Genomic DNA, 111,913 nt, shown 5'->3' with positions numbered 1-111,913 from the left:
AAAACGTCGAAGTCGACAACTGCGCACATCAGGTCTTGCTGAAACTCGAAAGCATGGGACTCATCGCCGGCTGAGCGATCTGAAAACAAAAATATGACCTACCAGCGAGGTGGGTCATATTTTGAAACCTGCAATTTGCTTCAAAAATTGATGTCATTTTATGGATATTAATCCAAGCCGGGGACGCTGAGGTGACACCTTTTCCGAATCTGTTTTGACCGCATTCAAGGGCATAAGATGTTGCAGATTATACCTTATTTTATTGACTGACCTCAGTTGAATGACTTGCAGCAAGGACGGCTTCTGGCGGTATTCCAGCATTGATTTTATCATGCATACTCACTAAACCACCCAAGAACCTATTTAACAAAACCACATGAAGCTATTAGCTCTAGGAAAAAATGGATATTCAAGAAACCATTTTGAGTAATGTCTATGTCATCACGCCACGTAGATTTGGTGACCAACGGGGGTTTTTCTCTGAAAGTTGGAGCATGCGCAACTTCACGTCGGCAGGATTGAATTTCAATTTTGTGCAGGACAATCATTCAATGTCCTCTCAAGTCGGCACTGTCCGTGGTTTGCATTTTCAATCGCCACCACATGCGCAGGATAAATTGGTGCGTTGTGGTCGTGGCGCATTGTTTGATGTGGCCGTAGATATTCGTCGTGGAAGTCCGACTTACGGTCAGTGGGTTGGTGAAGTGCTGTCATTCGAAAATGGAAAGCAACTTTTGATTCCCGCAGGCTTTCTACACGGATTTATGACAATCGAACCTGATACAGAGATCGTGTACAAGTGTTCTGAATACTACGCGCCAGAATGTGATGGCGCAGTGCACTGGGACAGCTGTGGGATTGATTGGCCAGTGAATGATGTTGATCCTGTTTTGTCTGAAAAAGACACGACAGCGCAAGCGATGGCAGATTTTGAAAGCCCGTTTGAATTTAGAGGATAGAAAATGAAAATTTTGGTGACCGGGGGGGCCGGTTTTATTGGCTCGGCCGTTGTGCGTCGCGCTATTTCGCTGGGCCATTCAGTGGTCAATCTTGATGCGCTTACATACGCGGCCTGTTTAGACAATGTTGCGGAAGTTGCGGATCATCCAGCGTATAATTTCGAACAGGCCGACATCCGGGATCGGGCTGCACTGGATCGCGTTTTTGAGACCCACATGCCAGATGCGGTGATGCATTTGGCAGCCGAAAGCCATGTAGACAGGTCCATTGATGGTCCGGGTGACTTCATCGAGACGAATATTACCGGCACATACAATATGCTGGAAGCTGCGCGCAGCTATTGGGTGGCCAAGGGAAAACCAGAAGATTTCCGGTTCCATCACATTTCGACGGATGAAGTATTTGGCAGCTTACCGTCAGATCCATCTGTGCAGTTTACCGAAGATACGGCTTATGACCCGCGCTCGCCCTACTCTGCCAGTAAGGCCGCCAGTGACCACCTGGTGCGCGCATGGCACGAAACTTATGGCTTGCCCGTGGTGCTGACCAATTGCAGCAACAATTACGGTCCCTATCATTTCCCTGAAAAGCTGGTTCCGGTTGTTATCCTAAATGCGCTGGCTGGAAAGGATCTCCCTATTTATGGTGACGGGTCCAACATCCGCGATTGGCTCTATGTCGAAGATCACGCCGAAGCTCTGATTTTGGCTGTGACCAAAGGTGTAGTTGGCCGAAGCTATAACATTGGCGGCGAGAATGAATGCACCAATCTGGAATTGGTCAAATCTCTATGCCGCATTTTGGATGAGAAACGCCCCAAGGCGACAGGTAGCTATGCAGATCAGATCACTTTTGTGACTGATCGTCCCGGCCATGACCAACGTTACGCAATTGACCCGACGCGCACCCGCGCCGAGTTGGGTTGGCGGCCCTCAGTAACTGTCGATCAGGGGCTAGAAAAAACCGTAGACTGGTATCTCAACAACGAAGAGTGGTGGCGTAAGCTGCAACAGCGTCATGGTGTTGGGGAACGGCTAGGCGTAAAAGCATGATCCTGGTTTTTGGTAAAACCGGACAAGTTGCAACCGAACTGCAACGCCAGACCAACGTGTTGGCACTGGGACGCGATAGCGTTGATTTAGCCGATCCGTCGGCCTGTGAAGCCGCAATTTTGGCCCATAAACCTGAGATGGTGATTAATGCGGCGGCCTATACCGCCGTAGACGCCGCTGAGGACAACCAGGCCCTAGCCAATACCATCAACGGCGATGCCCCAGGCGTCATGGCCAAAACCAGTGCTGCTCTGGACATCCCTTTTGTCCATATCTCTACCGACTACGTGTTCGACGGAAGCGGAATAGACCCTTTCACGCCGGACCATCCCACAGCACCGTTAGGAGTATATGGGGCTAGTAAACTGCGCGGCGAAGAACTGGTGCGCGCTGCAAATGGCACCCACGCAATTTTACGCACCTCGTGGGTATTTTCGGCTCATGGGCAAAACTTTGTGAAAACCATGCGTCGTTTGGGCGCCAATCACCCTCGGCTGACAATAGTGGCTGATCAAATTGGTGGTCCAACTGCGGCGCATGATATTGCGGCGGCGTGCCTGTCTATTGCCGCACAATTGGCTATCGACCCAGATAAGTCAGGCACCTATCATTTCGCTGGTGGCCCCGATGTCAGCTGGGCTGATTTTGCCCGAGCTGTCTTTGCAGGTTCTGACCTTTCCCCCGAAGTCGTAGATATTCCCAGTTGTGATTACCCGACCCCAGCCAAGCGTCCAGCGAATTCTCGCTTAGATTGTCAGTCTTTGGCTGTTTTCGATATTGATAGACCCGATTGGCGCACTGCGCTGACCCTAGTTTTAAAAGAATTGGAGGCGCAATCATGAGCGCACGTAAAGGCATTATTCTGGCCGGTGGCTCTGGCACACGACTGTACCCAATCACGATTGGTGTCTCAAAGCAGTTGTTGCCGATCTATGATAAACCGATGATTTATTATCCCCTCTCTGTGCTCATGTTGGCAGGCATTCGTGAGATCGCAATCATCACGACACCTCACGACCAGGAGCAATTCAAGCGCACGCTGGGGGATGGCAGCCAATGGGGGATCTCCCTGACCTATATTGAACAGCCAAGCCCGGATGGATTGGCCCAAGCCTATATACTTGCAGAAGAGTTTTTGGACGGTGCACCCAGTGCTCTGGTTCTCGGAGACAACATTTTCTTCGGCCATGGTTTGCCTGAAATCCTTCACGCAGCCGATGACAAGAAAACTGGCGGCACAGTGTTTGGATATCATGTCGCTGACCCAGAACGGTATGGCGTCGTAGGGTTTGATAAAAACGGCAGCGCCTGTGAAATCATCGAAAAGCCTGAAAATCCGCCTTCGAATTATGCGGTGACCGGTCTCTACTTTCTTGATGGAGATGCTCCGGCACGCGCAAAAAGGGTTGAACCATCTGAGCGCGGTGAGCTTGAAATCACCAGCCTGTTGGAAACCTATTTGAACGAAGGCAACCTGTCAGTGAAAACGATGGGCCGTGGCTATGCCTGGCTTGATACCGGAACGCATGCCAGTCTTTTGGACGCCGGGAACTTTGTTCGTACACTGGAAGAACGGCAGGGTATGCAATCTGGTAGCCCCGAAGAAATCGCCTTTGAACAAAACTGGATTGATGCTGAACTCCTGGCTCAACACGCCGAGAAGTACCGCAAGACCCGCTACGGTAAATACCTCAAAAGTTTGATCAGCTAGGTCCCGAGACTTTTGGAGGAAACCGTGTGAATAAATCGGCTCTTGGGGTTCTTGTGCTCAGAGTGTTAGGGGCGGCAATGACGTATGTCTTTGTCGTCTTCTTGGCACGTTTCATGTCCGTTGATGACTTTGGCTACATCGGAGCCGTGTTTTCTGCCAGCTTGCTCTTGTCGGTCTTTGCCTCGTTTGGGCAGCAACAAGCGTTGGTTAGGTATATTCCAGCCCTAAGAAACGATCAAAATACATCAGGCATTCATGCGTTTGTAGCCCAGTCCCTGAAAGTCGTAACCATCAGTAATTTGGTAATGTGGGCGTGTCTGTGCATCGGGCTATTTGCAGCATCCGCTGCAAATCTCGTAGATAACGTTTCAGTTTTGGCCTTGGGCCTACTGATCGTGCCGCTGACAGCGTTTGTTGATTTCCTTGCCTATCTTGTGCGCGCTCACAAAGGCGTACTCCTAGCGGTGATGCCCAAAGACATCCTTTGGCGGTTGATTTCGTTAGCGATTTTGGCTGTGGTATTCTTTAGTAATGGGCGTCAGGATCTGCCACTTACATTTGTCTTCGGTGTGTTGGTTGCCGTTTTGGCCTTGATCATAGTTACCACAGCGTTATTGGCCCCTACCCTCTACGGTACGCCCACTATTTATCAGATCCTGAAACGCCAAACCGGCGAGTTTGACCGGAGCGAATGGTCTAAAAGCAATATCCCATTCAGTGTGACTTCTGTGGCGTCAGTGGTTTTCGCCAGTGTGGATGTTGTGATCGTAGCGATTTTGCTCGGCCCTGGAATCGCAGGTCTTTACTTTGCGGCCAACCGGATTGCCCAGGCCCCTGGTTTCTTCCAGCAAAGTTATAATGTTGTCTCTGGGCCAATATTTGCCGAGCACGCCGCTACAGGCGACCATGATGCCCTTGCTGTCGCTGCCCAAAATGCCACTGCCTTTACGTTTATCCCGACGATTGTTACCTGTGCGATCCTCGCGTTCTTTGCAGAACCCATTTTGAGCTTGTTTGGCCCCGATTTTGTAGCTGTCCGCCCCACGCTTTTTGTTTTACTTGCCACAGCATTAGCCAACGTTTTTTTTGGCCAATCAGATTTGCTTCTCACCATGTGTAAGCTCGAAAAATCTGCTATGAAAATTAGCCTATGGTCGACGATCCTTGGCGTCATCTTTATTGTAACTGGTGCCATTTTGGCCGACGAACTCGGCGCGGCAATTGGTACTTTCGTGTCCGTAGTAATACGAAAAGTTTGGTTCTGGCGGGTTGCAACTCAGCAGCTGAATATTTGGTGTGATGTTATTTCGACCGTAGAAACGGTCTTTAAAAAGGAGCGCAACAGTGGTCGCGCAAATTAACCAAACCATGGCGCGCAAGCGTTTCTCAAAAATTCCTGGTCGGCTCATCAACTGGGCGCTCATCGAAGGGCGCCCCCTGACGACAAAAGGGCAATGGATTAACAGTCTGGTTTTTGCAGGCTACCGTTTGGCGCAACTTTTGCCCGAGCATAAGGGTGCCCGTGCACCGATCTATATTGTTGGTACCGGCCGGTCTGGCACCACCGTTCTTGGCACCTTATTCGCCATGCACAAAAATGCCGTTTTCCTGAACGAACCCAAAGCCCTGTGGCACTATGCTCATGGGGCCGAAGATATCATTGGATCGTATAGCACCTCGTCAGCCAGTGTTCGAATGGCGGCAGAAGACGCAAGCGAGGCGCAAGCGACCAAGATCGCCAATGTCTATTCCAGTGCACTGCGAGCAGGTCTGGCAAACCGGGTTGCCGACAAATACCCTGAGCTTATTTTTCGTATCCCATTTGTCCTGGCTCTGTTTCCCAAGGCACGGTTTGTTGCAATAATTCGCGACGGAGTGGACACCTGCTCGTCCGTTACCGGATGGTCCAAACGTAAGGGCGAACAAGTTGGCGAACAAACCCACGACTGGTGGGGGCGTGACGGGCGTAAATGGCAACTCATTGTCGAACAACTTGTGCCTGAGCATGCTGACCTAGCCCCTTTGCAGGGCTTCCTTCGCACTGTAACTGATCACCGCGATCGGGCAGCAGTCGAATGGATTATTTCCATGCGTGAAGCCAAGGCAACAGCTGAGGCCCACCCTGAAGTTATCGCTATCAAGTATGAGGACCTTTGCGCCAGTCCTGAACCGGTTTTGGATCAAATATTGAATCATTGCGATTTACCCTCCGACGTGGTTTTCGAAGATTACGCCAAATCAGTTCTTTCCGCTGCAGACAGCTATGCCCCTCTTGAACTAAGCCCGGAAATTTTGGGACCGTTCCAAGCGACACTACACGAAATGGGTTATGGCGATAGCGCCGCACGTACCCAAGCCAGACAAGTTGAACTTTAACAATGCGCATTATTTTAGCTCATAAATTTTGGGAACTGACAGGCGGAGCGGATGTTTTCTTCCGCGAGACTGAACGCGTGCTACGCGAGGCAGGCCATACAACCCAATTGGTAGCCACAGGTACGCCTGCTGCAGACGATCCCGAAAATCTGATGTTAATGCAGGCCCCTAAATATGATCAAGGTGGCGCTTTGAACAAAGCGCGCCATTTACCTGCAGCCATATATGACAAAGCGAAACGTGAAAAGTTCCGCGCTTTGATCCGCGAATTTCGCCCGGATATCGTCCATATTTTTGCGATCAATGTCCACCTGAGCCTGTCAATAATTGATGCAGCCGAGGCCGAGGGCATCCCTATTGTCGCGACGTTCAACGACTACAAACACCTTTGTCCAAATTATAAGCTCTATGATGGCAAGGACATTTGCTTTGCTTGCAAGGGCGGGAAATTTTATCATGCTGCCCTAAAATCATGCTGCAAAGGTAGCCGTGCATTATCAGCGGCATCGACAATCGAAGCTTATGTCCATAGCGCTAAGAAGCTGTACCAAAAAATAGATCACTTCACCTTCTCCAGCGATTTTTTGGCTCAAACCACCCAGGAATTTTGGCCGGATAGAGATTTAAGCTGGTCAAAATTGCTCAACCCGTTTGATAGCGCCAAATATGAGGCAACCAAAGCCCACCAGCCCTATGGACTCTACTTTGGTCGGATCATTGGCGAAAAAGGTGTCGACTGCATCGTTTCCGCAGCAGACAAAATTGACGGTTTTCCGATTAAAATCATTGGGAACGGCCCTGACGAAGATATGCTCCGTGCCCAAGCCGCAGAGCGTGGATTGAAAAACATCGAGTTTCTGGGACCAATGTGGGGCGATGCATTGGATGAAGTGCTATCACAGGCTGGCTTTGTCATAGTGCCTTCAACCTGGCATGAAAATTTTCCTTATGTCATCAATCAGGCCTTCGCGTTTGGGCGCCCTGTTGTTGGCAGCAACCGTGGTGGGATCACTGAACTTGTAGATCATGGTGAACGCGGCTTGATCTTTGAACCGAAGGATCCGGATGCCCTGCCAAAAGCCATCCAGCACCTAGCCGAAAACCCCGATGAGATGCTGCGCATGGGACGAAACGCAAAAGAGTACTCAGATGCGCTGTTCAATGACGCCACCAGTCTCAAAAACCTGCTAAAGGCCTATGAAGGAGGAAAAAATGCATTTGCTCATCATAGGGGGTAACGGATTTATTGGTCGCCACTTTGTGGACCGGGCAGTTGCGGACGGGCATCACGTTACCATTGTGAGTCGCAGTCGGGGCCCCGAACGCACCGGTGTGACTCAACTCACCGGTGGGATCGAAGCACTTTGTGAGGCGCCCGAGATACTAGATCGAATTGATACCGTTTGCCATTGCGCCTCGATGTCAATTCCAGCCAGCTCTGCCGCCGACCCAATTGGTGATATAACGGGAAACCTCCAACCTCTTTTGCTGTTGTTAGACACAATGCGGCAACGCGGTTTGCGCCGAATTGTCTTTCTGTCTTCTGGTGGTGCTGTCTACGGTATACCGCGCAGCATGCCTATTCCTGAAGATCACGCCTGTGCGCCGATCAGCCCCTATGGCATCACTAAGCTGGCTATGGAAAACTACCTAGCATTCTACCAGGCACAGTATGGATTTAAGCCGGTAATCATCCGTCCCGCAAACCCCTATGGGCCAGGACAAGGGAAAGTCGGTCAATTGGGTGTTGTCTGGACGTTCCTTCGGATGCTTCAAGAAGGCAAAACCGCCACCCTATTTGGTGACGGCAGCACCCGCCGCGATTTTGTGTATATTGACGACCTTTGCGATTTGATGATGCGGGCAGTTTGCTCGGACGTCGTTGGGGCTTTCAATTGCGGAGGCGGAGGCTCTGGAACAGAGCTGAACGAACTTATCAATACACTCCACACGGTGACAGGCCAAACGTTAGATGTTCTTCACGAACCTGCCCGCGCAATTGATCCTCCGGCAATTGTATTGGATATCAATCGGGCCGCTGTTGAACTTGGCTGGACGCCACGTGTTTCGCTAAGCGATGGTGTTCACAAGATTGTTGCAAAGATGTAGCCTAGGGTCGGCGAATACGCTCGCCTAGGGAAATGTAAAATGCAAAACCTCCCAAGATCCAAAAGTTTGACAAGGCCAATAAGCCTGTCAGACTCCCAAGACAAACGGAACTGGTAGCAAAAGCGGCGAGCGTGACCCGAGCCGGAGTTGGGGAATGTTCCACTTTTCGAACCAAAAGGCCTATTATTGTGCCATAGATGAACGGGTATAGCGCCAAACCAAAGACACCAAAATCGGCATAAGATTCACCGAGTAAAGTCAGGTTTAATCCACCACCATCAAAATCCAACCCCGACCACTTTTTAAGCTTCTCATCCAGTAGTTCTTGCTTGCCCGGCAACATGGTTGCCAACGTAGTCACTATCACGCCTCCATTCAGATGGTTAACAAGCTTTGGAAAAACATCTAGAGCCGTCAAAAAACCAAATGAATAGTTTGAAAACTGAGCACTCGTCCAATGGAAAAACATTCGAATAGGATCGGTGTTAAACTGTGAAAAATAGCTGATTGCTGCAACTTCTTGTGTTAGCGACAATCGATAGAGCCTACCAAAACCCATAACCAGAATACCAATGACGGAACCTGCACTAATAAGGAATATTCGGGCAGACTTCATATGTTTGGTTGAGAATATATAGATGAAAACGAGGTTCATCGCGATAAACATCAACGGATTTCGCCATCCTGGGATGAAATTGGCGAACATCATTAGTCCAATGGCTCCCCACATCCAAAACTTCTGTTGAAGTGAATGCCGAGTGGTTGACAGGAGAAACATCGCCCACATGAAATACACTGGCAACTGACCGGATCGAAGCATAAAAATGACATAAGAAGATACTCGCTGCCGAACCTCAAAGCGGTAAACGAGAGCATCCGGGCGAAATGCAGGTATACCTCCAACGGCAACGAAATAGAAGGTAGCAAGAACCGAGAGCACTAGAAACACCATCATTCTACGCTTTAACGCCCTGGTACTTATCTGGTCAGGCGCAATTTTCGGTCCTGGCCTGACAAAATGCTTTCCCGCCAAATACCCAAGTGCTAACGTCAGCAGAGCAAATCCCCCTGCATAGGCGATGAAAATGGCGTTGGGGTTACCACGTATCAGCCATTCCTTGGCGCCAAGCCCATAGATAAAGAACCAAATTACTGATATTGCTTGAATGGGGTATCCAAACCTTGGCCCTCGCACTGCAGGCAATGCCCAACAGACCACCACCGCCGCTACAAAGAAAACTATTGCGCCATTGAAGCGTTGGAGACTCGTATCATTCAAGGTAAACAAATATATTGCGGGGCATGCCATTAACGTTGCAAAAATTATTACAATCTGAACATGCAGAGCTAGCGCACGGCGCCTTTTGGGCATATTATTTTGATCAACTGATAAAATGGTCAAAAGAGATAAAGTCCCTTGTTTTACATATCACTGTGAAGTGGTAGTAGGTTCGTATGTAGTTAAAATTCATTTACAAGGCTTTGAGCCAAGATGCACATTAATATTCTAGGTATCCGCGGCATTCCTGCGGCACATGGCGGATTTGAAACGTTTGCGGCCCAATTGGCACCTTGGTTGGTGGCGCATGGTCACACAGTCACTGTTTATTGTCAGGACGACGATGGTGAAAAGGGTCCTTGGGTTGACGAATGGCACGGAATTGAGCGGGTCCATTTTTGCCCTAAGCGTAGCGGCGCTGCTGGCACAATGGAATTTGATCTTGAATGCGTGCACCATGTATTGAACCAGCCCGGCATTGACCTAGTGTTGGGATACAACACTGCCATATTCAATGTTTTACAACGCTTTAAGCGGCGTAAAATCATGATGAATATGGATGGCATTGAATGGAAGCGGGCCAAGTGGAGCTTGACGGCGAAAATCTGGTTCTTCCTCAACGAGGTTGCAGGGGCAAATCTGTGTCATGTGCCCATTGCAGATCATCCAGAAATTGCCCGCCACGTACGGGCGCGCAGTTTGCGCAAGCCGGTCATGATCCCTTACGGGGCAGACCGGATCGACACAGCTGACGAATCTCACGTCACCGCATTGGGGCTGGCCCCAGATAATTATTTTGTATCGATTGCCAGAGTTGAACCAGAAAATTCGATTCTGGAATTGGTACAGGCCTTTAGTAACGTTGAAACCGATGCAAAATGCGTCATTTTGGGCAAATTCGCCGATGGAAACGCCTACCACGCAAAGGTCAAGGCTGCGGCCGGGCCAAATGTCGTTTTCCCAGGGGCAATCTACGATCAGAAAGTTGTCTCTGCATTACGGTTTCATGCCCGCGCCTATTTGCACGGGCACCAGGTCGGCGGAACAAATCCATCGCTGGTCGAAGCGCTTGGGGCAGGCAATGCAGTGATCGGCCATGATAATCGCTTCAACAGATGGGTGGCAGGCTCTGAGCAGTATTTCTTCTCAACCATTTCAGATGCCCAGGCCCAGATGGAGCGTGTTTTGCAAGACGATGATCGCTTGTCCTTAGCCCGTTCAGCCGCCCGTGAGCGGCATCACGAAGCGTTTCAATGGAGCGACATTCTTGCCCAATATGAAACCGCGTTGCTCGATCTTGACCAGACACGACAAAGTGCAACGGGCCGCAATCGCCGCCCGTCTCTGAACTAGAGCTTACGGGTTGTGATTTGTTTCAGGGTATGGCCAGTGGCGATCACTTCATACCCTGAAACAACTTCTACAGCAGTGTAAGTTTCACTCGGCGCGTCTGCGTAATGGAGTGAGATTTCGTAGGTCCCATCGGCCAGTGCCAGTGTCAATCCGTCGGTGGCCCTGACGCCTGCTGACGCGCCAGACAAAATAAAGCTGGAATATTGCGCAGACTGTTCAACCTGAATTCCAAGCAGCTCAATCGTCTCGCCCAATGTCGACGTTTGTGGCCCAAGCCCGATTTGATAGGGACCAGTGACATCCGAAAGAAAGACAAAGCGAACGCGCCGGGTAAACCCATCCAACAGCCCCTCTTCAATGATATCAGTGCAGATCCCCAGTTCAGTACGGATGTTGCTCATCGACCCGACTGTTCCTGCAACTTGAGTTTCGCCGCCAGCACCGGAAATGGAAATCCTTGCGTTTGGCGAGGTTCCCACCCGCATTAGACAGGTAACTTGGTACAGCTGCCCAGAGGTCAAAGAAACGTTCTGTTTGACCCTCCCCCACACTTGACCTGTGGATGCCACCTCAACGCCTGGGAACATCCCAAGTGCATTGAGGGATAAGTTCGATGTTGTGCAGCTGTCTGTTATCCAATCAGCAACTGAGGCCCGCGAGTGGACCACTAGGTTGGTAGCCTCCGGTTCAAACCGAAGCCCCAAAAGCTTCCCGGTCAGAGGAGAATGATCAAACCTTGGCGCATCAGCGACACGTGTGACAAAGTTCCCGTTGTTCTGTACCTCAATCGCCTCTGAAGCCCGCGTGAATGTGGCCACAGCAGGTAGCGATCCAGACATGAAACTATAAGTTTGAGAACCGTTGCCTCGCTCAAGCGAGACATCTAGCCCTGGCCCTGTTGACGAGCTCTTGAAACCGACGCCGAACATATTCAAACAACAAAGGCATGAATGCTGTCAGCGGTGGTTCCTGTCACATGGACGCGGACGGCGCCCACGGGAAGGATGCTCATATCAGGCACGTTGACAGTGCGAGTGGCGCCCCTTGCGGTCGTAAAGGTCAAACTGCCACCGATTTCGACATAAAGAGCAACCGCCACTTCTGTCAAATCAATTGAATCCGAAGGGGACACTGGCAAGATATCAAGAGCAGGGCCAGAAAGCGACGGCACGCGGTTTTCAAATGGGTTTTTCATGTCCATATCCTTCGTGATTTACGACATGGCAATGATGTTGGTTAGATATTGAAAATATCTAGCAACAGCGTACGCCCCCTACTCATTGTTTTTACTTGAACACCTGTCAAACAAGGTCCAACCGCGTAAGCGATTGAAATTAAATATACCTTTTCAAGGCTGTCTAAAGGTATGGAGCGCCGTCGCTGAGGACCAAAACGCTCGCAGGGTATCCGTTTATCTGCCGATGTATAGGTTGCGACGATGGTTATGCTGCTTGGGTTCCCAACCGCACAGCCTATGGAAATCGATTCTTTTTGGTAGTGGCCTGAAGCCGTTTTGGGTACATAAGACCTCGCTAGAGGCTAATTTGGATTTTGAAAATGAAAATTACAGTTGCCGGCATTGGGTATGTTGGCTTGTCGAATGCGGTACTGTTGGCGCAGCATCATGACGTGACCGCGGTTGATATTTCCGAACAGCGCGTTGCATTGGTAAATAGTCGTAAGTGTCCCATCGTGGATACGGAGCTTGAGGAGTTTTTAGCGAACAAGGCTCTCAATTTGGTTGCGACGACAAACTCTTTGGCAGCGTATAAAGATGCGGAGTTCGTGATCGTTGCAACGCCGACGAATTACGATCCCAGGAACAACTATTTTGATACCTCCAGCGTTGAACAGGTGATCCGCCAGGTTCTTGAAGTGAACAGCAAAGCAACAATTGTGGTTAAGTCCACTGTTCCTGTGGGCTTTGTATCAAGCCTCCGTGCCGATTTGGACACCCAACAAATCATCTTCTCCCCAGAATTCCTACGCGAAGGCCGTGCACTCTACGATAACTTGTACCCCTCCCGAATTATCGTTGGAGAACGCTCTGAAAGGGCCGCGATCTTCGGAAGTCTGTTGCAGGAAGGGGCGATCAAAAAGGATATCGAAGTCCTTTTCACCGATGCCGATGAAGCTGAAGCCATCAAGCTCTTTTCCAATACCTATCTCGCCATGCGTGTTGCTTTTTTCAACGAGCTGGACAGTTACGCGATGGCTGCTGGAATGGACGCACATCAAATCATCAAAGGGGTTAGCCTAGATCCACGTATCGGTGACCACTACAACAATCCATCCTTCGGATATGGCGGCTACTGCCTGCCAAAGGATACCAAACAGCTGTTGGCGAACTACAACAACGTACCACAAAACCTTATTCGCGCCATCGTGGATGCCAACCGAACCCGCAAAGATTTTCTGTCAGACCAAATTCTGATGAAGGGCCCAAAGGTGGTGGGTGTCTATCGCTTGGTCATGAAGGCAAATTCTGACAATTTCCGCCAATCTTCTATTCAAGGCATCATGAAGCGACTTAAGGCCAAGGGCATTGAAGTCATCGTGTATGAACCGGTTCTGGAGGAAGACCTGTTTTTCCGCTCTCGTGTGGTGAACGATCTAGAGACGTTTAAATCCCAGGCCGACATCATCATTTCAAATCGCCTGACCGATGAAATTCGTGATGTCGAAAGCAAAGTGTTTACCCGCGACATTTTTGGTGCTGACTAAGAGAGCAGCTGGAAAACCTGTGTTGCCATACTGGTGCCCGCGATAAACCCATTGGCAATACCGTCAGCTTTACTGCACGCCTGCCCTATTCGTCAAAGGCTGCGGGTTCCAGTTCGCTCCAAAAGGCGATGATGGCACTGGCGTTCAGGCCTGAATGCCAGCCATGGGTGCGAAAGTTCTCGCGCTCCAAATCCCCATCAAGACTGGCGATGAACAGTTGCTTGTCAGCGTTGCGCTGGGTTGGGTTTCGCCGCGAAACCAGATCAGCCACAACTTCTAACTTACGCGCTCTTTCGGCCCGTTCAGCCTTGCGCTGGTGATAGGCAGCGTCTTCCTGATCCCGTACGGCCTGTTTCAAACGCACTGCTTCAACAGCCTCGGGACTTGGCTCTTTTGCTTTCGGCTCTGTCTTTGGCTGATAATCATCTCTCAAAGCTGCAGACAGGTACCCAACAGAGGATTTTACCTCTCCTTGCCCAATCATGTAGTCCAGTTTCTGCAGTACATACTCTTCGCCATGTTCTGCAATCCATTGGCGCGCCAAGCGGTCAGAAACGCCCTGCCCTCTTAGCGCCTTGTAGACATCCATGCCACGCGCGCCATCGCTGTCGTCAATTTGGAACATTGCCATCTGTGGGTTCTCGCGGATCAGAAAGCGGATATCTGTAACCGCCCTGCCCTTTTTGCGAAACTCGGGTGTGATGACTATATCCGAGCTCTTATTGACCTCCCCCACAGCTGGTTTGATGATTTTGGCATTCAGGTGCTTAAAGCTCTCGTAGTAGCTCGACCCTTGCACCCCCATCAGTTTTCTAAACGTTTCCAGGCTCCACCAGCCGGTCGACCCAGTGCGCACAAACCGATAGCAGTTTTCATATAGCGCCAAGCCGTGGCCAGAGCTGAAATTACGCTGAATATGCACATTGATCAGAGCATAAATTTTGGGATCATGCAGTTTCTGCGCCAACGCAGGCGAATAGGCGTATTCGCAAACCCCGTTTTTCAGCTTAGCAAAAGACAGAAGTGACGAGACCCCCCATTCCTGGCGACCTTGCTCATCCAGCATATCCCACTCTGCCACCGTTTCAGCCAACGCCCGCAGACTGGCCCGCAGAGTGTCAAAATCATTGGAGTTATATCCAACAATAGCGGCCAGTGTTCGGGCATCAATTGAATGGGTTTGGGCCGTGGTGAGCGCATCATAGGCATTGAGCAGTAAGACGTTCGATAACTTGCGCTGCAGCAAACTTAGCTTTCCACTGATATGAATCGCAGCGACATTCTTCTTGACCGTCTCGCGCCGAAGCGCACCGGTTAGCTGGTCTATATCAATCTGGGTATCCGGCATGGCGGGGTATCTGCTCTTTTCTTTGTTCTGCCACAAAAGGTACCCAGACATCAATTCATTTTGGTTCCCAAAGTGCACGAAAGAAAGATCCCGTAGACAGGTACCTATAAATGCTCTCTTGAAATTTTACCTGTGGATATCTCCAAACATGGCCGCTAATTTGTGCAACAATTGCCGGATTGAGGCTCTAATCGCGCTTTCTAGAGCCTAAATTGACCCTAGTTTCCCACCCCGAGAATCGGTACTCCTCTTCCTGCAAGTGGGTACCTTTGGCCCTGTAGATGGGTACCCTTGGGACCGGACTCGGGCACCCTTCAGCCTGTATCCGGGCACCCAAATACAGTTAACTCGTTGAAAATAAAACCTAGTTACAGCCTAAAGAATCTAAAACTCCTAAAGATAATAAACTCTTTGTTGTGTCTCAATTTGATTTTATCCATAGGGTTTCGTGGCGAAACCGGTCACTAGTAGACGCAAAACAGCGGAATATTGGGAACGATGCTGGATTGATCACGAAATGTCCGTTATGATCCCCAATATACGCTAAAAAGGCGAACATAACTTTAGGCATAGCAAGTGAGCAGACCGACCCCCCCTACCCTTCCGCCCTACCTGAATCTTGATCCGGAGGCAGCAGCCAAGCGATTACCGGACCCTATTGGCACCAGCCGATTCGCAAAAGCCGCCGCATTCTGTGCTAAAGGCCGTGAAGATCTCGCTCAGCGTGGCTATGCCCCAGATGGTGAAAAACGTCTGCGGAAATTCTCAACCTGGGAGATCACCAAATACCTCATTCCGATTGCCCCTGCCCACCTGCGTCGTGTGCTAAAGGCAAACCCCGACCTGCCCCAGGGCGAAGGAGAAGGGGGTTCCAAGTGGTTCACACTTGAGGAGGTCCTGGCTCTACGACAGTATTTTGCCAGTGAAGGTGTCAGCACAAAGGAATACCTGCCCTACCGGCCAAAGGGTTTACCCGCAAAAGTCGTGGCAGTGGCAAATTTCAAAGGTGGGGTTGGCAAAACAAGCACGGCCGCGCATTTGGCGATGTCAGCGGCCCTGGATGGGTATAAGGTTTTGGTCATTGATCTCGACAGCCAGGGTTCAATGACCTCCATTCTGGGCGGAAAAGTCGCGGATGAGTGGCAAACAGTGTTCCCTTTGATGGCCAAGGACTATGCCAAGGCGGTGGTTGCTGAGAATGAGGTCCGCGTTGCGGCGGAACAGCCTGAAATCCCATTGGACGAAACCCTGCAAGAGGCGTTGAAAACCTCGCCTCAGGATGTGATTCAAAACACCCATTGGCCCAATATCGATCTGATCGGCGCCCAGCTGAACCTGTACTGGGCTGAGTTTCAAATTCCTGTCTGGCGTATGGGGCTGCGCAGCTGGCCGCTTTGGGATGGGCTGACCAACTTTTTGCAGGATGAAGGTATTCTGGATCAATATGATGTGGTGTTCCTGGATACTCCGCCGGCCTTAGGCTATCTAACCATCAATGCACTGGCCGCATCCGATATTCTGCTTGTCCCACTTGGCGCTTCTTTTCTCGAATTCGACTCGACCGGTCGCTTTTTTGATATGCTGTACACAACATTTGCCAGTATCGAAGACGGTGAAAATACCGCACAGCGGGCGGCCGGTTTACCTGAAATAAAGTTCGAATGGGATGTAGTACGTGCCATTGTCACCCGATTTGACGCCAGTCAACAGACCGACATGGCCAATGTTATCCAGGCGTATTTTGGCGATTTCATGAATGCCTACCGGCAAGACTACACAGCTTTGGTTGGGCAAGCGGGTGAGCAGGTGAACGGCATCTACGAGGCTGATTACCGTGACTTTAATCGTGACACCTATGTTCGTGGCCGCGAAACATTTGACCGGACTTATGCCGAGTTCAAAGAGCTATTGATCGGCTGCTGGTGGCGCGATGCCCATATGGGAGATGAGCAAGATGGCTAAACGCAGACGATTGACGGCTCCGGATGCTGGTACGCTGCAGGAGTTGGAGGAGGGTTTCGCCGCGAAACCTTCGCTCGGACCGCTGGAAACCAAATCTGCAACACCACCAATAGCACAGGTCGCAGGCGAGGCGGCTGCACTGGCAGGCATGTCAGCGGTGACGGATCGGGTAGAACTGGCCCGTGACAAAGGGGACGCCGATCGCTGGCGCAAGGCCGAGCAGGCAGGGTTGTTGGTTCAAAGGCTCTCTCTTGATGCAATTGATCAGGACTTTATTCGGCGCGACCGATTAAACGAAGACCCAGAAGCGATGCTTGAATTGGTCGCCTCGATCCGGGCGAATGGACTAAAAGCCCCAATCGAAGTTGCTGTGACCGAAGATGGGTATGGGCTGATTTCTGGGTTCAGGCGATTGTTGGCCTTTCGCCAACTCTCAGCCTCGGACGCTGATTTTGGCGAGATCCCAGCATTTGTGCGCGACGCAGCCGAGAGTGAGACGGCCTATGTCTCTATGGTCGAAGAAAACGAAATTCGCGCAAACCTCAGCCATTATGAGCGCGGGCGAATTGCGGTGCTGGCGGCGGGGCAGGGGGTGTTCCCATCGGTCGAAGCGGCCGTAGACAAATTGTTTTCAGTTGCGTCCAAGGCCAAAAGATCCAAGGTGCGAAGCTTCGCCTCGGTGCACGAAGCATTGGGGGATTTGCTCCGGTTTCCCACCGCATTGACCGAAAAGTCTGGGCTGCGCCTGGCCAGCGCCTTGCGAGGCGGCGCACAGGCGCAGCTACGTGCGGCACTGGATGGTGCAGAGGTCGTGGATGCCAAAGGGGAGTGGCGGGTGCTCCAGCAGGCGCTGACGGGCGCTACGCCGCCAGCTCGAGATGCGTCGCGCGGTGGCCGTCCCCAGCAAATTGTCCGCATTGGTGCCCGCACATTGCCCAAGGGCGGCGAGTTGAGCGCAGAAGTGGTGCCTGATGGGGTGCGGATTGAGCTGAAGGGGAGAGCGCTGAATGCCGACACAGCCGAGCGGATCTTGCAGCTTATCGCCCGTCAAATTGGATAAAGAGGTTTCGCCGCGAAACCTCTTTAGACCGCGGCCATTGTGAAGCGCGCTGAGCCTTCGTTTGCAGGGAGTGTAGGCTACTACGGACTGCACAACGGCGGGAGCGTTTTGCATATTGGCCCATCCCGAACATACTTTTTGAGTAGCACGGTGGGGGCAAGGTAGCTTCGACGGCCCGGTGGATATGGCAAAGGGTTTGATTGATGCTGGTGTAGGGCTCGCCAACGCACCAGCAGACAGCTGGAGCAGTCTGCGCGACCCTTCAGATGCGCCTAAAGATACCCGTGTTTTATACAACGGTTTGTTTCTGGCATCATTGGCTGGAAAAAATGGGAACTTCACCGGAAGTAACCTGCAAGATCTGTACAAAAGAGGCGTTATTTCCGCACCGGGCACAGGGAAACTGCAGTACAACCTACACAATGCAGAACCAAAAGAAATAGAGAGGTTTTTTCAAAACACCGGAAAAATGTCGCTCGCCCAAACCTCTTCTCCTGAATACAACGAGTATATCAAGAGCGACATGGCACACAGCCAAGGAGGCATGATTAGCAATTCGATACTCAAGAAGTACAAGTACCGAGATCTTTTTTCTAAGCGATACGCAGAAATTTTAAATGATTACATACCTGAAGGGAAGAAACCCTATTCCCCTGGGGTTTTGTCCGACTTGCTAGAAGAAGGGCACATCGAATTTAACTCTGATGGCTTCGAGATATCGAGGCCCCTTGGCAGGCAGTCAGATCGGATCGCAATTCTGAAAAGGTCAAAAATACTAGAGGGTTTGGATTCTGACGCCAAAGATATTTATGATGCTGTCGGGTTTTCCGGGGATCCCCGTGTGTCGGATCGAAGCCTGTATCTTGGCACGAACCGATTTGTTGAAAACTTCTCGGACTTCTCGACCCGGCTCGGAGAGTACGTTCAGGCCGTGGAAGACAGTGGTGTCCCGATGACCGAGGGCGAAAAAGCTGATCTTGAGAAATATATGACAAAGGCTAGCGAACAATCACAAAAGGCAGCCAAACATGTTGTGAAACTTGCACAACAAAACTCTGTCAATGTTTCGCAGGACTCCCCAGAAGCACCAAAAAAGGGAAGCAAAGCTGCAATGATCGCTTCCATTATCGCGTCCGCAGGCTTCGTTACGGCAAGCGGAGGGACGCTGGCAATTGGTGCTGGAACTGTTAAAGGAGCTCAACTGGCCGTTGATTTAACAGGATTTGTAGGCTCTGCAGCGTCTCTTACTTCGTCTTCGGCTAATGCTGCTTTTTCTGAAAATGCAGAAACTAAGACACTTGATAAGCGAATAGTCGAAGAATTTTCGGACGACTTTTTAGTTAGGGCCGGAAATGGGCTCCATGGAATGGTTAAGGCTGCGAATTTCTTTAATGAAAACGGGTTGACGGGATCGAACAATATACTGAAATCAATGACAAAAGATGTGGAACAATCAACTGCTTTTGCAGTGCGTGAAGGGAACTCAGCAAACGCAATTTTCAACATAACTCAGCAGCCAAGTTTTCGTAAATATAAAGATAAGCACCTCGAAAAAGAAGTGGCCAGAGTTGGAGAGGATAATTATCTGGTTGCCCATTACATGGGTCACAAAAAGGATATGATGGCGCTCCACGCTGCCGGTTGGGACATTGGAATTACCTTTGCAACAGATGGCTTTGCAAGTGACGATGTGGATGGCGCACATAAAAGTCTTTTGGACAAATTTGAAGACGGTAAAGGCAACCTGACGATACTCTATGAACAATTGCCCGAAAGTGCGAGGTTTCCCTATGATCTCAGGAGAGGCCGTCTTGTTCTGACTCCAAACAAGGATAAGCTGCTGACCGGGATCAAAGATGACAATCATATTAGTACCGGCAGGGCTCACAGCAAGGATAACTCCATCCAAAATTTCAGGGATGATGTTAGAAACCAATTTGCCAGAGAGCTGAAAGACGCCGATGAGTTGGTCGAAGACTGGTGGACGGTTTAAGTTTAACTGCGCATCTGGCGGGGCGTGATACTGAACTCTGCTTTGAACGCACGGGTCAGGGCGCTGGGGTTGTCATACCCACAGCGCCCTGCAATTTCGGACACGGGATGATCGGTGTCACTAACCAGCTTGCGCGCCAGATTAAGACGTAATCTGCGATAGACAGTCTGCGGGGTGGTTTTTAACTCGGCCTGCATCCGGTGTTCCAGAGTTCTTTGTGTGCAGCCCACCCGGCGGGCAACTTCGCTGATGGCCAAGGGGCGCTCTAGATGTGCCAACATGATTGAAGAGGCGCGGTCGACTGTTTTGCTGGTATGAGATCGTGATGAATGGGACCGCGCCGAATCCTGGGTCATGAACAGCTGTGCGACGTCCATTGCCAGCAACTGCCCGTTGTCCTCTCCAATTAGGTGCATGGTCAGATCAAAGGCCGCCATCGCGCCGGAACAGGTTATCCTGTCGCCATCAATCACATACCGCTCACGTACGGCGTTCACCTCTGGGAACCGTTCTGCAAACCCGGTCAGTTCCTCCCAATGTATGGTCGCGCGATACCCATCCAGCAACCCGGCACTGGCCAGTAACCAGCTGCCGGTGTCTAGCCCAGCCAAACGCGTGTAGCGCCTCGCCGCATCTCTTAGTCCTCTGGTGGTCTCCCACCGATCCAGATTGCGAAATTCGTAGGAGGGCATAACCATCAGCGTTGTGCCTGCTCCATCCCTGAGCGCGCCATGTGGGGCAACCTGCATGCCACTGGAGCTGAATACGGGGTCCCCATTCAGTGTCAGAAACCGCCATCGGTACAGCGATTTGCGAGACAGGGTATTCGCGGCGCGCAGGGGTTCGACAGTGTTGGCCAGACAGTGGTTTGAGAAGTGATCAAACAGCAAGATGTCAAAACTTTGGGCCTGATCTGTGCTTTTTGTCGAACTCTGCATGATCAACAACTAACCTTGCACGCCAGCCCAACGCAAGACGCGATCTTATTTCTGCAAACACAGTGTTAGGGGAACCGCAAAATGCATTTTGGCCTGTCTGAAGAACAAGAGATGATCGTCTCGACTGTCCGCAGTTTTGTGGAAAAGGAGATCTACCCACACGAGGCCGAAGTCGAGCGCACAGGGCAGGTCCCACGCGAGCTTGGTCAAGCGATCAAACAGAAATGTATCGATTTGGGGTTCTATGCCTGTAACTTTCCCGAGGAAGTGGGCGGTGCGGGGCTAAGCCACACCGATTTTACCCTCGTAGAACGTGAGTTGGGTCGCGGTTCTATGGCACTGACGCATTTCTTTGGTCGCCCACAAAACATCCTGATGGCCTGCAATGACGATCAGCGCGAACGCTATCTGCTGCCCGCCGTACGTGGCGAGCGCATGGATGCGCTTGCGATGACGGAACCGGATGCAGGATCGGATGTGCGCGGCATGAAATGTCAGGCAGTGCGTGATGGTGGGGACTGGGTTGTGAATGGGTCCAAGCATTTCATATCGGGTGCAGAACACGCCGATTTCTTTATCGTGTTTATTGCCACTGGTGTGGACGAAACCCCAAAGGGCCCCAAGCGCCGCATTACCACGTTTCTGGTGAATCGTGGTACGCCGGGGTTTGAGGTGCGCGATGGCTATAACTCGGTCAGCCACAAGGGCTACAAGAACTATATCCTGACATTTGATGACTGCCGCCTGCCAGATGCGCAGGTGCTGGGTGAGGTGGACGGTGGATTCGCGGTGATGAATGAATGGCTCTATGCTACCCGCCTGACCGTCGCGGCCTTTTCTGTCGGTCGTGCCCGGCGTTGTTTTGACTACGCTTTGAATTATTCAGCCGAGCGTAAGCAGTTTGGTCAGCCGATTGGAAAATTTCAGGGTGTAAGTTTTCAGATCGCAGACATGATCACCGAGATCGACGCCGCTGACTGGCTAACGTTGGCAGCTGCATGGCGTCTGGATCAACAACTGCCAGCCAACCGCGAGATCGCCTCGGCGAAGCTTTACGCTTCTGAAGCTCTGGCGCGGGTCACTGATGCCACGCTACAAATTTTTGGCGGTATGGGATTGATGGATGATTTCCCGATTGAACGGTTTTGGCGTGATGCCCGGGTTGAACGGATTTGGGACGGCACCTCAGAAATTCAGCGTCACATCATATCTCGCGATCTCTTGCGACCTCTTGGCGCTTAAGGGATCTGCCCATGACCAAATCTCTCCGCCGTCTGTTTCAGCCTAAATCTATTGCCATCATTGGCGGTGGGGCGTGGTGTGAACAGGTCATTAAACAATCCGTGGGCATGGGGTTTTCCGGAGAAATCTGGCCTGTTCATCCCAAAGCTACAGAAATTTCAGGGCATCAGGCCTATGCATCACTCACGGATCTGCCAGTAGCGCCTGATGCGGTGTTCATTGGCGTCAATCGCCACGCAACTGTTGGGCTGGTCGCTCGGTTGTCAGAAATGGGGGCAGGGGGGGCCGTTTGTTTTGCTTCCGGCTTTGCCGAGGCCGTTGCCGAGGATGAAACCGGCGATGACCTGCAAGAACAACTGGTTGCGGCGGCGGGGGAGATGCCAATCCTTGGGCCCAATTGCTATGGCTTTGTCAATGCACTGGACGGGGCGCTGTTGTGGCCGGATCAGCATGGTTGCCAGCGGGTGGATCGTGGGGTTGCGATCCTGACGCAAAGCTCGAATATCGCCATCAACCTGACCATGCAGCGGCGCGGACTGCCGATTGCCTATGTGGTGACCTGTGGCAACATGGCCCAGACCTCGCAGGCGCGGATTGCCTCGGCCCTGATTGAGGATCCGCGTGTAACGGCCGTTGGCCTGCATATCGAGGGTTTTTCGGATCTGCGCGATTGGGAGGCCTTGGCAGCCAAGGCATATGCAAAAGGCGTGCCACTGGTGGCGCTTAAGGTTGGCGCCTCTGAGCAGGCGCAACAGGCGACTGTGTCCCACACCGCGTCGCTGGCGGGCAGTGATGCCGGGGCTCAGGCCTTTCTGGATCGGTTGGGCATTCCGCGCCTGTCTGCCTTGCCCGACTTGTTGGAAACGCTGAAGCTGCTGCATTGTTATGGGCCGCTGCCCAGCGGTGATATAGCGTCGATCAGCTGTTCTGGTGGCGAGGCCAGCCTAATCGCCGATATGTCGGTCGAAACCACGCTGAGTTTTCCACCGCTGACCAATCACCAAGAGGCACAACTGCGCGATGCGCTGGGGCCAATGGTGGCGCTGAACAATCCGTTGGATTACCACACCTATATTTGGCGCGATGAGGATGCGATGGCACGGGCCTGGTCGGGCATGACCGGCGATAGCATCGCCATGACTTTTTCCATTGTTGATTACCCCACCACTGATGCGGCGGATTGGGGCTGCGCCACCGGGGCGGCACTGAAGGTGCGCGCAGATACCGGCGCGCGATTTGCAGTTGTCGCGACCCTGCCAGAGCTGATGTCACCAAAGGTTGCGACAGAGCTTATGGCGGGGGGCGTGGTGCCGTTTCTGGGCCTGCGCGAGGCATTGGCCGCCACCCAAGCCGCTGCAAATTTGGGTGCGCCCAAACAGCAACCGGTCTGCTTGCCGGGCACAGCAGAAGCGACACAGATCCTAACCGAAGCAGAGGCTAAACAGGCGTTGGCGGCGTATGGTGTGCTCACCCCGCAGAACCGAACGGTCCGAGGCGCCGACGAGGTGGCCGCAGTTGTCGCCCAGCTGCGCCCTCCCTTTGCGATCAAGGGCGTGGGGCTGGCCCATAAATCAGAACATGCCGCTGTGCAGTTGGAGGTCCAAGCCGAGGATGCTGCGACCGTTGCTGCCAATATCGGCACCGCAGAAGTGCTGATCGAAGAAATGATCACCGGCACCGTGGCCGAGCTGCTGGTTGGTGTCATTCGAGACCCCGCTCACGGGTTCGTTCTGACATTGGGGGCAGGGGGGGTACTGACCGAAATCCTGCGTGACACGGTTTCCATGCTGCTGCCGGTTCAAGCCTCGGACATCGAAACCGCCCTGACCACACTGAGCTGCGCCCCGTTACTGTCGGGTTATCGCGGTAAGCCTGCCGCCAATACCGCTTCGATTGTTGAGGCCGTATTGGCGGTGCAGGCCTACGTTCTTGCCAACGCTGAAACACTCAGCGAAGTTGAAATTAACCCCTTGCTCTGCACGCCTGACCGGGCTGTTGCAGTTGATGCACTTATCCGAAAGGCCTTACCCTGATGTCTCCTATTAAAACCAAACGCGACGGCGCCATTCTTGAGGTCACGCTGGACCGGCCCAAGGCAAACGCCATTGATCTGGCTACCAGCCATGTGATGGGCGAGGTGTTCCGCGACTTTCGCGATGACCCGGACTTGCGCGTGGCGATCATAACGGGGGGCGGGGAGAAGTTCTTTTGCCCCGGCTGGGATCTGAAAGCTGCGGCTGACGGTGATGCCGTCGACGGTGACTATGGCGTTGGCGGCTTTGGCGGGCTGCAGGAGTTGCGCGACATGAACAAGCCGGTGATCGCTGCGGTGAATGGTATTGCCTGCGGTGGTGGGCTAGAACTGGCGCTGTCGGCAGATATGATCTTGGCTGCGGATCGCGCGTCCTTTGCGCTGCCGGAAATCCGGTCGGGCACCGTGGCAGATGCGGCCAGCATTAAACTACCCAAGCGCATCCCCTATCACATCGCAATGGAGCTGCTGCTGACCGGGCGTTGGTTTGATGCGGAGGAGGCGCATCGTTGGGGCTTGGTGAACGAGATCGTTGCGGGGGATCAATTGATGGACCGCGCATGGGAGCTGGCGCGCCTATTGGCCAGTGGCCCGCCGCTTGTCTATGCCGCGATCAAGGAAATCGTTCGCGACGCCGAAGACAGCAAGTTTCAGGATGCTATGAACCGGATCACCAAAAGCCAGCTGGCCTCGGTGGATGTGCTGTATCGCTCAGACGATCAATTGGAAGGCGCGCGCGCTTTTGCCGAAAAACGCGATCCTGTTTGGTCCGGAAAATAGTCAAAACCGGCTTGTTAGAGCCAGTTATTCAAAAAAGGGCCTCGGGTTGAAGAGGTCCTTTTTTGTTGTGTCATCTTATCTGGCAACTTGGTTTTCGAACCGTTTAAAGGCCAGCGTGATCAGCCCGGCGATCACCATATAGACCAAGGCCAGCAACAGCAGCGGTTCGTAGACGATGAAGGTGTCTGATCGAACCCGCGACGACACCGCGTAGATATCTATCACAGTAATCGTCGCCACCAGCGGTGTGGCCTTCAGCTGCAGGATGGTTTCCCCCCCCAAAGTCGGTAACACGTTGCGGACCGCTTGTGGCAACCAGATGCGGCGGAACATGGTGAAACGGCGCATACCAAAGCTTTTAGCGGCCTCTAGCTGACCTTTGGCCACACCCGAAAAGGCACCGCGCATCACTTCACCTTCATATCCGGCATATGACAGCGTCAGGGCCAGTACCGCATAGGGCCAGGCTTGGCGCAGGTAGGGCCACAGCTCGCTGCTGCGAATCCACGGGAATTGCGGAAAAAGCGATCCCAAACCGTAGTAGAGCAGCCATATTTGTAGCAGTAGCGGCGTGCCGCGAATGATAGTGCAGAAGGTGCGGGCGGGGATTGACAGGTACCAAGGTCCAATCGCCTGTGCTAGGCCCAGAGGCACCGCCAGCAAGAAACCCAGAACCGTGGTGAGGGCCAAAATCCAGATGGTGGTCCACAACCCTTCCAGTGCAAGCGGTGCATATTTCGGGATCCAATCCCAGCGCAGCGATAGTGCACACCACAGGACCAGCGCTGCGAAAAGCAGCATCATTACGATACGATGCGGCACCATCAGAGATTTTAGAGTGGTCATGTCCGGTCCTCGCGCAGGGATGGCTGACCACGACGGGCCCATTTTTCAATCCAGGCAAAGACCACGCCGGAACATAAGGTCACGATCAGATACAACGCGCCGGCGGCAAGGAAAAAGGTGAAGTAAGCACGTGTGCTGCTTGCCGCCTGACGGGTTTCCAAGGTGAGTTCTGAAAAGCCAACGATTGCCAATAAGGCGGTGTCCTTGGTGGCGATCAGCCATAGATTGGCCAACCCGGGCGTGGCAAACGACATCATCGCGGGAATGGTGACGCGCCACATGGTCATGATCGGTGGCATACCAAAGGCGCGGGCGGCCTCGATTTGGCCGGGGGGCACAGCTTGGATCGCACCGCGCAGGACCTCGATCGAATAGGCGCCCTGAACAATGCCCAAAACCCAGATGCCGGCCACAACGCCGCTGATCTCAATCCGGCCGTAACCTAGGGCTGAGGACGCTTTGTTGATCAGGTCTGTGCCGACGTAATAGAGGATCAGGATCAGCACCAATTCCGGCACCGCCCTGATCACAGTGGTATATATGGCAAGCAGGTCGCGCAGGACCGGCCCGCCATATAGTTTTCCATAGGCCCCGAAAAGCCCGATCAGCAACCCAAAGCCAAAGGCTCCGAACGCAATTTTCAGCGAGTTCACCAAGCCGCGCAGCAGATTGGCGCCCCAACCCGGCGGCGAGAGCGACAGCAGCTGTGCGCTCTCGGCCAGACCAAGCGTTTCGAGGATCAGTTCCAAAGCGAGATCTTATTCGCTGTAGATGCTGGCGTTGAAGTAGCGCGCGGTGATTTTTTCATGCGTGCCATCGGCCAAGATAGCCGCGATGCCCGCATTCAAAGCGGTTTGCAATGCGTCGTCGCCTTTGCGGGTGCCGGCACCTACGCCTTTGCCCAGGATGGCTTCGTCATTTGCAACCGGGCCTTTGATTTCGCAGCACCCGCCAGCGTCGGACCCAACGAAATCAGCCATGGCGATGCTGTCGGCCTGGGTCGCATCGATGCGGCCAGCGAACAGATCCTGGTTGGCTTCGTCCTGTGTTTGATACACTCGGATTTCGGAGTCTTTGAAGTAGGCCTGCGCATAGGCCTGGTGGATGGTCGAGGCCTGAATACCGATGATCTTGCCTGCAAGTGATTCAGGAGTTGGTTCGATGTCCATCGATTTGTCAGCTACGATCACGGCAGGTGTGTTGTAGTATGCGTTCGAAAAGTCGATGGTTTTGGACCGCTCTTCTGTGATCGACATCGAGGCCATGATGGCGTCGATCTGCTGACCGGTCAGCGAGGGAATGATGCCGTCCCATGCGACAGGGGTGATCACGCAGTCCAGTTCGGCAGCAGCGCAGACTGCGTCGATGACTTCGATTTCCCAGCCAACCCATGTGCCGGATGAATCAACCGATGCAAACGGAGGATAAGCTTCGGCAGCGATGCCAATTTTGACCTGCTCAGCACTGGCAGCGCCTGCAGCAAGGGTGAGTGCTGCAACTGTGGCGGCAAGAATGGTCTTCACTTTCATGACGTTTCTCCCTGAATTGTCATATTTAGAGTCAATCTTGGTGGTTAGGCGACCGAACTGAGAAACTGTTTCAGTCGGGCCGACTGTGGGTTTCCAAAGACTTCGGCAGGTGGGCCCTGCTCTTCGATTCGGCCTTCGAACAGGTATACGACGTGGTTGGCCACCTCGCGTGCGAACTTCATTTCATGGGTGACCAGCAACATGGTGCGGCCTTCGGCGGCCAGATCGCGGATGACCGTCAGCACCTCGCCTACCAGTTCCGGGTCCAGCGCCGATGTGGGTTCGTCAAATAGCATTACATTGGGGTCCACCGCCAGCGCGCGGGCAATTGCGGCGCGTTGTTGCTGACCCCCGGACAGGTAGGCGGGAAAGGTATCAGCCTTATCGCCCAAACCCACACGGTCCAGCAGAATCCTGGCCTGTGCGATGGCTTCGGTGCGCGGTACTTTCAAAACATGAACGGGCACCTCGATCACGTTTTCCAACAACGTGCGATGTGTCCATAGATTGAACTGTTGAAACACCATCGCCAGTCGGGTGCGAATGCGTTCGATCTGACGCCGATTGGCCGGGCTGCCATCGGCATTCATTTCGACCTGCTCACCATCGATGGTGATCTTGCCCGAAGTTGGGGTCTCTAGAAAATTGATGCAGCGCAGCATCGTCGATTTACCGGACCCGGAGCCACCAATGATCGCCACTACGTCACCCTTATGCGCGTTTAGTGACACGCCTTTCAGGACTTCGAGCGAACCAAAAGACTTGTGCAGATCCTCGACCTGAATGGCTTCGCCAAGCGTGTCAGACTCGGGTGATGGCTTTGCAGATGCAGCTGTCGGCATTTTCCGGCTTCCTCACATTTGTGCTTGTAGTAAGGCGCAAGCTTCGTAATTATGCAAGTGTATAAATACGAAGTCTGTGAAAGGAAGCCTAGTGAACGACGCCCGCCGCAAGTTTAAACGCGAAACAGCGGATCAGCGAAAAGAGGCTTTAATACAGGCCACTTTGTCCCTGGTAGCTGAAAAGGGCGTGCGGGGAGCAACAGTGCGGGCGATTGCCGAACGGGCAGATGTGACCCAGGGCCTGATCCGGCACTACTTCTCGACCAAGGAAGAATTGGTGACGGCGGCTTATGAAACTCACATGACCGAAATGACCGATCTGACCTTTACTATAGCGGCGAAGGTGCAGGGGACAGCACGGGACCATTTGGCCGCTTTGGTCAGGACCTCGCTGGAACCACCAGTGGCTGATCCTAGGGCGGTGGCTCTTTGGGCTAGTTTCCTCAACAAGGTGCAGCAGGATGCGCAGATGAAGGCCACTCACGAGCGCACATATGCCGATTTTCGGGACCGGTTGCAGGACTTGATCCGGGCAGCTTTGGACGAGGCCGGACAATCTGTTTCAGATACACGCCTGCATCATCTGGCAACCGCCTGCAACGGTGTGATTGACGGGCTTTGGCTCGAGGGAGGTGCGCTGCCAGATGCTTTTGCTCCGGGGGAGTTGCCGGGCATTGGCGTCGAATCGGTCGGCGCAATTATTGGATTAGACTTGGAACAGAGGGCAAACCAGCCATGAAAACGACTGCGGTTACACAGCGCCTTGCAGGCCTAGGTGGCGCCAAATGGGAAGTGCACCTGCGCGCCAAGGAAATGGTTCGGCAAGGCGCCGATATCGTTGAGATGACCATTGGAGAGCCAGACGTGCCGACGCCGGACATTATGGCAGACACAGCTATCTCGGCGATGAAGGCAGGACGGACGACCTATTCAGATGGCCGGGGCGAGGCCGGGTTGCTGGCTGCGCTGGCCGAACACTATTCCAAGTCCACTGGCCGCGTTTTTGAAACCAATCAGTTCTTATGTTTTCCCGGCACTCAAACATCACTTTACGCCGTGATGATGGGAGTTGCCGAGGCCGGGGATGAGGTGCTGGTCGGAGACCCGATGTATGCCACTTACGAAGGGGTTGTGCGGGCCTCGGGCGCTGAGATGGTCCCGGTGCCGCTGCGGCCTGAACATGGGTTTCGCATTCAGGCAGCAGATATTGCTGCCCGAATTACGGACAAAACCCGTGCCGTACTGCTGACCACGCCGCACAATCCAACTGGATCAATCCTGACGGTTGAAGACATCGACGCCATTGGCGAACTGGCCCTGAAACATGATCTGTGGATCATTTCGGACGAGGTCTATGACCAGTTGGTCTTTGATGGGGCTGAATTTGTGTCACCCTTGTCGCGCAGCGTCTATGCGGACCGGGTAATCGCGGTCTCTTCGATCTCCAAGTCGCATGCTGCACCGGGGTTCCGCAGTGGCTGGTGTGTTGGTCCAGCTGCTTTCACCGAAGCCTTGTTGCCGCTGTCTGAAACCATGTTGTTTGGCAATCAGCCCTTTATCGCCGATATGACCGAAATGGCTGTACGCGAAGGCTCCCCGGTCGCAGAAGGGATGCGTAACCGCTATGCCGCGCGGGCTGCAAAACTCTATGACCGGTTGACGCAGGAAACGGATTTGACGGTGCATCAGCCCCAGGCTGGTATGTTTGCGATGATCAATGTGGCCTGTACCGGTTTGGACGGGCAGGCCTATGCTGAACATCTGCTGGAAAATGGCGGGGTTGCGGTGATGCCGGGAACCTCGTTTGGGACCACCATGGCCGATTGGGTGAGGGTGGCTCTGACCATCGACGACTCGTCATTCGAAACGGCAATCGAGCGTATCGTTTCGCACGCCACCAGCCTGCAAAAGGACGTCGCATGACCAGCATCGGAGAAGCGCTGGTCACGCAACTGGCCGAACGTGGCGTTGATACTGTCTTTGGCATTCCGGGTGTGCACACTGTGGAACTGTACCGGGGCCTTGCGGCTTCGGGTATCCGTCATGTAACGCCGCGCCATGAACAGGGTGCTGGGTTTATGGCGGATGGCTATGCCCGTGTGTCTGGCAAGCCAGGCGTGGCTTTTGTCATCACCGGACCGGGGTTGACCAACACGTTGACCCCAATGGCGCAGGCCCGAGCGGATAGTATCCCGATGTTAGTGGTCTCTGGCGTTAATCATCTGTCGTCACTGGGCAGAGGGTTGGGCTGTCTGCATGAATTGCCCAACCAGCACGCGATGGTGTCCACGGTTGCTCTTGTGTCTGCGCAGGTGTGTCAGTCGGACGATCTGTCGTCGGCTCTAACCAAGGCCTTTCTACCCTTTTCCAGTGGCAGACCGGGACCAACCCATGTGGAAATTCCGCTGGATGTGGCCGGAGGGGACTACGTTGAAACCTCTGTTACGACGGAAACTGGTAGTCAAACTACATTGGATCCGGGTCAGGTGTCTCGGGCACTGAACGCGTTAGAGGTGGCCAAAGCCCCGGTCATTCTGGCTGGTGGCGGGTCTGTTGCTGCGGCAGATTTGGTTCGCGATTTGGCCGAGCGTCTGGATGCCCCGGTGGTGCAGACGGTGAATGCCCGAGGTGTCATGCATGACCACCCACTGGGGGTTCCTGCCAGTCCCAGTTTGCAGGCCGTGCGCGACCTGATCGAAGGCGCGGATGTGGTTCTGGCTGTAGGCACCGAACTGGGGCCGACGGATTATGACATGTATGCCACCGGCAGTATGGCCCGGATGCAGGGGCTTATTCGGATTGATTGTTGTAGCGAACAGATTGGCCGGCATCCGGCGGAGATTGGTTTGCAAGGCGATGCGAGAGCTGTACTTGATGTTCTGATTGCTGACCTGCGTCGCAAGAACTCATCTACTGGGGCTGGGGCCGGCCGTGCCGCGCAGACGCGAACAGCGGCTTTTGAAGAGCTCGGCCCGGCGTACCGATCTCAAGTCCAGATCCTTGACGCGATGCGTCTTGCTGCGCCCGGCGCAGTCATGGTCGGTGATTCAACCCAACCGATCTATGCGGGCAATCTGTACTATGACCATGACAGGGCAGGGGGCTGGTTCAATGCGGCCACCGGGTATGGCGCACTGGGGTATGCGATTCCAGCGGCCATTGGCGCGGCGATTGCCGATCTGGGCGCGCGGGTTATCTGCATCGCTGGCGATGGCGGGGCGCAGTTCAGCCTGCCAGAGATCATGGCGGCCGTGGACGAAAAGCTGCCCATTATCTTTGTGGTGTGGAACAACCATGGCTACCGCGAGATCGCGACGTCGATGCAAGACGTTGGCGTCACAGTGGTGGGCTGCGATCCGACCCCGCCGAATTTTGAGGCAACTGCGCTGTCCTTTGGCATCCCTCACCAGAAATGCGGGACCGACCCACAAGCTGTGGCTACTGCGGTGACGGCCTGTGCCGACGTCACGGGCCCCTGCATGATTGAAATCGAGGCGCCGGTCTTTACGCCCTCCTGAACTGACGAGACTGACATGAGCAATCCTACATATGAATTCACCCGCGCCATCACCCGGCGTCCTTCGGCCAGTATCGTTGACGGGTTGCGTGCCGAAGATATCGGCACCCCGGACCTAGACAAAATGCTGGCAGCCCACGCGGATTACGTTGCTGCGCTAAAAAGCACCGGTGCCAAGGTGATCGAACTGAATGCGATCGAGGCGCACCCGGATGCGGTGTTTGTTGAGGATACCACCCTGTGCCTGCCTCAGGGGGCGATCATGATGCGCCCCGGCGCGCCGTCCCGGATGGGCGAAGTGGCAGAAATGTTGCCCACCATTCGCGACTGCTATGACGATGTGCGCGAAATCAAAGGCCCCGGCCATGTCGAGGGCGGTGACATACTGGTCACCGGGCGCGAGATTTTAGTGGGTCGATCAGATCGCACTGATGCCAAGGGTGTGGCTGATCTGGCTGAAATTGCCGCAGAATGGGGCCACCAACTGCGTGAGGTCTTTACCCCACCGGGCGTGTTGCACTTCAAAACCGACTGTTCTTTGATGGATGCGGAGACCATCCTGTCGACAAAACGTTTGGATGCTTCGGGCTGTTTTGAGGGTTACCGCGTGCTGCATGTCGCAGAGGGGGAAGAGGCCGCTGCTAATGCGATCCGGTTCAATAATCTGGTGCTGATGGCGTCTGGTTTTCCACGGACCGCCGAGATGCTGGATAAGGAAGGTTATCAGGTTGTTGAAATCAGCAACTCTGAATGTGCCAAACTAGATGGCGGCATGTCCTGCCTGTCTCTCAGGTTCTAAAACCGGAGAACAGTCTCCTTCAAAGTGTAGGGATCTCGACAAGTCGATTGCAGCAAAAAGCGGGCGACGATATAAGGCGTAATGCAATTTTTGGATTACTCCCACAACCCAGCACTGATCGGCGCCTCCCTTTTGGTGGCGCTGATGGCGGGGTTTACTGGACTGAGTCTGACCCAAGGATTGGCGCAGCGCAGCACTTTGCAGAAGAAGCTGTCGATTGCATTGGCGGCTATCTCGCTGGGCGGTGGGATCTGGTCGATGCACTTTGTAGCCATGTTGGGCCTGCAACTGCCGATCCTGTTTTACTATGACGCGGCTGTGACCCTGTCATCAGCGCTGGTTGCGATACTGGTTGTTGGCGTTGCTTTGTTGTTGCTGCACTTTCGTGAACGAACGCCACTGGTGTTAGTCAGTGCGGGCTCCATTGTGGGGCTGGGCATAATTGCCATGCACTATATTGGCATGGCTGGATTGGAAATGTGCCGTGCGCTTTATACCCCTTTGGGCATTACCCTAGCCGTGTTGGCCTCCTGCCTGCTGAATATCGCGGCGTTCTGGATTGCCTATGGTCAACGCAGCCATCGCAATATCCTGTTGGGGACGGTTTGTTTTGGCGTGGCGGTGGTTGCCGTGCACTTTATCGCAATTGCCGGAACTGGGTTTGTGGCCGATTCTTCAGTCAACGAAGTTGGACCTTCGATTGGAAAAGAAATTATGGCCATGGGCGTTGTGCTCAGCAGTTTTGTTCTATGCGGTGCCTTCCTGTTGACTGGGGTGACGTTTTTGGAACCATCGCAGCAAGTGGTCCCAGCAGTCGTTGCAGAAACAGGCGGGGAGGGGGCCATAGCGGAAGTCGCGAGCGGGCCAATCGAAATCGAACCGCGGGGAAAACAGATCCCTTACGAGCTGAAGGGCCAGACGCTTTTTGCCGATCTGGATTCTGTGGCCGCGATCCGGGCCGAAGGGCATTACACCCACATCTATACGGCGCATGGTGTGTTCTTTTGCGCTTGGTCCATCACCGAGGCAGAAAAGCGTGTTGCACCTAATCCCTTTCTAAAAACGCATCGTAGCTATCTGATCAATCCTGCCCATGTCATCAGTTTTGAACGTCTGAAAGACAACGGTATTTGCCATTTTGATCTTCCCGGTCTGGCCAAAGTGCCGGTCAGCCGGTCGCGACTGAAGCAAGTGCGCGCGACACTGGGTGTCTAAGGTTTCATTTGCAATCTTGGCGCTGAACGGCGTCAGTTCCTGAAGCGCCGCCCTTCTTCTCTTTAATGCCCTATCCATTCCGCCTGTATCGCTAATCGTGTGGCTCTGTGTGTTGGCGGATGAAACGCTTGCAAGTAAAGCAACCCAGCCATTTGTTTAGTGGCCGTTGGGGCGCACCCGCCTACAGGACACGTTAGAATGTCATCGCATTTCGTGCGGGTAATTCGCATTTCGTGCAGCAGATCGCGAATTTCGATACAAAACAGCAGGTTCCGTATGCGAAAGCATGCAGGTCTTCCCTTAGCCAGATCAACTGCACGTCAGGGAGGACCAGCAATGATACCAGCGGCGTTTGACTATTATCGCCCAAAAGATGTCGAAGGGGTGATAGCCCTTTTGCAAGAACACGGCGATGACGCGCGCGTCATGGCGGGCGGGCACAGCCTGATCCCGATGATGAAACTGCGCATGGCCGAGGTGCCGCATCTTATCGATCTTCAGGACATTGCAGCCCTTAAAGGCATCACCATTGATGGTGACACAATCACCATTGGGGCGATGGTTACTCAGCACGAGTTGATCAACCACGATGGGCTGTCAGCCGCGGCGCCTATCCTGAGTGAAGCCGCTTTGCAGATTGCTGATCCTCAGGTGCGGTACATGGGGACTGTGGGTGGCAATATCGCCAATGGCGATCCGGGCAACGATATGCCGGGTCTGATGCAATGTCTGGACGCGCAGATTGAGCTGTTGGGGCCTGAGGGCACCCGTAAGGTTGCGGCCCGTGAGTATTACGAAGCGGCCTATATGACCGACCGCGAAGATGACGAGGTTCTGATCTCAGTTCGTTTTGCAGCGCCCACCGGTGGTTATTCCTATGAAAAGCAAAAGCGCAAGATCGGCGACTACGCCACGGCTGCGGCTGCGGTCCAAATCACCAAGGCAGAGGGCAGAGTTGCCACAGCTTCAATTGCGATGACCAATCTTAGCGACGTGCCGGTCTGGTCCGAAGATGCGGGGGACGCATTGGTAGGCACGACCTGTGACGCGGAGGCAATGAAAGCCGCCGTCGCAGCCATGCTGGGCGACATCGATCCAACCGAAGACAACCGCGGCCCGGTGGCGTTCAAACGCCATGTGGCCGGTATTATCCTGACCCGCGCGATCACTCGCGCCTGGGACCGCGCGTAAGGAAAACCATCAAATGTTTGACAAGATGCATATCAAGATGAATGTAAACGGCGAGGATCATGAATTTCTGGCCGAGCCCCGCGATCTGTTGATCTACGCCCTGCGTGAAAAACTGAACATCACTGGCCCGCACGTTGGTTGTGACACCTCTCATTGCGGTGCCTGCACTGTGACCGTGGATGGTAAGTCGGTAAAATCCTGCACCATGTTTGTGGCGCAGGCCAATGGGGCCGAAATCACCACTGTCGAAGGCATTGGCCAGCCCGACGCCCTTCATGTTCTGCAAGAGAGCTTTCGTGAACATCACGGGTTGCAATGTGGGTTCTGCACACCGGGAATGATCACCCGCGCAACCAAACTGCTTGAGGAAAACGCAAACCCAACCGAAGAAGAGGTTCGCTTTGGCATGGCTGGCAATATTTGCCGCTGCACCGGATATCAGAACATCGTGAAATCCATCCTTGCGGCAGCAAGTGAACTGAATTCCGCAAAGGAGGCTGCACAATGAACGACCTGACTCCTGATCGCGAAGAGCGTTCTGCGGGCCTTAAGGGGCTGGGCTGCTCGCGCAAACGCGTTGAAGACGCTCGATTTACCCAGGGCAAAGGCAACTATGTTGATGACGTAAAACTGCCGGGTATGCTGCACGGTGATTTTGTACGCTCGCCTTATGCCCACGCGCGGGTTGTTTCGGTAAACAAGGACGCCGCACTGGCGCTGGATGGCGTTGTTGCCGTTCTGACCGCCGAAGATCTGGCTCCGCTGAACCTGCACTGGATGCCTACCCTTGCCGGTGACAAACAGATGGTGCTTGCCGATGGTAAGGTGCTGTTTCAAGGCCAAGAAGTTGCTTTTGTTGTGGCCCGCGACCGTTATGTCGCTGCGGATGCAGTGGAACTGGTTGAGGTCGAATACGAAGAACTTCCAGTTATCACGGACCCGTTTGAATCACTGAAGTCTGACGTTGTTCTGCGTGAAGATCTGGCCGGGCAAACCGAAGGCCCGCATGGTCCGCGCAAGCATCACAACCACATCTTCACCTGGGAGCAGGGGGATGAAACCGCGACCAATCAGGTGCTGGACGATGCCGAGGTCGTGGCGACAGAAAGTATGTATTACCATCGCACCCATCCCTGTCCGCTGGAAACCTGCGGATCGGTTGCATCTATGGATAAGGTCAACGGTAAGCTGACGCTTTGGGGCACCTTTCAGGCACCGCATGTGGTGCGCACCGTGGCGTCATTGCTGTCTGGCATCGAAGAGCACAATATCCGGGTGATCTCGCCTGATATCGGCGGTGGCTTTGGTAACAAGGTGGGTGTCTATCCCGGCTATGTCTGTTCGATTGTGGCCTCGATTGTCACTGGTCAACCGGTGAAATGGGTCGAGGACCGGATGGAGAACCTGATGTCCACCGCCTTTGCCCGTGACTATTGGATGACCGGCAAAATCGCCGCCACCAAAGATGGCAAGATCACTGGATTGCATTGTCATGTGACAGCGGATCACGGCGGCTTTGATGCTTGCGCCGATCCGACCAAGTTTCCGGCTGGGTTCATGAACATATGCACCGGATCGTATGACATCCCAGTGGCCTATCTGGGTGTTGATGGTGTCTACACCAATAAGGCTCCGGGTGGCGTCAGCTATCGCTGTTCCTTCCGTGTGACCGAGGCGGTCTATTTCATCGAGCGGATGATCGAGGTTCTGGCAATCGAGCTGGATATGGATGCGGCCGAGTTGCGCCGGATCAACTTTATCAAGAAAGAGCAGTTCCCGTATCAGTCGGCTTTGGGCTGGGAATACGACAGTGGTGACTATCACACGGCTTGGGATAAGGCATTGAAGACCGTTGATTATGAAGGTCTACGCAAGGAACAGGCGGACCGGGTCGAGGCGTTTAAGCGGGGTGAAACCCGCAAGCTGATGGGTGTTGGGCTTAGCTTCTTCACCGAAATCGTCGGCGCTGGTCCGGTCAAGAATTGCGATATTCTGGGCATGGGGATGTTCGACAGCTGCGAGATCCGTATTCACCCAACTGGGTCGGCGATTGCACGGTTGGGCACCATCAGTCAGGGGCAGGGGCATGCAACGACGTTTGCACAGATCCTGGCCAGCGAAATCGGCATTTCAGCTGATAATATTGCCATCGAAGAAGGTGATACCGATACCGCGCCTTATGGGCTTGGCACCTATGGATCGCGTTCGACCCCGGTGGCAGGTGCTGCTGCGGCCATGGCGGGACGCAAAATTCGCGCCAAAGCGCAGATGATCGCGGCCTACCTGCTGGAAGTGCATGATGATGACGTTGAGTTCGATGTAGATCGGTTTGCCGTCAAAGGCGCACCTGAGCGGTTCAAAACGATGAAAGACATCGCTTATGCTGCTTACAATCAGGCCATTCCGGGGATCGAGCCGGGATTGGAGGCGGTCAGTTACTACGATCCGCCCAACATGACCTATCCCTTTGGTGCCTATGTTTGTGTGATGGATATCGACGTTGATACTGGTGTTCCGGAAATCCGCCGCTTCTACGCGTTGGACGACTGTGGCACTCGGATCAACCCGATGATCATTGAAGGACAGGTGCATGGTGGCCTGACCGAGGCCCTGGCCGTCGCACTGGGGCAGGAGATCTCCTATGACAAAATGGGCAATGTCAAAACCGGCACGCTGATGGATTTCTTCCTGCCAACAGCCTGGGAGGTCCCCAACTACGAGACCGACCATACGGTTACCCCCAGCCCGCATCACCCGATTGGCGCCAAAGGCGTTGGTGAAAGCCCACATGTGGGGGGCGTGCCATGTTTCTCGAATGCGGTGCAGGATGCGTTCCGGGCCTTTGGCCTGCGTCACACCAATATGCCACATGACCACTGGCGGATCTGGCAGACCGCCAATGATCTGGGTCTGCACGAGTAACTGACAAACGCGCTGCCCTAATCAGGGCAGCGCATCCCAAAATCTGGAATTTGAAATGCAGTGGACATCACGTCAAACCGCCATGGCGGAACAGGGATATATTGCCTCGGATGATCTAGCGATGGCTGTTCATCTGGCCCTGGCGCTCGGCCGTCCGTTGCTGCTGGAAGGGGCCGCAGGGGTAGGTAAAACCGAAATTGCGCGTGTTCTGGCTGCGATCTGTGAGACCCAATTGATCCGCCTACAATGTTACGAAGGGCTGGATGCGGCGCAGGCAATTTATGAATGGAACTATCAGCGCCAGTTGCTGACGATCCGGGCGGCTGCTGAGGATGGGGAAACCGGCTGCAGTGTTGAGCAGCGCATCTTTTCCGAAGAATTCCTGCTGGAACGCCCACTGCTCAAAGCAATCCGCCAGCCAGAGCCGCCGGTGCTGTTGATTGATGAAATTGATCGTGCGGATGAGGAGTTTGAGGCCTATCTGCTGGAGGTCCTGTCGGAATTTCAAATTTCGATTCCCGAGTTGGGCACCCTCACAGCGACCTCACGCCCGATGGTCATCCTGACCGCAAACGGGACCCGCGATTTGAGTGACGCGCTGCGCAGGCGTTGTCTTTATGCGCATGTGGAGTATCCGGACCGTGAGACAGAACTGGCGATCCTGAAGGCGCGCTGCCCAGAGGTTGAGGCGGCTTTGGCCGGGCAGATCATTGGATTTGTGCAATCGCTGCGCAAAGAAGATTTGGAAAAGAAGCCTGGCATTGCTGAAATGCTGGATTTCTCAGCTGCGGTGATGGGCTTGGGTATCGCGGATCTGACACTTGATCCGGCTCTATTGCAGGCCAGTTTGGCGACTTTGCTGAAAACCGAAACGGACCGCGGCAACATTTCTACTGAGATAGCCCAACGCTTGGCGGGGCAGGCGGCATGAGCCGGGTTACTAAATTTGCTGCCCGTGATCCGGGCCCTGCTGCCCGGATGGCCGGGTTCATGGCGCATCTGCGTATGCATGGGCTGCGTGTTGGAGTGGGGGAGGCCGAAACTGCGCTGAGGGCCCTGACCCATATACAAGCGAGCAACCCTGAGGAAGCCCGCCGGGCGCTAAAAAGTGTTTGTAGCGGATGCGGCGAAGAGGTTGAGCGGTTTGATGATCTGTTCGATAGTTTCTGGCTAAACGGTGGTCGGGTCAGGCAAAAGGTCATGTCGGTTCAGACGTCACCCAACACAGATGACGTGCATTCGTCGCGACCTGCAAAAACCGTTCAAACTGGTTCGGGTACCGGAAGTGCGACCACACCTGACGGTGGGGATGGTGAGGCTGCGGCGGATGGGGAAGGCAAACTGGTTGCCTGCTCTGTGCAGAACCTGATGAAGAAAGATCTGCGTGATCTGGTCCAACCCGAAGATATTGCCGAGGCTGAAGCGATCGCGCGACGGTTGGGTGCTGCGCTGCGGGATCGTCGTTCGCGTCGCCGCAAGGCCGCACGCAAGGGTGATCAGATCCACTTTCGCAAGCTGATCCGGCAAAGCCTATCTACGGGTGGAGAACCATTTTGCCTGCCCAGAAAACAACGCCCCGGCAGGCCACAAAAGATTGTTGCTATCTGTGACGTGTCAGGGTCGATGGCTCTTTATGCGCAGGTGTTCTTGGCGTTTTTGTCGGGGCTGATGCGGGCGGATGACGCAACAGATGCGTATCTATTCCATACGCGCCTTGTGCGCATAACGGATGCATTGCGTGACAAGGATGCACTGCGTGCGCTTGGGCGGATGTCCGTTCTAGCCGACGGGTTTGGCGGGGGATCCAACATAGGGGCATCCTTATCCCAGTTTTCCAAAACCTATGCGCGACGCTTTGTGGATGGGCGCAGTGTCGTGATGATCCTGTCTGATGGTTATGACACAGGCCCTGCACACCGGATTGGTGATGCGCTTGCGGCGTTGAAAAAGCGCGGTTGCAAGATCATCTGGCTGAACCCGCTGAAAGGTTGGAACGGATACGAGCCTGTCGCCAAGGGCATGGCCGCCGCTCTTCCTCATCTTGATTTATTTCGCGCTGCCAACCGGCTTGCTGACTTGGCGGCCCTAGAACCGGAGTTGTCACGCCTATGACCCAAGCTGAATTGATAGATCGTGACATGTCTGCGCTGGCTGATGAGCTGCGCGCCAAGGGGGCCCCATTTGCCATCGCAACTGTGGTGCGCACCATTGGTGCAACCGCGGCGAAACCGGGTGCCAAGGCATTGCTGACCGCAGATGGCACCATCCAAAAGGGTTGGATTGGGGGTGGCTGTGTGCGCTCGGCGCTGACCAAGGCCGCCAAACGGTGCCTAGCAAAAGGTGGCCCTCAATTGGTCTCGCTGCATCCACAGGATGTCTTGGCTGAGAAGGGTGTAAAGGCAGGAGACGATATTGACGGTGTTCATTTTGCCCGCAATGGCTGCCCGTCCAAGGGGTCGATGGATGTCTTTATTGAACCCGTATTGCCCGCCCCGGAATTATTGATCTTTGGGGCGTCGCCCGTTGCGCAATCCTTGGCAGCCATGGCGATCCCGTTTCGTTGGTCCGTTCAGGATGCAGAGCCTGCTGCCCCTGTGATCCCGCTGCCGACAGGGGCCCGGCGGATGGTGGTGGTGGCCAGCCAAGGTAGGGATGACGTGGCCTGTCTTAGTGCGGCTTTGAATTCGAGCGCGGAGTTTGTGGCCTTTGTTGGCAGTCGCCGCAAGTTTGCGGCTCTGTCAGCGCGATTGATTGCGGCTGGAGCTGATCCGCAAAAGCTGGCCCAGGTTCAGGCTCCGGCTGGATTGGCCATTGATGCGGTCACGCCAGAGGAAATTGCGCTTTCGATCCTGGCGCAACTGACACAGGTCCGCCGCAAGAACCATCGATCTGATGAGGCTTCGAATGAGTGAAACCGCCGCTCATCCCCTCGCAAAATCAGGCGCCCTGCATGTCATCATGATGCGCCTGCGATCCCTGTTTGGCCGGGCAAAACTGACGCCGGAACAGGCCGAAACCCTGGCCACAATCAAATTCCCCTGTTGTTAAGAAAGACAAGACCATGGAACTGAACGACGAAATCACCATCGATGCCCCAATGAACCGCGTTTACGAGGCGTTGAACGATCCCGAAATTCTACAGCAATGTATTCCTGGCTGTGAAGAGTTGATCAAACATTCCGACACCGAGCTGGAAGCCAAGGTTGTCCTGAAAATTGGCCCCGTAAAGGCGCGTTTTGGCGGCAATGTGGTGTTGGACACTTCGGGTGCACCTAGCGCGTTTTCATTGACGGGGCAGGGCAATGGCGGGGCGGCAGGTCATGCCAAGGGTGGCGCAGATGTGACCTTGGAGGAGGTCGATGGAAAGACGGTGCTGAGATACACCGCCAAAGCAGAGATTGGTGGCAAACTGGCGCAGCTTGGTGGGCGGTTGATCCAGAGCACGGCGAAAAAGCTAGCTGCGAAGTTCTTTAAGAAGTTTGCCGAAGTTGTGGCCCCAGTTGAGGCATAAGATATGCAGGCTGCTCCTTTAGACTGGCGGGTTAAATTGGAGCCTAGTCTGATGGGTAAGTAGAACAAACAAAGTCTTTGGCGGCATTTTTGCGGCTGAAGACGCCCATTTTGGGAAAACACCACGCGTCGTCAGGTGAAACACCCACCACATTTAGTTGACGATCACCCGCTTGGATCGAGCCAATGCAGACCATGGGTTGTCCGAGAGCGATAAATTCAGGAGCATCAAAGCGCAGGCGCGTGCCAGGGTTAGTCGGTCGTCAATCTTAGTTTATAGATACATTCGGGTTCATATGGCCGTCAGGGTCGAAGGCCCGCCGAACGCTTTTCAAAAGGTTCAACTCAATTGGGTCGGTCCCGTTTTCAAAGCGGTGTTTCTTCAGAGAACCGATACCATGCTCTGCGCTGATCGTTCCATTGAGCTTCAGCGCTTCCTGATCAACAATTTTGGACAGTTGCAAGCGATACTGCATGAAGGTTTCTGCGTCCATGTCCTTTGGTCGGGCAATGTTGAAATGGATGTTGCCATCTCCAAGATGCCCGAATGGTACAGGCCTCACATTTGGTAGGCATCTGATCAGAGCATCTGCGGTTGCGCGAAGGTATTCTGGTAGCGCGGCGACCGGCACTGCTGTGTCGCATTTGATGGCGGATTTGTCATCGACAAAACCTGCTGCGATAGTCTCGCGTAACTTCCAAAAGTCCTGACGCTGGCCTACCGACTGTGCAATCGCTGCATCTTGAACCAGCCCATTTTCATTGGCTTCAAAAAGCGCAGCCATCAACGCATCTTCCAAGTCAAAGGCTTTTGCAGAAGTTTCAGCTTCGATTAGAAGATACCAATCGCTTTGCTGCTCAAGTGGCAGTCGGTTCTTTACCACGGCTTCGCCAAACTCCAAGGCGGCTTTCGACATCAATTCAAATGCCGAGATGACTTGGCCCAGCTGGTCCTCCAAACAGCGCAGCAAATGCAGGGCGGCCTCAACCGAGGCTATGGCCACAAAAGCAGTGGTGCGGTTGTATGGGTAGGCGCCCAGTTTCAGTACTGCGCCAGTGATCAATCCTAAGGTGCCTTCTGAACCGATAAACAGGTGTTTTAGATCATAGCCGGCGGTATTTTTTCGCAGCTTTCGCAGGCTGTTCCAGATAGTCCCATTGGGCAAGACCACCTCAAGTCCCAGCACCTGATCGCGGGCGGTGCCGTAACGAAGCGCGTTGTTACCGCCTGCGTTTGTGGCAAGGTTGCCACCGATCTGGCTGGAATCCTGACCGCCATGGTGTAGCGGGAAGTATCGCCCGGCCTGTTTTGCAGCGGAGTGTACTTGGCTCAATACAACGCCGGCGTCCACAGTCATGCTGTTGTTGTCCAGATCTACCTCTCGGATTGCGTTCATCCGCTCCAGCGCAATGATCGCTGAAGGGGAGGGGGCAGTGGGCACGGCTGCGCCCGTTAAGCCAGTCAATCCACCTTGCGGGACAATGCTCAGGTTATTGGCCCGGCACCATTTTACTGCTGCGGCCACTTGGTCCGTGTTGGCAGGGCGCAAAACTGCTATGGGCTGTGTGATGGATACGCCTTGCAGATCGTCCAGATACTTTTCCATGTCGCGTGGGGCGGTCAGGACCGCCCTTTGGCCCAACGCTGCAATGATCTTGTCCAGGGCCTGCTGCATGTCAGTGTTTCAAGAATTTATTGATTGCCCGGATCAATCTGTCGGTATTGGGTTGTGACCCTATGGTGATCCGCAAAGCTCCGTTGCCGCCGGGCCAGGGCATTGCCTGCACCAGAATGTTCTCCACCGCCAGTGATGAGCTGATAATATCCGCGCTGATAGGCGGGACAACTGTCAAGAAATTGGCAAAGCTTGGCAGGGCTGAAAACCCGAGATGTGTTAACGCAGTCTCCAGTCGCTTGCGTTCGGAAATGGTATGGGTCAGGCAGGCCTGTAAATAGCGGTCATCGTTCATCGCAGCAGTCGCGGCTGCTATCGCCACCCGATTGACGTTGAAGTTGGGCCGTAGCTGCCACAGGGCTTTATGGATGCCCTCATCGCTTGCCAGTGCATACCCGACGCGCATTCCAGCCATGCAATAGGCCTTGGAAAATGAGCGTGTCACCACCCATGGGCCTGCTCGGTTCGCGAGGATCTTGAGTACATCCGGACCGCCCTCAGCCTGGGCAAACTCAAAATAGGCTTCGTCGACAACCAACAGCACCGTGTCCGGCACTTGGCGCGCTGCCAGTTCCAGATCTGACGCCGTGAGTATCGCTCCGGTGGGGTTATTGGGGTTACACAGGTAGAACAACCGTGTGTCCGGCGTCACCGCTGCCAGCATTGTTATAACGTCATTGCTGCCATCGGGCAGCACAGGAACGCTGACCACTTTGCCCCCCGCGATTTGCACCCCCTTGCCGCAAGTTGGAAAAGTTGGCGTGGGCATCACCGCCTCGTCGCCCTCGTTTATCGAGAGCATCGCGAGCGCCACCAGGATCTCGCCGCTGCCATTTCCAAAGCTAATCCGGCTGGCTGGAATCCCGGTGCGCTTGCTGATCACCGCTGTCAACGTGCTGCAACCATGATCAGGGTAGCGGTTGGTTTGCGTCAATGCCTGCGCCGCCGCGGCCAATGCGTTGGGCGAGGGAGGCAGGTGCGACTCGTTCAAGTTTAACCGCAGAACATCTGCGGCCACGCCTGTGGCCTCTTCGGTGATCGAGGGTGGCGGGGGATAGGTGATCCCCCGGATTTTCTCAATCGGCAGGGCCACAGGCTGTTTCATTCAGGTATGGCTCCAGTCGTCCGGGTTTTCAGACTTGTTGGGCGATAGACCAAGAATATCCCCTTTGGTCGAGCAGCCCAACCCCAGCACCGTGCGATTGGCATAGCCAAAATAGGCCGAGACCTGATTGATTTCGAGGATTTCTCCGTCGGTAAACCCAGCCTCGCGTAGCTGAACGACGATGGTCTCTGTCATGCCCGCTGCATCTCGGGTCAGCTGACGGGCGTATTCCATCGCCAGTTTCTGCTGTGCGTCCAACGGTGCAGCCGCAATGTTGCGCGTTTCGATGGCCAGACGGATAGCTTCCGATTTCGCATCGTCTTTCAGCAGCCGCTTTAAACCTGAGAAGTGATGATCAACACAGTAGTTGCATTCATTCAGCGAGCTGACCCAAACCCCCAATGTTTCCAGGAACCATTTGGGGATGGTGTTGCCAGTGTGGTGCAAGACGTATTTGTAAATTGCCATATGCCCTTCCATCGTATGGGGGCGCAACGAATGCATCATCATGATGTTGTCGACATTGTTGTCCGGGCCTTTGACCCGGTCGTACAACATCTTCAGTTTGCCATCAGCATCTTCGTATTCAACGGTATCAATCCAGGGCATTTTTGTTCTTTCTTAGTTCTTGAGGCTCGCGCCGATAGGTTCAGAAACCATCGTGCTTAGAGTGTTTGTTTTCAACATTTCAATGGCTTTTTCCAGATCAGGGGCCATGAATCTGTCCCGCTTGAAAGACGGAACCTGTTCTCGTAACGCGGAGACTGCGGCTTGCAGCGGTGGGGAGGTTTCCAGCGGCAGGTGAAACTCCAACCCTTGAGCTGCCGCCATCCACTCTACTGCCAGCACCGCCCGGCAATTGTCGGCCATATCACCCAGCCTTCGCGCTGCATAGGTCGCCATCGACACATGGTCTTCTTGATTGGCCGAGGTCGGGATACTGTCAACCGATGATGGATGCGCCAGTGCCTTGTTCTCTGAAACCAGCGCCGCCGAGGTGACCTGTACCATCATGAAGCCTGAATTTAGTCCGCTCTCAGGTGCCAGAAAGGCAGGCAGGCCGGAAACCGAAGCATCCACCATCATCGCTTGACGTCGTTCTGATATTGATCCGATCTCGGCAATCGCCAGCGCAATATTGTCGGCTGCCATTGCGATGGGTTCTGCATGGAAGTTCCCACCTGACAGAATTTCTCCTGTGTCAGGGAACACCAAGGGGTTATCGCTGATTGAATTGGCCTCTTTTTCGATCACACCGGCAGCGAATTCTAACTGATCGAGGCAAGCGCCCATCACCTGCGGTTGGCAGCGCAGGCAGTAAGGGTCTTGCACCTTTTCGCAATCGATGTGGGAGTGCCGTACTTGGCTACCCTCCAGCAATCTCCGGTACACACCGGCAACCTGCTGCTGGCCATTTTGTCGACGGACCGCATGAATACGGGCATCAAACGGTGTGGTGGAGCCTTTGCAGGCGTCAACGCTGAGGGCACCAGTCACCAAGCCACTGCGTAGCAGATCCTCAGCCGCGAAGAGTCCCTTCATAGCCAGTGCGGTTGAGACTTGGGTGCCGTTGATCAGCGCCACACCTTCCTTTGGGCCCAGCTCAATCGGTTGACGACCAATCATAGCCAGTGCTTGGGACGCGGGCATCTTTTCGCCACGCACCCGCATGTCACCTTCGCCCATCATTGCGGCGACCATATGCGATAACGGTGCCAAATCGCCCGAAGCACCGACAGATCCCTTGGAAGGGATACAGGGCAGCACATCGCTCTCGGCCATGTCCAGCAGCATCTTGATGACCTCCCAGCGGATACCGGAATGGCCCTGGCTCAGGGCATTGGCCTTAAGATATATCACTAAGCGCACGACATCGTCGTCCAGCAAGGGGCCAGTGCCGACACAATGTGACATGATCAGCCTATGCTGCAGCTCAACAATTTGGTCTCTCTCAATCTTGACGTGGGCCAGTTTTCCAAAACCAGTGTTGACGCCATAGACCGGACGCCCCTTGTTCAAGATCTCCATCACTGCGGCCTGGCAGGCCTTAACGGTCTCGATGGTTTTGGGGCCAAACTCAATTGAGGTTTTGTTCTCGAAGATACGGCGCCAGTCCCCTAGAGAGATTTCTCCAGGCTGAAATTGTGTCTTGGTCATTTTCTATTTTCCATTTGCTTCCGTTAGCCCAAGAGAAGAGCATCATCGGTAAGCTCTTCCCCTTGCTCGCGTTTGAACAATTCCAGCAGGTCAGCGACTTCCATGTTGTCGCGTTCGGCACCGCCTGCATCAAAGACGATCTTGCCACGGTGGAACATAACGGTCCGTTCTCCGGTGTGCAGTGCTTGCGCCATAGAGTGCGTCACCATCACAGCCGTAAGTTTCAAATCATCCACAATTTTCTTGGTCAATTCCAAAACGAAATCAGCCGTTTTGGGGTCTAGCGCTGCTGTATGTTCATCCAGCAGCAGCACCTTGGTGTCACCGGTTGCCGCCATCAACAATGATACCGCCTGCCGCTGGCCGCCAGAAAGCAGTCCAACCTTGTCGTTCAGACGATCCTCAAGTCCCAGTCCTAAAACTTTAAGTTGCTCAGCTGCTTCGTCTCGCATCGAGGCACCAACAGCATAGCGAAAGCCACGCGGTCTTGTTCGGCCATGGGCAAGGGCAAAGTTTTCCAGGATCGACAGGTCTTCGCAGGTGCCCATTTTTGGATCCTGAAAAACGCGCGACAGCATTTTTGAACGCTTGTACACCGGCCAGTTGGTCACGTCCTGACCGTCGATTTTGACGTGTCCAACCTCTAGTTTTGTGTGCCCGGCAATTACATTCAAGCTGGTTGATTTACCCGCTCCGTTTGAGCCGATGATGGTCAAGAACTGTCCTTTTGGAACGTTGAGGTCAACGCCACGCAGGGCGCGTGTTTCCAATGGAGTGTCTTTGTTGAAGGTGACGTGGACTTCGGAAAGTTCGATCATTTCCGGCCTCCTTTCCGAAGGATGGTTCTGAATGATCCGGTTTGTTGTGCGATCAGTGCGATGGCTACCAATAGTGCAGTCACCAATTGGACATCCGAAGCCTGAAAACCCAGGAAATCAGCGTTTAGGGCGAGGGCCACTGCCAGGCGGTAGAGGACAGCACCGAACAGGCAAGCGAGGGTCGCCAGAAAGATTGTTCGTGAAGGCAGGATCGACATGCCGACGATAACCGAGGCCAGTCCAACGATAATGACGCCAATGCCCATGTAAGCATCTGCCGCCCCAAAGATTTGGGCAAACAGTGCACCTGCGATGGCTGTCAGGGCATTAGCTGCTCCCACCCCATAAAGCTTCATGTTGCCAACGTTTACGCCATTGGCCTCTGCCATTGCAGGGTTGGCACCAGCTGCACGCATGGAAATACCCCAGCCAGTGGCAAGGAAAGCATCCAATAGCAGTTTGATCACCAATACCATGATGCCAAGGAAAATCGGGTTGATGATATAGCCGGGCAATCCGAGCCCTTCGAACGAGGTGAATACAGTGTCCACCATGAGCAAAGGTTTGTTCGGTCCGCTCATGATCCGCAGATTGATGGAGTAAAGTGAGATCGACAGCAGAATGCCGGCCAAAATGTGCAGGATCTTGAAGCGTACATTTAGCATCGCGGTGGCGAAACCTGCGGCAAAGCCAGCAACCCCGCCGGCAAGTGTTGCCAACCAAGGGTTCCATCCCGCCGCAACGATCAATGTTGCAGCCACGGCTGCGCCTAACGGGAAGCTGCCCTCGACTGTCAGATCGGGGAAGTCGAGAATTTGAAAAGTGAGATAAGCGCCGAGTGCGACGATACCAAAGATGAACCCGGTTTCGAGTGTTCCCAGAATTTCATAGAGGGACATGTGTATTGCCTTTTGAGTGAACCTCCTGCGGAATCTGAGAACTCTCAGGCGCAGAAAAAATGTGCGCCCGAAGACGCACAAGTTGGGGAATTATTCGATGACTTGGGTCGCGCGTGACATTACGGACTCAGGGATTTTCACCGCCATGCGTTCAGCGGCACCCAGATTCACCACGACTTTGAAGTGGTCGACCACATTGTAAGCAATCACAGCATCGATCTCGCTGACTGATTTGCCTTCCAGAATGTCAGCAGCCATGTCGCCGGCCACACGTCCAACTGCAACGTAATCAAGCCCGACTGACGCCAATGCACCGCGCTCTACACCACCGGTTTCACCAGTGAAGATCGGCATATCAACGTCTTGACCAATTTTCACGATAGCTTCGAGTGCGGCCACAATGGTGGTGTCGTTCGGCACATAAATCGCATCAACTTCGCCAATTAGCTTTTTGGTTGCCAGAATGACCTCATTGGTTGTTGGGGCAGGGGACTCGACCACGGTGATGCCGCGCTTTTCGCCCTCTTCCTTGATCCAGCCAAGTGTCGCCAAGGCGTTGTCCAGGCCAGGGTTGTAGATGAAACCAATCTTGCTAAGGCCTGGAACGATTTCTTCAAACATGTCCATCTGCGCGGCAATCGGTGCGGCGTCTGATACACCTGTAACATTTGCGCCCGGCTTTTCGTATTGAGTAATCAGGCTTGCTTTGATTGGGTCTGTCACTGTGGCAAAGACAATTGGAATATCAGAGGTTGCTGCAGCCATTGCCTGCGAGGTTGGCGTGGTGATCGGAATAATTACATCCGGTGCGTCACCGACGAATTTCTTAGCAATCTGCTGTTGGGTTGGCATGTTTCCGTTGGCATTTTGGTAGTCGACGTTCAGGTTTTCACCTTCGACATAACCCCGGTCCGCGAGTGCGGCGAGAATACCGTCACGGGTCTCAGTCAGTGCCGGTACTTCGACAATGGTCGCAATGGCGATTGACTTGCTGTCTTGCGCTACGGCTGTAGTCGCAACTGCTGCAAGCGCGAATGACACCAGCGCGGTTTTGAATGAATTGTTCATCGGATCCTCCCTTAGGATGCCGGCATGAGGTGCCGGCTAAGCTCTTTTTTCCAGGATTTGATGTCCCAGGGCGAAGAGCCGGTTGACGTGCCCATGTTTTTTGGTGTTTCATATTGTGAGCAACTTGCACATATAACGGGTCAATCGAAATGGAAGTCAAGATGGAATCACAGGCCGGCGTTGCGTTGGTTGCTAAGGCGTTTCAGATTCTCGATCTGTTTCAAGCGAGCAGCCCAACATGGTCTCAAGCTGAAATTATCCGAAAGACGGACCTCAATAGATCAACAGTAAATCGTCTTGTCCGCTTCCTTGCTGGCCGTGGATATCTGGTTCAGATTTCTTATTCAGGGCGGTATTCACTGGGGCTTTCGGCCATTGAACTGGGCAATCGCGCAAACGCAGGTTTCGATTTGCGTGCTAACTGCCAAGCCGCGATGGAAGAGCTATCAGCAAAAGTGAATGAGACAGTTGTTCTCAGTGCTTTTGACCCGCTTAAGATGATCGCAGTTTGCATTGATCAGGTCGAAAGTCGCAAAGAAGGGCTGCGCGTTTTTGAAAAGGTTGGCTCTAGTTTTCCTCTGCACGCTGGCGCTGCACCCAAAGCGATTCTGGCGTTTTTAAGTGAGGATGCGAGAGAAGAGTTTTTACAAAATCAGCTGAAGAGATTTACCGCCAATACGCTGACATCGAAAAAAGAGATGCGTCAGGACATCGAGGAAACGCGTCAACGCGGCTACGCGCTGTCCAAAGAAGAGACCTATGAAGGTACCGTTGGAATCGCGGCTCCAATTTTTGGACCTTTAGGGACGGCTATCGGTAGCCTTGCGGTGGCGCTGCCAGTGCATCGCGCAACCCCCGAGGCATTGACGACGATCGCGCAGCAAGTGCTTTGCGAAGCACGCAGTGTATCTGAATCGCTCACTGGGGCAGTAGAATGAGTGGACTATCCAAAGATATGAGTTGCTGGATCTCGGGGGATGTTCCTGGCGCTGAAAACCTGGAATTCTGCACGCGGCCCGTGCCGGAGGCTAAGTCTGATACTGTGGTCATACAGGTCAAGGCAGCGGCGCTGAATTTTTCGGATTTGTTGATGATTGACGGCACCTATCAGGTACGCCCACCCCGGCCGTTTGTCCCCGGGCAAGAGGTGGCCGGTATCGTTATTGCAACCGGTGAAAACTGCCGCTGGAAGGTTGGAGACCGCATAGCAAGCAAAGTATTTTGGGGAGGGTTTGCGGAATATGTCGAAGTCCGAGAGGACATGGCTATTCCGATCCCGGACAATATGGGGTTTGCGCAGGCCGTTGCTCTGCCAGTTGCTTACATGACCGCTATGGTCGCGCTGCATCATAGTGTCTCTGTCGGGCCGCAGGATAGGGTTTTGGTGCATGCGGCAGCAGGAGGCGTTGGGCTGGCAGCAGTGGAAATCGCCCATGCAGCTGGCGCTCAGGTGATTGGCACCGCGGGCAGCGCGGAAAAGCGGGCGTTGGCGAAGCAACACGGTGCGGATCATACGGTAGATTACCGCGAACCCAATTGGAAAGATCAGGTCAAAGAGCTGACCGGCGACAAGGGGGCGACGATTATTGTCGACCCAGTTGGTGGCGATGTTGCGCTGCAAAGTCTGCGCTGCATTGCGCGCTATGGCACTTTGTTGATTGTCGGATTTGCCTCAGGTGAAATTGCTAAACTGCCGTCTAATTACCTGCTGCTGAAAAGTGCCCGAGCGCAGGGGGTTTTGTGGAGCCATGATCAGGACACCGAGATGGTTGTGCATATGACAGACAGGCTAGGAAAGCTGCTGGATAGCGGCATGATTAATCCGGTTGTCTGCGACAACTATACTCTCTCTGACCTGCCCAAAGCCCTGAAGGATCTCGGGAACCGCGGAACAATGGGTAAAGTCGTTCTCACCGTCAGCGGTGGAGAATAGGATTGCTATGAACAACTCTGAATTGCTTAAGGGAATACGCGTGCTGGACCTGACCCGGGTCATGTCGGGGCCGTTTTGCACCTCGATGCTGGCCGATCTAGGGGCCGAAATCATTAAGATAGAAATGCCAGGGTTTGGCGACGAGGCGCGCCATTTCGGTCCATACCAGGAAGACGAAAGTACCTATTTCATGATGCTGAACCGGCGTAAAAAAAGCGTCACGGTGAACATGAAGGAACAGCAGGGGCGGGATATTGTCAAAGCGCTGGTTCCGCAGTGCGATGTCATAGTTGAGAATTTTCGACCTGGTGTGATGCAACGTTTAGGATTGAGCGAGGATGCAGTGCGCGCGCTGAACCCAACCATCATTTACGCCAGTATCTCAGGTTTTGGTCAGGACAGTCCGCTCAAAAACTGGCCCGCATTTGACCTTGTTATTCAGGCCATGGGAGGCCTGATGAGCCTGACCGGTCCTAAGGGTGGCCCTGCAACGGCTGTGGGCGAGTCGATGGCCGATGTCTGTACCGGAATGTTTGGTGCCTTTGGTATCGTTTCAGCGCTGTTTGACCGCGAGCGTAGCGGTAAGGGTCATTCGGTGGATGTCGCTATGCTGGATTCGATCATGGCGATGCAGTTGACCGGGTTATCGCGCCAACTTTACGCAGGTGATACACCCAAACCCGTCGGTAACCGGCATCCAGTTACTTATCCTGTCGACAGCTTCGCCACTCAAGACGGTGACATTGTTATGGTTTGCTTCTCACAAGGCGCGTTCCGCGCACTTTGCGGGGTGATGGAGCAACCTGACCTCGCTGATGATGCGCGTTTTAAAACCAACGACAACCGCAATGCCAACGAGGACGCTCTGCGTGCAATCATAGCAAATTGGGCGGTAACCCAAACGCAGGATGCATTGGTCGAGACACTTCAGAGCGCTGGAATTCCCGCTGGTCCGGTTTGGACATTGCAGGACCTTACGCAGTCGGATCACGTGGCCGAACGCGGTCTTGTGACAGAAGGCGCACACCAGAAATTTGGCAAGGTCTCCCTTGTCCCGCAGCCGGTGAAGTTCAACGGCGCGGCGCATGTGGGTGAGGCTTTTGTGCCCACTCTTGGCGAACACACAGATGAGGTTTTGGGTGAGTTACTCGACCTTGATCACGCTGAAATAGGCGCGTTGCGCGCCAACAAGGTTATTTGACGGACATGGATATGAACACTGACACCAAAAACACACGCGTCATTCGCGCGCCAACCGGCAACGAGCTGAACGCAAAAAGCTGGCAGACCGAAGCACCACTGCGGCTGCTGATGAACAATCTCGACCCAGACGTGGCGGAACGCCCCGAAGATCTGGTGGTTTATGGCGGCATTGGTCGCGCTGCGCGGAACTGGGAGTGCTTTGACGAAATTGTCAGTCAACTCAAAGAACTGGAAGCCGATGAGACCTTGCTGGTGCAATCTGGCAAACCCGTTGGCGTTCTCAAAACGCACTCCAAAGCCCCCAGAGTTTTGATCGCTAACGGAAATTTGGTGCCTCGTTGGGCGACTTGGGAAAAGTTCAATGAATTGGATAAGCTGGGCCTGACCATGTATGGCCAGATGACCGCTGGATCTTGGCTGTACATCGGCAGCCAGGGCATAGTTCAGGGAACTTTTGAGACCTTTTCGGAAATTGGTCGCCGCCATTTCGATGGTGATCCTGCTGGACGTCTGGTGGTGACTGGCGGTCTTGGTGGTATGGGCGGGGCGCAGCCTCTGGCGGCGACTATGGCCGGGTTCAATGCCATCGTGGTTGAGTGCCAGCCAAGCAAAATCGATTTCCGTATCCGCTCGGGCTATCTCGACGCAAAGGCCACTTCGTTGGACGAAGCTCTCACGATGATCGCTGACGCAAATGCGAAAGGGGAACCGCTGTCTGTTGGTCTTTTGGGAAATGTCATTGATGTTCTAGAAGAGATGCAGATCCAGGGCATTGTTCCGGATGTTTTGACCGATCAAACCTCGGCGCATGACCCGGTTTATGGCTATCTGCCACGGAATTGGACCCTAACGCAGTGGCAGACCAATCAGGTAGCTGATCCCGCGCTGGTGTCGGTCGAAGCCAAGAAGAGCATGGCTGAGCATGTAAAACTGATGCTGGATTTTCAGGACAAGGGCTCGGTTGTCATGGAGTATGGCAATAACCTGCGTGCCATGGCGGAAGAGGCAGGCGCCGCAAATGCATTTGGTTTTCCAGGCTTTGTTGAGGCTTACGTGCGGCCATTGTTCTGTAAGGGCAAAGGTCCATTCCGTTGGGTGGCGCTGTCTGGAGATCCGGAGGATATCTACAAGACCGACGCCAAAGTACGTGAGCTGATGCCGGATGATACGTTCCTGCACCGCTGGCTTGATAAGGCGCGTGAGCACATCAAATTTCAGGGATTGCCTTCACGGATTTGTTGGGTTGGGCTGGGCGACCGTGATCGCTTGGGTCGTGCCTTTAACGAAATGGTACGTACCGGCGAACTAAGTGCGCCGGTTGTGATTGGTCGTGACCACATGGACAGTGGTTCGGTCGCCAGCCCTAACCGCGAGACTGAGGGTATGAAAGACGGCTCTGATGCGATTTCAGACTGGCCTATCCTGAACGCATTATTGAACTCAGCAAACGGAGCCACCTGGGTGTCTTTCCACCATGGCGGCGGCATGGGGATGGGCTATTCCCAGCATTCCGGCATTGCTCTGTTGGCCGATGGCAGTGACGATGCCGATGAGATGATCGCCCGGACGCTTTGGAATGACCCTGCCAGCGGAGTCATCCGCCATGCCGATGCCGGTTATGAAGGTGCTATCGAATGTGCGGCAGAGCACCGCTTGAACCTGCCCATGCAAAATTGCAAGGAGTAAGCTGTGATGCCGGTTCTGATTGTCTCTCGTGTATCTATCAAAGATGCCGAAGCCATGGCGTCTTATATGGAGGCGGCACCAGAGACTGTCGCCGCCTACGGCGGCAATTATCTAGCGCGCACACCGCAAATTGAAGTTCTAGAGGGCGCGGCCGATTATGATCGGATGGTGGTGGTAGAGTTTCCCGACCGGACACGCGCGTTGGCCTGGTATGAGTCCGAAGAGTACCGTGACCTGCGACAATCACGCTGGAATGCGGCAGAAGCGCATATCGTAGTCATACCGACCGAACAGTAAGTCTCCATTTCCGGCAGCGTGCACCCAGTAACGGGTTAAAATGCTTTTGCATCGTCAGGAAAAAACGCCGCCAATTTTCCAGACTTCCCATCGTGGGATTCCGCTTCTGGAGCGGGATCTTTGCGCTGGACTATGACTGGCCAAAGTTCTGCATATTTTCGGTTGAAGGCGACCCAAGCATCACTATCTGCTTCGGTATCTGGTCGGATGGCGTCAGCAGGGCATTCCGGCTCACATACCCCACAATCAATGCATTCGTCTGGATGGATGACCAGTGTATTTTCGCCCTCATAGAAGCAATCCACCGGGCAGACTTCGACGCAATCGGTGTATTTGCAAGCAATGCAATTTTCAGTCACGACATAAGTCATGCTACTTCCTTGTTAAAACAGCGGGTAGAACCCCGCTGTGGGGTTGTGATTGGCAGGTCTGGAAAGCCAGCTATTCGGAGAAGAGCAGTCTTTCGCCCTCTGGTTTTCTAGGACCAGACGAAACAGAACGCGGGCTCAACCTGTGCTCGGACAAACAACTTGGGAAACACCCTTAGTCTTTGAGACGTCGTTTTGTGGCCCGACCAGTGGTACGCGGAGCAGAGAAGTCAGCGCTGTTTTCTAACTGGCCGTTGGGGTTAGGCATGCCTGTTGTAAACGCAGCTTCCCAGTCCCCCAGTTTCTCTTCGCGGTCGCCCCAAGTTTCCATGGTTTCCTCATCCCGGTACATCGCAAATGGGCGCAAGGAGCTTTCATAGAAATCCACTTGTTCATGGGTGCGATATTGCGTGGGTTGGAAGCCGTTCCAGTGTAGGGCCTGTTCCAGCGGACGGCGAAAGCGCCTATTTTGGGTCGCGGCCGGATATCCAATTGGAATGGTGCCATAGGCTTTCATCCAGTCGGGATAGTCTAACAGATCTGACAGTTCCTTATTGGTAATGTCCTCGCCGCCGCCAGACAGCCAGGCGCTGGTGAGGTTCTCAGCAGCGACACCCAACTGGATATTCTGGATCGCAGCGCCAATTGAGTTTTGATAAATGACTTCGTTGTTTTCGAGGTATTCTTTTTCCCAACCTTCAGTTGTTGGCTGCGGGAAACAGACTTTCCAGCGTGGATCACCAAGAACGATGACAATCGCCACAGTGTTTGCAAGATAAGTTTTCTTGACCGCCGGAAACCCTTTGGCGTGGTCGACCAGACGTTGGGCTTGCCGTAAAAACACCTCCATGACCTTGTCACGCAGTATGGGGTCATCAACGACGATGAAATCAAAGCACTGCACGTTGGCGCCCGAAGGTGCCCACCGTCCGCAATCAACGATACGCTCAAGCACCTTCCGGTCAACAGACCGACCGGGTTCGAATTTTCGCACGCTCCGCCGTTTGCGTATGACATCCTGAAAAAGTGGATCGGACATAGGTTTTCTCCTCGATTTTGAAAATTTTACGCCATCGAAGGTTTGCGATGCATTCCTCAGTGATGAGGATTGTTGAAATGAGGTCGATGTTTTTGTTTGGGGCTGCGCGAAACAAACAGGACCCATGAGATGAATCAGATCGCAAGAGAAATCACAGCTCCCAAAGGCTTTGCCGCGTTACGGGTGAGTGACGTCAAACACTATAGTGATCGGCTTTTTGCTTTCAAAACCGAGCGCCCCGCTGGATTCCGTTTCCGCTCGGGTGAGTTTGCAATGATTGGGCTGCCAGTGGACGGCAAGCCCTTGGTGCGGGCCTATTCCATTGCTTCGCCAAATTGGGAGGAACATCTGGAGTTTTATTCGATCAAAGTGCCGGACGGGCCGTTGACGTCGCGTCTGCAAAACATAGGCGTTGGAGATCATATTCTAATCCGGCCAAAACCTGTGGGAACACTGGTGTTTGACGCGCTTCTACCGGGAAAACGGCTGTTCTTGCTTTCCACCGGTACTGGCGTTGCATCGTTTGCCAGCGTCATACGGGATCCAGAAGTATATGAAAAGTTTGATGAAATTTATCTACTGCACACCTGCCGTGAGGTGAGTGAACTGGCCTATGGGCGCGACTTGGTGCAGTCCGTTCTCACGCACGAATATTTGGGTGAACTTGCCGATGGCAAACTACACCACCTACCGACTACTACGCGCGAAAACTCTGAACATATGGGGCGGATTAACACCTGGATCGAAGATGGGCGGTTGGCAGAATTCGCGGGCGGTACTTTGACGCCCGAGACCGATCGAGTAATGATCTGCGGATCCATGGCGATGTTGAAAACACTCAAGGAGTGTTGTGAAACACTAGGGTTTAAGGAAGGGTCGAACTCTAAGCCTGGGGAGTTTGTGATCGAAAAGGCATTTGCGGAGTAACGTGCTTCGCGAGTGAGCATTCATGACTTTGGAACACAAGTTCGAGTGGCCAGCGCCTGAAATAGTGATGCCGATGTCGCTAGCGGCGGAGTTAACCCGGAGCATCGGCACCACCGCCTTTGTGCAAACGACAATGCGTTTTGCCTATGAAACTGCAGGTGCCGATTTTGTTTCTGTTTTCTGTCTTGGGGATCGGGACAAACCGCTTTTGATGGGAACGGCCTGCCGGTTGGGGCAAAATCGGGCTGACCGTGCCGCCAAGGGCTATGTTCGCCATGTTGAACAGGACCGAAACGCCCAATTGTTGCAAGGCGCACGTGGGGTTGGTGATTTTTTGACCGTGCAAGAGGCCGACAACATTCCGCTATTTACCTATCGACGCGACTGTTATGATCTGCCGGGGATAAGTGGTCGGGTTTCATTGGTGCGGCGCACGCCAGCATATGGACTATCTGTAAGTCTATATTCGAGCTCAGAAAAAGGTCCTTTCCCCAAGCACTTATACTCGGATGTAAAGGCCGTTCTAGGGTATTTGCTAGCCACCACTGAACGGCACGTCGCATTTTCTATGAAAGGGCCTGTCTGGCAGGGGCAAGATATCCAAACACGGTTGGCATTGACTTATCCCGACTTGACGGCGCGCGAGCGCGAGGTCGCAGCTATGGCAATTAAAGGCAGAACTGCGGCTGAAACGGCGGATTTACTGAACCTTGCAGAAACAACGATCATAACACACCGCAAGAATGCATATAGACGCATGAACGTGGCATCTCTACGCCAGCTGGTTGCAACGCTGTGATCTTCGTTACCTTGCTTCAATTTGCGTTCAAAAAGCAGCCGACCGATGTCATGCTACTGTGAAAACAACGGGGTTTTCGATAGTGAGGTCGTTGACAAGAATGGTGTAAAACCGGTTGGTCTTACAGGGTTGTGGTGTTTGTCAATCGTTTGCGGAATGGATGTTCACCGGCAAGCCTGAGGCCGGTGTTTTGGGCAAGGAGTTGGCGTAAAATAACATAACAAACCTTATGACGCCCAAAATGCTGCCGCAAAGCCAAGAGTTCACTCTGCCCTGAGCCCACAAAACCCGCACTTCAAGTATCGCGCATAAAAGTAATGGTAGCGATACGTGGTTCTATCAACTTTGTGCCAGCGGATCTGTTAGGCTTGTATGTTTGGTACGGTATGTAGGTCTTCCAAGAATGCGCGGCTGGGAATCTGGGGATTTTAAAGCCTTGAAGTTTAACGAGCCGGGAGCCTAGGAACTCATGCTCTAATTGTGCTATGAATTCACTCATTGTCCATTTTTTAGATACAGGCCGCATGAATAGTCCTCTCTCAATACAGCCCCAGTCTGACGGTTTATCTACCGTCACAAAAGAGTAACAAGAATGGAACAAGCGCGACACCCAGTTGATGAAACTTGGTCCAGCAAGGCGCCAGCCTTGATTGGAGACAAGGGCCAGTACAAGGAAAACGGCAAACACTCCTTCACGTATATACCGCGTGGTCCGGTGCTTTGTGTCACTTTTGACAACCTCGACATCGCAATGAACAAACGGGAGGACCGTCTACCCTGGGGCTATTCATTCATCGAACGGCAGGGTTGGTCGATGCTCGGAGTGATGGCGGAGGGTTGGACTTGGTATCGCGATCAATGGGTTAGCACTGAGTTTGACAAGTTGAAGCATAGTGGGTTTTTCCGCCAGTTCGAAAAAGTGATATTTTACGGCGCTTCGATGGGCGCTTATGGCGCTCTGGTCTATTCGGCGGCATGTCCAGGGGCCCATGTCGTGGCCTTCAGCCCGCAAACGACACTTGATAAGAGTGTGGTACCTTGGGAAAAGCGATATTCCGCAGCTTGGGGTTATGATTACTCTGGCCCATATGGGGATGCTGCCCAGACAACCTTTTCAGCCGCACGAGTTAACCTGTTTTATGACCCTTATTCCCGACCGGATCGAGCGCATATAGACCGGTTGTCGGGCTCAAATTTACAGCATTTCCGCTGTCCGTTTTTAGGGCACCGGCTGGGATCTTTGCTGCAAATGATGGGACTTTTGCAACCGCTTGTCCTACAGGCGATCGATTGCACGCTCACAACATCCCAACTGCAGCGCGATCTCCGAAAACGGCGCGATCAACGTCGTTTTAGAAAGGAGCTGGTCGAACGCGCCATCGCGCAGAACCACCCTATACTTGCCGCACAATTTTGCAGGAGTGTGCTGTCTAACGGACGAGATCGTTTTTTTGAGACGACACTCGCAGAGCTGACAGAGGCACATGATAACTCGGCTACATGATATCTCTCCCCACAGGTGTGAGAAGAATTACAGCAGTGGCGGCCTATGAAATTCAGGATGATCAGCTCCTTCTTGGGAGGTGATCATCCTGATAGACCTTAGGTCAGTAATGTACTAGCAATTACGTAAGGCAGCCAAGCGGGATTGAGCAGGCCGACATTGTATACTGGCCATTAACCTAAAAAGAAGAACAGCGACAAATATTATGAACGACGATTCCACTGCCAGCACTCCTCGATTTTTGAATGTTTCCACCATGAAGGATGAAGCCCCTTTCATTTTAGAGTGGGTGGCTTGGAACCGGGTGATCGGCTTTACGGATTTTCTCGTTTATACAAATGATTGCACAGACGGCACGGACCTCATGCTGCAACGTTTGGGCCAACTTGGATTGCTCACCCATGAGTACAACAATGTCCTGCGTCGCGGTCCCCATAAGTCAGCCCTGAAACATGCTTTCAAGCACCCGCTGTATGCTGAAGCCGATTGGGTATTCGTCAGCGATGTCGACGAGTTTCTGAATGTTCACCACGGCGGCGGGAAGGTCACTGACCTTCTTGCAGCTTACCCGGATGCAGATGTGATCCCGGTGGTGTGGCGCGTGTTTTCTGCCAACAAAGAGACCGAGGTCATCGATGATCTAATTACGGAACGGTTGACCGACTCTGGACCTGTTCCAGGTTCACGCGGCGAAACGCCAAGCGGTTTCGTAAAGACCTTGTTTCGCAACACACCTAATGTGGAACGCCTTGGGCTACACCGCCCGTTCTTTAAAGAGGGCAGCAATGAGGTTTGGTCGCTTAGCCCACCCAGCGATGAAGATGCCTTGCGGCTGGTGGGTGAACTTGGCCTGGAGACAGCTCAGCTAAATCACTATGCGGTGCGTTCGGCCAAATCATTTCTGATAAAACGTGCTCGCGGACGCGCCAATCACACGCACCAAAAGCTTGGCTTCGATTATTGGAAAAAATGGAATGTCGGGGGCTTGCCGGATAGATCCATGCTTCGTCATCGCGATGCATTGAAAGCCGAGTTCGATCGGCTCGTTTCGGATCCAATCTTGATGGCACTGCACTGTGCCGCACTGGAGATCCACAATCAACGGGCTGAGGCCTTGCTGAAAGACTCCGATAGCAAACAAATTTATAACCAGATTGTCGCCGACTGGCCAGCCGCCACAGCGCCTACAGCCAAGCAGGTGTCAGCTAAGCAGGCGCCGGAAGCCGCGCAGGGATCGACCGACACCATCGAACAGTCCATCTCACCGGAAGAGGGACAGAGCATCATCGATGCTATCCTACTCAATAGCGACAAGGCGCGCCGTGCACCTAAAAGGCGCGAACTGCGACAAACGATGCTGGACGAAGTGATGCCCAAAGGTGGGCGTTGCGCTGAAATCGGGGTTTGGGAGGGCGATTTTTCTGCCGAAATCCTCAACATCACGAAACCAAAAGAGCTTGTGCTGATTGATCCCTGGGATCTGCTAGCGGTGCGGGAAGAAGAACATACCCATTCCCAACACAACGACGCCGTACGTATGCGTGAAAAGTTTGATCAAGTGGCAGGCGGATTGGGGCAACTGCCCAACTGCGTCTTGCGCAAAGGCTTCTCTGCTGAGGTTCTGGAAAGCTATCCGGATCATTATTTCGACTGGGTCTACATCGATGGTAATCACCTTTATGATTTTGTGCTCGAAGATATTATGATCGCCGCACGCAAGGTCCGTCCGGGTGGCATCATCGCCGGAGACGATTTGTTTTGGAAAAAAGACGAAAGAATGCATGTGAGAGAGGCTGTCCGGGAAGCAATGCGTCGTCTTGGAAATCAGGCATCGCAAACTCGCCGCGGGGCTCAGTTCATCATTACCCTGAAGGACACTAAATAATTGCATACCTTGCAGGACGAGGCTTAATTGCATGCTCGTGCCCGACAACGAACGTACTTAGAAAGCCAGTCCACCATGAAACTCAACAAAATGACTTCGAAGTATTTTCGGAGATATGGCTTTCAACCGAATTGTATCATTGATGTCGGCGTTTTGGACGGAACGCCATTTCTCTACAAGAGCTTTCCAGACACCAAGTTCATCCTTGTAGATCCTTTGGTCGAGTCACAAAAGGCAGTGGAAAAGCGCTGGGGTGACCGACTGAATTTTGATTTTCATTTGTGTGGTGCCAGCGACAAAGCTGGCAGTGTCAATCTTACAATCACCACGGACGGCCCTGCCCGGTCTAGTATGACCAGACGTTTGAATTTTGACAGTGGCGCCACCGAGATCCGTGAAATCGAGACACGCAAGCTTGATGATATTCTCGAAGGGTACGAAGGTCCCTTTGGTCTGAAGATCGACACTGAAGGTAATGAAATGTCAGTTCTGCGCGGCGCATTAAAAACGCTGGCCAATTGTGAATTTGTAATCCTTGAAACCTCGATCAAACGCCGTTTTGAAGATGGCTACAAATTCTCGGATGTGATCGGCTTCATGGCTTCACAAGGGTTTGAAGTCCACTCGTTTTTGTCTGGATTAACCCGCTCCCCTAGGATGGCGGATGTCTTATTCGTGAAATGGTCGAGCTCGCGTACAGAACTTTAGGGTATCCTGTTAAAACTCATTTTTGGGGCCAAGATCACAGGTGTTTTGCGGAAAACTAGAGTTTTTGAAACAGAACGGCACCTTCGCTTGACACGCGTTGGTGGTAGAAAAAACCATGCCGGTGCATGCTCTCAAACACTTTTATAATTCCAGAGCCGCCGCATTTTCGCGTGTGAAGTTCCATGTAAATGCGACTAACGCCTGCCAACTCGACGTTTTCAAAAAGGTCAACTTCACCACCTTCAATATCACAGACAATAACCGAGGGCTTCACCTCTGCGATAATCTTACTCAAACGGACCACAGGCACGTCAATTGTATTGTAACTGGCCTTTGAAGGGCGGTTTAGAGAAGACGACCAAAACGGGTCTGTGACGTAAAATGGAACCGTATTATCTGCAGGTAATTCAGCATCATCAGACAGTGCCAACACATTTCGCACATTTGCGGTAGAGACGCCGTTGGCGGCATGAACGTGTGAAATAAATTCGCACAAATGGGGATTTGCTTCAACGCATGTTACGTGGCTGACGCCCAAAACCTTTGCTAGGTAGGTTGAAATAAAGCCAATCCCAGAACCCAATTCGAGAACCCGGTCTTGCTTTTGAATAAACTTCGGCAACCCAATGACTTCAGGTGTTTCATAAAATTCAGCCTGCAATTTCTTCTCAACTTTAGGCGTAATTATCTTCTCATCCAAAGGGATGCGAACGCCTCTGCAAGACACAAATTTTGTTGAATTGAGATGCATAGACCATTCCCGTGTAATTTGTGCCCATGTATTTCAGGATGCATAGCTACATTCAAGTCGTGTGCATGGGAAAGCCCAATGATAAAGCGGTTGGGGTTTTGGAAGGTTCCTGTCGTGATGCAGTATGCTGCGTCTTCAAGCGGATCTGTTTACATGATTATGCAACGGCTTGCTTTGGCACTTTCCCCAGAATGATCATCGACAGAAGATCATCATCGGTGACCTCATCAATATTCACGGTTCCAACAAGCTGGCCGTTTTTCATCACACTCGCCCTGTCGCAGAGTTCCATCACGGCGTGAACATCATGGTCAATCAAGAATATCCCAATACCCTGCGCCTTTAGTTTTTGGATTAGCTCAGCCACCATCTGAGTTTCTTGCGGTCCCAGTGCTGCGGTCGGTTCATCCATAATCAGAATTTTGGCGTTGAAATAGACCGCCCGTGCAATGGCGACTGACTGACGCTGACCACCTGACAAGGCGCTAACAGGCTCTGCGAATTTGCTAAAGTTCGGGTTCAGTCCACCCATGATCTTGCGGCACTCTGCTTCCATTGCGGCGTCATCGACAAGACCAACCGGCGTGATCAACTCACGCCCGAGGAATAGGTTAGACGCAGCGTCCAGATTATCAGCCAGTGCAAGCGTCTGGTAGATGGTCTCAACATTGTAGCTGCGCGCGTCACGCGGATTGTGAATTTCAGCTTTGTTGCCATTGATGCGGATTTCGCCGCTGTCCATCTGATAGGCACCGGACAATACCTTGATCAGGGTCGATTTGCCTGCACCGTTGTGACCCAGCAGGCCCACAACTTCGCCCGGATGCAGATCAACGCTGACATGGTCGACGGCGTGAATGCCGCCAAATGATACGCAAATGTCTTTCAACTCGACCAGTGGCGTATCCCCATCGATACGCCGTTGCTGAGCTGTTTTAACTTCTGAAGCAGTCATATTTTTGCTCCCAACCGTTTGCGGTACTGAATATCGAGCCAAACTGCAAAAACCAGCACCGATCCAACAACAATGTTCTGTAGCGGTGCATCAACGCCAACCATCGCCATTCCGGACTGCAGGCTTTGCATAACAAGTGCCCCAAGGATGGCGCCATAAATCGTCCCGGCACCGCCAGCCAACGCTGTACCACCGATGACCGCAGCAGCAATCACTCGCAATTCATCAAGGGTTCCGATGTCGTTGGTGTGGTTTTGCAAACGTGCCGAAGCCACAACAGCAGATAAGGCGCAGAGAAACCCCATGATAGCAAAGACCTTGACGGTCAACAGACGAGTGTTGATGCCCGATAGATCAGCCGCGTCCGGGTTTCCGCCGGTTGCAAAAATGTATCGCCCCAGTCGTGTACGGCGGGCGACAACTGTCATGACGATGGCGGTAGCAATCAGGATTAAAACGGAAATTGGCAGACCATAACCAACTTCCAGCCCCTCTGGCATTACCTCGCCTTTGGCCTCGAACATGCGCTGCAGTTTTCGACTTGGAATATCATAAGAGTTCAGGATCCAGACAAAACCCAGAATGGCACAGGTCACGATGCCCATGACAATACCTTCGGCCCAAGCGGGTTTCGCCGGAAATCCATGTTGAATTCGTCCACGACGGGAAGAGACCATTGCCCAAAGTGAAATTGCGACCGCAACCACCCCAATGGTCCAGCTCATTGCTTCTCCCATGGTGCCACTGACGCCCCCCAGAACCAAAAAGTTCTTGTCCAACGGCCCAATTGTCTGTCCGGAGGTGAACAACCACCCGTAGTTCCTCCAGACCAGAAACCCGCCAAGTGTCACGATAAAGGCCGGAACGCTTTGATACCCGACCAGCCATCCTTGAAAGGCACCGATCAATGTGCCGATGCTTAGACCTATTGCGATGGCAATTATCCAGGTCAGTGGGTGGTCGAACCCAAGGCCCAGATATGTTGGCAGGAATTTTGTTTGTACCAGCGCCATGACGGCTGAACTCACAGCTAGTACTCCGCCAACAGACAGATCAATGTGGCGCATCACAATAACAAACACCATTCCCGTCGCCATGATCGCGACCGACACTGTCTGGATCGTCAGGTTGAACAGGTTACGCGGGCTGAGGAAGCGGCCATCCGTTAAAATGTTGAACCCGATACACAGGATGACAAAGGCACCGATCATACCCAACAGCCGTACGTCCAGTTCCAGCTGCTGGAACATGTTGCGTTTTGACTGGGACGGGATCGGCTGAGATGTGGTTTCGGTCATGTCCGAACTCCAGATACAGCGGTGGTTGTCAACAGCGCGCCCCAATCAGGTTGGGGCGCGCCAATGTTCAAGATTAGAGTCTAGTTACAAGGTGCAGGACCGTTGGTCACACCCTGGCACAGTTTGTCTTTACTGATCCAGCCGGCGTCGACCACGACGCTTAGATTTCCAGCAGTCACAGGAACCGGAGCCAGAAACATGGATGTCATGGCTGTGCCACCTGGCGACGTCCAAGCCGCAGACCCTGCTACGTCTGACAAAGCAGCCCCGCCGGCCAGTGCCACAGCGATTTCACCGGCATTTTTACCCAGATCGCGGGCATCTTTCCAAACAGAAACAGTTTGGGTGCCCAGTGCAACGCGGTTCAGCGCAGCGTGGTCTCCATCCTGGCCAGACACGGGAAGCCCTTCCATGCCCTGAGCCGTCAAAGCTGCAACAACACCACCAGCGGTGCCATCGTTGGACGCAATCACAGCGTCAACCTTGTTGTCGTTGGCGGTCAGGATCTGCTCCATGTTGCGCTGTGCATTCGCAGGCAGCCAACCATCGGTATAGGCTTCGGCAACAATTTTGATTTTGCCACTGTCAACCGCTGCCTGAATGACTTCCTGCTGTCCACCGCGCAGGAAATCTGCGTTGGGATCAGTTGGAGAGCCCTTAATCATGACGTAGTTACCGGCAGGCAAAGCCTCCAGAACAGCACGGGCCTGCATGCGGCCAACTTCGACATTGTCAAAGGTCAGATAAAACGCACGGCTGTCTTCGATCAAACGGTCATAGGCAATAACCGGAATGCCTTCGTCGGCCGCAGCCTGAATGGCCGGGCCAATGGCCTGTGTATCCTGTGCTAGAACGATCAGTGCATCTACACCCTGAGCAATCAGGCTTTCGATATCTGACAGCTGCTTGGACGACGACGATTGCGCATCAGCTGAAATGTAGTCTGCGCCTCCGGCTTCCAAGGCGTCCTTGATAGCGGCTTCGTCAGTTTTCCAGCGCTCTTCCTGAAAGTTCGACCAGCTTACGCCAACAGTCAAATCAGCGGCAAAAGCTGCCGAACCGGTCATGGCCATAGCTGCGGCCAGAGAGATTCCACTTAAAAATTTCATTGTATTCCTCCCCGTTCTGAAAGGGCCCGTAAAACCGAGCTCTCCATACAAAACCGGCTTAGCACTATTTTTTTTGAAATTCAAATTAAATCATGTACCCTGCCCTTGGAGGTACCTATTACCAAGACCGCAACGATGGTTTATTGGTCTCGCAGGGGGTGAAAAATTTGGTGAAAGAAAACCGTCTCTCGCATTCAGGCGAACAACGCGAAAGTGGCAAGCAACAGGTCATCGATACGATTCGAGCGGCCGGCAGTATTGCGCGTATTGATATTTCAACAGCAACGCGGGTCAGCCCAGCCACGGTGACGGCAATTACCGCTGAACTGATTGATGTCGGGCTGATCGAAGAGATCATTCCGGATGTCCCCCGGCAGGACGCTAAACGCGGCCGCCCAAGGGTCGCCCTTAAAATCCGCGGTAATGCGCACAGAATTGCCGGGATCAAGGTGTCTCATCGGGTGATTTCAGTCGTGCTTCTTGATTTTGAAGGCAACGACATCGTCGGCCATGAGATGCCACTTCAACAGGCCTGCATGTCCGTTTCTCTACTGTGCACAGAGATCATGAACGCGCTTGCGCAGGCCTGCGGCAAGGGTGGCTTTGATGTCAGCACGATCTCTGGAATTGGCGTCGGACTCGCGGGGCTGGTGGATGCCAAAAGAAATTTTGTCTACTGGTCCTCGTCTCTGGACGAACGGAATGTCGATTTTGGAGCCCACCTCGCCCAACACACCCCCTGCCCTATTTTTATAGACAATGATGCTAACTTGGTTGCAAAGGCTGAACATCTTTTTGGCAAAGGGCAAAATGTCAGCGATTTTGTTGTCATCACAATCGAGCATGGTGTTGGCATGGGCATTGTCATTAATAACGAGATCTATCGTGGCTCGCGTGGATGTGGTGCTGAGTTTGGCCACACCAAAGTCCAGTTGGAAGGTGCGTTGTGCCAATGCGGGCAGCGCGGCTGTCTCGAGGCTTATGTCGGTGACTATGCATTGCTGCGCGAAGCAAACATCACCAATGGCGGTGTGGGGCATCGGGACTTGGGACAGCTGGTAGAGGCCGCGCAGTCCGGTGATCAGATGGCCTGTTCTATCTTTGATCGGGCTGGTCGCATGTTTGCGATGGGGTTGGCCAATGTGGTCAATGTTTTCGATCCAAAACTGATCATATTGTCCGGCGCACGACTATCCTTTGATTATCTCTATTCGGAACAGGTGATCCAGGAAATGCAGCGTTGGGTCGTACAGGTCGATGCCCCGTCACCCGAAGTTCTCGTGCACAGTTGGGGGGATTTGATGTGGGCAAAAGGAGCGGCGGCCTACGCAATTGAAGAAGTTTCAGCCTTGGCTATTCGGGAGCTAGCAAGCAGTGAAAAGTGAGCTGGCACTAACCCTCGCTTTGATCGCTCCGCAGGTTTCTGCCCAGGTGAGCTATTCTCCGCGCCCCCTCCCCGAACATGTCTATTCAGGTGGGTGGGAGCATTTTGTCGGTGGTGGCGTGGCAGCCTTTGACTGCAATGGCGATCAGCTTCCTGAACTCTATGCAGCGGGCGGTGAAAATCCAGCGCAGTTAATGCTCAATACAACAACGGGTGCGGGTCAAGACCTGTCATTTGAGGCAACGACGCCAGATGCGCTTGCCGTAACGGGTGTCATCGGAGCCTATCCGCTGGATATCGATGGGGATGCGATCCTGGATTTGGCAGTGCTTCGCAATGGGTCGGATATGCTGATGCATGGACTGGGAAACTGTGAGTTTGCACCCTTTTCTGATTTGGGTTTCGAAAGCGGGGATCATTGGACCACAGCGTTTTCCGCGACCTGGGAGACAGGGAATACGCTGCCAACACTGGCCTTTGGTACCTATGTCGACCGTAGCAATCCCGATGGTCCGTTTGAGACATGTGATGCGACATTGCTATACCGCCCCAACGGTCAATCTTACAGGGCAGTCGAACATCTGGAACCCGGCTTTTGCGCCTTATCCATGCTGCTTACAGACTGGTCCCGGACGGGTCGTGCAGATCTGAGGATCAGCAATGACCGTCATTATTATGTGCGCGGTGGCCAAGAGCAGATGTGGGCGATGAAAGATACCCCACGCCTGTATTCAGAAGGCGAAGGTTGGCAGCCCTATTTCTTGTGGGGCATGGGGATCGCCTCTCGCGATCTAAGCGGAGATGGTTTTGCCGATGTCTATCTGACCTCGATGGGGGATCAGAAGTTCCAGTATTTCGACCCGGACAAAGGTGGGCCGTCGTACCGCGATGCCACTTATGAGCGTGGGACCACTGCGCATCGCCCCTATACCAGCGGCGATGGGCGGCCTTCAACCGGGTGGCATGCCGCATTTGGCGATGTAAACAACGATGGGCTGGATGATATTTTTGTCGCCAAAGGCAATGTCGAACAGATGCCCGGTGCAGCGATGAACGACCCGAACAACCTGCTGATCCAATCACCAGACGGCACGTTTCGCGAACATGGTCAAACCGCAGGGATTGCCAATCTGGCACGATCCCGTGGTGCGGCGCTGATGGATCTGAATCTGGATGGTCGGCTGGATCTGGCAGTTGTAAACCGGCGGGCGCAGATGGAGCTGTACCAAAACACAACGGCGGAAGGGAACTGGCTGATGGTGCAACCTGCTGCCCGTGCCGACAATACTCAATCCGTTGGCAGTCATGTGGAATTGCGCGTTGGAGACAGGGTGCAGACCCGCGAAATCACGGTCGGAGGTGGGCATGCCAGTGGGCAAGCTGGGCAAATCCATTTTGGATTGGGGCGAGCCACCGAGGGCGAGGTCAGGATTATTAGGTCAGATCAAAGTGTATCTGACTGGCAGCGGTTCACAGCCAATCAGGTTGTTACACTCGCTCACTGATCAACGGGCAATCCACTGGGGACCTTCATTGGCACGCCCAACCGACCTTTGATCGCAGTTGCGTCGGTTAAGCTGTGCAAAAAGGCGACCAGATCTGTCACGGCACCATCGCTCAAGCCAATTGGCTGCAATTCATTTGCCTCTGCAATCCGCGCCAGTTCATCTTTGTCCCCCACAACACGCCAATCGTCAGCATCATCGATTTGGTGAAACAGCACCTGCGTTGGATCATAGGCATGCAGCGACACAATCGGATCTAGATGATGGCGAACAACGGCTTCCAGACTGGCATAGGCTCCGTTGTGGCCATAAGGGCCAGTTACGGACACGTTGCGCAACGAGGGCGTCAGGAATTTGTACTGGTCAGCCAGATCTCCGGTTACGCGCATCCTCCCGTCGTCGCGTGCGTGGGTCTCAAACGGTGCAGATTTCCCCGGCCCGATTTGCGGCATGGCTATCGCGTGAAAACTGTGGTCCGTTTGCAGCCATCCCGAATGACAGTTGGAACACCCCGCCTCGCCATAAAACAGCTGCTGACCGCGGGCCGCGTCATCAGGCAGCGGATTTCCCCCCATCATGGCGCGGTCAAATGGGCTGTCATCTGCCCGCCATTCAACCCGCGTGAAATCGGCGATGACATTGGCAATGTCAGTGAACTTAATGGGTTCCTGTTCCCCCAACACAGCATCAAAGGCGGTGCGGTATTCCGGAATTGCCTCTACCCGAGCAGCGATTTTGTCCCAAGCCCCGTCCTTGATGCTCAGATGACCCAAGCGAACCGCCTGTGACACTTCATTTTCCGAATAATGCCCCGCCATTTCATCACTGGCCAGAACCGGGAACATCGCCTGTGCGGCCAGAACACTGTCAAAACCAACAACCATTTCAGCGCCCAGCGGTGTTCGGATGCCACCTGGCCTGTCCGGATCAATCTCCAAACGACCGTCATGGAAAAAGGACGTATATTCTTGGGCACCCAGGTTCCACAGGGCCGGAGCATTACGGGGCAATCTGTCTTCGGGGATGTTGTTCGGATCAATACGCCGGTCCGGGCCAAGTCCAATTCCCCCCTCCCCTATCGACAATGACATCCCGTCAGAGGTGCCAAACCGGGGATGATGGCAGGTCCCGCAGCTGATGTTTCGGTTACCGGACAAGATGGGATCGTAAAACAGCAACTGGCCTAGTTGAACACGCAATGGGTCCATCTCGGGAAACACAGGACGAGGCCCCAGATCCTGCGCCTGGGCCTGAGCACCGGTTGCCAACAGGGCGCCGACCGCCATCCACTTCATCCGTCAGCTCCCTTTGATTTCGATTTGCAACTTCTGAGTATAAGGCATTTCGGGAGAAACCATAACGGATGGGAACGAGGGGATATTGACCGCGTTGGGAAATCCCTGCGGCTCAAAACAAAATCCGCCAGCTGGGCCATAGGTCTGCCCCTCCAGCCCATCACTCTGCGGTGCCATCTGCGCGGCAGTATAAAGCTGCGCCCCCGGCTGATCGCTCCAGATTTTCAGCCCCATGCCATTGGGGGCCTCCACAGTTGCGATGGCCTCTCTGATGTTTCTGTCCGCTTCAAAAACTAAATTATGGTCGATCCCAAGCCGCGCAGAATCTGCCTCCGCAAACGAACGTTTCTTGCGGAAATCGAAATGGGTGCCATCAACCGGCGCAATATGTCCCGTTGTGATGCCTTCATCATCCATTTCTAGTACCCTGTCCGCAGCACAGCGCATTTGGTGCTTCCAAATGGAGCCGCAGCCGGCGAGGTTGTAATAGTTATGCTGGGTCAAGCTAATCGGCGTCACGCAATCCACTTCGGCGCGCATATCATAGGTTACACCGGCCCCATTCAACCGAATATCAACGGTGAATTTAGCGTGCCCCGGGAACCCCCCTTCCCCAGCGGGCGAAGTATACGACAAGCGCACTGCAGACGCCCCGTCAGGTTCGATGTCCCAAAAAACTTTGGATAAGCCAGCAGGGCCACCATGTAGTTGGTTGGCCCCTTCATTGGGGCTCAATTGGTGGGTTTGCCCATTTAGCGAATAGACCGCACCGCCAATCCTGTTGGACACCCGCCCGGCAATGGCTCCAAAATAGGTGCTGCAATTCAAGTAGCGAGCAGGATCTTCATATCCCAGCACAACAGGAACACGCAGCCCATTCAACGGAACTCGCCAATCCCTAGTCGTCGCTCCATAGTTCAGGATCGACAGTGAGACATCACCATCTCTGATGGTGGCCTCCCGTAGAGCTTGGCCGCAGTCGCTAATGACAGTCATACGAACCTATTGACGACGTTTTCCAGATATTCCTGTTTTCCGGATCTTGGCTTTGGATTAATACCCTGCGCCTCGACACGTGCTGCGATATCGTCCAGAGATTCTTTGCCCGCCAACATGGATTGGTTCACAGGTTTGTCCCAATCCGCATACCGGTCTTTGACGAAGTTCGGCAATGTACCGTCTTCGATCATTGCAGCAGCGGCCTTTAGCCCGCGTGCACATACATCCATACCGCCGATATGAGCAATCAACAGATCTTCGGCATCCAGAGATTGACGGCGCAGTTTCGCGTCAAAGTTGGTGCCACCGGTTTTCAAGCCGCCGTCCTGAAGAATGTGATAGTAAGCCAGCGCAACTTCTGGAACGTTGTTAGGGAATTGATCCGTGTCCCAGCCAGATTGGTAATCGTTACGGTTCATATCGATCGAGCCCAAGATGCCCAATGACGTGGCCGTTGCGATCTCGTGCTCAAACGAATGGCCTGCCAGAATAGCGTGGCCCTGCTCAATGTTCACTTTGACTTCGTTTTCCAGCCCGTGACGTTTCAGGAACCCGTAAACAGTTGCAGTATCGTAATCATACTGGTGCTTGGACGGTTCCTGTGGCTTTGGTTCAACCAAGATTTCGCCTTTGAACCCGATCTTATGCTTGTGCTCAACAACAAGGTTCAACATGCGCCCCATCTGCGCGTCTTCTTTGGCCAGATCGGTGTTCAACAGCGTTTCATAGCCTTCACGGCCCCCCCACAGAACATAGTTCTCACCGCCTAAACGGTGGGTTGCGTCCATGCATGTTTTTATGGTCGCCGCACAGAACGCAAACACGTCGGGGTCAGGGTTGGTGGAGGCGCCAGACATGAATTTTACCTGACTAAACAGGTTGGCAGTCCCCCAAAGTAGCTTCACGCCGGTCTCTTCTTGCTTTTGCGCAAAATAGTCGACGATCTCGTTTAGGTTCTTGGTGTTTTCGGCAAAATTTGCCCCTTCGGGACGTACATCCGCATCGTGGAAGCAATAGTATGGCGACTTCAATAGTGTAAACATTTCAAAAGCCACATCGGCTTTCAGCTTTGCCAGTTCCATGGAATCCGCAGGGAACCAGGGGCGGTCAAAGGTCTGACCACCAAAGGGGTCGCTGCCCGGCCAAGCAAAGTTGTGCCAGTAACAGGTGGCAAAACGCAGATGGTCCTCCATCCGTTTGCCCATGACAACTTCGTTTGGACTGTAGTGACGAAACGCCAGCGGATTGGTGCTGTCGGCGCCTTCGAATGGAATTTCGGTGATGTCGCGGAAAAATCCAGTGCTCATGATAAGGCAACCTTCAAGTTGGGGTAAAGCGCGCGATACCGCGCATGAGTTTCGGAATATCGGTCGACCAAATCAATACGTGGCTCGACGGTCTCTGCGACCTTGGGGCGGTTCATAATCGTAGAAAGGTCGGCATTTGTGTCCGCTGCAATTGCTAGTCTCGCTGCGCCAAGCGCTGCGCCAAAGTCGCCTTTTTCCGGCAAATCCAGTGGCAGATTTAACGTGGTGGCCAGCGTTTCCAGCCAGAACCGGGATTTTGTCCCACCGCCAATGGCCAGGACGCGCGACAAACAGGTTCCGGTTGCCCTTAACGCGTCAAGGTTATCGCGCAGAGCAAAAGAGACACCATCCATAACCGCCCGCGTTAAATCTTCGGGCGAGGTTGCAACATCCAAACCTACAAATGAACCTCTCACTGTGCTGTCGTTATGTGGGGTCCGCTCGCCAGACAAATAGGGAAGGAACAAGGTCTTAGAGGGTCCGGAGATCGCCCTATCTAGTTTTCCGGCAAGCTCGGCCGGAGACCGCCCTAAAATCCGCGACAACCAATTCAAACAATCGGTTGCAGCAAGAATAACGCCCATCTGATACCAGGTATCCGGTACTGCGTGGCAAAATGTATGCACGGCTGATGCCGGATCAGGGGCAAAGCTGTTCTTGGCCGCAAATAAAACGCCCGATGTTCCAAGCGAGACAAACCCGTCGCCGTCTTGAAAGCACCCAACACCACAGGCTGCCACTGCATTATCGCCGCCACCGCCTGCAACAACCACAGCGCCAGTGATTCCCCAGTCGGCACGTAGATTTTCACGTAAATTTCCAGAAATTTCGGAGCCTTCGACCAGACGGGGCATTTGATCCCGATGCATGTGCCCCGCGGCAAGTAGGTCATCAGACCAGTCGCGCTTTCCAACGTCCAGCCAAGACGTGCCAGCACTGTCCGACATGTCGCTTACATATTCCCCCGTCAGCCAAAGGCGCAGATAATCCTTGGGCAGCAGAACCTTTGCCACCTTGGCAAAGATTTCAGGTTCATTTTCTTCAACCCAAGTCAGCTTGGGGGCGGTAAAGCCTGGAAATACGATATTCCCTGAAAGGTCGCGTACATTGGGTGTCTCATCAAGAACGGCAGCCTGTACCGCCGCGCGCGTGTCGTTCCACAAAATACAGGGCCGCAATACCTGCCCCTGAGCATCCAACAGGGTTGCACCGTGCATGTGGCCACTTAATCCGATCCCTCTGACAGCGCTGAATTCGGCAGGATAATCAGTCCGGAGCTGCGCCATCACGGTTTTGCAGGCATCCAGCCAATCTGCCGGATCTTGTTCGCTCCAGCCCGGATGTGGGTTTGCCACCGAATAGGCTGCATCAGCGGTAGCAACAATCGCTCCGCCCGCATCAGACAGCAATGCGCGCAAGCCAGACGTTCCCAGATCTAAACCGATATACATCCGTGTCCCTTTCGCAATGGCGCGCTTTTGATGGAGTTCGAGTTTATTTATTTTAGTATGTAAAATAAAACAGAGGGAGCGTAGTTGTCAACACAAGTCAGCGATCAGAATTGCGCGGGTTGCCGATCCGACGCCAAGACGGTTTGCAGCTCTGAGCTTCGCGCGACAGGTATGTTGCTCTAGCAAAAGGGGAAGTTGATGCAGGCAGTCACATTCCCACGCAATACAGATTTGTCGGTCAAACTAGGGGGAGCAACTCCACGAAAGGCGTCCCGTCGCTGACAGGACCAAGAGCGCAAGTAAGAGAGTGCAGTGCGGTGTCTTTTTGCCCGCACCAAAGATCGGCATCTACCTGGTCGCAGAGATGATGGGAATCTGCAGATCTGGCGGTCAATGAACTTCAAGGGTGGCAGCAGCAAAACTACATCCGCAATGTGTGCCGCCCCTATGAGTTTATGGTGTCAGAATGTGAATTGGAGCTAAGCGGTGAAAAGTGCCCCCTAGCTCCAGAATTTTTCATGAGAAAGCGCGCACCCGCTGGGTTTGCGTGCCCAATCCTTCGATACCTAGTGACATCACTTCGCCGCCTTTTAGGTAAACCTGCGGCGATTGTGCCATGCCAACACCTGGGGGCGTGCCGGTTGAAATGATATCGCCGGGTTGCAGGCTCATGAACTGGCTACAATAGGCCACCAGATGCGGCACCTTGTAGACCATTGTCGCGGTTGAACCGTCTTGAAAACGCGTTCCATCCACATCCAGCCACATGGCCAGGTTATCAAAATCGTCCACCTCGTCCTGGGTTACCAGCCAGGGGCCGGTTGGGCCAAAGGTGTCGCAGCCTTTGCCCTTGTCCCAGGTGCCTGCACGTTCCAATTGGAATTCACGTTCCGACACGTCGTTGACCACGCAGAATCCTGCCACATGGGATAGCGCGTCGGCCTCATCGATGTAGCTGCCACCAGTGCCAATCACCACGCCCAGCTCTACCTCCCAATCGGTCTTGGTAGAGCCGCGCGGGATCTGTACGTTGTCATCAGGCCCAACAATGGCCGAAGTCCATTTGTTGAAAATCACCGGTTCTGGTGGAACGTCCATACCTGCCTCGGCAGCGTGATCGGCGTAATTCAATCCGATGCAGATGAATTTCCCCACCTGTCCCACACATGCGCCCAAGCGCAGATCCTCTTGCGGCTTTCCGGCTACAACCGGCAGGCTGTTCGGGTCCAGAGCGGTCAGTTTTGTCAGGCTTTCGCTGCTCAGTGCTGCCCCTGCAATGTCCGACACCACACCGGACAGATCTCGCACCTGTCCCTGAGTATCCAGAAGACCGGGTTTTTCCTGTCCCGCTGGACCATAGCGCAAGAGCTTCATGTGTTGTCTTCCCTATAATTATGTGTCCGGGCGATACATTGCCCAAACCCGACTTCCTATTCTGGTTCAGTCGAACAAAACGGCTGCGAATTTGGCGCTATCTTGTTTGACTTATCATAGGAATGGAACCCGGTAACAATCAACGCTGGCACGATTTCATCGTTCATTGCAAACCCTACATTGGTGCTAAAGATATCATTCAGGCTGGAATGGGTCATTAGGATCGCCAGCATATAGATTTGGCGATCCACCTTGGTTTCATCGTTTAGTGTTTTAATCTGATCCCAAAGTCACTGTCTCAGAGCAACACCTTCGCGATCCGGTCCTTATCATAGTTCGCGCCGCATAAGAGAACCACATTGATGGCTCCGGCATAATTGTCAGGTTCGATCAATAAGGGAGCCAGAGCAAGTGCTGCGGCACCTTCCACTATCATGTTTTCTTGCCAAGCGAGAACGCGCAAAGCCTCTGCGATCTGGTCTTCGTTGACATGAACAATCTGGTCGATAGCGTCACTCGCCAACGGGAGGGTTAAAGAGTTTTCGTCGACGCCACCGGCGACCCCGTCAGCTAGCGTGTCCAGATGCTCTGTTTCGACAACCTCCCCGGCCTTGATCGAGGCTGCAAGTGCTGCAGAGTTGGTGGCACTTACACCAATGATACGTGTGTCGGGCGATACTGATTTCACAACTGAACCGATGCCCGAGATCAAACCGCCACCGCCCATGGAAACAAAAATGTTGTCGACACGGGGCAGCTGTTCGAGAATTTCCAGCCCAATGGTCCCCTGACCTGCGATGACTTCGGCATCATTGTAAGGCGAGACATAGGTGTGCCCTTCGGTGTCTGCCAACATCCTTGCATGCACCTCGGCCAGAGATGAGTCTGCACCTGCAATCACCACACGCGTTCCAAAAGCCTCGATGGCTTTGCGTTTTTGATCAATCACAGTTTCAGGCAAAACGACGGTGAGCTTGTGTCCAGTTCTTTGGGCAGTCAGCGAACAGGCAATACCGTGGTTGCCAGAGGAGGCAGTGATTACTGGGCGATCAACGGGCACCGAGCTGAGCTTAGCCGAGGCACCTCGGAGTTTGAAAGATCCGGTGAGTTGGAAATTTTCGGTCTTGTAGTGGATCTCTGTGTTGGGGAGCAAAGTCATTCTGCTGGGCAAAACTTCGGTCTTTCTAACCAGGGCAGCGATGCGTCGGCGAGCGGCAACAGAGCGGCAGGCGGATTGAAGAACCCGTTTGGTTGGAAGTGTCATGTGATAGTTCCTTCATTTGGTTTGCCTGTTTGCGCTGCGCGATACACAGACAAGGAAACGGCTGCGTCCTGGACTGCGAGGCCTGTCAGATCGGCAATGGTGATTTGGGCGTCGTTGGTTCGCCCCGGATGGTCGCCAGACAGAACTGCACCAATAGGGATAACGGTTTTGGCAGAGAGCTTTCCCGCCGCCGCCGCCGTTTGAAACTCCCCGTGTAAGAGCGACTGGGCAGCCAGATCACACAGGCAAAGGTCAGCGCGCAGAACCAGATCTGCCTCCAGCTCTTGTTTGCCAGGGCAATCGGCGCCAATTGCTGTAATATGCGTGCCAGGTGCCACCCAACTGGACTGCACCAAGGGCGTTTTGGTTGGGGTTGTTGTAATGATCACATCTGCCTGCTTGCAGGCCTCTTGTAGATCACTTGCGGCACTGGCCTCTATCCCATCGGATCGCAATCTCTGTGCTGTTTGCTCCGCTTGATCCGGCCGCCGCGCCCAGATCTTGAAAGTGATGCCTGGATCGGATGACAGATGCTGAAGGCAGCGGGCCTGATGTTCGGCCTGCAGACCTGCCCCAACAATGAGAACTTTGGAAAAATCAGCCCGCGCCAGAGCCAGAGTGGTCAGCGCTCCGCCCAGACCTGTACGGATGTCCGTCAACCAGCCCTCGTCTTTCAGCAGGGCCAGAGTCTGACCTGTCTTAGCGCAGAATAATAGGTTCAAACCATTTGAGCTGGCCAGGCCCTTGCTTGGGTTATTGTAAAACCCGGTTGCGATTTTGACCACAAAACCTTCGGTGCCATCGATGTGTCCGGATTTCACATGGCAGTCGCCATTGACCTTTTCGAACCCAAGATAGGTGACCTCAGGAACCTGCACGCAACCCTGTGCCTGTGCAATATAGGCTTGGCGTATGGCCTTTGCTCCAGTGGACAAGTCAAGCAGGCCCTGGATCTCAGATTTATGTAGTTCCAGCAAAATGTCTCTCAATGCTTATTGACTGATTTTCTGTACTGAACTATCTAAATTATACAATCGAGTCAACTTCAACAACTCTCTACCCCCGCTTATCGAAAGGTAATCCAATGTTCCGCGCAGATTTTCACCCCTTCAAGGTCGAGCAATTTCTGTCGGAGCTGGAACATGGGGTTACGTATAATTTTTCAGAAAGTGGCGTGCACCCAATTTCGTTTCAGGGGCTCGTGGACATGGCTGATATTGACCTGCCCGCACTAATGGCAACGCTGATCGATTATCCGCAAGTGAATGGGAAGCAGTCCCTGCGGGATACCATCTCTGGGTTTTACCCAGGTTCTTCGTCGGATGGGGTGATGGTTACGGTTGGCGCAACCGAGGCCAATACGCTGGTTGCCAACACGCTGCTGCAGCCTGGAGACAACGTCGTCTGCTTCCGGCCAACCTATGAACAGATTTCGGGCAATGCGGCCAACCTGGGCAATGAGGTACGCTGGGTTGATCTGGTTGAGGCCGACGGGTGGGCTATCGACAGCGCTGCGCTCGCCAAAGCCGTAGACAGTAAGACACGCATCATTCACGTGGTGAACCCAAACAATCCAACCGGGCGTATCCTGTCCAACAGCGACCGCCGCCAAATCACCGCAGCTGCTGACCGTGTGGGGGCATGGATTGTTGCAGACGAGGTTTATGCAGGCACTGAACGCGAAGGTGACGTTGAAACACCTTCGTTCTGGGGCAGCTATGATCGGGTTTTGATCGTCAATTCGACATCAAAGGCCTATGGTCTCCCGGGTTTGCGCCTTGGCTGGCTTGTCGGGCCGGAAGATGTCATCACCGAGTGTTGGCGGCGGCACGAGTATGCCTCGATCACCACATCGATGTTGTCAATGGAACTGGCAGACAAGGCCCTGTCGGAACCTACACGATCGAAACTGAAGTCCCGGGCAAAAACGCTGATCCGTACTGGCTTTGATGTTCTTACTGCGGAATTGGATCGCCACCCCGGTGTCTTCGATGTGGTGCCTCCGCAGGCATCGGCGATGTCTTTTGTTCGTTTCGATCTGCCAATTTCTTCAGAAGATTTCTGTATGCGTCTGCTGCGTGAGCGCGAGGTTCTGGTCATTCCTGGCTCGCGATTTGGCGTGGAAAATCATTTTCGCTTCAGCTCCGCCCTGCCCGAAGATTACTTGCGTGAGGGTCTCTCACGTCTCAATGGTCTGACAAGTGAAATTCTACAGGGACATTAAGTCATGACCAATCGTACCGCTCTTTTGGCCAATACCAAGACACTTGCTGAGGCGATCCCGCTGCTGATGGGGGACCGGGTTGAAGTCGTTGTTCACGACCTGCGAAGCGAGACAATCGCGCATATCGTCAATCCGTTTTCGCAGCGGAAATCTGGCGATCCATCGAACATGCAGGAAATTGATTTTCGCCCCAGCGACACGGTCATCGGCCCCTATGAAAAGGTAAATTGGGATGGCAATGTCATCCGCTCGATCAGTGTTGTGATGCGTGCTGAAAGTGGTGACGCTGAATTTGTGCTCTGTATTAACCACGATCAAGTGGACCTGCAGCAACTGCAACGGGCGGTCCGGGCTTTGCAGCCAGCCAGACTTTCCAGCTCCCAGCCCGAATCCCTGTTCCGCAATGACTGGCATGAACGGTTGAATGTCTTTGTCAGTGATTGGTGTGTGCAAAATGGGCATCGCGTTGATGAGCTGGATCGTACAGCGCGACGTGATTTACTCGGCGCTCTTGAAACTTCGGGGGCATTGTCCGAACGCAACGCAGCCTCATACGTCGCGCGCCTTTTGGGAGTTAGCCGCGCCACCATATACAACGATCTAAAGGCAAATACCGGATGACAGATGACCTAACGCACAGCCTTTCTGTGCTCTCAAAGCTGATTGGATTTCCAACCGTCTCCGATCAATCGAATGTGGATCTCATCCACTACATCATGGCCTACCTCGATGAATTCGATGTCAAATATCACATCTTTCCTGACAGTTCTGCGACCAAGCTGGGCTTGATTGCGCAGATTGGGCCGAATGCAGAAGGCGGCACTATTCTGTCAGGCCATACAGATGTCGTTCCGATCGCCGGTCAGGTCTGGAGCAGTGACCCTTGGATCCTGACAGAGCGGGATGGGCGATTCTACGGTCGCGGGACCTGCGATATGAAAGGGTTTGTGGCATTGGCGCTCGCGGCTGTCCCGCGGTTTGCGTCGGCCCCTCTGGCGCGCCCTATCCAGCTGGCGTTTTCATTTGATGAGGAAGTCGGTTGTCTTGGCACTGCCCCCTTATTGACCGCGCTTGAAACACATTTCCCCAAGGCTGAAACCGTAATCGTGGGGGAGCCCACTTCAATGTCCGTGGTCACCGGCCACAAGGGCGGCTTGGGGCTTGTGACCCGATTACATGGCAAAGCGGCCCATTCTTCCAGGCCTGACTTGGGCTCTTCGGCCATTTCACACGCCGACCCGCTGATCCAGTGGCACAACGCCAGACAGGAAAAAGCACGTATGAGTTCCTCCGCCAGTGGGTTTGTTCCTCCTTATTCAACGGTTCAGGTTGGCACTATCAAGGGCGGGGTGGCGTTAAATACAGTGCCTGATCTTTGTGTCTTCGAAAGCGATATACGCTATATGCCACACGAGACTGCCAGCGATTGGGTCGATGAGTACCGGGCGTTAGTCGGGTCTGTTGAAGAGGCGATGCGCACCGAATGCGACGATGCGCGCATTGAGCTGGAGGTGACTGAAGACATCCCGGCCATGCTGCCTGAACCTTCTGGCGCGGCTGAGGTGTTGGCCCGTCAGTTAACCGGCGACAATTCGGACAATTGTGTTTCCTACCAGACTGAGGCGGGTCATTTTCAGGCGGCGGGCTATTCCACGGTTGTTTGTGGACCGGGGAGTATTGAGCAGGCTCACGGACCAGATGAATTCATCTCTGCCAACCAATTAAGACAGGGTCAGGCCTTTATGGAACGTTTGATCACAGCCCTTTGCTGAAAGAAAAAACATGCGCAAGAATACCCCTACCATTCTGAATGCCGACCAAGTTGCAGGCCTAATCGGGAAACTTGATCTCGCGACCGAGCTGCGCGGAATGTTTGCTGAATTGGGTCAAAAACAAGCAATTCAACCAGCCCAAACAGTAACGCTGTTTCCCGAAGACCGCGGTGACTTCATCACCTATTTGGGCGCGCAGGGGCAATCAGGTGTGTTTGGAGCAAAACTGTCTCCCTATTTGGTGACCGAGGGTAAACCAATCATCACCGCTTGGACATTATTGCTGTCGATGGAAACCGGTGAACCACTTTTGTTGTGTGATTCAGGACAGCTGACGACAGAACGGACTGCGGGCACCACTGCTCTGGCGGTCGATTTACTGGCAAGCCCAAAGGCGGCGAGCCTTGCGATCATTGGTTCCGGGAGCGTGGCGCAGGCACACTACCGCCATGTTATGGACCTGCGAGAATGGGACACGGTCAGGATCTACTCGCCCGGCCTTGGCTCTGACACCGCGAGGCAAAACCAATGGCGCGACCTATGTAAGGATGTTGTTTTTGTGGACTCTGCAGAGGCGGCAGCAACTAATGCGGATGTTGTCATGCTGTGCACCTCTTGTGGCAGGCCGGTCATTGCCAACAGTGCCATTGGCCCCAACACGCTTGTCACCTCGATCAGCACAAATGTTGCCCAGGCACATGAGGTCAATCCTGACTGGCTTTCTGCCGCGCAGGTCTATTGCGACTATCGCGCCACCACCCCAAATGTCGCCGGGGAAATGGTTCTTGCAGCGCAGGACCACGGCTGGAATCCTGATGAAATTCGGGGGGATCTGGCTGAACTGACCAATGACCTGGCTCCCAAACCCGAAAAGGGTAAGCCGAGTTTCTTTCGTTCAGTGGGGTTAGGTCTGGAAGATATTGCCGCCGCGCAGGCTGTTCTGCGTTGCCTTGAAGGTGCGAACTAGGCCGGTTCTGATCAAAACCATAGGAAGCCAGAGGCGGACAACTTGCCGCCCGCCTCTGACAGCGAACTCTCCGGTCTATGGAACCTCTTACCCCTGTGGGATGAGGCTAAAGTTTCCCAAATTTATAGCTTCTGGCTGTCCCGGATGATGCGGGCCCTCTCCCTGCATTGTCCACATCCGCTTGAGCCAAAAAATTTAGTGTGAAAACGCAAATTTGGTGACGCCCTTGTCCTTTTTGGTGTTTAGCTAATGAAAAACTGTGGCCTAAAATATCTAAATTAGACAAGCTGTATGATGACTGGATTTACCTGCACACCACATTTCCGTTGATGATCTGCATAATTTTTTGTGGGCAGATCGAAATTCTAAAGGAGACGGCCCGGGCTGGCATCACCCCACGACCTGAGACTAAGGGGTCCACCGCAAGAGTTGTCACACACGGTATGTTTCATACAGCCGGATATGGTTACTCAGAAAATTGTTGAACGACGTTCAAGAATGTGCAATTAGTCTAGTGAACGACGTTCATGGAGGTTGCGATGATTGTTTTAGCTGATACAGATGCGCTGGTGGCTGACGCCATTATTCCCCAAGCTGCACAAGCGGAAATAGAACTCCGGTCGCGCAAGTTAATGGTGGCAATGGCTCTCAACGCTATTTTGTGCTTTGGTATATTGTCGGCAACTGGCGGATTTATCTTCTGGCTGGCATCGGCGCTGTCGGTGGCAATTGTGGGCCTGTTGTTTCTTGGGATCGGCGGTTTAATCCTGCGGGCGGACCATTCAGATTTCACGTTTTTTGGCAACGCCTCAGCCCTGATAGGGGCTGGGATGTTGATCGGCGGCGCTGGCATAGAGCTGATAGACAAATATTCGGACATCGCTGGCTGGATTATGGTACCTGCCGGAGCATTGGTGGCTGCTCTGTGTGTCTTTGCCTTGAACAAGCAAAAGAAAACCGGGCGCTTTGTTGCTGGGTCAATCCTGTTGATGGGGCTGGCGCTTCACTTGATCGGACTTGGCTTTCTACTTAACCAATCCGAGATTGACGGAGCTCTGATTTCCATTTTCTATCTCTATGCAACATTGGCGATCGCAGGCGCGGGCTGGTTCATCGATGTTCGTCTAATTACAGCATTGGCCATCGTGCCTTTTGCTCAGGCGCTGGACACCAGCACCTTTTATTTCCATGCGGCATATGTATTCTATTCGCCAGAATCGACACTCTCCATTTTGCAGATGTTGCTGCTTGTGTTTGTACTGCTGTTTGTAGCGCGCACTCGATCCGATCAACTGTCCAGACATGCGATGACCTTGGCAGTAATGGCCTTCATTATTGCCAATCTTTGTGCGCTTGTTGGCAGTTTGTGGGGCGACTATTTGGGCGAAACACTGTGGGGAACCAGCAGATACGAAGATTGGGACAGCAGCACCTATAGCAGTTGGTACGATGCTCGCGACGCTTTTCGCGAAACCGCAATGTTCATCTCGGCCAATATGTATTCCGTACTCTGGGCGATTGGACTGGCAGGGGCGATCAGTTGGTTTGCCCATTCGAACCAGCGCGGATTGTTCAACACGGCTGTTACTTTTGCCTGTATCCACGCGTACACACAGGCCCTGGAAAGTTTCCATGACGAACCATTGGCCTATGTGATTGGTGGGCTGGCTGCAATTCCACTCGCCTGGGGGCTGTGGCGTCTGGACAGCTGGCTAACAGCGCGCCAATTGACCCAGGCAGACCATCTGTGATCAATGACACAGGGGGCCTCAAACTGTGGGTTCAACAGATGCTACTTCTCCTTTGCTGCCCGGAATGGACTGCAAGGTGCACCAATAGTCGCGGTACAGTGGTCGCTCCAACAGAATTCATTCCAAGGCTCAAAAACTCGATCATTGGGACGCCCCCATCATTGGCCGGATGTCACGCCAATATCACGACATGGTGCAGCTGATTTCCCATAAAGCCAATTCGCGCACTTGGTAGCTTTGCTAAACTAGAAACGTTGCGATTGGTGCTAAATACGTGGCTCACCATTGTTCAGCGCCGAAATTAAGCAGGGATGTGAAAGATGGCCATCGGAGAGGCACCAAGTAGATCCGAAAGATGTTGGGACTGAACCTGTTCATTGGAATGGTAGCCCCAGCGCTGATTAAGCATCACCGGTTGTAGTCGATCCATTTCGACATCAGTTTACGATCGCGGATGCATTCATCGGGAACGGTGCGCCGCTTCATTCTCGCGATACGCTCGGCAAAAGCCACCTGTTTCGATGAAGCATAGTTTTCAAACTTACCGCCCTTTGGGGTATCTTTGTTCTCACTGATCCAAACCGACAGAGCATGGCGATCTTGCTGAACGTCCGATGGTAGGGTTTTCCCGGTTCGCTTAGCAATCGCGAGCGCAAATTGGGTTTGTTTTTCTGTAACAGGCAACAGGTGGTAATCATTGGACGACGAGCCCATTGGAGTTGTTCTGGGAACGTATACGGCAGTGTCTTGCATCAGAGTTCTCCCAATAGCGTTCATACAAACTAGAACAAAAAGAGAACAAATACAAGAGCCCATCCCATTTGGCCATTTGAACGGGTTCTCACTAGGCAAAACGGGATGGGGGTGGCCAGGTTCGCCGTCATCGCAACAGGTGCCGACAAGACTGACTGGGGAACTATTCAACAGAAGGTTAGTCAAAAATGAGAATTATTTTTTGCCAAGGGAATAAACCAGCCGCCCCCCCCGTTTCTCTCATGCGACCTGAAACAAATTACTGACAGGTTTAAAGCCAAAGGGAGGAAAGAATGGCCGAGATCGACCAGAAAACTGACACTCACAGTGTCACTACCGAAGAAACCGGAATTACCCGCAGTGAAGACGCTGGCCAGGTACAAAGCCCAAGCCGCCGTGGCTTTCTGACACGCACTGGCCTTGCAACTGTTGCTGCCATGGTCGGAACATCCATTCCATTCAGTAAAAACCTGCCTATCGGTTTTGTTCCTGCTGCAATGGCTGGTGAAAATGTGCTGGCGGGCAAAGATGGCCTGACACTGCTGAATGACCGTCCGGTGAATGCTGAAACACCACCGCACCTGCTGGATGATGCGATTACGCCCACCAACCGTCACTTTGTCCGTAACAACGGTATTCCGCCCGAGGAAATGGACGCAGAATCCTGGACCCTGACCATCGACGGTTTCGTAGATAAGCCAATGACTCTGACCATTGCTGACTTGAAAGAAAAGTTTGAGGTCGTCACCAAGGCGCTGACACTGGAATGTGGCGGCAACGGTCGTTCGGCATTTGAGCCGCCTGCCAAAGGCAACCAGTGGACTCTGGGTGCGATTGCCTGTTCCGAGTGGACTGGTGTGCGTCTAAAGGAGGTTTTGGAGGCCGCTGGCGTTCAGTCCAACGTGGTCTACACCGCGCATTACAGTGCTGACAGCCACCTGTCAGGTGATCCTGCCAAACTGCCAATCTCGCGCGGGATGCCTATCTCCAAGGCGATGACGGACGAAATTCTGATCGCGTTCGAAATGAATGGTGCGGAATTGCACCCGCTGAACGGCGCACCGCTGCGTCTGGTCGTTCCAGGCTGGCCCGCCTCGACCGCTCAGAAATGGCTGAACCGGATCGAGCTGCGTGACGTTGTTCATGATGGTCCGAAGATGACCGGCAAAGCCTACCGCGTGCCAAACCGTCCGGTTGCGCCTGGTGAAAAGGTCGAGACCGAGGATTTTGTGATCATCGAGCGTATGCCGGTGAAATCGCTGGTGACCTTCCCAGCCAATGGCGCCGAGGTCGGCATGGAAACCGAAGTACGTGGTCACGCATGGTCAGGTGATCGGACAGTTGAAAAACTGGAAATCTCAACCGACTTTGGCACCACTTGGCAGACCGCTGAACTGGACGCACCTGTGAACTCGGGCGCCTGGCACAACTGGCGTGCGAACGTCAAATTTGATCAGGCCGGTTACTATGAAGTCTGGGCCCGTGCCACCGACAGCAATGGCGAAGCTCAGCCATTTGCCATCAATTGGAACCCCAAAGGCTACCTGAACAACACTATGCACCGGGTTGGTCTGCGCGTCAGCTAATCCAAGTGAACAGGGGCGGCGCGGTTGTGTCGCCCCATCACCGTGACCTTCTATCCATTCTCTCAAATACCTGGAGACATACATGCGTTTGTCCAAACTCGGCGGGTTTGCCCTGTCCACCGTTCTGTTGATCCCGTCTTTGTCTGTTGCAGAGTCTGCAATTGACCTGTTGCCGACTGCTGATTTGGCCAAGGGTGAAAAAGCATTCAAGAAATGTAAGGCCTGCCACACAGTTGACGAAGGCGGCAAAAAGAAAACCGGGCCGAACTTGTTTGGGATTGTTGGCGCGCCGGTGGCCGCAACGGATGGCTTCAAGTACTCCAAAGCGATGGTCGTCTACGGTGGGGAATGGAGCGCCGAACGATTGGATGCGTTCCTGACCAAACCCAAGGCCGAGATCAAAGGCACCAAGATGAGTTTTTCTGGTCTTAAGAAGGCCAAGGACCGTGCCAACCTAATCGCTTACCTGAATAGTCAGTCTGCTTCTCCACTGGTGTTTGGTGGCGCTGAAGCCGCTGATGCTGGCGAAGAGGCTGAGGAAGAATACGAATTCGGCATCTTGTTCGACGCTCCGGGTGTTGAAGAGACATACTACGCCTGTTCAGCCTGCCATTCGGAGATGATCGTTGCTCAGCAGGGGCTGACACGCGATGGCTGGGAAGAGCTGTTCGAATGGATGGTCGAAGATCAGGGCGCTGCGGAAATTGATGAACCAGATCGTACAATCATTCTGGATTACCTGACCGCGCACTACGGAGAAGACCGCCCCAATTTTCCGGGTAAAACAAACTAAAATCTGCCGTCTGCCGTCTGCAGTCCAGCTCCTGATTTTGAATGTTACCCTTCAAACCCCTCGTATGCGCTGGGTTTGGAGGGAGTTTTTTTGTTAAGCCTTTTGGCACGGGGTTGCAGCATCAGTTGCCATTTTCATGGCCAGTACTGTGGCTGGCTGGAAATTTGAGCGGGTTGCCTGTTGGACGAAGTCGGAAACAGCTTCGAACCGGCGTTGATCCATTCCGGTTGCAACTATCGTGTAGCTTCCCGAAACGGTGCTCCATTGGCTGATCCAATCGCTGTTGGGTGCTGGATGGTCAGACCCGAGCGGTCCCGACAATATTGTCAGACGGCAATTGTTGCGGCCAGAATAATGCGCAACGATCTGGTCTTTGGGCAGCTGTCGCTGTTCAACCAGATACAGGTTAGCCAACTCAAGATCTGGAATGCCCGTTAGGTCGTGATAGCCCACCTGCGTCGGCAAGTTGTTGAGTTCATAAGCTTTCAACAAAAATGATTGGTGCCATTCCGTCGGTGTCTTCTCCCCGGTGGGCCTAAACAGAAACGTCCCTGCCAAAATGAACACCACAGTAATCGAAGCGCATAACGCCATTGGACGCCAGTTTGTGTTCGCAGGCGCCAGAACAGTTGGCTGCTCTGGTTTTAGCCCCGCCAACGCGCCAGACACCATACGGATTTCTTCCAGCATTTTCTGCAATGCAGGTTCCTGCGGCAGTCGCGCCTCTATTTCAGTGCGCTGCGCTGACGTTACCTCGCCATCGCTATAGGCGCTCATCAGATCCCAGTCACGGTCCATAGCGTCATTCATGTTTGTCGGTCCTTTTCGCTACTTATGCCATCACTGTTCATCGCAACGACCAATGCGCGCCGTGCCCTACTGATGCGGCTCATGACGGTTCCATGCGGCACATCCATAACTTCGGCTGCCTCTGAATATTTCAGTCCCATTACATCCACCAGAAACAACACCTCACGCATCGGTGCCGCGAGTTTTTGGAACGTCATGCGAACCAGTACGTCGTTGGCATGGTCTGTGCTTTGCGCAAGATCAACTAATAAACGGCTCTGCGAGCGCGAATATTCCATACGCACCCGTTTTTTCCGCAAGCCGTCCAGATTTAAGTTGCGGATGACGCGGAACATCCATGGGCGCAGATCATCCAAATTTGCCGGATAGGAATTCGCGCGAAGTGTTCGTTCAACGGCATCCTGCACAAGATCTTCAGCTTCATCTCGGTTGGTTGCAACAGCCATTGCATAGGCGCGCAGTTCCGGAAGAAGAATTTCAATGTGGGACAAGGAGGCCATTTCTTTTTATCAGCTCAGCGGTAGGTTCAGTCAAACAACGCGTGATGATCTACCACTTTGCACAACAAACAGGTGGTTTTGTAACGTGAAACGGCTGCTAAGTCACCTTTGTTTCGCTGGATCTCTGGATGTCTCAGGCAAGGTTTTTTCTAAACGTAGCCAACGCCCGCGTTGCGCCTATTTTGTCAGGATCGGGGGGCAGTCCAATGGAAACGTCAAGCTAACAACCATAAATGTTTGCCCCAAACATTTCTTGGTCCCTTAGATAGGGGAGCCGATTTTGAGCATCAGCAACTTTGTCTAACTGCAATTGGCCGTAGATAATCTCGGGCTGATCCCCAGCGCGTGCAAGTTCCTGACCGTCTGGAGTGGCAATGAAGCTCTGTCCCAGGAATGCCATACCGTTTTCATTCCCAGCACTGTTGGCATATGCGAGGTAGACCCCATTTTCGTAGGCACGGGTTGGGATCATTTGTTGGGCTACCCATCCCCATTGTGCGCCAAGGGCCGTTGGCACCAAAATGAGTTCTGCCCCCAAAGAGGCCAGATGTCGCGCTGTTTCGGGGAACTCGGCATCATAGCAGATTAGCGTGCCTATTTGCACGCCGAGGTAAGTGAACAGAGTGCAGCCCTGACCCGGAGTGAAGTGATCACGTTCAAACCCGGGAGGAAAGACCAGTTTGCGATGCCCGCCTAGTCGCGAACCATCCGGCCCAAAGCATTGCGCTGCATTGTAAACCAAGTCTCCCTTGCGCTCGGGAAAACCATAGTGGATGGCGATTCCATGTGCCGCAGCGAGAGCTGCAATAGCCTGAGCAATGGGCCCATCAGAAGGTTCCGCGAGCGCGAGAATCTGATCGCCACGATTATAACCTGTGGCGAAAAGCTCAGGAAGGACCAGAAGATCAGCACCCCTTGCGGCAACTGTCGGTAGGGCCGTCCCAAGCCACTCCAGCCGCTTTTGTGTAGTAGGTAGATCCGCAGGAGATTGCCCAACGGCAAGGTGGAATGTGCGCCCCATCTTCAGCTGTCCGTAACCAGCAGAGTGCGCGGGTAATCGGTAAGGTAGTCAAACCCGGTTTCCGTCACCACAACCGAGTCACCGATGCGCCCTGCAGTGACCCCCTCGATGGAGATACCCCCGTCCACGGCAAAGGTCATCCCTGGCTGCAGGACTGTGGTGTCGCCGGTTTTTAGCTCTGGCGCCTCCAGATAGGCTACTCCGATGGATCGCCCAGTGCGATACCCTGTTTCATAGCCACGTTCAGCATAGATGTCGTTGGCAGCAGCAGCGACTTCTTGTGCTTCGACGCCGGGGCGGATGGTTGCAATGGCGGCTTGTTGGGCATCAATGGCGGCCTCTTGCACACGTGCGGCGGCATCTTCCACCTCGCCAATATGGAACATCCGATCAAACCCTAATTTGTATTGTTTGAATTGTGCCAAGTTGCAAAAGCAGAAATACACCGGATCGGCGCGTTGATACCGACGAACCGATGCGCGACGATGTACCATGGACGTGTCCTTGCCGCTTTGCATGATCTGTAGGTTATGGATCATCGGCGAAATGAAGCGTTCCCATCCTTTATCGGTCAAGAAAGTTGCCGCTTTGCGAGAACCCGCTTCGATCACCGCCAGCGCGCTTTCATATTCCTGTGCGCCCGCCCGTAAGCTGAGATGTGCCGCGGCCATCATTGCTCCGGCAATCTGACCAGCCTCCTTCATCACTTGGATTTCGAACGGCGACTTGATCATCCGCATAACGCCTAGAACGGGTGAAATATCTTTGATTGGGACGCCCGGATAGGTCTCGTCTAGATGATTGCGCACGATGGCAGGAATACAGCGTCGTTCGACCCAGATCTCATCTGGCTTGTTGCCCAAAACTTCGGCTAGCGCCCGCCCCCATGTGCGCTGGCCACTATCTTCCCATGTCCGCACGTCCTCGACCCATGTCATGGCACTGACCATTTCGCTTTCCATCAACGGAGTGATAACAACGGGGGCTTCTTTGGCATCTATTACCAACATGGACGGTCGACCAAATTCGATGCCCAGATATCCCCAGAACCCAGCCAGATAAGCAATTGAGCTTTCGTCGGTAAACACGGCGCGTTGAATACCCAAATCCAACATGCGGGCCTGAAGAGTGACAGTGCGGGTTCTGGCTTCATCGAGCATAGCAGGAATCCTGTGATGGTGATGTAACGCTTGTCATAAATGCCTAGGCTGTATGCAGCTGTCGAGTCAATAGTGTCTAGAACGCAGATATTGCACGCTGTTGTCACATGGTGTATGCAGGTTGAGCTAGGGAGAGACATATGAGCTTCGCCAAACGCGACGACGAAACAGAACCGAAAAGCACAGTGGAGACCATCCAGACCGAGATATTACAGCGCATCTGTTTTCTGGATTATCAGCCCGGGTATCAGTTGAAAGAGGCGGAACTGGCGGCCGAGTTTTGTGTTAGCCGCACACCTGTGCGAGATGCGATCAGCCGGATCAACCATCTCGGGCTAGTCGAAACGCGAAATGGTGTCGGGACGGTGGTGGTGGCGCTGTCCGCAGCACAGATACGCCATGTCTATGACATGCGGTTGGAACTGGCCAAAATGATTGGCACAGAGTCTCCGCGAGAGATTACCCGAAGTGACTGCGAACGTGGGCGAGATTTGCTCAATGCGGCCCACGCATTGCTCCTCGATTTTGCCCCCCGACGCTATGTCGAAATTAATCACCACCTGCATGGCCTGATCGCTGATTTGATCGGCAACAGTGCGCTGCAATCGTTTTGGTGGCAGACATATTATCAAGCAGCAAGCACATGGTATCAGGTAAGTCTTCAGATGGGTACTGAGGTGGCACAAGCACTGGTGGCGGAATTAGAGGATATCAACAGGGCGTTGGAGCATGGTGATATCGCCGCCATTGGATTTATCCAACGTACCCATATCGGATATGGCTACCAGCGGATTAATCACCATTTGCTTTCACCCGAGGCGAAGTAGCTAAGACATGTGAATTGAACTCACCACGCTAGGGGTAGCCGTATACGTTGTGATGTGACGGAATGGTTATGCCGTGCGGGGATTTAGTTTCGCATCACTAGGAGTTTTTGCGAAATTTTTGTGAACTCAGCGGCGCGTGATGCGTTCGTTACATAGGCCATCCATTCAGAGGAAGTCTCAATTCAGACGCACTCGCATCTTACTCCGAATGGAATACATAATGTTCTACAAAGTATCGGCCACGGCTCTGGCTTTGAGTTTGTCAGGTCTAGCTGCTGAGGCCAAAGTGACCATCACTTGCTTGACAAATGCTGGCCATCTGACCCGCCAGCACGAGCCGCTGATGAAAGAATTTAACGCAATGCAGGACGAGATCGAAGTCGTCTATGCAGCGCCTGCCAAAAACTACGGCGACACACATTTGCGTCTATTCCGTGGCTCGGCGACCAACACCCTGCCCGATTGCGCATTTGAGGCGTACAATCAGTTGCCGTCCCTGGCACGGGCCCTGGCTGAACGTGGTCAAATCGTCAATCTGGATGAGATGATGGCTGCCGAAGGCAGCGATTTCAAGGACGGAAACTACACAGATCAGATGCTGAACCTTGGCCGCGTGGACGGCGTTCAGTATGGTATGCCGTTCAATGCTTCGGTGATCCAGTGGTACTATAATGCTGATCTGTTCCGTCAAGCCGGGCTAGACCCCGACAAATTCCCAACCGACTGGGATGGCTTCTTTGACGCAACACAGAAAATCGACGCATTGGGTGACGACATCGATCCGATGTTCATGTGGTTGATCAATGGCGACGATTGGGGCTTTCAGACGCTGATCCTGCAACAGGGTGGCCAAATGATGTCTGATGACGGTCAGTCCATCGCGTTCAACGAAAACGACTATCACATCGAAGCCATGAAGATGGCCCGTCGTTTGGTGGTTGAAGGTGGTGCACGTACCGATCAGGACCGGGCAACTCAATTCACCGCCTTTACCGAAGGCCGTATGGGCATGTGGGGGCTGTCCCCTGCTGGCGCGCGTAGTGCAGCAGAGCGGGTTGGCGATGCATTTGAACTGCGCTCAGCACCGTTTACTGTCTGGAATGATGCCGACGGCAAGCTGCCGACTGGCGGGAACGCGGCCATCATAACCGCTTCCGACCCGGAAAAACAGGCGGCGGCTTGGGAGTACATCAAGTTCCTGACCGGTGCCCGCGGTCAGCAGGTTACTGCAGAAATCACCGGGTATCTTCCCACTAACAAAGGGACCCTTGGCACTGATTATATGGGCGAATTTTATGCTCAGAACCCATATTATGCGACGCCAATCAAACAGTATGACCGGGCTGGCCCCTGGTCCGGTTACCCGGGCACACAGTCTGAGAAAATTTGGCGCGATCAGGCATCCACAATCCGCGCTGTTATGGAAGGCGAGGTTACACCTGAAGAGGGTGCCGCCAAGCTTGTCGAAATCGCTGAAAAACTGATGAAGCGATAAATTTGAATGGCAGGCAGGTTCCCCCTGTCTGCCATTCAACAAGTTCGGGTGCAAAAATGGCGCGACTAACTCTCAAAAATATCGGCAAATCCTTCGGTAAAACCGAAGTTTTAAAGAACATTTCGCTCGACGTGGAAGATGGCGAGTTTTTGTCGCTTGTTGGCCAGTCGGGCTGCGGAAAATCAACGCTTTTGCGGATCATATCAGGGCTTGAAGCCCCAAGTCGGGGCGAAATTCTGATAGACGGTCAGGTGGTTACCGAACAGTCTCCAAAACAGCGAAACATCGCGATGGTGTTTCAGGACTACGCACTTTACCCTCATATGAGCGTGGCTGAAAATATGGCAATGCCGCTGATCATGTCGCAACTGCCGCTACATGCCAGATTGCCCCTAGTGCGCCATGTGGCCCCGTCGGCGCGACGCGCAAAACCCAGCATGGCAACACAGGTTGAAACTGTCGCCAAACAACTGCGCATCGATCATTTATTGACCCGTAAACCTGCACAGCTTTCTGGTGGTCAACGGCAGCGTGTCGCGCTGGGTCGGGCGCTGGTCCGTAATCCGGGTATCTTCTTGATGGACGAACCGCTGTCAAACCTTGATGCAAAACTGCGCGTTGAAGTACGCCGCGAAATCTCTGAACTTCACCACAGTTCCGGCCTTACCTTTGTCTATGTGACTCATGATCAGACCGAGGCAATGACTATGTCTGACCGTGTGGCGCTGATGCAGGGTGGAGAAGTGTTGCAGGTTGCTGCACCAAATACGCTCTATACCAATCCGGTTTCGGTAGACGTTGCGCGGTTTATTGGTTCGCCGCAAATCAATATCCTGCCGGTCCAATCACGCCCTGACGGGTTATTTCTGGGCGACTTCAATCTGCATTTGGAAACTATCGGTAAGGTGTCTGACCTGCAACTTGGCTTACGGCCCGAAGCGTTGTCATTTCGTGGCGTTGCCGGGCTACAACTACAGCCGATAAAACCCGGTTCAATTCATTTGCCTTTTCAAAAACGTATGGTTGAGGATCTGGGACCTGAAATCCTGATCCATGGATGTTTTGAAGCCGATCCAGAAATTGAGATACGCGTCCGGGCGCAAAAGAACACCGATTATGGGAAAACAGATCAATTTGCAGGAACACATAAACTGCAGGTCGCAATCGATCCCACGCAATTGCTGCTGTTCAATGCTCATGGGTTACGTATTCAACCCACACCTCATATGGCACAGAGCCTTGGCGAGGTTGTCACATGAGTTTGGGAACGAAGAAACGGGCCCAGACCCGGTTGGCCTATATGTTGGTTTTACCCGCTACTTTGCTAATCCTTGGGATATACATTTTGCCAATCCTAACGGTGTTCGGGATCAGTTTTACCGACTATTCTCTCGTCAGTAACTATTATGAATTCGTCGGCCTGGAAAATTACCGGCACATGTTGGCGGATGAGGCCTTTGGCAACGCGATAGTGAATACGCTGATCTATGCCAGTCTGTTCCTGCCAAGCTCGTTCATAATCAGTCTTTTCCTGGCTATAGCCATTCAGGAGCGCAAGCAGTTCCGCTCTATCCTTGAAGTGCTGTATTTCCTGCCCGTGACGTCCACGCTTGCCGCCATGGCATTAGTGTGGGCTGCGCTGATGGACAGCAATCAGGGTGTCATCAACCATTGGGCCGGGGCAGTTGGTCTGGGGCCGTTTAACTGGCTGGGGTCGGAAACCATGGTCCTGTTTTCCATGGCGCTGATTTCACTGTGGAGCGTTATTGGCTTCAATATGGTGCTGTTTTTGGCAGGCCTAACGGCCATTCCGTCCAGCCTATATGAGGCCGCCGCAATTGATGGGGCTGATCATCCGGTCGATAGGTTTTTTCGAGTGACTTGGCCCATGTTAGGGCCGACGTCGATGTTTGTCGCAGTCACCAGCTCAATCACTGCATTTAAGCTCTTTGATACAGTGGCCATCCTCACCCAGGGTGGTCCCAACAGATCAAGTGAAGTCTTCCTCTATCTCACGTTCCTCGAAGGATTTGAGTACTTCAACATGGGGTATTCAGCAGCGCTGTCGCTTGTTTTTCTCGGGATCATCTTCCTCTTTGCGCTGGTTCAGGCGCTGTTTGTGGATCGCAATGTCCAGTATTAGCCTTTCCCTGCGCTCCTACGCGCCCCGCTCTGTTTGGTCGCTCATCGGAACGTTGTTTTTGTTCCTTGGTGCTTGGGTGATGGTGTTTCCTTTCATCTGGATGGTGTCGTCCAGTTTGAAACCCACCGACGAGGTCTACGACGCCAATTTTTCAATCATTCCACGCACATTCAAAGGGTTTGAAAACTACTATGAAGTTCTGTTCAATCAGCCCTATCTGATCTACCTGATGAACAGCTTTCTTGTTTGCTGCGGCATCTTGATCGTTCAATTGCTCACGGCTGTGCCTGCGGCCTATGCCTTAGCCAAGCTCAAGTTTCGGGGCAGTTCCATTTTGTTTGGGACAGTGATCGCCGCCTTGACGATTCCGATCAATGTGACCTCAATCCCAATCTATGTGGCGCTCGCGAAAACGGGGCTGCTGGATACTTATCTGGCGATGATGTTGCCGTTTTTCATTTCAGTTTTTGCGATCTTTCTGTTCCGTCAGTTTTTCCGCGGTTTCCCCGACAGCATCATTGATGCGGCTCGTGTTGACGGGTTCTCTGAAATGGAGATCATATTGCGCCTTGTCCTGCCGTCAGCCGTGCCCGCTATCGCAGCGTTTTCTGTCTTTAGTTTTGTCGCTCATTGGAATGATTTGTACTGGCCACTGATTGTGGTCACAAGCCAGGACAAGATGACGGCGACACTTTCGATGATGCAATATCAGTCGGATTTCGACACTGATTATGGCCGCACCTTTGCCTCGGCCACTGTAGTCACCGCCCCCATGGTCATCGCGTTTTTGTTTGCCCGTCGCCTGTTTATCCGCGGCATCACGATGACAGGGGTAAAGGGATGATCTTAGAGCTCTTTGCTGTCGTTAATGCTGGCCTTCCCCACAAAACACACCGCGCATCTGACCGACGCCCGTCGTCAAATACATCCATTTTTCGGAGACCTGTCCCTTGTTGAAATTCATTGTCTTGTCCGATCTTCACATCGTGCCAGAAGGTAAGCTATCCCACGGGCTTTGCACCACTGATCGGTTTCTCCAGTCGATTGCCTATGTGAACGAAAACCATGCTGATGCCGATTTTGTCGTCATTGCTGGTGACATAGCAGATCACGGCGAAAAAGCAGCCTATGAACGGTTTCGCGAGTCCCTGGCGGATCTAAAGCCCAAGACCTACCTGACGCTCGGCAACCATGATGACAGGGCAGTGTTTTTGGACGTTTTTCCGGGATCTACGGATGAAACAGGCAGCGTCAATCACGTTATTGATCGTCATGGCCACCGTGTTATCGTGTTGGATAGCAATGACCCAGATGTTGGCCACGCAGGGTTGATTGATCAGGCACAACTAAACTGGCTGGCTGCACGTCTGGACGAAGCGAAGGACCGCCCAGTCATACTCGTTTTGCACCACAACATTACCAAGCTACATGTCCAGACAGATTTCATTATCTTGCGTGAGAACGAGGCTTTTGCAGAGGTGGTAGCTAGCCATCCAGACATCCGTCAGGTCATTTGCGGTCACGTTCACATGACCACTTCAGGCAGTTTCCGTGGTATTCCGTTTTGTACCCTGGCCGGGGGGCACTACAGTATTGAACCGACACTGGAAAGTCTCTCGGGTCCGATCCCAAACCGTGTGCCGCGGCGTGAAGGTCCGGGCCAACTGGCAGTCGTTCTAGCGGACAGCGACAGTACAGTTGTTCATATGGAAAACTTTCTCGACCGACATTTGGTTATGCCGCGGGACCTTTTTAGATGGGAGGAGTGATGTTGCGCCTTTTGGTGCGGCGGAAAAGACCGCTGAACCCCTTCGGGTAGTGCCAGGTTACCAGAATGCGCAACGACCCGAGGTCGCAATTGAAAGGTGGTCCAACTAACTTGCTACGCCAGCAAGGTTTTCGCTGCCTTTTTGAAGACCATCAGGATTGCTCGTAAAGGGTTTTGCGCAATATCAGGTTTCTAGATCAAATACATTGATGCCCTCTGCTCCCCCGGTGCAGGCAGCGACCAATTTGGCCCCCATTTCAACATGTGTGCTGTGCGCTTCATAAGCCAGATGTGCGGCTCGATCTCGAAAAGTCACGATAAACCCGTAGTCAAAATCAGGCGTTTTCATTTCAAAATCTAGATTGGGGCCAAACGTCATGTCAGTCATTCCGTCGACGACACCGACCAGACCGGTCAATCCCGTCATGATGTCCTTTTTCTCGTCTTCAGAGACATTGTTTTTGAAGTTGAGAAAGACGCAGTGCTTTAGCATGAATTCACCTAGGTAATTTGAAATGAGAGTGTGTTCTGTCTTCTTTTAGGCCTTTGAACTGGATGCCCGAACAACCAGATCAACCGGATAGCGTACCTGCGCTTTTGGCTGCTTATCTTCTTCAACCCAATTCAAGAGGATGTCTGCGGTTTGCTGCCCGAATGTTTTGACATCACACCGCACAGAACTGAGCTGTGGAAAACATTGAGAAGCTTCTTCTATGTCATCGAATCCCACGATTCCGATGTCCGCACCAACTTTTACACCGGCTTGGGCAAACCCCGCCAACATGCCTAAGGCTACAAGATCGTTGAATGTCACTATGCCTTTGATATCAGGTCTGTCCTGCGTAATCTTAAGGGCGGTTTCATACCCAAAGCGACGGTTGGCTTTTCCGTGAAATGAAACCGGGTCTAACCCAGCCTCGCCCATTTTACGGAGATAACCGCTTTTACGTTCGATGGTGATATCATGCGTTTCGATACCCCCTACAAAGGCAACATTGTTTCCCCAATTTTTCAGCAGGTGCTCAGTCGCGAGAATGCCACCGGAATCGTAATCCATTGAAAATAAGGGAAAAGATACAGTATCAAACCCAGTTGATCGTAGAACCTGTACGGTTGGAATACCAGCCTGTTGGATGTCCTTGAAAGGTGCAACTTCGCCGCCATAGGCGGGCGCGATCATTAGGGCCGATACGCCATGCTCAATCATGGAGGCAATCAACTGTTCCTGAAGCGCAGGGTCTTCGTCGGAGTTGCCAATTGAAGTAGCGAACCCCCGTTCAGCAAGTTTCATCTGAACCGACACGGCGAGTTCGGTGTAATATGGGTTGCGTAGATCATTGATGATCAAACCTACCAAGCCCGCGCCTGCTCCGCGCAGGTTGGCCGCTGCACGGTTGTAGACGTAGCGCGTGTCCTTGATTGCCTGATGTACAAGCGCCCGGGTTTCCTCTTTGACCGAAGAACTATTCTGCAAAACAAGCGAGACCGTTGATTTTGAAACGCCAGCAGCCTTGGCAACATCAATGATTGTTGGTCTCTTGCTCATGCTAAGCTCCTCAGGAAATGCCGTGTAGTGCGAGTAACACACCCATCCTGTGCTGAGCCAGTTCTGGTTGTGACAACAAGCGGGCGCTATCCGCAAGCCTGAACACTTCGGCGTAGTGAACAATCTCACGCGAAGACTGGAACCCATTGGGCATCACAAAATGTTCCTGCGCACCGTTTAGCCACGCAAGAAAGGCAATTCCCGCTTTGTAAAACTGTGTTGGGGACTTGAAAATTTCTCGTGACAAGGGAACCGTTGGCCCCAGTAACGCATGATAGGTTTGAATGTCGCCTTCAGCCATTGCCTCCAGCGCCTGGCTCGCTGCTGGGGCAATTGCCGCAAAGATCCCTAAAAGCGCATGCGAATATCGCGTGCCATCCCCTTCGATCAGGGCCGCATAGTTGAAATCGTCACCAGTATAAAGACGAACACCATCTGGTAGACGGGCCCGAAAGGCTTCCTCGCGAGATTGCTCCAACAAAGAGATTTTGATGCCGTCAATCTTGTCAGCGTGGGTGTTGATGATGTCCAAAACCGAGTCTGCGGCCCTGTTCAGGTCGTCAGCCCCCCAATAGCCTTTTAAGGCCTGATCGAACATATCACCGAGCCAGTGCAAAATGACAGGCGACGAAGCTTGTTCGATTAATCGACCATAGACCCGCGCATAAACCTCTGGATCACCGCGCAAGGCGGCCATAGCGCGGCTTGCCATGATTATTATCTGGCCGCCGGCCGCTTCGATGGCCTCCATCTGTTCAGTGTAGGCGGCAATGATGGCGTCTTCGCTGCTCAGATCGGCGATATCGAACTGATCCGCACCTGCACCGCAGGCGACCCGAGGTTTAAGGGGATGCGCCTTGGCTTCTACCATGGTTCGCTCGATCAGCTCTTTAGCGGTGAGCCAGTCTACCCCCATGCCCCGTTGGGCCGTGTCCATTGCCTCGGCCAAGCCAAGCCCCTGATCCCACAGCGTATGCCGAAACCGCAAAGTATTGTCCCAGTCCACAGCAGGGCGGCCGACCCATGGATCCCGGTCTTGCATTGGGTCCGAAACCACATGTGCTGCGGCAAATGCTGTGCGTGTCAAAGCAGTACGAGGGGCACGCGGCTGTAATGGATCATTTGACATTCTGAACTCTTCCAGAGTGCCTTGGTAAGTGGGAAGCAGCATTTCGGACCTCACGATGCGTAGTCGGCGCGGATCAAGTCGGCTGCTTTTTCAGCGATCATGATAGTCGGCGCGTTGGTGTTGGAAGAAATCAATCTGGGCATAATGGAGGCATCGCAAACGCGCAGGCCCTCTATGCCGCGCAGTTTCAGTCGCGGATCCACCACGGATGTTTCGTCTCCGCCCATTCGACAGGTACCTGCCGGGTGGTGATCGGTTTTGGAGTTGGCGCAGGCAAAGTGGATGTATTCTTCGTCTGTTGTGACGTCTGGCCCAGGCAGGACCTCCCGTTTCACAAAAGGCTTCAAGGCATCCTGTTTCATGATTTCCTGTGCAAGCTTCAGACCCTTGATCGACATTTCGCGGTCATGAGGATCGGCCCAATAGTTAGGGTCTAACAAAGGTGCTGCCGCTGGATCAGAGGAGGCCAACCTGACTGTCCCACGAGAGCGAGGCCGTAGGTAGGCTGAGTTCAGCGTCACCCCTGCCCCCATCTTCTCGACCCCGGCTTCGATGCCAGATCCAAGCCCAAGGTGGAACTGAATATCCGGCGATCGCGCACCTTCCTCAGCGTACCAAAAGCCGCCGGTTTCAAACAGGCTGGAGGCAACCGGGCCGCGTTTGGTCAGCAGATATTGAAGCCCGGCTACTGCCGACCAATGTGGTTTAGCGTATTTGTCATAGGTATGATCGCCGGTGCATTCAGAGATGGTGAACAGGTCCAGGTGATCCTGCAGGTTCGACCCAACTTCGGGTTGGTCCAGCTTGGTTTGAATACCAACCGATTGCAGGTGGTCTGCGGGCCCGACCCCGGAAAGTTGTAGCAATTTGGGCGAGCCAATCGCGCCGGACGACACAATAACTTCACTCTCAGCGTAGACGACTTCTGATCCTTCAAGTTCTACCCCAACGGCGCGACCCTTATCGATGACAATACGTGTGACTTGCGCGCCTGTACGAATGGTCAGATTTGGGCGACCCATGGCTGGTTTCAAAAAAGCTACTGAAGCTGATGATCTTCGTGCGTTGCGTTGGGTTAACTGGTAAAATCCGACGCCATCCTGGCTTTCACCTGTCATATCTCGATTGCGTGGAATGCCAATTTGACCAGCCGCATCAAAATAAGCGTCGCAAATGGGCAATGGAGCCCGTGGCTGGCTGACCCCTAATGGACCACCTTTACCGTGATAGGTATTGTCAAAGGAGTCGTTGTCTTCGGACTTGCGGAAGTATGGAAGAATGTCGTCGTATCCCCAGCCATTACATCCAAGCTGTCGCCACTCGTCATAATCAATCCGGTTGCCGCGGGTGTAGATCTGGGCGTTGACGGTTGACCCACCGCCCAACACTTTGGCCTGCGTATAGTTGATAACCATGTTGTTCATGTGTTTCTGGGGCACGGTTTGGTAGCCCCACGACCCAATCCCCTTGGTCATTTTTGCAAAGCCAGCGGGCATTTTGTACAGTGGGTTCCAATCGGATCCACCGCTTTCCAACAGAAGAACTCGAGCGGACGACTCTTCGCTCAGCCTTGCCGCCAAAACGCACCCGGCCGAACCACCGCCGACGATGATAAAATCATAACCTTTGGACATGTTTATTCCTTCACAACCGGTGGATGGACAGACCGCCATCAACTGGAATGACAGCTCCGTTTGCGAACTGCATTTGACCACTAACAAGCGGAGAAACGACCGACCCGATATCAGCGGGTTGCCCCCAGCGTGCGGCAGGCACCAATCCCGCTTCAATCCGACTGGTGTATTTGTCTTTCACACCGGCAGTCATTCCGGTTTCTATAATGCCCGGACGCAGCTCAAATACGCCAATACCTTCACTTGCCAGTCGCGCCGCAAATAATTGGGCCATCATCCCTGCACCTGCTTTTGAGATGCAGTATTCTGCGCGTTCAACCGACACCATGTCGGCGCTGACGGAGGTAACAAAGATGATTGAGCGGTAGGCGTCGCTGGGCGCATTGATCATGCGCCGAGCAACGGACTGCGCCAGAAAAAAGGCGCCACGAAGATTGATATCCAGAGTGAAATCCCAGTTTTCGGGCAACATGTCTAACATATCGCCGCGCACCCGCGCCGGTACGCCTGCGTTGCTAATCAGGCTATCAATCTCACCCTGTTGGGTTTTGATCCGGTCCAGCAAGTTGGGCACCGCATCGGTGTCGCGCAGGTCATGCTGGTAATAGCTGGCTGCATCGCCAAGTTCCGTCAGAGCATCCTGGACGGCGGGACTATCCTCTGAGGACGACGACGCCAGCGCGACCTGCCATCCTTGTGCAACCAAAACACGGGCGATGCCAAGACCAATACCGGTCTGACCTCCTGTGATCAAAGCTAAGCTGCTCATGCTGCCAGAACCTTTCTATTGATATAGTCACCAACCCGAAGCGCCTGCGCCGCTATTGTCAGAGCGGGGTTGACCGCAGCAGAAGTCGGCAAGAAACCTGCATCCACCACGTAGAGATTTTTGTGATCATGGGTCCGGCAATACAGGTCCAAAACACTGTTGCTTGGATCCGCGCCGAACCGTGTCGTACCGCATTGATGTGATGGCGTTTGCCGATCAAAAGCCCGCGAAATTACAACGGGCGACCCGGCTTTGCGAAGCACCGATTTAGCCTTACGAACCAACGCTTGATGGGCTTCCCAATTTGTTCTTTTCCAATCCAGAACAATGCGGTCCCCCTTTAAAGAGACACGGCTATCCCGGTTGGGGAGGTCCTCGCTCATCGCGTACCAATCAACGGAACGCGCCGCGATCTGGCGGGCCGCCCATACCGGTAGGCCTGTCTGTGCAGCTAGGATTTCGCCCGAGATTTTTCCCAGAAGCTGAACATTGCCAAGCGGCTTATTCATGGGACCGCCTGACAGATAGAAATCGTTGAATTGCAGGGTCTTCTGGTAAACAGCTGTGTTTCTACGCCAAGGGTGCAATGCCAAAACGGCTGAACAGTTGTGGTTCATAAAGTGACGGCCGACATTGTCAGACCCGTTGGCCAGCCCAGTTGGGTGATCATTATTTACTGACCGCAGCAAGAGCGCAGCGGAGTTCACAGCCCCCGCGGACAGAATACAAATCCCTACCTCCAACCGTTTGTGTCGGGCAGTGCTGGATGTTCCTGTGTCCGTTTGAGTGAACTCAACAAAATTAACGTGACCACTTGCCCCGGTTCCCAGCCGTGTCACCTTTGCCCCGGAAATCAATGTGACGTTTGTAAAGGTCAGTGCCTTGGCAAGAGCCGTGTTTTCGGCATCTTTCTTTGCCCCTGTGGTATCTGGAAAGGCATCCCAGGGGGTGTGTGCACGTGCCTGCCAGGCTTTGTGATCAACCGCCAGAGGGAGCGATGACGGGGTTACCCCTGCTTTTACCAGTTGGTCACGCAGGGCAAAAATTGTTGATTCATCCGGAACCGGTGGAAAATTGTAATCACCAGTATGTGAGGGTTCGGTTGGATCTTGCCTTGCATCCCCACGGACCTCAAACAGCTCTTCTGCCTTTTGGTACCAGGGTTCCATTTCATCATATGAAATTGGCCAAGCCGGAGAGACACCGCCGAGATGTTGCATCGCGCCAAAATCCTCGCGCCGATACCGCAGCATGACCGCGCCGAAGAATTTGGAATTCCCACCAACGTAGTAGTAATTACCCGGATTGAAACCTTGGCCCGACCCATCAAGCCATTCCTCGGCAGGGCGGAACACACCATCGCGAAAAATGGCGCGATCGCAGCGTGCGGCATCGCTGTCAGTTAAACGCGGACCACGTTCAAGGATCACAATCGACCGACCCGAGGGCGCGAGGGCCAAAGCTGTGGTCGCCCCCCCGATCCCAGATCCGATGATCACGATATCCGCCCGCTGCGTCATCAGACGATCCGGTCTTCAGTCTCAGGATCAAACGCGACAACTTTGTCCATATTGATAGTGAAATCTACATCCTCACCCGGCGCGACCTGCACATCCGCTCGCATACGAGCGTTGCAGTCTTGGCCACCAAATTCGGTCATTACAAAGGTATCCGAACCGGCCGGTTCCATGACAATGACCCGGTTCTTTACAGTCACCAGATTGACAGCTTTGCTGTCCGCCCCGTCTGGATCAGTGAGTGCCTCAGCCCTCAGTCCAAGCGTAATGGTGCGGCCGACGTAGTCCTTCAGCCCGGTCGGAGGCGCAGCAAAGGGCAATTTGATCGTTTCACCCAGTCCATTTGTGGTCTCTGCAACCAGCCCGCCGTTCTCCTCCAGAATTTTCACAGGGATCAGGTTCATCGAAGGTGAGCCCATAAAAGTCGCTACAAACAGGTTGGCCGGCGTGTCATAGATCTCTTTTGGCGTACCAAGCTGCTGAATAAAGCCGCCATTCATCACCGCGATACGGGTCGACAGCGTCATCGCCTCAATCTGATCATGGGTCACATAGACAATTGTGGTTCCCAGTTTCTGATGCAGCTTTTTGATCTCGGTGCGCATATCAACACGCAGTTTGGCGTCGAGGTTTGAAAGTGGTTCATCAAACAGGAACACATCGGGGTTTCGCACCAATGCCCGCCCCATCGCGACCCGCTGACGTTGCCCGCCCGATAGCTGGCCGGGCTTGCGATCAAGCAGAGGTTCGATTTGCAACAGTTTGGCCACATCGCGCAGTGCCGTTTCGCGCTCAGCTTTGGGCACCTTGTGCATTTCCAGACCAAAAGTGATGTTCTTGGCAACACTCATATTGGGGTAGAGCGCATAGGATTGGAACACCATGGCAATATCCCGGTTCGACGGATGCACACCGTTCATGGATTTACCCTTGATCGAAATCGTGCCCGACGTGATGTCTTCCAACCCGGCTATCATATTCAACAGGGTGGACTTGCCACAGCCCGAGGGGCCAACCAGAACCAGGAATTCCCCTTCTTGCACATCAATATCAACCCTGTGCAGCACCTCAACGGAGCCGTAGGATTTGGTTGCGTTGTCGATTGTCAGGAAGCTCATAGTCTTATCCTTTGACGCTGCCCGCCATCAGACCACGCACAAAGTAGCGGCCGGCGACGATATAAACGAGAAGAGTTGGAAGGGCAGCGAGGATCGCACCCGCGAAGTGGACGTTGTATTCTTTCACACCGGTTGATGACTGAACCAGATTGTTCAACGCTACGGTCATCGGCTGGCTGTCGAAATCTGCAAAGGAAGCCCCAAACAGGAAGTCATTCCAGATATTGGTGAACTGCCAGATGACGCTCACGACGATGATCGGTCCGGAGGATGGCAGCAAAAGGCGCCAAAAGATGCGGAAGAACCCAGCACCATCAATCTGTGCAGCCCGGACCAGTTCGGTTGGGAACACCTGATAGTAGTTTTTGAAGTAGAGCGTGGTGAATCCCAGCCCATAGACCACATGCACCAGCACCAGTCCGGGGGTTGAGCCTGCTAACCCGGCCAGCCCAAGAATACGTGCCATTGGGATCAATACGATCTGGAACGGGATGAAACAGGCAAACAGCATAAAGCCAAAGATCAGGGTGTCATATTTGAACCGCCATTTGGTCAGCACATACCCGTTCAGCGCCCCGAGTATGGTCGAGATAGCAACAGCTGGAACTACCATTTTGATAGAGTTCCAGAAATAGGGTTTTAGACCCGTTGGATCGACCCCAATCTGGGCGGTTGCCCAGGCTTTTACCCAGGGATCGAATGTCCAGTCCTGTGGCAGGGCCATCATGTTGCCACCGGTGATCTCAGTCAGTGGCTTCACAGAATTGATGACCATGATGGCAAAGGGCAGCAGATAGAACAGAGCAAACAGCAACAGAACAAGGTAAAGCGCAGTACGGGTGATACGCCCAGTACGTACCGCGGTGTCAGTTGAACCAGCAGACATCAGTTCTTCTCCCGCAGTTCAGAGTAGAGATAGGGCACCATGATCGCGACGATTGTCATCAACATGATCACCGAGGATGAGGCACCAATGCCCATTTGGTTTCGGGTGAAGGTGTAGGAATACATAAATGTTGCCGGCACTTCAGTCGCACGGCCCGGACCACCACCTGTCAGCGCAACAACAAGGTCATAAGACTTGATTGCCAAATGGCTGAGGATCACAAATGCCGACAAAAAGGCAGGGCGAAGTTGCGGGATGATAATCCGGTGATACAGTTGGAAATTGGTTGCACCATCCATCTGAGCCGCCTTCAGCATTTCATTGTCGATCCCACGAAGGCCAGCCAGGAACATTGCCATCACAAAGCCAGAGCTCTGCCAGACAGCGGCTAAAACAACGGTGTAGATTGCGTAGTCCCGGTTCTTGATCCAATCAAAATGAAAGCTTTCCCAACCCCAGAGATGCATGGTGTGTTCAAGCCCAATGCCCGGATCAAGAAACCACTTCCAGGCGGTCCCAGTCACGATGAATGACAACGCCATCGGGTAAAGGAAAATGGGCCGCAGCACAGATTCACCCCGGATTTTCTGATCCAAAAATATCGCCAGCATCAGCCCAATTACTGAACAGATGATGATATACAGCGCAGCAAAGACAATCAGGTTATTGACCGCAATATCCCAGTGGCGAAGCCGGAACAGTTTGTCATAGTTCTCAAAGCCGACCCAGCCATACGAGGGCAGAATCCGACTGTCCGTAAAGCTTAGGTAAACCGAAAACAGGATGAAACCGTAGACAAAAACCAGCATCAACGCCAATGATGGCGAGAGCACAAGTTTGGGCACCCAGGTCTGCAATTTCGTTTTGAAATCCGCATCAGCGGCAGGGGTTGCCATGACGGGCCTCCCTCCAATTGTCGTAAGGAATTTGGGTGGGGTGCCGGGCAAACACAGTTAGCCCGGCAAGGAGTATTACTTGGCGATCGACACAGCGTCGACAAGCTCAAGCGCCGCGGTTGCAGCGTCATACTCACCGTTAAAGTGAGCAGTGATCACATCATAGATCGCGTTTTTGACTGCAGCAGGCGCCGCATGACCATGGGCCATTGAACCGTACAGGTTCCCCGAGGCGGCCGCAGCGGCAAGATCTTTCATGCCCTGTTTCCCGCAGGCATCGAAAGCTTCGTCAGAAACGTCGGTCCGCGCTGGAACCGAGCCTTTTACAACGTTGAAGGCCGACTGGAATGATGGTGACAGAATGGCTGTTGCCAGTGCTGCCTGCTCGGCTGACACGTTTCCACCTTGGTCAAACATCGCAAATTGGTCCGCGTTGAAAGTAACCTGATCTTCGGTGCCTGGGAAACGGAAGCAAAGGAAGTCTTCGCCGGGCACTTTGCCTGCATTCAGGAATTCACCTTTTGCCCAGTCGCCCATCATCTGGAAACCGGCTTCGCCATTGATGACCATTGCAGTTGCAAGGTTCCAGTCACGGCCTGAAAAGTTTTCGTCTACATGACCGCGGATGACTTCCATGCGGCGGAAGGATTCAACCATTGTATCCGAACCCAATGCCTCTTCATCAAGATCGATAAACGCCGCTTTGTAGAACTCAGGACCACCAGCCGACATCGCAACTGCATCAAATACAGTGGCATCCTGCCAGGCTTGGCCGCCATGGGCGACAGGTGTGACACCCGCTGCAGCCAATGTTTCAAGCGCAGCTTCAAACTCTTCCCAGTTGGCCGGTACCGCAATGCCATTGGCATCCAGCACGGATTTGTTGGCCCAAACCCAGTTGGTCGAATGCACGTTGACCGGCGCTGAAACCCATTGACCATCGTGCTTTGCAAAAGCTTGCAATGCCTCTGGAATAACGTCGTCCCAACCTTCTTTTACGGCCACAGCATTCAGATCAGCCAAGGCATCTTCTTTGGCCCAGTCCAGAATGTCGAAACCCAGCATTTGTACAGCAGTTGGTGGATTGCCGGAGGTTACACGGGCCCGCAGAACCGTCATGGCGCTCTCGCCGCCACCGCCTGCAACCGGCATATCGTTCCAACCCGTCCCCTGCCCTTCAAGATCTTGCTTGAGCACGTTTAATGCAGCTGCTTCACCACCGGATGTCCACCAGTGCAAGACTTCAACGTCACCCGCATGGGCCATGCTGACTGAAACAGCCGCAGCCGCCAAAGTTGTGGTAGTTTTTAAAATGAATTTACGCATGTGGTTTCCTCCCTATTGCGTATCGATCCGTCTCTTTCTTCCGCAGAGATCAGATCCAGTTTGCGCGCGTACGGCCAATCCGCATTTGCACAGTTTTCACTTCCAGAAATTCTTCGAGTCCGTAGCGACCAAGTTCACGACCTTGCCCACTTTCCTTCACGCCTCCAAAAGGCAGCTCGGGGAAACCGTCCATCCATGTGTTAGTCCAGACAGTTCCAGCCTGCGCGCGCCGAGCAAATTCAAGGCATGTGTGAATGTTCTCGCTCCAAACACCGGCTGAAAGACCGTATGAGGCGTCATTCACAAGTGAAATTACTTCGTCCATTGTGCGAAAAGTCAAGACAGATAACACTGGGCCAAACACTTCCTCGCTAGCAATTGGCATGTCTGGCGTCAGACCCGACACAACTGTAGGGCCATAAAATGCACCGGGGAGACCGTCTATTTGTATAGGTGCGCCTCCGATTTCGATTTTGGCGCCTGCTGCCACGGCCTCGCGAACATAACCGTTGATTTTCTGCTGATGCCCATCATGGATGATCGCACCGACCTTGGTTTCAGGATCCAGAGGATCGCCAAACGGGACCTTTTGGGACAAGGACACAACGCGCGAGATGACCTCGTCCAGAATGTCTTCATGCACGATAATACGACTGCCTGAATTGCAGCACTCACCAGCGTTAAAATAGATGCCGAATACGATGGCGTCGATGGCACTGTCCAGATCAGCATCAGCAAACAGAACCTGAGGGTTTTTTCCGCCTAATTCAGACGATACCTTTTTAAGGGTATCACCAGCCGCTTTTTCGATGGTTTTGCCAACCGCGGTCGACCCGGTAAAGCTGACCATGTCAACACGAGGGTCTGTGGTCAAAACGGAACCAACGGGGTCACCAAATCCGTTGACGATATTGACTACACCCGCTGGCAAACCTGCCTCGATAAGAAGTTCGCCCAAGATGGCAGTGGTTGAAGGGGTCAGTTCAGATGGTTTCACAACACAGGTGCATCCCGCAGCCAGCGCAAACGGTATCTTCTGGCTTGCGATCAGAAACGGGAAATTCCAGGGCGTGATGATGGAAACAACGCCAATCGGCTCTTTTAGAACGATACCCAGCATGTCACGGCCAAGACTGTTGTGGCTATCCCCGTGCAGTGTCCGCGCCAGGGAAGCGGCATAACGCCAGATATCTGCAGCACCTTCGATTTCGCCCAAGGCTTGACTGATAGGCTTGCCACTTTCCAGCACCTCAAGTCGGGCAATTCTGGGACGGTTTTCATCAATCAGGTCCGCAACTTTCAACAGCAATGTCGCGCGCTCTTTGCCGGATAGATCAGACCAGACCCCACGTTCAAAGGCGCAGCGCGCTGCTGCTATAGCATCAGACGCATCGTTTGCGTTACCTTTTGAAATCAGGGAAACGGGTGTTCCATGCGCGGGTGAGTGGCGCTCAAAAACCTCTCCATTTCCATCGGTCCATGCGCCGTCAATCAAATGACGAACGCGGTTGATCTCGTCCCTAGGGGCATTTTTTCCAACAATCAGTGTTAAGTCGTGCTGGCTCATACTTATCTTCCTGAAAAAACGGGTGTGCGCTTTTCGCTGAATGCGGCAACACCCTCTGTTCTGTCGTCCGAAGCACCCATTGCGGCGCTTCCCAATGTCTCGATCAGAGCGGGCCTATCCTCGCCCACCCCGACATGGATCATGTTTTTGGTGATTTCAGTCGCGCGCGGAGACAGCTCCGCCGTCCGTTTTGCGATTTCTAGGGCAACACCCATAGGTTCATCTGCGACCTCGGCCACGAACCCCAAAGATTGGACACGATCTGCCCCAATCTGGCGCCCGAACAGGGCCATTTCTTTTAGCAGGGGTTCGGGCAGCAACCGCGCCAGTCTTTGTGTGCCGGACCATCCCGGCACGATACCAACACCCGCCTCAGGTAGTGCAATTCGTGCTTTGGTCCGCATTACGCGGATGTCACAGGCCGCAGCCAATTCCAGCCCGCCGCCAAAAGTATGTCCGTTCAACACGGCAATTGTTGGCTTGGACAGGCGCGCAAGCCGGTCAAATATGCGATGCCCATCGCGAACCCAACTACGCGCAAACTGCGCCGGTGGAAGAGAGGCCCAAGCCTTGATATCCGCACCCGTACAAAACGCCTTGGTTCCAGTTCCGGTCACCAACACAACACGGATACCGTCACGGAGTTCAAGCGCCTGACAGTGTTGATCAATTCGCTGCAACATTGGCACATCTAGGGCGTTTAGCTTGGCCGGATTGTCCAATCGAATTGTTGCCACCGCGCCCTGAATTTCAAGATGGACTGCGTTCATAGGGTCAGCCCCATCGGTCCGTCGCTCAGCAACGCCAGTGGCATTTCAATAGCATCCTTGGAAATTCTGACCCGCCCTTGTGAAGCCGCAACAATATCCCGTTCGGGTTGGATGCCCGGCATGATCTCAATTGCTTCCAGACCGGTCTCGGTCAGGCGCATCACGCAGCGCTCTGTGATGTACAAAACATCTTGGCCCAGTTCCCTTGACCGCTGCCCCGAGAAGGTCACATGCTCGACCGCTGCAACCATTTTGGAAAACTTACCCGGCTTGGTGATTGTCAGCCCCGTTTCATCCAGGCTCATCTGTGCTCCGGCTTCGAAGTAGCCAGAGAAGACAATCTTGGGTGCGTGGGCAACGATATCCACAAATCCACCACAACCCGCTGTCAGATATGGTTTTTTACCCAGTTTCGAGACGTTGACGTTGCCCTCTGTGTCCACCTCCATGAAGGAGAGGAAGGAAACATCAAAGCCACCTCCCTGAAAGTAAGTGAACTGCAGTGGGCTGGGAACAAACCCGTCTGCGTTTGACGCGCATCCAAATGCAAAACCAGTGAGCGGAATGCCCCCAACTGCGCCCTGTTCGATGGCCCATGTGACCTGGTCCGGATGCCCTTCTTCCAACAGGATACGCGGTACCATTGCTGATATTCCGAATCCCAGATTGGCAGTTTGACCCGCCTGCAACTCCATCGCGGCGCGACGGGCCAGAACTTTTTCGACCGAAAGTTGCGGAATAGAAAAGCTTGGGAATGGCCGAATGATCTCGCCCGAAATGGCGGGATCATATTGCGTTTCGGTGGTTTGCTTTTGGTCTGAATCAATCACTATCAGATCAACCAAATGCCCAGGTACCCGCACATCATGCGGGCGTAATGATCCTCGTGCGGTGACACGTTTGACCTGCGCAATAACGAGGCCGCCGTGGTTGCGAACAGCTATCGCTTGTTCCAGCCCACCCAAATAGGCTCCTTCATGTTCGTACGTCAGGTTTCCATGTTCATCCGCGGTTGTCGCCCGCAGAATGGCCACCTTGGGTACAATATTTGGAAAATGCAGCCAGGTTTCGCCGCCAAATTCCTGCCGTGACACAACAGGGATCTCTGCTGCTGCGGCATTCATTGCGCAGCCTTCGCGCATAGGGTCAACAAAGGTTCCCAATCCAACCTTGGTCAGCACCCCAGGCCGACGCGCGGCCACATCGCGGTGCATATCAAACAGGATGCCGGATGGAACATTATAGGCTTCAATCCGATTTTCGACGACCATTTTCCAGATCTCAGGCATTTCCAACGAAGAAGGCCCGGACGGATAGCTGCCTGCCAGAATTCGACGCAACAAGCCATCGCGCGCGATATGGTCGATCCCTTTGATGCCATACATATCGCCTGCTGCAATGGGATGTAGTGTAGTCAGGTTTCGCGGATGCCCTTCGTCCTCAAAACGCGCACCAATCGCTTGTAAGACAAGATCCGGACAACCCAGCCCAGACGACGATGAAATTGAGACGACCTGCTCGTCCTGAATTTTTGCGGCAGCTTCGGAAGCTGAAACTATTTTCGACATGGCTTAGTACCCTCCGTAATCAACGGTGGTGCGCTGGCCTGTCACGGCTGCTTTCTTTACCGCTTCGGCGACGGCAAGTGATTTCAGCCCATCCACACCAGTTGCTGCAGGCTGCCCGTCGCCTGCAACGGCGGTGGCAAACTTTGAAACTGATCGCTCATAGAGATTATGCGGCGAGTATTCGATACTCTCCTCGCCAGATGCCGTCCGCAACAGGATGTCTCCAACAGGCTGTTGGGTCATTACATTTCGCGCAATGACAGACCCTTTGCTTCCGTGCACTTCAATGCCTGAACCGGCAAATGGGTGGGTGAAGGATTCATGGGTTTGAACTGTGATCCCGGACGGGGTTGTCCAGACCGACATGACGCTGTCCTCTACATCCACGCCCATGGCACCAGACAATTCCTGCGCTACGATGTCGGCTGGGTCTTCACCCAGATAAAAACGCACCGTATCGGCATCGTGCACAACGATGTCGGGGATAACGCCACCACCAGCCAATGGATTATCAATACGCCAACCGCGCAGGTGCTCAGGCAGCATCACCGCGTGGAAGATGCGGATGCTTAGTACCTCGCCCAAGCGCCCTGTGGTGATGAGGTTGCGAATGGCCAAATGGCTACCCGCGTTGCGTAGGTGATGGTTCGTCGCAAGAACGACGTCTGAACCCTGGGCGGCACGCACCATTGTTGCGGCGTCTGCTACCGTCATCGCAAGGGGCTTTTCACACAACACATGCTTGCCTGCCGCGATCGCTGCCATGGCCTGCGGCAAGTGTTTCTCGTTTGTCGTAGAAATATAGACGGCATCAACATCGGATCCGTTCAGAATATCGCTAAGACTGGTCGTCGAGGCCGCAATTCCGTGTTTTGCAGCGTATTCTTTGCCCCGTGTTGGGCTTGAACTTAGTACTGACACCACGTCATGGCCGCTATTTGAGCGGATTGCTCCAATCATATGCTCTGATGCAATTGTGCTTGCACCAATCAGACCCCAGTTCATATGCGACTCCCATTGGAACGTTCCAGTTGGGCTATTTGTAATTCTGGAACGTTCCAATTGTCAACAGAGTTTTCTGATTTCCGCCGTAGACATATTGATCCTGCTCTGATGGCTTAAAGAAGGTTTCCATTGCAGTTCTTTTGGGCGTGCAGGATTACGTCCATGTTTGGTGCGAAACCAAACAGGCAAGATCTATTCGTACGCCCGCAGTCAGCTCAAAATTGGTATGCTCTGGACTGTAAAGCAGAAAGCTCAAGCCGCAGCCTGAACTCTCTGGTGGGTATCAGACACTCCACATTTAAGCTTTGTAGTAGTCGCGATACCAATCAACAAAGTTTCGGACACCAGTCACAACATCCACTTTAGCAGAGACCCCGGTCAGGTCTTGCAGTAGTCCCGCATCGGCCCATGTGGCCGGAACATCACCGGCTTGCATGTCCAACATGTTCTTACGCGCTTCTATTCCAATAGCTGTTTCGATTGCGCTGATGTAATCCATCAACGGAGTCGGAGCATTAGCGCCGATATTTACACTACGAAACGGTGCGACTGGGCTGA

General features: G+C 53.4%; 104 protein-coding genes (1 of these 104 running past the window's edge). 54 read left to right on the top strand and 50 right to left on the bottom strand.

The features are described from left to right. Positions 1 to 401 precede the first annotated feature (401 nt). From rfbC to GO984_RS16325, 8 genes are read left to right on the top strand one after another with little or no spacing between them, the layout of a single operon-like run. Positions 402 to 959 (top strand): dTDP-4-dehydrorhamnose 3,5-epimerase, encoded by a 558-nt coding sequence (gene rfbC, locus GO984_RS16360; protein WP_157023691.1) that lies wholly within the window; start codon positions 402 to 404, stop codon positions 957 to 959. 3 nt (positions 960 to 962) lie between these two features. After that, positions 963 to 2,012: a dTDP-glucose 4,6-dehydratase gene (gene rfbB / locus GO984_RS16355; protein ID WP_157023690.1), complete on the top strand. Its 1,050-nt coding sequence runs from the start codon at positions 963 to 965 to the stop codon at positions 2,010 to 2,012. Then, positions 2,009 to 2,854 (top strand): dTDP-4-dehydrorhamnose reductase, encoded by an 846-nt coding sequence (gene rfbD / locus GO984_RS16350; RefSeq protein ID WP_157023689.1) that lies wholly within the window; start codon positions 2,009 to 2,011, stop codon positions 2,852 to 2,854. The genes rfbB and rfbD overlap by 4 nt, the downstream gene beginning before the upstream one ends. Continuing rightward, complete coding sequence (gene rfbA, locus GO984_RS16345) at positions 2,851 to 3,723, top strand: glucose-1-phosphate thymidylyltransferase RfbA (RefSeq protein ID WP_157023688.1); 873 nt, start codon at positions 2,851 to 2,853, stop codon at positions 3,721 to 3,723. Before rfbD ends, rfbA begins: the two co-directional genes overlap by 4 nt. A gap of 26 nt (positions 3,724 to 3,749) precedes the next feature. Beyond that, a complete protein-coding gene (locus GO984_RS16340; RefSeq protein WP_342448100.1) occupies positions 3,750 to 5,084 on the top strand; it encodes a lipopolysaccharide biosynthesis protein in 1,335 nt (444 codons plus the stop codon). After that, the gene (locus tag GO984_RS16335; protein ID WP_157023686.1) at positions 5,068 to 6,099 is read left to right on the top strand and encodes a sulfotransferase; all 1,032 of its coding nucleotides are present in this window, start codon (positions 5,068 to 5,070) and stop codon (positions 6,097 to 6,099) included. The genes GO984_RS16340 and GO984_RS16335 overlap by 17 nt, the downstream gene beginning before the upstream one ends. Positions 6,100 to 6,101: 2 nt before the next feature. Then, the gene (locus tag GO984_RS16330) at positions 6,102 to 7,337 is read left to right on the top strand and encodes a glycosyltransferase (protein ID WP_157023685.1); all 1,236 of its coding nucleotides are present in this window, start codon (positions 6,102 to 6,104) and stop codon (positions 7,335 to 7,337) included. After that, positions 7,312 to 8,208, top strand: a complete 897-nt coding sequence (locus GO984_RS16325; RefSeq protein WP_167740379.1) for an NAD-dependent epimerase/dehydratase family protein — start codon at positions 7,312 to 7,314, stop codon at positions 8,206 to 8,208. Before GO984_RS16330 ends, GO984_RS16325 begins: the two co-directional genes overlap by 26 nt. Position 8,209: 1 nt before the next feature. On the opposite strand, the gene GO984_RS16320 is transcribed toward GO984_RS16325, so the two are convergent. Further along, positions 8,210 to 9,517, bottom strand: coding sequence for an O-antigen polymerase (locus GO984_RS16320; protein ID WP_167740378.1), 1,308 nt, complete (start codon positions 9,515 to 9,517; stop codon positions 8,210 to 8,212). Positions 9,518 to 9,700: 183 nt separating this feature from the next. On the opposite strand from GO984_RS16320, the gene GO984_RS16315 reads away from it, so the two are divergent. Next, positions 9,701 to 10,840 carry a DUF1972 domain-containing protein gene (locus tag GO984_RS16315; protein WP_157023682.1) on the top strand — a complete coding sequence of 380 codons (1,140 nt, stop codon included), beginning with the start codon at positions 9,701 to 9,703 and terminating at the stop codon, positions 10,838 to 10,840. Here the strand turns inward: GO984_RS16315 and GO984_RS16310 are convergent. After that, positions 10,837 to 11,679: a phage head spike fiber domain-containing protein gene (locus GO984_RS16310; protein WP_157023681.1), complete on the bottom strand. Its 843-nt coding sequence runs from the start codon at positions 11,677 to 11,679 to the stop codon at positions 10,837 to 10,839. The genes GO984_RS16315 and GO984_RS16310 overlap by 4 nt on opposite strands. A 92-nt stretch (positions 11,680 to 11,771) precedes the next feature. Next, on the bottom strand, positions 11,772 to 12,035 hold the full coding sequence (locus tag GO984_RS16305) for a spike base protein, RCAP_Rcc01079 family (RefSeq protein ID WP_157023680.1): 264 nt from the start codon (positions 12,033 to 12,035) through the stop codon (positions 11,772 to 11,774). Between the two features lie 362 nt (positions 12,036 to 12,397). Here GO984_RS16305 and GO984_RS16300 point away from each other — a divergent pair, with 362 nt between their 5' ends. Then, complete coding sequence (locus tag GO984_RS16300) at positions 12,398 to 13,564, top strand: nucleotide sugar dehydrogenase (RefSeq protein ID WP_157023679.1); 1,167 nt, start codon at positions 12,398 to 12,400, stop codon at positions 13,562 to 13,564. A gap of 85 nt (positions 13,565 to 13,649) precedes the next feature. On the opposite strand, the gene GO984_RS16295 is transcribed toward GO984_RS16300, so the two are convergent. Then, entirely contained in the window at positions 13,650 to 14,912 is a 1,263-nt protein-coding gene (locus GO984_RS16295) for a replication initiation protein (RefSeq protein WP_157023678.1), read from the bottom strand. 576 nt (positions 14,913 to 15,488) lie between these two features. Between GO984_RS16295 and GO984_RS16290 the strand changes: the two genes are divergently transcribed. The 3 genes from GO984_RS16290 to GO984_RS16280 all read left to right on the top strand — a co-directional run bounded on the left by GO984_RS16290 (position 15,489) and on the right by GO984_RS16280 (position 19,927). After that, a complete protein-coding gene (locus GO984_RS16290; RefSeq protein WP_167740377.1) occupies positions 15,489 to 16,874 on the top strand; it encodes an AAA family ATPase in 1,386 nt (461 codons plus the stop codon). Continuing rightward, positions 16,867 to 17,934 (top strand): ParB/RepB/Spo0J family partition protein, encoded by a 1,068-nt coding sequence (locus GO984_RS16285; protein WP_157023677.1) that lies wholly within the window; start codon positions 16,867 to 16,869, stop codon positions 17,932 to 17,934. Before GO984_RS16290 ends, GO984_RS16285 begins: the two co-directional genes overlap by 8 nt. A 184-nt stretch (positions 17,935 to 18,118) precedes the next feature. Continuing rightward, positions 18,119 to 19,927 carry a hypothetical protein gene (locus GO984_RS16280; RefSeq protein ID WP_157023676.1) on the top strand — a complete coding sequence of 603 codons (1,809 nt, stop codon included), beginning with the start codon at positions 18,119 to 18,121 and terminating at the stop codon, positions 19,925 to 19,927. A gap of 2 nt (positions 19,928 to 19,929) precedes the next feature. Here GO984_RS16280 and GO984_RS16275 read toward each other — a convergent pair whose 3' ends face one another. After that, positions 19,930 to 20,865, bottom strand: coding sequence for a GlxA family transcriptional regulator (locus GO984_RS16275; RefSeq protein WP_157023675.1), 936 nt, complete (start codon positions 20,863 to 20,865; stop codon positions 19,930 to 19,932). A gap of 81 nt (positions 20,866 to 20,946) precedes the next feature. Here GO984_RS16275 and GO984_RS16270 point away from each other — a divergent pair, with 81 nt between their 5' ends. The 3 genes from GO984_RS16270 to GO984_RS16260 are packed head-to-tail and all read left to right on the top strand — an operon-like array spanning position 20,947 to position 24,919. Further along, on the top strand, positions 20,947 to 22,107 hold the full coding sequence (locus tag GO984_RS16270; protein ID WP_157023674.1) for an acyl-CoA dehydrogenase family protein: 1,161 nt from the start codon (positions 20,947 to 20,949) through the stop codon (positions 22,105 to 22,107). Between the two features lie 11 nt (positions 22,108 to 22,118). After that, positions 22,119 to 24,140 carry an acetate--CoA ligase family protein gene (locus GO984_RS16265; protein ID WP_157023673.1) on the top strand — a complete coding sequence of 674 codons (2,022 nt, stop codon included), beginning with the start codon at positions 22,119 to 22,121 and terminating at the stop codon, positions 24,138 to 24,140. Continuing rightward, positions 24,140 to 24,919 (top strand): carnitinyl-CoA dehydratase, encoded by a 780-nt coding sequence (locus GO984_RS16260; protein ID WP_157023672.1) that lies wholly within the window; start codon positions 24,140 to 24,142, stop codon positions 24,917 to 24,919. Before GO984_RS16265 ends, GO984_RS16260 begins: the two co-directional genes overlap by 1 nt. Before the next feature lie 75 nt (positions 24,920 to 24,994). Here the strand turns inward: GO984_RS16260 and GO984_RS16255 are convergent, their stop codons facing one another. The 4 genes from GO984_RS16255 to GO984_RS16240 are packed head-to-tail and all read right to left on the bottom strand — an operon-like array spanning position 24,995 to position 28,136. Next, positions 24,995 to 25,765: an ABC transporter permease gene (locus GO984_RS16255; protein WP_138163510.1), complete on the bottom strand. Its 771-nt coding sequence runs from the start codon at positions 25,763 to 25,765 to the stop codon at positions 24,995 to 24,997. After that, the gene (locus GO984_RS16250; protein WP_138163511.1) at positions 25,762 to 26,514 is read right to left on the bottom strand and encodes an ABC transporter permease; all 753 of its coding nucleotides are present in this window, start codon (positions 26,512 to 26,514) and stop codon (positions 25,762 to 25,764) included. Before GO984_RS16250 ends, GO984_RS16255 begins: the two co-directional genes overlap by 4 nt. Before the next feature lie 9 nt (positions 26,515 to 26,523). After that, positions 26,524 to 27,294 (bottom strand): transporter substrate-binding domain-containing protein, encoded by a 771-nt coding sequence (locus GO984_RS16245; RefSeq protein WP_157023671.1) that lies wholly within the window; start codon positions 27,292 to 27,294, stop codon positions 26,524 to 26,526. Positions 27,295 to 27,338: 44 nt separating this feature from the next. Further along, the gene (locus GO984_RS16240; protein ID WP_157023670.1) at positions 27,339 to 28,136 is read right to left on the bottom strand and encodes an ABC transporter ATP-binding protein; all 798 of its coding nucleotides are present in this window, start codon (positions 28,134 to 28,136) and stop codon (positions 27,339 to 27,341) included. Between the two features lie 91 nt (positions 28,137 to 28,227). On the opposite strand from GO984_RS16240, the gene GO984_RS16235 reads away from it, so the two are divergent. The 13 genes from GO984_RS16235 (at position 28,228) to GO984_RS16175 (ending at position 41,291) form a co-directional block, all read left to right on the top strand. Continuing rightward, on the top strand, positions 28,228 to 28,875 hold the full coding sequence (locus GO984_RS16235; RefSeq protein ID WP_167740376.1) for a TetR family transcriptional regulator C-terminal domain-containing protein: 648 nt from the start codon (positions 28,228 to 28,230) through the stop codon (positions 28,873 to 28,875). Further along, the gene (locus GO984_RS16230) at positions 28,872 to 30,059 is read left to right on the top strand and encodes a pyridoxal phosphate-dependent aminotransferase (RefSeq protein WP_157023669.1); all 1,188 of its coding nucleotides are present in this window, start codon (positions 28,872 to 28,874) and stop codon (positions 30,057 to 30,059) included. Before GO984_RS16235 ends, GO984_RS16230 begins: the two co-directional genes overlap by 4 nt. Next, on the top strand, positions 30,056 to 31,654 hold the full coding sequence (locus tag GO984_RS16225) for a 5-guanidino-2-oxopentanoate decarboxylase (RefSeq protein WP_157023668.1): 1,599 nt from the start codon (positions 30,056 to 30,058) through the stop codon (positions 31,652 to 31,654). Before GO984_RS16230 ends, GO984_RS16225 begins: the two co-directional genes overlap by 4 nt. Before the next feature lie 15 nt (positions 31,655 to 31,669). Next, entirely contained in the window at positions 31,670 to 32,452 is a 783-nt protein-coding gene (locus GO984_RS16220; RefSeq protein ID WP_157023667.1) for an arginine deiminase family protein, read from the top strand. 81 nt (positions 32,453 to 32,533) lie between these two features. Next, complete coding sequence (locus tag GO984_RS16215) at positions 32,534 to 33,667, top strand: MHYT domain-containing protein (protein ID WP_157023666.1); 1,134 nt, start codon at positions 32,534 to 32,536, stop codon at positions 33,665 to 33,667. Positions 33,668 to 34,003: 336 nt separating this feature from the next. Next, positions 34,004 to 34,858: an FAD binding domain-containing protein gene (locus tag GO984_RS16210; protein WP_157023665.1), complete on the top strand. Its 855-nt coding sequence runs from the start codon at positions 34,004 to 34,006 to the stop codon at positions 34,856 to 34,858. Between the two features lie 13 nt (positions 34,859 to 34,871). Then, positions 34,872 to 35,366: a (2Fe-2S)-binding protein gene (locus tag GO984_RS16205; protein WP_157023664.1), complete on the top strand. Its 495-nt coding sequence runs from the start codon at positions 34,872 to 34,874 to the stop codon at positions 35,364 to 35,366. Continuing rightward, complete coding sequence (locus tag GO984_RS16200) at positions 35,363 to 37,780, top strand: aerobic carbon-monoxide dehydrogenase large subunit (RefSeq protein ID WP_157023663.1); 2,418 nt, start codon at positions 35,363 to 35,365, stop codon at positions 37,778 to 37,780. Before GO984_RS16205 ends, GO984_RS16200 begins: the two co-directional genes overlap by 4 nt. A 55-nt stretch (positions 37,781 to 37,835) precedes the next feature. Continuing rightward, a complete protein-coding gene (locus tag GO984_RS16195; protein WP_157023662.1) occupies positions 37,836 to 38,711 on the top strand; it encodes an AAA family ATPase in 876 nt (291 codons plus the stop codon). Further along, positions 38,708 to 39,892, top strand: a complete 1,185-nt coding sequence (locus GO984_RS16190) for a vWA domain-containing protein (protein ID WP_157023661.1) — start codon at positions 38,708 to 38,710, stop codon at positions 39,890 to 39,892. The genes GO984_RS16195 and GO984_RS16190 overlap by 4 nt, the downstream gene beginning before the upstream one ends. Further along, on the top strand, positions 39,889 to 40,692 hold the full coding sequence (locus GO984_RS16185) for an XdhC family protein (RefSeq protein ID WP_157023660.1): 804 nt from the start codon (positions 39,889 to 39,891) through the stop codon (positions 40,690 to 40,692). The genes GO984_RS16190 and GO984_RS16185 overlap by 4 nt, the downstream gene beginning before the upstream one ends. After that, a complete protein-coding gene (locus GO984_RS16180; RefSeq protein ID WP_157023659.1) occupies positions 40,685 to 40,828 on the top strand; it encodes a hypothetical protein in 144 nt (47 codons plus the stop codon). Before GO984_RS16185 ends, GO984_RS16180 begins: the two co-directional genes overlap by 8 nt. 13 nt (positions 40,829 to 40,841) lie before the next feature. After that, positions 40,842 to 41,291, top strand: a complete 450-nt coding sequence (locus tag GO984_RS16175) for an SRPBCC family protein (RefSeq protein WP_157023658.1) — start codon at positions 40,842 to 40,844, stop codon at positions 41,289 to 41,291. A gap of 268 nt (positions 41,292 to 41,559) precedes the next feature. Here GO984_RS16175 and GO984_RS16170 read toward each other — a convergent pair whose 3' ends face one another. The 7 genes from GO984_RS16170 to GO984_RS16140 all read right to left on the bottom strand — a co-directional run bounded on the left by GO984_RS16170 (position 41,560) and on the right by GO984_RS16140 (position 49,013). Then, positions 41,560 to 42,966 carry an FAD-binding oxidoreductase gene (locus GO984_RS16170; protein WP_157023657.1) on the bottom strand — a complete coding sequence of 469 codons (1,407 nt, stop codon included), beginning with the start codon at positions 42,964 to 42,966 and terminating at the stop codon, positions 41,560 to 41,562. A 1-nt stretch (position 42,967) separates the two neighbouring features. After that, positions 42,968 to 44,071, bottom strand: a complete 1,104-nt coding sequence (locus tag GO984_RS16165; protein ID WP_157023656.1) for a pyridoxal phosphate-dependent aminotransferase — start codon at positions 44,069 to 44,071, stop codon at positions 42,968 to 42,970. Next, positions 44,072 to 44,680, bottom strand: a complete 609-nt coding sequence (locus GO984_RS16160; RefSeq protein WP_157023655.1) for a carboxymuconolactone decarboxylase family protein — start codon at positions 44,678 to 44,680, stop codon at positions 44,072 to 44,074. It lies immediately after the preceding gene. A gap of 12 nt (positions 44,681 to 44,692) precedes the next feature. Then, a complete protein-coding gene (gene hutH / locus GO984_RS16155) occupies positions 44,693 to 46,228 on the bottom strand; it encodes a histidine ammonia-lyase (protein ID WP_157023654.1) in 1,536 nt (511 codons plus the stop codon). Positions 46,229 to 46,251: 23 nt separating this feature from the next. Then, positions 46,252 to 47,046, bottom strand: a complete 795-nt coding sequence (locus GO984_RS16150; RefSeq protein WP_157023653.1) for an ABC transporter ATP-binding protein — start codon at positions 47,044 to 47,046, stop codon at positions 46,252 to 46,254. Continuing rightward, the gene (locus tag GO984_RS16145; RefSeq protein ID WP_157023652.1) at positions 47,043 to 47,945 is read right to left on the bottom strand and encodes an ABC transporter permease; all 903 of its coding nucleotides are present in this window, start codon (positions 47,943 to 47,945) and stop codon (positions 47,043 to 47,045) included. Before GO984_RS16145 ends, GO984_RS16150 begins: the two co-directional genes overlap by 4 nt. A gap of 90 nt (positions 47,946 to 48,035) precedes the next feature. Next, positions 48,036 to 49,013 (bottom strand): ABC transporter substrate-binding protein, encoded by a 978-nt coding sequence (locus GO984_RS16140; RefSeq protein WP_157023651.1) that lies wholly within the window; start codon positions 49,011 to 49,013, stop codon positions 48,036 to 48,038. 161 nt (positions 49,014 to 49,174) lie between these two features. Between GO984_RS16140 and GO984_RS16135 the strand changes: the two genes are divergently transcribed. The 5 genes from GO984_RS16135 to GO984_RS16115 are packed head-to-tail and all read left to right on the top strand — an operon-like array spanning position 49,175 to position 54,132. After that, positions 49,175 to 49,951, top strand: coding sequence for an IclR family transcriptional regulator (locus GO984_RS16135; RefSeq protein WP_167740375.1), 777 nt, complete (start codon positions 49,175 to 49,177; stop codon positions 49,949 to 49,951). Next, entirely contained in the window at positions 49,948 to 50,946 is a 999-nt protein-coding gene (locus GO984_RS16130; RefSeq protein ID WP_157023649.1) for an NADPH:quinone oxidoreductase family protein, read from the top strand. Before GO984_RS16135 ends, GO984_RS16130 begins: the two co-directional genes overlap by 4 nt. A gap of 7 nt (positions 50,947 to 50,953) precedes the next feature. Next, the gene (locus GO984_RS16125) at positions 50,954 to 52,147 is read left to right on the top strand and encodes a CaiB/BaiF CoA transferase family protein (protein WP_157023648.1); all 1,194 of its coding nucleotides are present in this window, start codon (positions 50,954 to 50,956) and stop codon (positions 52,145 to 52,147) included. An 11-nt stretch (positions 52,148 to 52,158) separates the two neighbouring features. After that, positions 52,159 to 53,835: a urocanate hydratase gene (gene hutU / locus GO984_RS16120; RefSeq protein WP_157023647.1), complete on the top strand. Its 1,677-nt coding sequence runs from the start codon at positions 52,159 to 52,161 to the stop codon at positions 53,833 to 53,835. A 6-nt stretch (positions 53,836 to 53,841) separates the two neighbouring features. After that, the gene (locus tag GO984_RS16115) at positions 53,842 to 54,132 is read left to right on the top strand and encodes a DUF1330 domain-containing protein (RefSeq protein ID WP_157023646.1); all 291 of its coding nucleotides are present in this window, start codon (positions 53,842 to 53,844) and stop codon (positions 54,130 to 54,132) included. A 35-nt stretch (positions 54,133 to 54,167) separates the two neighbouring features. Here GO984_RS16115 and fdxA read toward each other — a convergent pair whose 3' ends face one another. Together fdxA and GO984_RS16105 are read right to left on the bottom strand one after the other, a co-directional pair. Continuing rightward, entirely contained in the window at positions 54,168 to 54,503 is a 336-nt protein-coding gene (gene fdxA, locus GO984_RS16110) for a ferredoxin FdxA (protein WP_157023645.1), read from the bottom strand. Between the two features lie 172 nt (positions 54,504 to 54,675). Beyond that, a complete protein-coding gene (locus GO984_RS16105; RefSeq protein ID WP_167740374.1) occupies positions 54,676 to 55,539 on the bottom strand; it encodes a nitroreductase family protein in 864 nt (287 codons plus the stop codon). Between the two features lie 129 nt (positions 55,540 to 55,668). On the opposite strand from GO984_RS16105, the gene GO984_RS16100 reads away from it, so the two are divergent. The 5 genes from GO984_RS16100 (at position 55,669) to GO984_RS16080 (ending at position 61,362) form a co-directional block, all read left to right on the top strand. Further along, a complete protein-coding gene (locus GO984_RS16100) occupies positions 55,669 to 56,466 on the top strand; it encodes a ferredoxin--NADP reductase (RefSeq protein ID WP_157023643.1) in 798 nt (265 codons plus the stop codon). Positions 56,467 to 56,488: 22 nt separating this feature from the next. After that, on the top strand, positions 56,489 to 57,265 hold the full coding sequence (locus GO984_RS16095; RefSeq protein WP_157023642.1) for a response regulator transcription factor: 777 nt from the start codon (positions 56,489 to 56,491) through the stop codon (positions 57,263 to 57,265). 592 nt (positions 57,266 to 57,857) lie between these two features. Beyond that, entirely contained in the window at positions 57,858 to 58,769 is a 912-nt protein-coding gene (locus GO984_RS16090; RefSeq protein ID WP_157023641.1) for a hypothetical protein, read from the top strand. Between the two features lie 205 nt (positions 58,770 to 58,974). Then, positions 58,975 to 60,654 carry a glycosyltransferase family 2 protein gene (locus GO984_RS16085; protein WP_157023640.1) on the top strand — a complete coding sequence of 560 codons (1,680 nt, stop codon included), beginning with the start codon at positions 58,975 to 58,977 and terminating at the stop codon, positions 60,652 to 60,654. A 75-nt stretch (positions 60,655 to 60,729) separates the two neighbouring features. Then, positions 60,730 to 61,362 (top strand): FkbM family methyltransferase, encoded by a 633-nt coding sequence (locus GO984_RS16080; RefSeq protein ID WP_157023639.1) that lies wholly within the window; start codon positions 60,730 to 60,732, stop codon positions 61,360 to 61,362. A gap of 55 nt (positions 61,363 to 61,417) precedes the next feature. On the opposite strand, the gene GO984_RS16075 is transcribed toward GO984_RS16080, so the two are convergent. The 4 genes from GO984_RS16075 to xylF form a co-directional block, all read right to left on the bottom strand. After that, positions 61,418 to 62,113, bottom strand: a complete 696-nt coding sequence (locus GO984_RS16075; protein WP_157023638.1) for an FkbM family methyltransferase — start codon at positions 62,111 to 62,113, stop codon at positions 61,418 to 61,420. Between the two features lie 157 nt (positions 62,114 to 62,270). Beyond that, complete coding sequence (locus GO984_RS16070; protein ID WP_157023637.1) at positions 62,271 to 63,068, bottom strand: ATP-binding cassette domain-containing protein; 798 nt, start codon at positions 63,066 to 63,068, stop codon at positions 62,271 to 62,273. Next, the gene (locus GO984_RS16065; RefSeq protein WP_138163543.1) at positions 63,065 to 64,366 is read right to left on the bottom strand and encodes a sugar ABC transporter permease; all 1,302 of its coding nucleotides are present in this window, start codon (positions 64,364 to 64,366) and stop codon (positions 63,065 to 63,067) included. Before GO984_RS16065 ends, GO984_RS16070 begins: the two co-directional genes overlap by 4 nt. An 80-nt stretch (positions 64,367 to 64,446) precedes the next feature. Next, positions 64,447 to 65,475, bottom strand: a complete 1,029-nt coding sequence (gene xylF, locus GO984_RS16060) for a D-xylose ABC transporter substrate-binding protein (protein ID WP_157023636.1) — start codon at positions 65,473 to 65,475, stop codon at positions 64,447 to 64,449. Between the two features lie 170 nt (positions 65,476 to 65,645). On the opposite strand from xylF, the gene GO984_RS16055 reads away from it, so the two are divergent. Next, entirely contained in the window at positions 65,646 to 66,860 is a 1,215-nt protein-coding gene (locus GO984_RS16055) for an ROK family protein (RefSeq protein WP_342448099.1), read from the top strand. Next, complete coding sequence (locus GO984_RS16050) at positions 66,850 to 68,364, top strand: FG-GAP-like repeat-containing protein (protein ID WP_167740373.1); 1,515 nt, start codon at positions 66,850 to 66,852, stop codon at positions 68,362 to 68,364. Before GO984_RS16055 ends, GO984_RS16050 begins: the two co-directional genes overlap by 11 nt. Here GO984_RS16050 and GO984_RS16045 read toward each other — a convergent pair. The 8 genes from GO984_RS16045 to GO984_RS16010 form a co-directional block, all read right to left on the bottom strand. Then, positions 68,358 to 69,659: a cytochrome-c peroxidase gene (locus GO984_RS16045; protein WP_157023635.1), complete on the bottom strand. Its 1,302-nt coding sequence runs from the start codon at positions 69,657 to 69,659 to the stop codon at positions 68,358 to 68,360. The two genes, GO984_RS16050 and GO984_RS16045, sit on opposite strands and share 7 nt — an antisense overlap. A gap of 3 nt (positions 69,660 to 69,662) precedes the next feature. Then, entirely contained in the window at positions 69,663 to 70,655 is a 993-nt protein-coding gene (locus tag GO984_RS16040; RefSeq protein ID WP_157023634.1) for an aldose epimerase family protein, read from the bottom strand. Further along, positions 70,652 to 71,965: a xylose isomerase gene (gene xylA, locus GO984_RS16035; RefSeq protein WP_157023633.1), complete on the bottom strand. Its 1,314-nt coding sequence runs from the start codon at positions 71,963 to 71,965 to the stop codon at positions 70,652 to 70,654. The genes GO984_RS16040 and xylA overlap by 4 nt, the downstream gene beginning before the upstream one ends. Further along, on the bottom strand, positions 71,962 to 73,416 hold the full coding sequence (xylB, locus tag GO984_RS16030) for a xylulokinase (protein ID WP_157023632.1): 1,455 nt from the start codon (positions 73,414 to 73,416) through the stop codon (positions 71,962 to 71,964). Before xylB ends, xylA begins: the two co-directional genes overlap by 4 nt. Positions 73,417 to 73,932: 516 nt before the next feature. Beyond that, complete coding sequence (locus GO984_RS16025; protein WP_157023631.1) at positions 73,933 to 74,790, bottom strand: fumarylacetoacetate hydrolase family protein; 858 nt, start codon at positions 74,788 to 74,790, stop codon at positions 73,933 to 73,935. Between the two features lie 56 nt (positions 74,791 to 74,846). Beyond that, entirely contained in the window at positions 74,847 to 75,008 is a 162-nt protein-coding gene (locus GO984_RS16020; protein WP_167740372.1) for a hypothetical protein, read from the bottom strand. 80 nt (positions 75,009 to 75,088) lie between these two features. After that, complete coding sequence (locus GO984_RS16015) at positions 75,089 to 76,054, bottom strand: pyridoxal-phosphate dependent enzyme (protein WP_157023629.1); 966 nt, start codon at positions 76,052 to 76,054, stop codon at positions 75,089 to 75,091. Next, positions 76,051 to 77,043, bottom strand: coding sequence for an ornithine cyclodeaminase family protein (locus GO984_RS16010; RefSeq protein ID WP_157023628.1), 993 nt, complete (start codon positions 77,041 to 77,043; stop codon positions 76,051 to 76,053). The genes GO984_RS16015 and GO984_RS16010 overlap by 4 nt, the downstream gene beginning before the upstream one ends. Before the next feature lie 95 nt (positions 77,044 to 77,138). Between GO984_RS16010 and GO984_RS16005 the strand changes: the two genes are divergently transcribed. From GO984_RS16005 to GO984_RS15985, 5 genes are all read left to right on the top strand, one after another. Continuing rightward, a complete protein-coding gene (locus GO984_RS16005) occupies positions 77,139 to 78,278 on the top strand; it encodes an aminotransferase class I/II-fold pyridoxal phosphate-dependent enzyme (RefSeq protein ID WP_157023627.1) in 1,140 nt (379 codons plus the stop codon). Between the two features lie 3 nt (positions 78,279 to 78,281). Further along, positions 78,282 to 78,899: a helix-turn-helix transcriptional regulator gene (locus tag GO984_RS16000; RefSeq protein WP_157023626.1), complete on the top strand. Its 618-nt coding sequence runs from the start codon at positions 78,282 to 78,284 to the stop codon at positions 78,897 to 78,899. After that, positions 78,896 to 80,050, top strand: coding sequence for an acetylornithine deacetylase (gene argE / locus GO984_RS15995; RefSeq protein ID WP_157023625.1), 1,155 nt, complete (start codon positions 78,896 to 78,898; stop codon positions 80,048 to 80,050). The genes GO984_RS16000 and argE overlap by 4 nt, the downstream gene beginning before the upstream one ends. A gap of 10 nt (positions 80,051 to 80,060) precedes the next feature. Further along, on the top strand, positions 80,061 to 81,017 hold the full coding sequence (locus GO984_RS15990; RefSeq protein WP_157023624.1) for an ornithine cyclodeaminase family protein: 957 nt from the start codon (positions 80,061 to 80,063) through the stop codon (positions 81,015 to 81,017). A gap of 539 nt (positions 81,018 to 81,556) precedes the next feature. Beyond that, positions 81,557 to 82,768: a hypothetical protein gene (locus GO984_RS15985; protein ID WP_157023623.1), complete on the top strand. Its 1,212-nt coding sequence runs from the start codon at positions 81,557 to 81,559 to the stop codon at positions 82,766 to 82,768. Positions 82,769 to 83,176: 408 nt separating this feature from the next. Here GO984_RS15985 and GO984_RS15980 read toward each other — a convergent pair whose 3' ends face one another. Then, positions 83,177 to 83,521, bottom strand: coding sequence for a hypothetical protein (locus tag GO984_RS15980; protein WP_245231144.1), 345 nt, complete (start codon positions 83,519 to 83,521; stop codon positions 83,177 to 83,179). A 293-nt stretch (positions 83,522 to 83,814) separates the two neighbouring features. Here GO984_RS15980 and GO984_RS15975 point away from each other — a divergent pair, with 293 nt between their 5' ends. Both GO984_RS15975 and GO984_RS15970 read left to right on the top strand, forming a co-directional pair. After that, entirely contained in the window at positions 83,815 to 85,107 is a 1,293-nt protein-coding gene (locus GO984_RS15975) for a sulfite oxidase (protein WP_157023622.1), read from the top strand. 82 nt (positions 85,108 to 85,189) lie between these two features. Further along, a complete protein-coding gene (locus tag GO984_RS15970; RefSeq protein WP_157023621.1) occupies positions 85,190 to 85,900 on the top strand; it encodes a c-type cytochrome in 711 nt (236 codons plus the stop codon). 93 nt (positions 85,901 to 85,993) lie between these two features. Here GO984_RS15970 and GO984_RS15965 read toward each other — a convergent pair whose 3' ends face one another. The 4 genes from GO984_RS15965 to GO984_RS15950 all read right to left on the bottom strand — a co-directional run bounded on the left by GO984_RS15965 (position 85,994) and on the right by GO984_RS15950 (position 89,391). Further along, positions 85,994 to 86,710 carry an anti-sigma factor family protein gene (locus GO984_RS15965; RefSeq protein ID WP_157023620.1) on the bottom strand — a complete coding sequence of 239 codons (717 nt, stop codon included), beginning with the start codon at positions 86,708 to 86,710 and terminating at the stop codon, positions 85,994 to 85,996. Next, on the bottom strand, positions 86,707 to 87,210 hold the full coding sequence (locus GO984_RS15960; RefSeq protein ID WP_157023619.1) for an RNA polymerase sigma factor: 504 nt from the start codon (positions 87,208 to 87,210) through the stop codon (positions 86,707 to 86,709). Before GO984_RS15960 ends, GO984_RS15965 begins: the two co-directional genes overlap by 4 nt. Before the next feature lie 220 nt (positions 87,211 to 87,430). After that, positions 87,431 to 88,231 carry a carbon-nitrogen hydrolase family protein gene (locus tag GO984_RS15955; protein ID WP_157023618.1) on the bottom strand — a complete coding sequence of 267 codons (801 nt, stop codon included), beginning with the start codon at positions 88,229 to 88,231 and terminating at the stop codon, positions 87,431 to 87,433. 2 nt (positions 88,232 to 88,233) lie between these two features. Beyond that, positions 88,234 to 89,391 (bottom strand): M24 family metallopeptidase, encoded by a 1,158-nt coding sequence (locus tag GO984_RS15950; RefSeq protein ID WP_157023617.1) that lies wholly within the window; start codon positions 89,389 to 89,391, stop codon positions 88,234 to 88,236. A 140-nt stretch (positions 89,392 to 89,531) separates the two neighbouring features. Between GO984_RS15950 and GO984_RS15945 the strand changes: the two genes are divergently transcribed. The 6 genes from GO984_RS15945 (at position 89,532) to GO984_RS15920 (ending at position 95,625) form a co-directional block, all read left to right on the top strand. Further along, a complete protein-coding gene (locus tag GO984_RS15945) occupies positions 89,532 to 90,218 on the top strand; it encodes a GntR family transcriptional regulator (RefSeq protein ID WP_157023616.1) in 687 nt (228 codons plus the stop codon). A 220-nt stretch (positions 90,219 to 90,438) separates the two neighbouring features. Continuing rightward, a complete protein-coding gene (locus GO984_RS15940) occupies positions 90,439 to 91,713 on the top strand; it encodes an ABC transporter substrate-binding protein (protein ID WP_158979943.1) in 1,275 nt (424 codons plus the stop codon). Positions 91,714 to 91,769: 56 nt separating this feature from the next. Further along, positions 91,770 to 92,972, top strand: coding sequence for an ABC transporter ATP-binding protein (locus GO984_RS15935; protein ID WP_157023614.1), 1,203 nt, complete (start codon positions 91,770 to 91,772; stop codon positions 92,970 to 92,972). Continuing rightward, positions 92,969 to 93,856: a carbohydrate ABC transporter permease gene (locus tag GO984_RS15930; protein WP_138163568.1), complete on the top strand. Its 888-nt coding sequence runs from the start codon at positions 92,969 to 92,971 to the stop codon at positions 93,854 to 93,856. Before GO984_RS15935 ends, GO984_RS15930 begins: the two co-directional genes overlap by 4 nt. After that, entirely contained in the window at positions 93,843 to 94,700 is an 858-nt protein-coding gene (locus tag GO984_RS15925) for a carbohydrate ABC transporter permease (protein ID WP_157023613.1), read from the top strand. The genes GO984_RS15930 and GO984_RS15925 overlap by 14 nt, the downstream gene beginning before the upstream one ends. A 106-nt stretch (positions 94,701 to 94,806) precedes the next feature. Beyond that, positions 94,807 to 95,625: a metallophosphoesterase gene (locus tag GO984_RS15920; protein WP_157023612.1), complete on the top strand. Its 819-nt coding sequence runs from the start codon at positions 94,807 to 94,809 to the stop codon at positions 95,623 to 95,625. Between the two features lie 183 nt (positions 95,626 to 95,808). Here GO984_RS15920 and GO984_RS15915 read toward each other — a convergent pair whose 3' ends face one another. From GO984_RS15915 to GO984_RS15845, 15 genes are all read right to left on the bottom strand, one after another. Beyond that, positions 95,809 to 96,117, bottom strand: coding sequence for a Dabb family protein (locus tag GO984_RS15915; RefSeq protein WP_157023611.1), 309 nt, complete (start codon positions 96,115 to 96,117; stop codon positions 95,809 to 95,811). Positions 96,118 to 96,162: 45 nt separating this feature from the next. Further along, a complete protein-coding gene (locus GO984_RS15910; RefSeq protein ID WP_157023610.1) occupies positions 96,163 to 97,170 on the bottom strand; it encodes a LacI family DNA-binding transcriptional regulator in 1,008 nt (335 codons plus the stop codon). Between the two features lie 10 nt (positions 97,171 to 97,180). Next, on the bottom strand, positions 97,181 to 98,341 hold the full coding sequence (locus tag GO984_RS15905; protein ID WP_157023609.1) for a dihydrodipicolinate synthase family protein: 1,161 nt from the start codon (positions 98,339 to 98,341) through the stop codon (positions 97,181 to 97,183). 8 nt (positions 98,342 to 98,349) lie between these two features. Next, the gene (locus tag GO984_RS15900) at positions 98,350 to 99,933 is read right to left on the bottom strand and encodes a GMC family oxidoreductase (protein WP_157023608.1); all 1,584 of its coding nucleotides are present in this window, start codon (positions 99,931 to 99,933) and stop codon (positions 98,350 to 98,352) included. 10 nt (positions 99,934 to 99,943) lie between these two features. After that, entirely contained in the window at positions 99,944 to 100,702 is a 759-nt protein-coding gene (locus GO984_RS15895) for a 3-ketoacyl-ACP reductase (RefSeq protein WP_157023607.1), read from the bottom strand. Beyond that, entirely contained in the window at positions 100,699 to 102,222 is a 1,524-nt protein-coding gene (locus GO984_RS15890) for a GMC oxidoreductase (protein ID WP_157023606.1), read from the bottom strand. Before GO984_RS15890 ends, GO984_RS15895 begins: the two co-directional genes overlap by 4 nt. After that, positions 102,222 to 103,337 (bottom strand): ABC transporter ATP-binding protein, encoded by a 1,116-nt coding sequence (locus GO984_RS15885; RefSeq protein ID WP_157023605.1) that lies wholly within the window; start codon positions 103,335 to 103,337, stop codon positions 102,222 to 102,224. The genes GO984_RS15890 and GO984_RS15885 overlap by 1 nt, the downstream gene beginning before the upstream one ends. Positions 103,338 to 103,341: 4 nt before the next feature. Continuing rightward, positions 103,342 to 104,223: a carbohydrate ABC transporter permease gene (locus GO984_RS15880; RefSeq protein ID WP_157023604.1), complete on the bottom strand. Its 882-nt coding sequence runs from the start codon at positions 104,221 to 104,223 to the stop codon at positions 103,342 to 103,344. Continuing rightward, positions 104,223 to 105,119 (bottom strand): carbohydrate ABC transporter permease, encoded by an 897-nt coding sequence (locus GO984_RS15875; protein ID WP_157023603.1) that lies wholly within the window; start codon positions 105,117 to 105,119, stop codon positions 104,223 to 104,225. The genes GO984_RS15880 and GO984_RS15875 overlap by 1 nt, the downstream gene beginning before the upstream one ends. Positions 105,120 to 105,194: 75 nt before the next feature. Further along, positions 105,195 to 106,445 carry an ABC transporter substrate-binding protein gene (locus tag GO984_RS15870; protein WP_157023602.1) on the bottom strand — a complete coding sequence of 417 codons (1,251 nt, stop codon included), beginning with the start codon at positions 106,443 to 106,445 and terminating at the stop codon, positions 105,195 to 105,197. Positions 106,446 to 106,494: 49 nt separating this feature from the next. Continuing rightward, positions 106,495 to 108,012: an aldehyde dehydrogenase family protein gene (locus GO984_RS15865; RefSeq protein WP_157023601.1), complete on the bottom strand. Its 1,518-nt coding sequence runs from the start codon at positions 108,010 to 108,012 to the stop codon at positions 106,495 to 106,497. 2 nt (positions 108,013 to 108,014) lie between these two features. Then, positions 108,015 to 108,782, bottom strand: coding sequence for an enoyl-CoA hydratase/isomerase family protein (locus GO984_RS15860; protein ID WP_157023600.1), 768 nt, complete (start codon positions 108,780 to 108,782; stop codon positions 108,015 to 108,017). Continuing rightward, positions 108,779 to 110,350 (bottom strand): acyl CoA:acetate/3-ketoacid CoA transferase, encoded by a 1,572-nt coding sequence (locus GO984_RS15855; RefSeq protein WP_157023599.1) that lies wholly within the window; start codon positions 110,348 to 110,350, stop codon positions 108,779 to 108,781. Before GO984_RS15855 ends, GO984_RS15860 begins: the two co-directional genes overlap by 4 nt. Positions 110,351 to 110,353: 3 nt before the next feature. Next, a complete protein-coding gene (locus GO984_RS15850; RefSeq protein ID WP_157023598.1) occupies positions 110,354 to 111,355 on the bottom strand; it encodes a Gfo/Idh/MocA family protein in 1,002 nt (333 codons plus the stop codon). A gap of 298 nt (positions 111,356 to 111,653) precedes the next feature. Next, on the bottom strand, positions 111,654 to 111,913 hold the 3' portion of the coding sequence (locus GO984_RS15845; RefSeq protein WP_157023597.1) for an NAD-dependent epimerase/dehydratase family protein. Its footprint extends 766 nt past the window's final position; only the last 260 of its 1,026 coding nucleotides appear in the window; the start codon falls outside the window, past its right edge; its stop codon occupies positions 111,654 to 111,656.

The organism is Parasedimentitalea huanghaiensis (assembly GCF_009753675.1).
GTDB lineage: Bacteria > Pseudomonadota > Alphaproteobacteria > Rhodobacterales > Rhodobacteraceae > Parasedimentitalea > Parasedimentitalea huanghaiensis.
Note: the sequence above shows the minus strand (reverse complement) of the source record. Positions and strands in the feature narration are given on the sequence as shown.

What these genes read in the sequence shown, in the direction of transcription:
- rfbC (WP_157023691.1), top strand. Translation starts at nt 402, where the DNA reads ATGGATATTCAAGAAACCATTTTGAGTAATGTCTATGTCATCACGCCA.
- rfbB (WP_157023690.1), top strand. Translation starts at nt 963, where the DNA reads ATGAAAATTTTGGTGACCGGGGGGGCCGGTTTTATTGGCTCGGCCGTT.
- rfbD (WP_157023689.1), top strand. Translation starts at nt 2,009, where the DNA reads ATGATCCTGGTTTTTGGTAAAACCGGACAAGTTGCAACCGAACTGCAA.
- rfbA (WP_157023688.1), top strand. Translation starts at nt 2,851, where the DNA reads ATGAGCGCACGTAAAGGCATTATTCTGGCCGGTGGCTCTGGCACACGA.
- GO984_RS16330 (WP_157023685.1), top strand. Translation starts at nt 6,102, where the DNA reads ATGCGCATTATTTTAGCTCATAAATTTTGGGAACTGACAGGCGGAGCG.
- GO984_RS16325 (WP_167740379.1), top strand. Translation starts at nt 7,312, where the DNA reads ATGCATTTGCTCATCATAGGGGGTAACGGATTTATTGGTCGCCACTTT.
- GO984_RS16320 (WP_167740378.1), bottom strand. Translation starts at nt 9,517, where the DNA reads ATGGCATGCCCCGCAATATATTTGTTTACCTTGAATGATACGAGTCTC.
- GO984_RS16315 (WP_157023682.1), top strand. Translation starts at nt 9,701, where the DNA reads ATGCACATTAATATTCTAGGTATCCGCGGCATTCCTGCGGCACATGGC.
- GO984_RS16310 (WP_157023681.1), bottom strand. Translation starts at nt 11,679, where the DNA reads ATGTCTGGATCGCTACCTGCTGTGGCCACATTCACGCGGGCTTCAGAG.
- GO984_RS16305 (WP_157023680.1), bottom strand. Translation starts at nt 12,035, where the DNA reads ATGAAAAACCCATTTGAAAACCGCGTGCCGTCGCTTTCTGGCCCTGCT.
- GO984_RS16300 (WP_157023679.1), top strand. Translation starts at nt 12,398, where the DNA reads ATGAAAATTACAGTTGCCGGCATTGGGTATGTTGGCTTGTCGAATGCG.
- GO984_RS16295 (WP_157023678.1), bottom strand. Translation starts at nt 14,912, where the DNA reads ATGCCGGATACCCAGATTGATATAGACCAGCTAACCGGTGCGCTTCGG.
- GO984_RS16285 (WP_157023677.1), top strand. Translation starts at nt 16,867, where the DNA reads ATGGCTAAACGCAGACGATTGACGGCTCCGGATGCTGGTACGCTGCAG.
- GO984_RS16280 (WP_157023676.1), top strand. Translation starts at nt 18,119, where the DNA reads ATGGCAAAGGGTTTGATTGATGCTGGTGTAGGGCTCGCCAACGCACCA.
- GO984_RS16275 (WP_157023675.1), bottom strand. Translation starts at nt 20,865, where the DNA reads ATGCAGAGTTCGACAAAAAGCACAGATCAGGCCCAAAGTTTTGACATC.
- GO984_RS16270 (WP_157023674.1), top strand. Translation starts at nt 20,947, where the DNA reads ATGCATTTTGGCCTGTCTGAAGAACAAGAGATGATCGTCTCGACTGTC.
- GO984_RS16265 (WP_157023673.1), top strand. Translation starts at nt 22,119, where the DNA reads ATGACCAAATCTCTCCGCCGTCTGTTTCAGCCTAAATCTATTGCCATC.
- GO984_RS16260 (WP_157023672.1), top strand. Translation starts at nt 24,140, where the DNA reads ATGTCTCCTATTAAAACCAAACGCGACGGCGCCATTCTTGAGGTCACG.
- GO984_RS16255 (WP_138163510.1), bottom strand. Translation starts at nt 25,765, where the DNA reads ATGACCACTCTAAAATCTCTGATGGTGCCGCATCGTATCGTAATGATG.
- GO984_RS16245 (WP_157023671.1), bottom strand. Translation starts at nt 27,294, where the DNA reads ATGAAAGTGAAGACCATTCTTGCCGCCACAGTTGCAGCACTCACCCTT.
- GO984_RS16240 (WP_157023670.1), bottom strand. Translation starts at nt 28,136, where the DNA reads ATGCCGACAGCTGCATCTGCAAAGCCATCACCCGAGTCTGACACGCTT.
- GO984_RS16230 (WP_157023669.1), top strand. Translation starts at nt 28,872, where the DNA reads ATGAAAACGACTGCGGTTACACAGCGCCTTGCAGGCCTAGGTGGCGCC.
- GO984_RS16225 (WP_157023668.1), top strand. Translation starts at nt 30,056, where the DNA reads ATGACCAGCATCGGAGAAGCGCTGGTCACGCAACTGGCCGAACGTGGC.
- GO984_RS16220 (WP_157023667.1), top strand. Translation starts at nt 31,670, where the DNA reads ATGAGCAATCCTACATATGAATTCACCCGCGCCATCACCCGGCGTCCT.
- GO984_RS16215 (WP_157023666.1), top strand. Translation starts at nt 32,534, where the DNA reads ATGCAATTTTTGGATTACTCCCACAACCCAGCACTGATCGGCGCCTCC.
- GO984_RS16210 (WP_157023665.1), top strand. Translation starts at nt 34,004, where the DNA reads ATGATACCAGCGGCGTTTGACTATTATCGCCCAAAAGATGTCGAAGGG.
- GO984_RS16205 (WP_157023664.1), top strand. Translation starts at nt 34,872, where the DNA reads ATGTTTGACAAGATGCATATCAAGATGAATGTAAACGGCGAGGATCAT.
- GO984_RS16200 (WP_157023663.1), top strand. Translation starts at nt 35,363, where the DNA reads ATGAACGACCTGACTCCTGATCGCGAAGAGCGTTCTGCGGGCCTTAAG.
- GO984_RS16195 (WP_157023662.1), top strand. Translation starts at nt 37,836, where the DNA reads ATGCAGTGGACATCACGTCAAACCGCCATGGCGGAACAGGGATATATT.
- GO984_RS16190 (WP_157023661.1), top strand. Translation starts at nt 38,708, where the DNA reads ATGAGCCGGGTTACTAAATTTGCTGCCCGTGATCCGGGCCCTGCTGCC.
- GO984_RS16185 (WP_157023660.1), top strand. Translation starts at nt 39,889, where the DNA reads ATGACCCAAGCTGAATTGATAGATCGTGACATGTCTGCGCTGGCTGAT.
- GO984_RS16180 (WP_157023659.1), top strand. Translation starts at nt 40,685, where the DNA reads ATGAGTGAAACCGCCGCTCATCCCCTCGCAAAATCAGGCGCCCTGCAT.
- GO984_RS16175 (WP_157023658.1), top strand. Translation starts at nt 40,842, where the DNA reads ATGGAACTGAACGACGAAATCACCATCGATGCCCCAATGAACCGCGTT.
- GO984_RS16170 (WP_157023657.1), bottom strand. Translation starts at nt 42,966, where the DNA reads ATGCAGCAGGCCCTGGACAAGATCATTGCAGCGTTGGGCCAAAGGGCG.
- GO984_RS16165 (WP_157023656.1), bottom strand. Translation starts at nt 44,071, where the DNA reads ATGAAACAGCCTGTGGCCCTGCCGATTGAGAAAATCCGGGGGATCACC.
- GO984_RS16160 (WP_157023655.1), bottom strand. Translation starts at nt 44,680, where the DNA reads ATGCCCTGGATTGATACCGTTGAATACGAAGATGCTGATGGCAAACTG.
- hutH (WP_157023654.1), bottom strand. Translation starts at nt 46,228, where the DNA reads ATGACCAAGACACAATTTCAGCCTGGAGAAATCTCTCTAGGGGACTGG.
- GO984_RS16150 (WP_157023653.1), bottom strand. Translation starts at nt 47,046, where the DNA reads ATGATCGAACTTTCCGAAGTCCACGTCACCTTCAACAAAGACACTCCA.
- GO984_RS16145 (WP_157023652.1), bottom strand. Translation starts at nt 47,945, where the DNA reads ATGTCCCTCTATGAAATTCTGGGAACACTCGAAACCGGGTTCATCTTT.
- GO984_RS16140 (WP_157023651.1), bottom strand. Translation starts at nt 49,013, where the DNA reads ATGAACAATTCATTCAAAACCGCGCTGGTGTCATTCGCGCTTGCAGCA.
- GO984_RS16135 (WP_167740375.1), top strand. Translation starts at nt 49,175, where the DNA reads ATGGAATCACAGGCCGGCGTTGCGTTGGTTGCTAAGGCGTTTCAGATT.
- GO984_RS16130 (WP_157023649.1), top strand. Translation starts at nt 49,948, where the DNA reads ATGAGTGGACTATCCAAAGATATGAGTTGCTGGATCTCGGGGGATGTT.
- GO984_RS16125 (WP_157023648.1), top strand. Translation starts at nt 50,954, where the DNA reads ATGAACAACTCTGAATTGCTTAAGGGAATACGCGTGCTGGACCTGACC.
- hutU (WP_157023647.1), top strand. Translation starts at nt 52,159, where the DNA reads ATGAACACTGACACCAAAAACACACGCGTCATTCGCGCGCCAACCGGC.
- GO984_RS16115 (WP_157023646.1), top strand. Translation starts at nt 53,842, where the DNA reads ATGCCGGTTCTGATTGTCTCTCGTGTATCTATCAAAGATGCCGAAGCC.
- fdxA (WP_157023645.1), bottom strand. Translation starts at nt 54,503, where the DNA reads ATGACTTATGTCGTGACTGAAAATTGCATTGCTTGCAAATACACCGAT.
- GO984_RS16105 (WP_167740374.1), bottom strand. Translation starts at nt 55,539, where the DNA reads ATGTCCGATCCACTTTTTCAGGATGTCATACGCAAACGGCGGAGCGTG.
- GO984_RS16100 (WP_157023643.1), top strand. Translation starts at nt 55,669, where the DNA reads ATGAATCAGATCGCAAGAGAAATCACAGCTCCCAAAGGCTTTGCCGCG.
- GO984_RS16095 (WP_157023642.1), top strand. Translation starts at nt 56,489, where the DNA reads ATGACTTTGGAACACAAGTTCGAGTGGCCAGCGCCTGAAATAGTGATG.
- GO984_RS16090 (WP_157023641.1), top strand. Translation starts at nt 57,858, where the DNA reads ATGGAACAAGCGCGACACCCAGTTGATGAAACTTGGTCCAGCAAGGCG.
- GO984_RS16085 (WP_157023640.1), top strand. Translation starts at nt 58,975, where the DNA reads ATGAACGACGATTCCACTGCCAGCACTCCTCGATTTTTGAATGTTTCC.
- GO984_RS16080 (WP_157023639.1), top strand. Translation starts at nt 60,730, where the DNA reads ATGAAACTCAACAAAATGACTTCGAAGTATTTTCGGAGATATGGCTTT.
- GO984_RS16075 (WP_157023638.1), bottom strand. Translation starts at nt 62,113, where the DNA reads ATGCATCTCAATTCAACAAAATTTGTGTCTTGCAGAGGCGTTCGCATC.
- GO984_RS16070 (WP_157023637.1), bottom strand. Translation starts at nt 63,068, where the DNA reads ATGACTGCTTCAGAAGTTAAAACAGCTCAGCAACGGCGTATCGATGGG.
- GO984_RS16065 (WP_138163543.1), bottom strand. Translation starts at nt 64,366, where the DNA reads ATGACCGAAACCACATCTCAGCCGATCCCGTCCCAGTCAAAACGCAAC.
- xylF (WP_157023636.1), bottom strand. Translation starts at nt 65,475, where the DNA reads ATGAAATTTTTAAGTGGAATCTCTCTGGCCGCAGCTATGGCCATGACC.
- GO984_RS16045 (WP_157023635.1), bottom strand. Translation starts at nt 69,659, where the DNA reads ATGAAGTGGATGGCGGTCGGCGCCCTGTTGGCAACCGGTGCTCAGGCC.
- GO984_RS16040 (WP_157023634.1), bottom strand. Translation starts at nt 70,655, where the DNA reads ATGACTGTCATTAGCGACTGCGGCCAAGCTCTACGGGAGGCCACCATC.
- xylA (WP_157023633.1), bottom strand. Translation starts at nt 71,965, where the DNA reads ATGAGCACTGGATTTTTCCGCGACATCACCGAAATTCCATTCGAAGGC.
- xylB (WP_157023632.1), bottom strand. Translation starts at nt 73,416, where the DNA reads ATGTATATCGGTTTAGATCTGGGAACGTCTGGCTTGCGCGCATTGCTG.
- GO984_RS16025 (WP_157023631.1), bottom strand. Translation starts at nt 74,790, where the DNA reads ATGAAGCTCTTGCGCTATGGTCCAGCGGGACAGGAAAAACCCGGTCTT.
- GO984_RS16020 (WP_167740372.1), bottom strand. Translation starts at nt 75,008, where the DNA reads ATGACCCATTCCAGCCTGAATGATATCTTTAGCACCAATGTAGGGTTT.
- GO984_RS16015 (WP_157023629.1), bottom strand. Translation starts at nt 76,054, where the DNA reads ATGACACTTCCAACCAAACGGGTTCTTCAATCCGCCTGCCGCTCTGTT.
- GO984_RS16005 (WP_157023627.1), top strand. Translation starts at nt 77,139, where the DNA reads ATGTTCCGCGCAGATTTTCACCCCTTCAAGGTCGAGCAATTTCTGTCG.
- GO984_RS16000 (WP_157023626.1), top strand. Translation starts at nt 78,282, where the DNA reads ATGACCAATCGTACCGCTCTTTTGGCCAATACCAAGACACTTGCTGAG.
- argE (WP_157023625.1), top strand. Translation starts at nt 78,896, where the DNA reads ATGACAGATGACCTAACGCACAGCCTTTCTGTGCTCTCAAAGCTGATT.
- GO984_RS15990 (WP_157023624.1), top strand. Translation starts at nt 80,061, where the DNA reads ATGCGCAAGAATACCCCTACCATTCTGAATGCCGACCAAGTTGCAGGC.
- GO984_RS15985 (WP_157023623.1), top strand. Translation starts at nt 81,557, where the DNA reads ATGATTGTTTTAGCTGATACAGATGCGCTGGTGGCTGACGCCATTATT.
- GO984_RS15980 (WP_245231144.1), bottom strand. Translation starts at nt 83,521, where the DNA reads ATGCAAGACACTGCCGTATACGTTCCCAGAACAACTCCAATGGGCTCG.
- GO984_RS15975 (WP_157023622.1), top strand. Translation starts at nt 83,815, where the DNA reads ATGGCCGAGATCGACCAGAAAACTGACACTCACAGTGTCACTACCGAA.
- GO984_RS15970 (WP_157023621.1), top strand. Translation starts at nt 85,190, where the DNA reads ATGCGTTTGTCCAAACTCGGCGGGTTTGCCCTGTCCACCGTTCTGTTG.
- GO984_RS15965 (WP_157023620.1), bottom strand. Translation starts at nt 86,710, where the DNA reads ATGAATGACGCTATGGACCGTGACTGGGATCTGATGAGCGCCTATAGC.
- GO984_RS15960 (WP_157023619.1), bottom strand. Translation starts at nt 87,210, where the DNA reads ATGGCCTCCTTGTCCCACATTGAAATTCTTCTTCCGGAACTGCGCGCC.
- GO984_RS15955 (WP_157023618.1), bottom strand. Translation starts at nt 88,231, where the DNA reads ATGGGGCGCACATTCCACCTTGCCGTTGGGCAATCTCCTGCGGATCTA.
- GO984_RS15950 (WP_157023617.1), bottom strand. Translation starts at nt 89,391, where the DNA reads ATGCTCGATGAAGCCAGAACCCGCACTGTCACTCTTCAGGCCCGCATG.
- GO984_RS15945 (WP_157023616.1), top strand. Translation starts at nt 89,532, where the DNA reads ATGAGCTTCGCCAAACGCGACGACGAAACAGAACCGAAAAGCACAGTG.
- GO984_RS15940 (WP_158979943.1), top strand. Translation starts at nt 90,439, where the DNA reads ATGTTCTACAAAGTATCGGCCACGGCTCTGGCTTTGAGTTTGTCAGGT.
- GO984_RS15935 (WP_157023614.1), top strand. Translation starts at nt 91,770, where the DNA reads ATGGCGCGACTAACTCTCAAAAATATCGGCAAATCCTTCGGTAAAACC.
- GO984_RS15930 (WP_138163568.1), top strand. Translation starts at nt 92,969, where the DNA reads ATGAGTTTGGGAACGAAGAAACGGGCCCAGACCCGGTTGGCCTATATG.
- GO984_RS15925 (WP_157023613.1), top strand. Translation starts at nt 93,843, where the DNA reads ATGTCCAGTATTAGCCTTTCCCTGCGCTCCTACGCGCCCCGCTCTGTT.
- GO984_RS15915 (WP_157023611.1), bottom strand. Translation starts at nt 96,117, where the DNA reads ATGCTAAAGCACTGCGTCTTTCTCAACTTCAAAAACAATGTCTCTGAA.
- GO984_RS15910 (WP_157023610.1), bottom strand. Translation starts at nt 97,170, where the DNA reads ATGAGCAAGAGACCAACAATCATTGATGTTGCCAAGGCTGCTGGCGTT.
- GO984_RS15905 (WP_157023609.1), bottom strand. Translation starts at nt 98,341, where the DNA reads ATGCTGCTTCCCACTTACCAAGGCACTCTGGAAGAGTTCAGAATGTCA.
- GO984_RS15900 (WP_157023608.1), bottom strand. Translation starts at nt 99,933, where the DNA reads ATGTCCAAAGGTTATGATTTTATCATCGTCGGCGGTGGTTCGGCCGGG.
- GO984_RS15895 (WP_157023607.1), bottom strand. Translation starts at nt 100,702, where the DNA reads ATGAGCAGCTTAGCTTTGATCACAGGAGGTCAGACCGGTATTGGTCTT.
- GO984_RS15890 (WP_157023606.1), bottom strand. Translation starts at nt 102,222, where the DNA reads ATGACGCAGCGGGCGGATATCGTGATCATCGGATCTGGGATCGGGGGG.
- GO984_RS15885 (WP_157023605.1), bottom strand. Translation starts at nt 103,337, where the DNA reads ATGAGCTTCCTGACAATCGACAACGCAACCAAATCCTACGGCTCCGTT.
- GO984_RS15880 (WP_157023604.1), bottom strand. Translation starts at nt 104,223, where the DNA reads ATGTCTGCTGGTTCAACTGACACCGCGGTACGTACTGGGCGTATCACC.
- GO984_RS15875 (WP_157023603.1), bottom strand. Translation starts at nt 105,119, where the DNA reads ATGGCAACCCCTGCCGCTGATGCGGATTTCAAAACGAAATTGCAGACC.
- GO984_RS15870 (WP_157023602.1), bottom strand. Translation starts at nt 106,445, where the DNA reads ATGCGTAAATTCATTTTAAAAACTACCACAACTTTGGCGGCTGCGGCT.
- GO984_RS15865 (WP_157023601.1), bottom strand. Translation starts at nt 108,012, where the DNA reads ATGAGCCAGCACGACTTAACACTGATTGTTGGAAAAAATGCCCCTAGG.
- GO984_RS15860 (WP_157023600.1), bottom strand. Translation starts at nt 108,782, where the DNA reads ATGAACGCAGTCCATCTTGAAATTCAGGGCGCGGTGGCAACAATTCGA.
- GO984_RS15855 (WP_157023599.1), bottom strand. Translation starts at nt 110,350, where the DNA reads ATGTCGAAAATAGTTTCAGCTTCCGAAGCTGCCGCAAAAATTCAGGAC.
- GO984_RS15850 (WP_157023598.1), bottom strand. Translation starts at nt 111,355, where the DNA reads ATGAACTGGGGTCTGATTGGTGCAAGCACAATTGCATCAGAGCATATG.